Genomic DNA, 115,343 nt, shown 5'->3' with positions numbered 1-115,343 from the left:
CACGGTCAGGCTCGCCGACCGGCCCGGCCGGAGCCCGGCAACCCGGCGTCCGTCCACCGTCACCCGGATCCGCCGCAGTAGAGCGGAGTCGTACGGCGGTCGGCCGAGGATCAGGGTCGCCATCAGATCTCCGCTCTCACCCGGACAGGTGTCCGCCAGGATCGCACAGCGCTCAGTCGGCGGGCTTCTCCCAGACCGAGACGTGCTGGCGGCTCTCGCTGGTGAACGGCGCCCGGTTCCACCCGTCCCAGCGGTCCCGCAGCCGCAGCCCGGCGAGCTGGGCCATCAGGTCGAGTTCCGCCGGCCACACGTACCGGAAGGGGATCGACCGGTACTCCCCGCGACCGTCGACGATGCGGACGTAGTTGGAGCTGGTCGCCTGGGTGGCGACGTCGTAGACGTCGTACGCCCATTCGCTCGGGGAGACGTGGTAGGGCACCACGTTCTGGCCGGGCGGGAGCCGGCGCAGCTCGGGGACCAGTACCTCGATCACGAAGCAGCCACCGGGGGCCAGGTGCCCGGCGGCGTTGCGGAAGCAGGCCACCTGGGCCTCCTGGCTGGTCAGGTTCATGATCGTGTTGAAGAGCAGGTACGCCACGGAGAAGGTCCCGTCCACCCGGGTGGTGGCGAAGTCGCCGATCGTCACGCCGATCGCGTCGCCGCCGGGCTTGGCGCGCAGCCGGTCGACCATTGCCCGGGAGAGGTCGATGCCGTGTACCGGCACACCGCGGGCGGCCAGCGGCAGCGCAACGCGTCCGGTCCCGACGCCCAGTTCGAGGGCCCGGCCGGCGCCGGCGAGCTCGGCCAGCACGTCGACCGTGGCCGCCACGACGGCGGGGTCGAACATCTCGCTCGTCCGGTCGTCGTAGGTCGCCGCCACCGTTTCGCCGAAGTATCCGTCCGCATCCCGCATCGCCGGACCGTACCGCCGGAGCCGACGGCGGCGCCCGTGATTTACCGGCCGGCCAGGGCCGTACCGGCTCGCCAGAATGTCGGACGTGCGGGGCATCATCCTGGACGGCGCGCACGAGGAGATTCCACGGAGAGGGACGTCGCATGGCTGAGGTGCTGTTGTTCCACCACGCGCAGGGGCTGACACCGGGTGTCCGCGACTTCGCCGACCGGCTGAGGGCAGCCGGGCACACGGTGCACACCCCGGATCTCTACGACGGGAAGACCTTCGACACCCTGGAGGAGGGCCTCGACTACGGCCGGACGGTCGGATTCGACGTGATCTTGGAGCGCGGCCGGCTCACGGCCGAGGGGCTGCCCGCCGGGCTGGTGTACGCCGGGTTCTCGCTCGGGGTCATGCCGGCGCAGTTGCTGGCCCAGACCCGACCGGGCGCGACGGGCGCCCTGCTCTTCCACAGCTGCATCCCGACGTCCGAGTTCGGCGGGGAGTGGCCGGCCGGCGTGCCGGTCCAGGTGCACGGGATGGACGCCGACGAGTTCTTCGTCGACGAGGGTGACCTCGACGCGGCCCGCGCCCTGGTCGCGGCGGCCCCGGACGCCGAACTGTTCCTGTACCCCGGCCCGCAGCACCTGTTCGCCGACAGCAGCCTGCCCTCCTACCACGAGCCGGCGGCCGCGCTGCTCACCAAGCGGGTGCTGGGCTTCCTCGACCGCATCGGCTAGCTGCCCGACTGCCGGGACCACCGGCGGGACAGCTAATTCGTGCCGCCCCGGTCACCGGGGCGGCGGGCCGCTGCCGTCCGCGCCGACCAGTGGCAGCGAGTCCGGCAGCCCGAACCCGGCGAAGTGCTCGGCCCCCAGGAACGAGGTGATCTCGGCGATCCGCCCGTCCCGCAGCGTCAGCACGTTGACCGACCAGGCCAGGTACGGGCCGGTGCCCTCCGTGCGCAGGTACGAGGCCACCGCCGGCTGCCCGTTCGCGCCGGTCGTCCGGTGCCGCCAGCTCCCGCACCGGGTCATCGGCAGCTCGCGGGCGAAGTCGGTGACCGCCGCCAGGCCCCGGTACCACTGCGGCAGCGGCGGCATCGACCAGGTGACGTCCTCGGTCAGCAGCGCGACCAGCGCCTCGGTGTCGCCGTTCTCCAGGGCGGTCGCGTAGCCGGTGACGATCTCCCGCAGCCGGGTGTCGTCGACGCGGCGCAGGGTCCGCTGCTGGCTGACCGGCGGCACCCGGTCGGCCACCAGCCGCCGGGCGCGCGCCAGCGCGGAGTTCACCGAGGTGACCGAGGTGCGCATCATGGTGGCGATCTCGGCGGCGGAGAAGCCCAGCACCTCGAAGAGCAGCAGCGCGGCCCGCTGGTTGCCCGGCAGGTGCTGCAGGGCCGCGACGAAGGCCAGTTCGACGGCCTCGCGCTGCTCGTAGCGTACGTCGGGGGCGGCCGGACCGTCGGCGAGCCCGGCGTCGGGGTAGGGGCCCAGCCAGGCGACGTGGCCCGCCGGGGCGCTGTCCAGCACCGCCCGCTCGCTGGCCGGGCCGAGGTCGACCGGAAGCGCCCGGCGGGCCCGCCCGGCCACCGCGTCCAGGCAGGTACGGGTGGCCACCGTGTACAGCCACGAGCGCAGCGAGCTGCGCCCCTCGAAGCGCGGCAGCCCGCGCCACGCCCGCAGCAGCGCCTCCTGAAGGGCGTCGTCGGCGTCGTGGGCGGAGCCGAGCATCCGGTAGCAGTGCGCGTGCAGTTCCCGACGCAGCGGCGCCACCAGGTCGGCGAACGCGGCCTGGTCGCCCTCACGCGCCCGGTCCAGCCCGCGGGCGTCGTCGGCGACGCGCGGAGAAACAGCCCTCACGAGCGACGATTCTGCCGTACGACGGAAGTCTCCACTGCGAACGCGCACGCCATGACCCGGGAGGACCCGATGAGCAGCACATCCACCGCACCTGTCACCACCGCGACCCTGGAGGTCCCCGACGGGCGACTGCACTACGAGGTACGCGGACGGGGGCCGCTGGTGGCGCTGGTCGCCGCCCCGATGGACGCCGGGGCCTTCGCGCCGCTGGCCGACCTGCTGGCCGCCGACCACACGGTGCTCACCACCGACCCGCGGGGCATCAACCGCAGCCTGTTGCACGACCCGCACCAGGACTCGACCCCGCAGTTGCGCGCCGACGACGTCGCCCGGCTGATCGCCCACCTCGACGCCGGCCCGGCCGCCGTGCTCGGCTCCAGCGGCGGCGCGGTGACCGTCCTCGCCCTCGCCCAGGCCCACCCGGAGCGGGCGCACACCGTCATCGCGCACGAACCGCCGCTGCTGGGCCTGCTCGACGACCGCGAGGACCGCTTCGCCCGAAAGAACGCCATGATCGCCACGTACCTGGCCGGGGACCGGCTGGGCGCGGGGCGGCAGTTCCTCGCCAACGCGAACATCGAGCTGCCCGAGCCGGTGGTCCAGGGCATGTTCGGCGGCGAACCCGAGCCGCAGGTCGCCGCCGACGAGCACTTCCAGTACGTCCACATGATCCGTGGGACCACCCGGTTCCAGCCGGACGTCACCGCGCTGCGGGAGGGCCGGACCCGGGTCGTCGTGGGCCTGGGCGAGGAGTCGACCGGCCAGGTCTGCGACCTCACCTCCCGGGCGCTGGCCGAGGCGCTCGGCACCGCGCCGACGATGTTCCCCGGTGGCCACATCGGCTTCGTGGAGGACCCGAAGCGGTTCGCCGCCCGCCTGCGGGAGGTCCTCGCCGAGGGCTGACGGCGGCTACGGTCGGCGGGTGGAACGCATCGAGGTCGACCTGCACGAGCGGGGCAACGCCGCCGTGCTGCGCCTGCCCCCGCGCCGTTTCCCCGGCGTGCTGATCCAGGGCGACAGCCTGTCGGTGCTGCGCGAGGACGTCGAGCTGGTCCGGACGGCGTTGCGCGCCGGCGACCTGGTGGCTGCCTGGGAGTGGGCCGACCACCTCGGCGCCGAGCTGGACGAGCTGCTCGGCCACTATGTCGCCGTGCTCGACCGGGACGGGATCACCCTGCCGTTCGTGCGGCCCTCGCCGCCGCCCGGCCCGACCGCCACCGCCGCACCGGACCGGACCGGCGACGACGGGTGACGCCCGCCAGGGTGCACGACCACCGGACCCATGATGCGGCGACGCTGATCGGCCGACCAGCTCGCCGGCGTGAAGCCTTCGGAGCACCGGCCGGGGCCAACGCCCTGCCCGGACGGGGCGGCGGGCGCAGACTCGACGTGGGACCGCAGGAGGTGGACGTGCGTCGCGTCGTGGAGCTGCTGTACGAGGCCCAGCGCCGGCTGTACCCGGGTGACCGCCCCAACCGGCTGGCCCGGCTGATGAACCGGGTGGACGCCGCCCAGTTCGCCACCGGGGTTCTCGCCCCGCCCCGCGCGGTCACCCTGGAGGTACGCGGGCGGCGTACCGGCCGCAGGATCGCCGTGCCGGTGGTGGTGGCCGACCTCGACGGTGACCGCTACCTGGTGTCCATGCTCGGCGAGAACGCCAACTGGGTACGCAACGTGCGGGCCGCCGGCGGACGGGCGGTGCTGCGCCACGGCGGGCGGGAGCACGTGCTGCTGCGGGAGGTCGAGGTCGCCCGGCGCGCCCCGATCCTGCGCCGCTACCTCCACCTGACCTCCGGCGCCCGGCCGCATCTGCCGGTCGACCGGCGCGCCCCGCTGGCGCAGTTCGAGGCGGTCGCCCACCGGTACCCGGTGTTCCGGGTGGAACCCGCGCCCCGACCCTGACCGGTCTCGATCAGGTCGACATCGTGCGTCGGATCGCACCACCGCGTTGACGGCGCCGCCGGCCTCGGCTTCGCTGTGCCCGAGGCGGTCGGCGACCGCCCGGAACGGGGGAGACGGGGATGGAATCCACGGTGGAGGAACCGACGCCGCGCCGGGGACGCGGGCGCGGGTGGCTCGCGGTGCTGATGGCCGGGGTGCTGGCCGGCGGCGCGGCCGGGGTGCTGGCCCTGCGACCGAGCACCGACGGCCCGTCGGCGGAGGCCACCGCTCCCGCCGTGGCGCCCCGGGACCTGCTGGCCGGCCTGCCGGCGCGCGTGGTTCCCCCGCCCGCCCTGGCGGACCTCCCGCCCGACCGTGCGGTCGGCCCGGCCGCCTTCCTGTACCACGTCGAGCAGCCGGGCGGCTTCGACGAGGCCACCGGCCCACTCCGCCAGCGCGACATCCACCTGGTCACCCGCGCGGGCCAGCAGTTCCGGGTCGGACGCACCCCGGCGACCGTGGGCCCGGTCAACCAGTCGCTGTCCCCGGACGGCCGGTGGCTGGCTGCGCGCCGGGGTGGGCAGTGGTGGATCCGGGACCTGACCGACACGACGGAGCGGGCGGTGCCGACCGGGTACGAGCTGTGGCGTTGGTCCACGGATTCGGCTGCAGTGGTGCTCGCCGAGCTGTCGCAGTCGAGCCGCGGCTTCGCGGTGCTCTCTGTGCGCGACGGGTCGTTGCGCCGGCTCGACGTGGCGGCCACCCCGCTGACCGACGCGGTCACCCTGGTCGACGGCCGGCACCTCGTCCTGGTCGACCTGACCCCGGTCGCCCCGGGCGCCAGGGCCCGGCCGGAGCTGGCCGTCACGGTGCGGGACATCGACACCGCTGCCACCCGGACCGTGCCGGTGCTGCGGCCCGGGCAGCTGGGTCCCGGCGAGTCCTTCACCGCGATCGTGCCGCTGGTGGACGGCGGCGGAACGCCGGCCCGGGTCTGGGTGCAGGTCGGCCGGCCGGACCTGCAACCGACCGACCTGCCCGAGGGCATGCCGGCGATCCCGGCGAGCTCACTGCTCGGGGTCGACGTCCGTTCCGGGGAGCCTGCCGGGCGGATCGACCTGGCCCCGGTCGCGACGGGCTCCGCCGAGGTGTACGAGGGCATCGTCGGCGCCGATGTCGTGCTGACCCGATGGACTCGGGAGCGGACCGAGCTGGTCGCCGTCGAGCCGGGCGCCGGGAGTCGCCGGGTACTGACCACGCTGCCGGCCCTCACCAGGGTGCTGGTGCCCGGCCGGCAGTGGTGAGACCGGCTCAGCCGGCGTCGGCCAGGCGGGCGGCGCGGGCGTACAGGTAGCGCTGCTGCGGCAGGTTCATCGACCGCCGCGCCGCCTCCTCGTACGCCGCGCGCGCCGCGCCGAGGTCGCCGGTGCGTTCCAGCAGGTGCGCGCGGGCGGCGGGCAGCCGCGGGTCGGCGGCGAGCCGTGGGTCGGCCGCCAGCCCCGCGAGCAGGTCGAGCCCGGCGGACGCGCCCCGGGCCATGGCCACCGCGACCGCGTGGTTCAGCGCCACCACCGGGTTGTCGGACAGGCCGGTCAGCACCGCGTAGAGCGCCTCGATCTGCGGCCAGTCGGTCTCCTCGGCGCTCGGGGCCTCGTCGTGCAGCGCCGCGATCGCCGCCTGTACCTGGTACGGCCCGACCTCGCCGCGCGGCAGCACCGCGCTGACCAGCGCGACGCCCTCGGCGATCTGGTCGGCGCGCCAGCGGCTGCGGTCCTGCTCGGCCATCGGGACCAGCTCGCCGTTCGGCCCGACCCGGGCCGGCCCCCGCGCATCGGTGAGCAGCATCAACGCCAGCAGCCCGGTCACCTCGGCGTCGTCGGGGAGCAGCCGGTGCAGCATCCGGGTGAGCCGGATCGCCTCGGTGGACAGGTCCACCCGGCGCAGCAGCGGCCCGGCCGTGCTGGCGTACCCCTCGTTGAAGATCAGATAGAGCACGTGCCGGACGGCGGCCAGGCGGGCCTCCCGGTCCGGGCCGCTGGGCAGGCCGAACGGCACGCCGCTGTCCCGGATGCGCTGCTTGGCGCGGGTGATCCGGCGGGTCATCGTGCCCTCCGGAACCAGGAACGCCCGGGCCACCTCGGCGGTGCTGAGGCCGCCGACAGCCCGCAGGGTCAGCGCGATCTGCGCGGCCGGGGGCAGCTCCGGGTGGCAGCAGAGGAAGAGCAGCACCAGGCTGTCGTCCTCCGGGGACCGGCGGTCCGCCGGGGGAGCGAGCCACTGCTCGGGCGGCAACCGCCGGGCGACGTCGTCCTCGCGCCGCCGCCGGGCCTGCTCGGTGCGGAGCAGGTCGGTCAGGCGACGCGCCGCGACGGTGATCAGCCAGGCGCGCGGGTCATCGGGTACGCCGTCGACCGGCCACCGGGTCGCGGCCGCGAGCAGCGCCTCCTGGGTGGCGTCCTCGGCGGTGTCGAAGTGCCCGTAGCGGCGCACCACCGCGCCGAGGACCTGCGGCGTCAGGTGGCGCAGCAGGTCCTCGACGGCGTCGGCGGTCATCAGCCGTTCAGGTCCTCGATGCCCTCGGCGACCGGCCGCACGTCCACGTACTCGCCCTCGGCGTCCGGGTTCACGAACCGGGCGGCGATCTGCGTGGCCCGGTCGAAGCTGTCGCACTCCACGATCGTGAAGCCGGCCAGCACCTCCTGCGTCTCCGGGTAAGGGCCGTCGGTCACCACGGGCGCACCCTCGCGCAGCCGGATCCGCCGGGCGTGCACCGGGGCCGTGAGCCCCCGGCCGTCGACCAGCTCGCCCGACTCCGCGATCTCCTTGTGCACCGCCTCCATGTGGGCGTGCATCGCCGCGACCTGCTCCGGCGACATCGGCGGCCGGTCGTCGGCGGGCCGGCCCGCCATCGCGTCGTAGTCCCGCTGCGAGCCGTACAGCATGATCATGTACTTCACCGTGTCACTCCTCTCGACCGGCCCCGATGGGCCGTCACCGGGAACGTCGGAGCCGCCGGGCCGACGCGGACAGGGGGACGGTCGGCCTCGTTGCGAACGCTGCCCCACCGCTGGAAGAGCGTATCCAGCTCCGACAGCCGGTCTACGACATCGCCGCCGAGCCGGCTCTCCAAGTGGCCGACCAGCTGCCGTCGGCCGGGACCTCGGCCCGAGCCCGTCAGCCAACGCAGGTCAGCTCACCACACCCCAGGCGAGTAGCGCGGCGGTGGGCAGGGCGAGCAGCCCGTCGGAACTCCGGTAGCGGGCGGACAGTTGCAGGTAGCGGTGCCGCAGCGCCTCGCGGGTCGCCGGCGTCTGGCGCTCCAGCAGCAGCCCCGGAATGCCGAGGCCGCTGGCCGGTCCGGTCCACCACTCGTCCGGGGCGGCCCGGTGCGTCCAGGTCAGCGTCCGGCACCGCACGTCGTTCAGCCCCGCCCGGGCGAGCAGGCCGGTCAGCCCCTCCTCGGTGCGCGGGAAGTCCCGCTCCGCCGCCACCCTCGGCAGCTCACCACCGTCCACCTCGGCGAACACCTCACCCCAGAGCCGTTGCAGCGGCGGCTGCGGCGAGGGCCAGACGGTGACGGCGATCCGGCCGCCGGGACGTACCGTGCGTCGCAGCCCAGCCACCGCGGCGGCCGGCTCGCCGACGTGGTTGAGCACGAAGTTGGCCAGGGCGGCGTCGACCGTGCCGGTGGCCACCGGCAGGTGCGGCAGCGCGGCGCGGACCAGCCGGGCGTCGGGCACGGACCGGCGGGCGGCGGCCAGCATCGACGGCTCGGCGTCCACCGCGACCACCGTCGCGCCGCGCCCGGCCACCAGCGCCGCGACCGTGCCGGTCCCGGTGCCCACGTCGAGCACTCGCATGCCGGCCCCGGCGCCCGCCGCGTCCAGCAGCGCCTCTGCCGGGTACGCGCACAGCCGGGCGAAAGTGCGCGCGTACGCCGTCGCGCGTCCCGCCCAGCGTTCCCGTTCGTGATCGTCGAAACTGCTCCCCGTCATCGGTGCGCAGCCTAGCGACCCGGGTCTACCGTGGATGCATGACGACGGCATGGGTGCTGCTCGGGGTGTTCGGTGCGGTCGTAACGTCAGCGGTGGCCTGGGTCGCCTGGCGCGACCGGCAGCGGACGGCCTCGGCGGAGGACCCGGGCGCCCGGCAGGCGGCGGTGGTGCAGCAGCAGCAGTACGAGCAGGGCCGGCACGTCACGCAGAGCGACCGGATCCGTGGCGGCGGCCTGGGCTCATGATGATGGTCATCCTCCCGCGTGACGAGATGGACCCGTCGGGTGCCGTGGCTGGTCGCCCTCACCGGTGCGCAGCCTGGCGATCCGGGTCTACCGTGGATCCATGACGACGACCTGGGTGATCCTCGGGGTGCTGGGCGCAGTCCTGGCGTCGGCGGTCGGTTGGGTCGCCTGGCGCGACCGGGAGCGGACGATCTCGGCGGAGGACCCGGGCGCCCGGCAGGCGGCGGTGGTGCAGCAGCAGCGCTACGAGCAGGGCCGGCACGCCTCGCAGGCCGACATAAGTGGTCGGGCCGAGCGCCAGTCCTGATGATCGTTATCCTCCGCCGGTGACGAGATGGGCCCGTCGGGTGCCGTGGCTGCTGGCCGCCGTCCCGGCTCTGGCGCTGCTGGCCGCCTGCGGTGGCGTCGCCTGGCTGGTCGGCGGGGAGGTCGCCGCCGACCGGACCTGTCCCGACCGGTTGGCGGCGGACAAGGCCAAGATCCGCACGGATCGCGAGTTCCCCGCCGAGCACGTGCCCGGCCTGGGCGACTTCCTCGACGTGCACTGGCAGGTCGACACCGAGGCGAATCCGTGCTCCCGGGCGCCAGGGCCCACGGACTGGAGGTATCAGGGGGTGGTGCGGCTGCGCCCGGCCGACGCGCGGGCGCTGGCCGCCGCGTACACCTGGGAGCCGGCGGCCACGGAGCCGGCCGTGTGGCCCGGGCTGTCCCCGTACGTGCCGGCGGGAGCGCGGTGGCGGCACAGCGTGCTCTACGACGAGGGTTACGCGGGCACTCGGCACCTCGAACTCCACCTGGACCCCGACCGGGCGGTGGCGCTGTTCCACCTCTGGGACAGCTGAGCCCCGGCCGTCCGCCCGTGGTCCCGGCGACCGTCGCCCGGCATGATCAATCCACGGTCGGGGTACACCGACCGCATCGGCCGCGACGCCTGGGAGGGCAACTGTGACGGCACGCTCGGGATCGCAGTCGCGCGGCTCGCTCGTCGCGGCGGTGGTGGCGCTGGTGGTGGCGGCCGGTTGCGCCGTCGGCGGGTGGGGGAGAGCGGCCCGCAGGAGCCGCGGGAACCGGCGCCGGGCCAGTCCCGGCAGGCCGGCTCGCCGGGCCCGCAGACCACCCGGGCCGACGGCACCACCAGCGTCGAGGAGTTCAAGACCGACATCGGCGACGCGGTGAACATCGCCGAGGACTACTGGGGCGCCCAGTTCAAGGCCTCCGGCCAGCAGTTCCGACCGATCCGCCGGATCGTCCCCTACCAGCGAGAGGGAGAGGTCGCCTGCGGCGGCCAGGCGCTGCCGCGCAACAACGCCGTCTACTGCTCCCGGGGGGACTTCATCGCCTACGACGTCAACTGGTCGGTGGCCGCGTTCCGCCAGGTCGGCGACGCGTTCGTGTTCTACCTGCTCGGCCACGAGTACGCCCACGGCATCCAGGCCCGCCTCGGCATCCGCAACGACTTCACCATCCAGCAGGAGTTGCAGGCCGACTGCATGGCCGGGGCGTACCTGGGTGACTCGGTCCGCTCGGGTGTGCTGAAGCTGGACACGGGCGACCTCGACGAGTTCCGCGAGGGGCTGCTCGCCGTCGGCGACGACCCCGACCAGCCGTGGTTTGCGGAGGGCTCGCACGGCACCGCCGAGCAGCGCACCGACTCGTTCTTCCGGGGCTACGAGAACTCCCTCGACGCCTGCGACCTCGGCTGAGGGGGATCGCCCACGTCACCTTCGGCGGGGAGGGCGGCGGGCCGCCCGGGTCGGGCTGAGAGGATCGCCCCGACACCACCCCGGCCGGAGGAGGCCCCCGCTGAGCAGCCCACACCCCGCCGCCGTGCTCTTCGACATGGACGGCACCCTGGTCGACAGCGAGAAGCTGTGGGACGTCGCGCTGCGCGAGCTGGCGACCGAGTACGGCGGCACGCTCTCCGACTCCGCGCGGCGCGCGGTGATCGGCACGAGCATGGCCGAGTCGATGCGGATCGTGCACGACGACCTCGGCCAGCCGGAGCGGGACCCGCAGGTCAGCACCCGCTGGATCAACGCCCGGATCCTGGAGCTGTTCCGCACCGGGCTGCGCTGGCGGCCCGGCGCGCTGGCCCTGCTGCGGGCGGTACGCGCCGCCGGCATCCCCACCGCGCTGGTCACCTCCAGCGGGCGGCCGCTGGTCGAGGTCGCCCTGGACACCCTCGGGCGGGACAGCTTCGACGCGGTGGTCTGCGGCGACGAGGTGGACCTGGCCAAGCCGCACCCGGAGCCGTACCTGACGGCCGCCAGGCTGCTGGGCGTGCCGATCGGCCGGTGCGTGGCGATCGAGGACTCCCCGACGGGCGTGGCCAGCGCGCTCGCCGCCGGTGCGGCGGTGCTGGCGGTGCCCGCGGAGGTGCCGATCGCGCCGATCGACGGCGTACACCAGGTGGAGAGCCTGACCGCGGCGGACCTGGAGCTGCTGGCCGCGCTGCTCGGCGAGCCGCCGGCCTGAACCACGCGACGAGGGGCCCCGCCGACCGGCGGGGCCCCTCGTCGTCCCTGCTCAGGATCAGTCGTGCGCGATGGCGCCCAGCACGTTGATCCGCGCGGCGCGCACCGCGGGCAGTACCGCGGCGACCACCCCGATGATCGCGGCCAGCCCGAGGAAGATCCCCATCTGGCCCCAGGGCAGGACCAGGTCGGTGATGCCCTCGTCCTTGAGCGCCTCGACCACCGCCGCGCCGAGGCCGGTGCCGACCACCACGCCGAGCAGCGCGCCGAAGACCGAGATCACCACCGCCTCGACGGTGATCATCCGCATGGTCTGCGCCCGGCGCAGCCCGATCGCCCGCAGCAGGCCCAGCTCGCGGGTCCGCTCCAGCACCGACAGGGCCAGGGTGTTGATGATGCCCAGCACCGCGATCACGATGGCCAGCGCCAGCAGGATCTGGATCATCCGCAGCGGGGTGTCCAGCTGGCTGGTCTGCTGCTCGATGAAGGCGGCCCGGTCGGCCACCGACACCTCGGGGCTGTCGGCGAGCAGCGTCTCGACCTGCGGCTGCACGTCGGTGACCCGGGTGCCCGGGGCGAGCTGCAGGAAGCCCTGGATCGGCTGCGGGATGGCGAAGTCCCGCGCCGCCTGCGGCGGCAGCACCACCGGGTTGGTCAGCTGCGAACTTTCGTAGATGCCGCTGACCGTGTACGTGCGGGCCTCGCCCCGGGACAGCTGGACGCTGACCTTCGAGCCGACCGACACGTTGCGGGACTTCGCGGTGTCGGAGCTGAACAGCATCTGATCCGGTGCCAGCCGGCTGATGTCACCGGCGGTGGCCTTCGCCCCGAAGATCTGCTCCAGCGCCGCGACGTTGCTCGACGCCGCCACCCAGGTGCGCTCGCCGTTGACGACCGCCATGTCGCCGTACTCGCCGTCGACCATCTGGACGCCGGGGATGGCGGCGGCCTTCTCCAGCACCGCCGGGTCGAAGCTCGGCGGCCGGGGACCGCCCTGCACCCCGGCGATCACCAGCTCAGCCTTGATCTGGTCCTCGGCCAGCGCGCTGATGCTGCCCTTGGCCGAGTCGAGGATCACCGTCACGCCGGTGACCAGCGCGATGCCGACCATCAGCGCCGCCGCGGTGATCGCGGTGCGGCGCGGGTTACGACCCGAGTTGAGCCGGCCCAGCTTGCCCGGCACCGACCAGGCGAACAGCGCCCCGAGCAGAGAGACCACCGGCCGGCTGATCAGCGGGGTCAGCAGCGCCACCCCGATGAAGGCGAACAGCACGCCGCCGAGGATGGTGGCCAGGGTGTTGTCCCCGGCGTTGCCGCTGAGCCCCAGGAAGAGCAGCGTGCCGCCGATCCCGGTGACGATCGCACCGGCCACCGTCACCTTGGTCAGCGGACGGTCCGGGGTGGCCACGTCCTGCATCGCCGCGATCGGCGGGATCCGCGACGCCCGCAGCGCCGGCAGCAGCGCCGCCACCACCGTGATCACCAGACCCACCGAGAACGCGCCGATCACCGCGGCCGCCGGCACGCCGATGCCGGCCAGCGCCAGCCCGCCCGCCAGCTTGCCGAACAGGTACGCCAGCAGCGCGCCGACGCCGATGCCGGCGCCCAGGCCGAGCACGGAGGCGATCAGGCCCACCGCCACGGCCTCCAGCACCACCGAGCCGATGATCTGCCGGCCGCTGGCCCCGATGGCCCGCATCAGGGCCAGCTCCCGGGTGCGCTGCGCCACGATGATCGAGAAGGTGTTGAGGATGAGGAAGGTGCCGACCAGCAGCGCCACCGCGGCGAAGCCGAGCAGGATCTTGTTGAAGAAGGAGAGGCCCTCCTTCAGCCCCGCCGAGGCGTCGGCGGAGAGCTGCTCGCCGGTCTTGACCTCGTAGTCGCCGCCGACCGCGGCGGCGATGTCGTCGCGCAGCGCAGCCTCGCCGACCCCGTCGGCGGCCTTCACGCTGATGTTGGTGAACACGTCCGGCTCGCCGAGCATCAGCCGCTGCGCCACCGGGGTGGTGAAGGCGACCTCGTTGGCGCCGCCGAGGGAGTCCCGGTCACCGCTGTAACCGAAGACGCCCACCACGGTGAACTCCTTCTTCGGCTCCAGGGTCAACACGCCCACCCGGTCACCGACCTTCACCTTCGCGGCCTGCGCCAGCGCCCCGTTGATCACGATCTCGTCGTCGGCGCGCGGCTCACGGCCCTCGCGCAGCTTGACCAGGTCGCTCTCGCCCACCCAGTTCTCGCCGAGCTGCGGCGGACCGAAGGAGGTGACCACCTTGCCGTTGCTGCCGATCAGGCGGGCGCCGTCGGCGGCGACGATCCCGGTGGCCTCGGCCACCCCGCCGACCGTGCGGACCTTCTCCAGCGTCGCGGCCGGCATCGCCGCGGGCACCTGCTCACCCTCGGTCTCGCTGAGTTCGATCTTGGGCTTGGCGGAGACGTTGACGTCGACACCCTCGTACGCGTCGGCGAAGACGGCGTCGAACGAGCGGCCGAGCGTGTCGGTCAGCACGAACGCGCCGGAGACGAACATGACGCCCAGCACCACGGCCAGGCCGGAGAGGATGAGGCGCACCTTGCGCGCCAGCAGGCTCTTCCAGGTTGCGCGGAACATCAGCGCGCCACCTCGGCCGGCGTGTCGAGCTTCTTCATGGTGTCCAGCACGGTGTCGGCGGTCGGCTCGATCAGCTCCGAGACGATCTGCCCGTCGGCCAGGAAGATCACCCGGTCGGCGTACGCGGCGGCGGTCGGGTCGTGGGTGACCATCACGATGGTCTGGCCGTGCTGGCGTACCGAGTTGCGCAGGAAGTTGAGCACCTCCGCGCCGGAGCGGGAGTCGAGGTTGCCGGTCGGCTCGTCGGCGAAGATCACCTCGGGTCGGGCGACCAGCGCCCGGGCGCACGCCACCCGCTGCTGCTGACCGCCGGAGAGCTGCGCCGGGCGGTGCCCCAGCCGGTCCCGCAGGCCCACCGTGTCGATCACCGTGTCGTACCAGGCCTGCTCGGGCTTGCGGCCGGCGATGGAGAGCGGCAGCAGGATGTTCTCCTGGGCGGTCAGCGTCGGCAGCAGGTTGAACTGCTGGAAGATGAAACCGACCTTGTCCCGCCGCAGCTTCGTCAGGCCGGCGTCGCCGAGCCCGGTCACCGTCGTGTCGCCGACGTGCACGGTGCCCTTGGTGACCGAGTCCAGCCCCGCCAGGCAGTGCATCAGCGTCGACTTGCCCGAACCGGACGGGCCCATGATCGCCGTGAACCGGCCGCGCTCGAACTCGGCGCTCACCCCCCGCAGCGCGGCGACCTGCGCCTCGCCGCTGCCGTACACCTTCCACACGTCGCTGGCCCTGGCCGCGGCCTGCGCCTGCCGGCCTACCGTCGCCGTCACGTCATATACCTCTTCCGTCTGCCTGCGGTAATCCCCGCCGCCCCCGCTGGTCGGTGGGGCTGGTTCCATCCTCGGTGCCGCGCGCCCCGATTCCGTCCGACTCCCGGGGGAGCGGATGCGGATTTCGCACTGCGGGTCGGCCCCGACCCGGGATCAGGGTTGCCCCTGAGCCGGCGACCGGTCGAGCGCGTTTCCGCCCGCCGGGACGGCGCCGGAACCGACGCTAGGACCTGACGTCACGTCATGGTCAACCGCGCCGCTCCGTCTTTCGTCACGGTAGGTGACGACGGCAACAGTGCCGTCGTCCGAGCGGCGACTCCTCACGTACGCGTGGCGCCGTAGCGGCCGTGGGGGCGGGGCGTATCGCAGGCCCGCCGGCGAAGGCGATGACGGCTGCGATGGGGATGCGGCGCGACAGCCCGGCCGGGCGGTCCCCGACGGGCCGGACGCGCCTCTGGTGGACCCTTCCGGGCACCGCAGCGGTCAGCGTCGCTCCGGGTGAGCGCGTCCGAGGGCGCCGGCCCGGCCCCACCGTCCGGGGATGTTGAGCAGTTGGACCCGGCCCATGCTCGGGGGCACGGCCGGTCTGGTCACGAGGTGCTCCCCGCGCGGCTCCATTCCGAGCATGGTCCGCAGCAACAGCAAGGGGGTGCCCGTGGACCACGCCTGTGGACTGCACGCCGTGGGGTACAGCACGGGATACCGGGTCAGCGTCCGGTCGTAGCCGCCGAAGGCCTCCGGCAGCCTGCCCTGGAAGAACTCGGCGGCGTCGATGATGCTTTCGGCGATGCGGCCTGCCTCGTGGGTGAAGCCGTAGCGGCGAAGGCCCCAGGCGATGAACGAGTTGTCGAAGGGCCAGACGGTGCCGACGTGGTAGCCGATCGGGTTGTAGCGTCCCTGTCCCTCGGCCAGGGTGCGCACGCCCCAGCCGGAGAACAGTCGGGGGCCGAGCAGGTGTTCGGCGATCTTTCCGGCCCGGGACTGCTCGACGATCCCGCTCCACAGCAGGTGGCCGATGTTCGAGGAGAGCGCGTCGACCTGGCGGCCGTCGCCGTCGAGGGCGAGGGCGTAGTACTCGCCGTCGTCGACCCAGAAGTCCCGGTTGAAGCGCTGCTTGAGCTCGGCCGCCTGCCGTTCGAGCCGGTCGGCGTAGGTCGGGTCGTTCCAGAACTCGCGGGCCAGCCGGGCGCCGCGGATCTTGGCGTCGTACGCGTAGCCCTGCAGCTCGCAGGTCGCCCTGGGTAGCGCGGCAATGGTGCCGTCCCGGAAGGAGATCGAGTCCCAGGAGTCCTTCCAGCACTGGTTCTCCAACCCGTTGCGCTCGTTGCGGCGCTGGTACCAGACGTAGCCGTCGCCCATCAGGTCGCCGTACTCGTCGATCCAGTGCAGGGCGGCCCGCGCGGACCGCTCCAGCAGTCGCACCGTGGCGGCGTCCCCCGTCCACCGCTCGTACTCGTCGAGCAGGATCACGGAGAGAGCCGTTGAGTCGGCGCTGCCGTAGTACGGCGAATGTGGCTGCTCCTCGAATCCGGTCGTCTCCCCGTACCGCAGTTCGTGGAGGATCTTCCCCGGCTCCTCCTCGCGGAAGTCGTCCAGGACGTTGCCCTGCGTCAGGGCCAGCAGGCGCAGCGTCGTGGCCGCGAGGTCCGGTGTGAAGGGCAGTGTCTGCAGGCTGGTGAGGATGCTGTCCCGACCGAAGATCGCCATGAACCACGGCAGGCCGGCGGCGGGCAGGGCATGCCCACCGGCGGTCAACGGCATGAAACGCAGCGCGGCAAGATCAGCCAGGCTGCGCCGGTAGGTCATCGCCAACGTGTGAGAGTCGCAAACCAGGCGGGGTGCCTCCGCGAGCCACCGGTCGAGATCCTGCCGCAGCTGCCTGCTGGCCCGACCGGGTCTGCCCTGCAGGCTTTCCCGAAGATCACGTCCGTCCGCGCCCAGTGCTCGCACCTGCACCTCGGTGGCCCACTGGCCGTGCGGTTCGAGCTGGACGTCGTAGGTCAGTCCCTGCTCGTCGACCCGGACCGGCGCGGTGGAGGAGACCAGGGTCTCCCGGCGGAACGTCTCCCGTTGATAGCCGAGGCGTAGGCACCCGTCCTCGATCCGGGTGTAGTAACTGCCCCTCTTGTTGCGCACATCCTTGATCTCGAAAAGGTCGGCGAAATCGCTCTCGACGTCGATCCGGACCCGCAGGTCGATGGCTTCGGCCTCGTGGTTGATCACCGTCAACCGTTCGATGAAGCTCTCGCCGATCGAGCGCTCCCGGATGGCCGACACTCTGGTGGCGACGAGCGGAGTCGGGACGGTCGCCACGACGAAGAAGCGGGCCTCGAAATACTCGACCTCCTCGGCGGTGAGCGGGCTGACCCGTTTGCCGTTGATGGACAGCGTCCACTTCGACAGGAATCGGGTGTCGAACGAGAAGAGACCGGTCGGGATGGTCGGAGACGCGTCGATGTCGCCGTTCTCCTCACTGACCACGAACGTGTTGCCGTCCAGCAGTCGGACCAGTCCGTCGCTCATGCCGGCCGGTTCCGCTCATGGGCGAACTCGCGTGGGTGGCGCGCGCCGGGTGGCCCCGGCATGACCCGCTGGATGAAGCGGGCCAGCCGCACGTCGCCCTCCGCCCTGAGTTCGTTGCGTACCCACGCCGCGTAGACGTGCGACCTACCACTGACGATCCGGTCGAAGGCCGCCTTGCTGGCCTGAATGAGGCAGTCGACCTCGCCCTCCTCGTCCCGCGAGACGCGGAGATCGCCGCGTGTGATCACCACGAACCAGCGGTCGACGTCGTGGTCGTGGGCGAGGTCGAACCGTATGGTTCCGCTGGCGTCCTCCAGCAGGGGCTCGTGGCCGCGACGGCCGAGCGCTTCGAAGAAGCTCGCGGTGGGATTCGACATGAGCCTCCCTTCGATGAGCTCCGACGCTCGGACAAGGGCACGAACTCACCGTGGCCGGGAACGGGGCGCCGCCGCATCACCCGCATCGGGTGAAGTCCGGGCACCCTTCGCGGCCGCCCCCGATCTCATCCTTCGCGGGTGACGCCGCGGCACCACCATCCGAGTAACGCTGCCTCTTGGCCGGCCGGATGTGTGCGGGGGTGAGGCGATGTCGGAGACGACCAGAGAGTTCTTTGACGCGCTCGAACGTCACGGCCACGAACGCCTGCTGAAGAAGACGAACGGCACCATACGGTTCGACCTCGAACACGACCACCAGGTCGACCACTGGTTGGTGGAGATCCGCGGGGGTGCCGTCCGGGTGTCACAGCAGAACAGCGACGCCGACACGGTTGTCCGCTCCGACAACGCCTTCTTCGATCGGATGGTGCGGGGCGAAGCCAAACCGCTGCCGGCGTGGCTGAGGAACGACATCACGACCGAAGGGAAGTTTCAGTTCATCGTCCTGCTGGAGCGGCTCTTCGCACCGCCGCCCGGCGCGCGACATCCGCGGCTGGCTGTCCGTGACGGGGGCAGCGATGAAAAGTGATCTCGTCATGATCCTCGACGGCAACATCTTCGTGTTGAGCGACGGCAGCGGCGACATAGAAGCGAAGCCCGAGGTCCCGTGCGGGTTCTTCTCGTTCGACACCCGGTTCCTGTCGCTGTGGCGGCTGACCGTCGACGGTGAACGGGTGAGCACGCTGGCCATGGACGACCGGTCGTACTTCGAAGCGCGGTTCTTCCTGGTACCGGGCGCTCCGACGCACTATGTGGACGCCAAGGTGTCGGTGATCCGCGAACGGTCGGTGGCCGGCAGCTTCGAGGAGCGGTTGACGGTGCTCAACCATTCCGGGGACACGGCCGAGTTCACCATCCGCGTGGACGCGGACTGTGACTTCATCCCGCTGATCATGGCCGGAGAGGCGAGCACGCCGGTTGGCCGACTGTACCGGCGCGTCGAAGACGGGCACCTGCACCTCGGCTATCAGCGGGAGAGGTTCTGGCGGGAGACCGTGATCTCGACGACGGAGCCGGCGCAGGTCGACGAACACGGGCTGACGTACCACATCCGGATCGGACCCCACGGGAAGTGGGCCACCACGCTGCACGTCCGAGGGTTGGTGCTGCGCCCGGACGGTGCGGACGTTCGAGAGCATGTTCATCCCGGCCGCCGCCGACGCGACAGGTCCGAACTCCAGCGGGACCTCCAGCAGTGGCTCGACAGGGCTCCGCAGCTGGCATGCGACTGGGAGCCGCTGGAGCAGACCTATCGGCGTAGTCTCGTCGATCTCGCCGCCCTGCGGTATTCGCCACTCACGCTACCGGCCGAGCCGATGCCCGCAGCCGGCCTGCCGTGGAACGCGACCCTCACCGGCCGTGACCCCATTCTCACCAGCCTGCAGGCGCTTCCGTTCGCGCCGGAGCTCGCCCTCGCGACGCTGCGCATGCTCGGCATCGACCAGGGGGCTGTGCTGGACGACTTCCGGGACGAGGAGCCGGGCAAGATCCTGCGCGAGTTCCGCTACGGCGAGACGGTCGCGTTCGAAGAACGCCCGCAGTCGCCGTACTACGGAGCCGCCGACATCACACCGCTCTACGTGGTCCTGCTCGACGAGTACGAGCGGTGGACCGGGGACGCCGCCGTGGTGCACGAGTTCGAGGAAGAGGCGCGGGCGGCCCTGCGCTGGATCGACGAGTACGGCGACCTGATGGGCGACGGCTACGTCTGGTACCAGCGCCGCAACGAGACCACCGGCCTGGAGAACCAGTGCTGGAAGGAAGCCTGGAACTCGATCTCCTTCCGGGACGGCCGGCTGCCCAGCCTGCCCCGCGCCACCTGCGAACTGCAGGGCTACGCGTACGACGCCAAGATCCGTGGCGCCCGGCTGGCCCGCGAGTTCTGGAACGACCCGACCTACGCCGACCGGCTCGAACGCGAGGCGGCCGAGCTCAAGCAGCGCTTCAACCGGGACTTCTGGGTCGACGACGGCGAGTACTACGCCCTCGCCCTCGACGGCGACGGCCGCCAGGTCGACGCGCTCTCCTCGAACATCGGCCACCTGCTGTGGAGCGGCATCGTGGAAGAATCCCGCGCCTCCAGGATCGCCGAACACCTGCTCGGCCCCCGACTGTTCTCCGGCTGGGGCGTGCGCACCCTGGCCGAGGGACAGGGACGCTACAACCCGATCGGCTACCACGTCGGCACCGTCTGGCCCTTCGACAACTCGTTCATCGCCTGGGGCCTTCGCCGCTACGGCTTCGCCGACGAGGCAGGCCGCATCGCCGAGGGCATCATCGACGCGTCCCGGCACTTCCAGGGGCGCCTGCCGGAGGCCTTCGGTGGCTACGACCGCGAGTTGATCAGGCTCCCCGTCTCGTACCCCGCAGCGAGCAGCCCGCAGGCCATGGCCACCGGAGCGCCCCTGCTGATGGTCCGCACCCTGCTCGGCCTCGAGCCGTACGGGGAGGATCTGGTGGTCGCGCCGGCACTGCCCGAGCGGTTCGGCCGGATCGAACTGCTCGACATTCCAGGGCGGTGGGGGCGGGTCGACGCCTTCGGCAGCGTGGATCCCGAAAGGATTGACCAGGCCGGACGATGAGCCCGACGGCATCACGCTGACCACTGCGGGACCCGGGGCGAGGAAGCCTCACTGCCGGGGACGCACCAGGCCCGTCTCGTACGCCAGCACCACCGCCTGCACCCGGTCGCGCAGCCCCAGCTTGGTCAGCACGTGCCCCACGTGGGTCTTGATGGTGGTCTCGCTGACCGACAGCGCCCGGGCGATCTCGGCGTTGGACAACCCGCGCGCCACCTGCACCAGCACCTCCCGCTCCCGTTCGGTGAGCGAGTTGAGCGCCTTCGGCGGGGTGGCCGCCGGGTCGGGCAGCACGTCGGCGAAGCGGTCCAGCAGCCGCTTGAGGATGCGTGGCGCGACCACCGCCTCCCCGGCGGCGACCGTGCGGATCGCGGTCACCAGATCCTCCGCCGGCACGTCCTTGGCCAGGAAGCCGCTGGCCCCGGCGCGCAGCGCACCCACCACGTACTCGTCCAGGTCGAACGTGGTGAGGATGAGCACCCGCACCGGCAGCCGGGCGTCGACGATGGCCCGGGTGGCCGCCACCCCGTCCATCCGGGGCATCCGGATGTCCATCAGCACCACGTCCGGCAGCAGCCGGCGGGACAGCTCCACCGCCTCCTGGCCGTCCCCGGCCTCGGCCACGATGTCCAGGTCCTCCTCGGTGCCCAGCACCATCCGGAAGCCGGTACGCAGCAGCGGCTGGTCGTCGGCGAGCAGGATCCGCACCGGCCGTGCCGCCGCCGTACCGTCGCTCATGAGCTCTCCCTGTCCTGCTGGTGGTGCGGTCGGTCGCCCGTGCGGTGGTGCCGCGCCGGCGCGGCCCGGCCGGCGTCGCCCGCCCGGTGCTCCCGGGTCACGCCGCGGCCCCGACCGACTCCACCGGGATCCGCGCCGACACCCGGAAGCCGCCGCCCGGCCGGGGACCGGTCCGCAGGGTCCCACCGTAGAGGCCGACCCGCTCCCGCATGCCGACCAGGCCGTGCCCGATCCGGTCGGGTCCCGGTCCCGGCCCGCGCCCGGTGTCGGTGACCTCCACCGTCAGGTAGCCGTCGGCGACGGTGATTCGCACCTGCGCGGTGGCCTCCCCGGCGTGCTTGAGCGCGTTGGTCAACGCCTCCTGCACGATCCGGTAGACGGTCAGTGACACGCCCTCCTCCACCGGCCCGGGCGTGCCCTCGACGTGCAGGGTCACCGGCAGGCCCGCCTCCCGTACCTGCTCGACCAGCGTCTCGATCCCCGCCAGGCCGGGCTGTGGGGTCAGGTCCGCCGCCGGCTCCGCGTCCGTGCGCAGCACGTCCAGCAGGCGGCGCATCTCCCGCAGGGTGACCCGGCTGGTGTCCTCGATGGTGGCGATCGCCTCGTCGGCGGCGTCCGGGTCGCGGCGCAGCACCCGACGCGCCCCGGTGGCCAGCACCCCCATCACGCTCACGTGGTGGGCGACCACGTCGTGCAGCTCCCGGGCGATCCGGCGCCGCTCGTCGGCGACCGCCTGCTCGGCCAGGGAACGCTGGTTCTCCTCGGCCACCCTGGCCCGCTCCCGCAGCGCCCGCACCGACGTGCGCCGCGCCTGCACCGCCCGCCCCACCGCGTACGACAACAGGGCGATGAGCAGGTTGTTGAGCAGCAGGTAGCCGGGGCTCACCGCCAGCACCCCCTCCGGCGGGGCGACCAGGTTGGCCACCCCCACCGGCATCCAGAGCAGCACCGCGGCCAGCGCCGCCTGCCGCGCCGGCCGGCGCGCGGCCATCGTGTACGTCAGGACCATGAACGCGAGGCCCTGCGTGCCGGGCGCGAGCTTGAGCAGCACCGGCAGCATCAGGGTGGCCACGGCCAGACCCACCGCCGTCCACGGGGCGACCCGGCGAAGCGCCACCGGGGCGGCCGCGAGCAGGCTCCACGCCAGCGCGCCCGGCATCCGCCCGGGCCAGAACTCCGGCGGGGTCAGCAGCAGGAAGGCGACCTCCAGCAGCACCAGGGCGGCGGCGAAGAGCGCGTCACCGGCGAGCGGTCGGCGCTGCCACCATCGCGCGGGTCCGTCGGTCATACCGCGACGCTAGCCGCCGCCCGGCGCGCCAGGTCGTCGCCGACGGTGAACCCGCCCTCCTCCTCAGGGAGGAGACTGTCTCCGCCCGGTCGTGGTGCGGAGCTGGACGGCGGCCGGTCACTGCCTGTATCGGGGCCGGTCGAACGGGGTGCCGAGCCGCCGATCACTGCTCGGCGCCGACGGGCGGTCGGGCCGGGTGTCGGGCGGTGCGGGGACGGACGGTCACTCGTCGGCGCCGGGGGCGGCCGGGCCGGAGCGGGCGTCGCGCAGCGGGTCGGCGGCCGCCGACCGGTCCGGGAACGGCGGCGGGGTGCCCCCGAAGGTCGGGCAGTGCGCCTGGTGGCTGCACCAGTCGCAGAGCCGGCTCGGCCGGGGCCGGAAGTCCTGCCGCTCGGTGGCCTGCTCGATGGCCTGCCAGAGTGCCACCACCGTGCGCTCGAAGCGCAGCAGCTCCTCGGCGTCGGGGGAGTAGTCGCAGACCTCCGCGTCCTTGAGGTAGAGCAGGCGCAGCACCCGCGGCACCACCCCCCGGGTGCGCCACAGCACCAGCGCGTAGAACTTCAGCTGGAACAGCGCGCGCGCCTCGAACGCCTCCCGGGGCGCGCCGCCGGTCTTGTAGTCGACCACCCGCAGCGCGCCGTCCGGCGCGACGTCGAGGCGGTCGAGGTAGCCCCGGATGAGCAGCTGCTCGTCGACCACCGCCGAGATCAGGCTCTCCCGCTCGGCCGGCTCCAGCCGGCGCGGGTCCTCCACCGCGAAGTAGCCCTCCAGCAGCCCGGCCGCCGAGCGCAGGAACTCGGCGGTGCCCGCCTCGTCGCCCGGGTCGAACAGGCCGGCCAGCTCGGGCTGTTCGGTGACCAGCCGGTCCCACTGCGGGGCGACCAGACCACCGGCGGCGTCCGGCGTGCGCCCGCCGGCCGGCAGGTCGAACAGCCGCTCCAGCACCGCGTGCACCAGGGTGCCCCGGGCCTGCTCCACCGTCGGGCGCTCGGGCAGCCGGTCGATGCTGCGGAACCGGTAGAGCAGCGGGCAGGTCTTGAAATCCGCCGCCCGCGACGGCGACAACGACGCCCGGACGGTGGCCGGCAGCGCCGCCGCCGGAGTGGCCTGCTCGTCGATCACCGGTTCCGCCGTCATGCTCCGAAGGTTAGGGCACCGGTGTGACAGGGCCGTGATCGGCGCACCGGAGCATGATCCGCGCGGCGTAGCATCGGGGCGGTGAAACCCCGCAGCCGAGCGCCCCGCCGGTCCGGCCGGCGCACCGGCCTGACCGTGGGCCGGGTCTTCGGGGTGCCGCTGCACGTCAACGTGTCGATGCTGCTGCTGACCCTGCTGATCACCGTGACGTACGCCGAGTTCGCCCGCGACCGGCTCGACCTCGGCCCGCTCGGCGGCTACCTGATCGGCCTCGGCTTCGTCGTCTCGCTGCTCGGCTCGGTGCTGCTGCACGAGCTCGGCCACGCGCTGACCGCCCGCCGGTACGGCATCGGTGTGCGCGGGATCACCCTGGAACTGCTCGGCGGCTACACCGAGATGGAGTCCGACGCCCCCACCCCCCGGGTCGACCTGCTGGTCTCCCTGGCCGGGCCGGCGGTCTCCGCCGTGCTCGGCGCGATCGCCGTCGGCGTCACCATGGCGCTGCCCCCGCACACCCTGGCCCACCAGCTCGCGCTGCAGGTGGCGCTGAGCAACGTGATCGTCGCGCTGTTCAACATCCTGCCCGGGCTGCCGCTGGACGGCGGCCGGGCGCTGCGCGCCGCCGTCTGGGCACTCACCCGGGACCGGCACCGGGCCACCGAGATCGCCGGCTGGGTGGGGCGCGCCGTCGCGGTCGGCACGGCGGTGCTGGTGGTGCTGCTGACCGTCCAGCGGCTGCTGGTGCCGCTGGCCCTGCCGCTGATGCTGCTGGTCGCCGTCACCCTCTGGCGCGGCGCCGGCCAGTCGATCCGGTACGCCCGGATCAGCCGCCGGGTCCCGCTGATCGACCTGGCCCGGCTCGCCCGGCCGGTCTTCGGCGTGCCCACCGGCACCCCGCTGGCCGAGGCGCAGCGCCGGCACGCCGCGCAGGCGCCGGCCGGGGCGGCGGTCACCGTGGTCGACGGCGCCGGCCGGCCGGTCGCCCTGGTGGACCCGGCCGCGGCGGACGCCGTACCCCCGGAACGCCGGCCCTGGGTGGTGGTGGACGCGGTGGCCCGGCCGCTGGACCGGCTGCCCGCGCTGCCGGCCGGGGCCGCCGGCGACCGGGTGATGGAGACGGTGCAGCGCCACCCGGCCGCACAGTACGTGGTGACGGCAGGCGAAGATGTGGTCGGCGTTCTGCACATCGGGGATCTCGCCCAGGTCCTCGAACCCACACGGAAGATGAACAGGTGACCGCAGCACATCCCCCCGCCCTCCCGGCCGAGAACGGCACCCCGGCGCCCGTCGCCGTCCCGGACCTGCCCCCGGTGCACCGGGGGCCGTTCCGCCCCGGCGACCGGGTGCAGCTGACCGACCCGAAGGGGCGGATGCACACGGTCGTCCTGGAGCCCGGCAAGGCGTTCCACACCCACCGCGGCATCCTGGAGCACGACGCGCTGATCGGGCAGCCCGACGGCAGCGTGGTGACCACCTCCGGCGGCGGCACCGCGTTCCTCGCGCTGCGCCCGCTGCTGTCGGACTACGTGCTGTCGATGCCGCGCGGCGCGCAGGTGATCTACCCGAAGGACTCGGCGCAGATCGTCGCGATGGGCGACATCTTCCCCGGCGCGAAGGTGCTGGAGGCGGGCGCCGGCTCCGGGGCGCTGACCTGCTCGCTGCTGCGCGCCGTCGGCACCGGCGGCGAGCTGCACTCGTACGAGATGCGCGACGACTTCGCCCAGATCGCCCGGCGCAACGTCGAGTCCTTCTTCGGCGCCCCGCACCCAGCCTGGAAGCTGCACGTCGGCGACGTCGCCGACTGCCCGGAGACCGGTTTCGACCGGATCATCCTGGACATGCTCACCCCGTGGGAGACCCTCGACATGGTCGAGCGGGCGCTGCTGCCCGGCGGCGTGTTCATCGGCTACGTCGCCACCACCCCGCAGCTGTCCGAGCTGGTGGAGGCGCTGCGCGAGCGCGGCGGCTGGACCGAGCCGCGGGCCTGGGAGTCGCTGGTGCGCGACTGGCACGCCGAGGGCCTGGCCGTCCGCCCGGACCACCGGATGATCGCGCACACCGCGTTCCTGGTCTCCGCGCGTAAGCTCGCCCCGGGCGTCACCGCCCCGCCGCGGCGTCGCAAGCCCAGCAAGGGCGCCGAGGCGTACGCCGAGCGCAAGCAGGCGCTGCGCGAGGCGGCGGCGGCCCGACAGGCGGCGGCCGCCCAGGCCGCCGGGGTGGAACCCGCCGCGACGGACGAGGCGGACGCGTCGTGACGGCGGAGCGGGGCGGCTGGGAGTGAGCGGGCGGATTCCGCCGGCCGGTGCGGGTCGGCGGCGCGACCTGGGGGAGATGGCATGAGTCGGCCGGGCTTCGGCGGTGGTGGGGATCTGCCGGCGGTGTTCCCGGACTGGTCGCCCTACCAGGACCTCGAATCGGCGGCGCGGGCCTACCTGCGGGACCCGGACATCGCCCTGGAGGCGCTCGGTGGGGTGCTGCGCGGGGCGTCCGTGCTCGGTTTCACCCTGGAACGCTTCGTCAACGAGGTCAACGGGGTGTGGCAGGAGGTCGTCGTCTGCGACGGCAGCCGCCTGGTGCTCTGGCACGGCGAGGACGTGCCGCCGGGGGAGGGGCCGCCCGGGTCGATGACCTCGTCGCTGCGGGTGGTGCCGGTCTCCACCGTCACCGAGGTCGGCTGCCGGCGGCGGCTGACCCGCGCCGACAGCGGCGAGGTCCGGGTCGACAGCATCGACGTCTACCTGCTGCTGACCTCGCTGGACGAGGCGCCGCCCGGCGACGAGGTCGTGGGGGCGCCCCGGCACGACGCGCTGCGCTTCGGCAAGACGCTCGACGACGGCGGCGCCGGCCAGATCGCCCGGCTGGAGGAGTTCGCCCGGCTGGTCGCCTCCGTGGTGGGCCGCCCGGTGCTCTGAGCGCCCGACCGACGCACGCGGGGCCGCGGACGACATCGTCGTCCGCGGCCCCGTAACGTCTGTGCCCGCTCGGGCGGGTCAGTCCTCCTCGGCCTCCGGGCCGGCCACCTCGACGCCGTCGCTGCCGCGCACGACGTGGATGCAGTCGCCCGGGCACTCCTTCGCCGAGTCGATCACCTCCAGGCGCAGGTGCTCCGGCACGTCCACCCGGCTGCCCGGGGCCAGTCGCAGTTCGCCGTCGGGGCCCTTGACGTACGCCAGGCCGTCGACGTCGAACTCGAAGACCTCCGGCGCGTACTGCACGCAGAGCCCGTCGCCCGTGCAGAGATCCTGGTCCACCCAGACCTGAAGCTGGTCCGTCACGACCTCCGCCACGATGCACCCCCCATGTTCTCCCGTCCCACGCCCCGACGGTACCCGAACGCCCGTACCCGACCCGGAGGCGACCCTTGGCGATCAAGGTTCGGTGACGAGGGCGTTGCGTAGGACCGAATCGCGCTCATAGCGGCTAGTGTTAGGGCAGAACGTTCAAGCCCCCCGGGGAGGTGGGACGTGGCACGCAGCGACGACGCGGACTCGCGCGCCGCACGGTGGGAAAAGGAAGCCCACGATCTCTCCACGCAGGTCGCGTTCCTGCAAGAGGAACTCGCTCTGGTGCGGCGCAAGTTGACCGAAAGCCCCCGACACGTCCGGCAGCTCGAAGAGCGGCTGGCGGCCACCCAGGCACAGTTGGCGCGGCTGACCGAGAACAACGACCGGCTCGTGAGCACCCTCAAGGAGGCTCGCGCGCAGATCGTGACGCTCAAGGAGGAGATCGACCGGCTGGCGCAGCCACCGAGTGGCTACGGCGTCTTCCTCGCGCGGCACGACGACGGCACGGTGGACATCTTCACCGGCGGACGCAAGCTCCGGGTCGCCGTCTCGCCCTCGCTGGACGCCGCCGAGCTGCGGCGTGGCCAGGAGGTCCTGCTCAACGACGCGCTCAACATCGTCGACGCCTTCGGCTACGAGCGGGTCGGCGAGGTGGTGATGCTCAAGGAGATCCTCACGGGTCCCGACGGCAGCGCCGGCGACCGCGCGCTGGTGGTCTCGCACTCCGACGAGGAGCGCATCGTGCACCTCGCGGAGACCCTGATCGGCTCGCCGATCCGGGCCGGCGACTCGCTCATGATCGAACCCCGCTCGGCGTACGCGTACGAGCGGATCCCGAAGAGCGAGGTCGAGGAGCTCGTCCTGGAGGAGGTGCCCGACGTCGACTACGGCGACATCGGTGGCCTCCAGTCGCAGATCGAGCAGATCCGCGACGCGGTGGAGCTGCCCTTCCTGCACGCCGACCTGTTCCGCGAGCACCAGCTCCGGCCGCCGAAGGGCATCCTGCTCTACGGCCCGCCCGGCTGCGGCAAGACGCTGATCGCCAAGGCGGTGGCCAACTCGCTGGCCAAGAAGATCGCCGAGCGCCGGGGTGAGGAGAAGCACACCAGCTTCTTCCTCAACATCAAGGGCCCCGAGCTGCTCAACAAGTACGTCGGCGAGACCGAGCGGCACATCCGGCTGATCTTCCAGCGGGCCCGGGAGAAGGCCGGCGAGGGCACCCCCGTCATCGTCTTCTTCGACGAGATGGACTCCGTCTTCCGCACCCGCGGCTCCGGCGTCTCCTCCGACGTCGAGAACACCATCGTCCCGCAGCTGCTCAGCGAGATCGACGGTGTGGAGGGGCTGGAGAACGTCATCGTGATCGGCGCCTCCAACCGGGAGGACATGATCGACCCGGCCATCCTGCGCCCCGGCCGGCTCGACGTGAAGATCAAGATCGAGCGTCCGGACGCCGAGGCGGCCAAGGACATCTTCTCCAAGTACATCCTCTCCGGGCTGCCCCTGCACCCGGACGACCTCGCCGAGCACGGCGGTGACCCGCAGGCCACCGTGGCTGCGATGATCGACGCGGTCGTGCTCCGGATGTACTCCGAGACCGAGGAGAACCGCTTCCTCGAGGTGACCTACGCCAACGGCGACAAGGAAGTCCTCTACTTCAAGGACTTCAACTCCGGCGCCATGATCCAGAACATCGTCGACCGCGGCAAGAAGATGGCGATCAAGGAGTTCCTCACCTCCGGACGCAAGGGCCTGCGCCTGCAGCACCTGCTCGACGCCTGCGTCGACGAGTTCCGCGAGAACGAGGACCTGCCCAACACCACCAACCCGGACGACTGGGCCCGGATCTCCGGCAAGAAGGGCGAGCGGATCGTCTACATCCGCACGCTCGTCTCCGGCGGCAAGGGCGCTGAGGCCGGCCGGTCCATCGAGACCGCCAGCAACACCGGCCAGTACCTCTGACCGGACGACGACGAAGCCCCGCGGCGCCCGCGCCGCGGGGCTTCCTCGCATGTCACGACACGTTCACCTGGGCGATGCGTCCCCAGGGAGTGGAATGCCGGACTCGTCGGTAGACTTCGCACACCGCCGTCGACCGTCCGAGGAGCTTCGTGTCGTCCGAGGTCACCGTCGTCGACCCGCCCGCCACGGCGGTCGAGGACGCGCACCCGCCCGCCCCGACCCGGCGCCCCTGGCGGCGGGTCCCGGTCGTGCTCGCGGCGCTCGTGGCGGCCTGGGCCGTGCCCGCCGCCACGCACGCCCTGCACGGCGACCGGCTGCTGCCGCCGCTCGTCCTGCTCGCCACCGCCAGCGTGCTGCGCGGCGGCCGTACCCTGCTCGACCGGCTGGTGCTCGCGTTCGCCCTGCTGCTCGGCGCGGCCACCGCCGGCGGACTGCTCTTCGCCGTCTGGCCCTGGGGCATGCGGCCCGTGCCGCTGACCGGCCTCGCCCTCACCGTGGTCGTCCTCGCCGCCGCCGGGCTGCGCCGCCGCCCCCGCCTGCCGCGCCCCGGCTGGGTCGACCTGTTCCCCGTCGCCGGCACCGCCGCGATGCTCACGTACCTCGCCGCTCCCTGGCAGCGCGCCACCGACCTCGCCGACCAGCTGACCATCCTCGCCCGCGGCGAGGACAACTGGCGGCACCTGGCCCTCTTCGACGTCGTCGGCCGCCTCGGCGGCTACGCCTTCGTCGACCCCGCCGCCGCCAAGGACCAGATCCTCTCCCAACTGCTCTACTACCCCCAGGGCTGGCACCTGGTCACCGCCCTGCTCGACGGCTTCCTCACCCCCGTCGGCGCCGCGCCCCGCGGCCCCGCCGCCGTCGACCACTACGCCGGCTGGCTCATGGCCAGCTTCGGACTCCTCGTGCTGGTGCTGCTCTGGGCCGCGCACCGCATCGCCGGGCCCGTCCACCCGCTGCACCGCATCGTGCTCACCGTCGTCGTCGGCGCCCTGATCCTCGGCACCCAACTGCCCCGCCTGCTCGTCTCCGGCTACCCGACCGAGATCCTCGGGCTCGCCCTCACCGTGCTGCTCGCCGCGCTGGTCGGCCGGCCGCTCGCCAACACCCGCGAACAGGTCGTCCTGCTCGCCGCGCTGCTCGTCGCCATCGGCTTCACCTACTACCTGTTCCTCCCGCCCGCCGCCGTGCTGGTGCTCTGCTGGGTGCTCGGCCACCGGCGGGAGGCGCTGCGCCGCTGGCGCACCGTGCTCGCCGTCGGCCTCCTCACCGCCCCCCTCGCCCTGGTCGCCCCGCTGCTCGGCGTGCTCCGCGCCAAGCAGACCGAGGCGCTGGCCGTCAACGGCGGCATCGAGGCCCGCACCGAAGCCTGGCGCGCCCTTATTTGGCTGGGCGGCATCGTCGGGGTGGCCCTGCTCGTCCAGGTCCGCCGCGCCGACCCCACCTGGCGGCGCTGGCTGCTCGTCGCCGCCATCGGCGTCGCCCTGCCGCTCGGCATCGCCCGGTACAACACCACCTCCGGCGTCGAGCCCGGCTACTACTTCATCAAGTCCACCCACCTGGCCACCGCGCTGCTCGTCGTCGGCGCCGCCGCCGTGGTCCGGCTGCTGCCCGTACCCCGGCCCGGCCGGTCCCGGCGCGGCGTCGCGACCACCGTCGCCGGCGTCCTCACCGGCGTCGTCGTCATGGCCGTCGCCGTGACGCTCTGCGGCGTCACCGGCTGGCACCCCAGCCTGCTCATCGCCAACGAGCGGACCTGGACGCAACGGTGGGTGCACCAGGACCTGCACCTGCCGTCCAAAGAGGCGTGGGTCTGCGCCGCCGCCGCGCAGCGGTACCCCGACCTGCCCGACACCACCACCATCGTCCTCGACCGCGGCCCCTACCGGGGCTACGTCGAGACCCTCTGCGTCGACGCCCTGCACGGCACCACCGCGCGCACCGAACCCGGCGTATACAACCTGGACTTTCTCGAACCCGAACGCACCGACCAGATCGTCCGGCGGGTCTCCGGGCCGATCCGCTTCATCACCGCCGACCCCCGCGCCGAACGCCGGATCCAGCGGCTGATCAGGAAGGACCCGTCGCTGCGGCACCGGGTCAGCTTCGTTCCCCTCACCGTTCCCGAGTGCGACGTGCTCCCCTCCGAGCCGCCCCCCGTGCCCGGCACCCCGCCCGCGACACCCGCGCCGCCTGTGCCGGCGTGCCCCTCTACGCCCTGAGGCGGACTACGCTCGACGTGACGGGGGACCGGGTCGGGCGAGCGAAGCGGGTAGGTCGATGAGCGTAAGACGGATCATGGGCACCGAGGTCGAGTACGGGATCTCCGTGCCCGGCCAGGCCGGAGCCAACCCGATGGTCACCTCCTCCCAGGTGGTCAACGCCTACGGAGCGCGCCCCGAACTCAACCGTGGCGGCCGGGCGCGCTGGGACTACGAGGAGGAGTCGCCACTGCGCGACGCCCGCGGCTTCACCTACTCCGGAGCCGCGTACGACCCCGCCGAGGCGCTCGCCGACGAGGACCTCGGCCTGGCCAACGTGATACTCACCAACGGCGCGCGGCTCTACGTCGACCACGCCCACCCCGAGTACTCCACCCCCGAGGTGACCAACCCGCTGGACCTGGTGCGCTGGGACAAGGCGGGGGAGCGGGTGATGGCCGAGGCCGCCCGCCGCGCCGCCACCATCCCGGGCACCCACCCGATCCACCTCTACAAGAACAACACCGACAACAAGGGCGCCAGCTACGGCGCGCACGAGAACTACCTCATGCGCCGGCAGACCCCGTTCGCCGACATCGTGGCGTACCTGACGCCGTTCTTCGTCACCCGGCAGATCGTCTGCGGCGCCGGCCGGGTCGGCATCGGCCAGGACGGCGGCCAGAGCGGCTTCCAGATCTCCCAGCGGGCCGACTTCTTCGAGGTCGAGGTCGGCTTGGAGACCACCCTCAAGCGGCCCATCATCAACACCCGGGACGAGCCGCACGCCGACGCCGACAAGTACCGGCGGCTGCACGTCATCATCGGCGACGCCAACCTCTCGGAGATCTCCACCTACCTCAAGCTCGGCACCACCGCGCTGATCCTCACCATGATCGAGGAGAAGGCGCTCGGCGCCGACCTGGGCATCGCCGACCCGGTCAGCGAACTGCGCGCGGTCAGCCACGACCCGTCGCTGAAGCACCTGATGCGGATGCGTGACGGCCGCCGGCTGACCGCCCTCGACGTCCAGTGGGCCTACCTGGAGCGGGTCCGGTCCTTTGTCGACGACCGGTACGGCGACGACGTCGACGAGCAGACCACGGACGTGCTGGACCGGTGGGAGAGCGTGCTGGACCGGCTCGGCCGCGACGCGTTCCTCTGCGCCGACGAGCTGGACTGGGTGGCCAAGCTGCGGCTGCTGGAGGGCTACCGGGAGCGGGAGAAGCTCGGCTGGGGCTCGCACAAGCTCCAACTGGTCGACCTGCAGTACTCCGACGTGCGCCCGGAGAAGGGCCTCTACCACCGGCTGGTGTCCCGCGGGTCGATGAAGACGCTGCTCGACGACGAGCAGACCCGCACCGCGATGGTCCAGCCGCCGGAGGACACCCGCGCCTACTTCCGCGGCCGCTGCCTGGCCCAGTACGCCTCCGAGGTGGTCGCCGCCAGCTGGGACTCGGTGATCTTCGACGTCGGCCGGGAGTCGCTGGTCCGGGTGCCGATGATGGAGCCGGAACGGGGCACCCGCGCGCACGTCGGCGCCCTGTTCGACCGGTGCGAGAGCGCCAAGGACCTGCTGGAGACGCTCACCGGCGGCTGACCGGCCGCCGACGTACGCCCGTCGGGTGCCGCGAGCCGGCGCGCGGCGGGCTTTTCGTCGCTCAGGCGAGGTAAGTTCATCGCAGACGATCGTGGAGGAGGCAGCCATGGCCACTCGTGACAGCGGCGGGCAGTCGCAGTCGGGCAAGGCCCGTCAGGGCGAGGAGATCGAGGACGTCACCACCGAGGCGAACCCGGAGGTTGCCGAGCGGCACGCCGAGATCACCGAGGACGTCGACGACCTGCTCGACGAGATCGACTCCGTCCTCGAGGAGAACGCCGAGGAATTTGTCCGTGGATACGTACAAAAGGGCGGTCAGTAGACATATCGGGCTAAATCGGACATGCCGGCTCCTTTGGATGATAGGGACGGTCGACGCCGGTGCCGCGACTGTGGGGACTGGAAGCTGCTCGAGGATTTCTGTTCGAGCAGTAAGCGTCCCAGCGGTCGCGGCAGCTACTGCAAGCCGTGCTTCAACGAGCGGTCGAAGGCCAGCTACGCCAAGCGGGTGAGGGACGAGCGCGGCCGGGAGGTGAAGGCTGCTCGGGAAGTCCAGGAAGGGCACCGCTTCTGCGCCGACTGTGGAACCGTCAAGCCCGTGGCCGACTTCCCCCGTAACCGCTCCGACAGCACCGGCTACGCCACCTACTGCAAGCCGTGTCACAACGCCCGCACGCGGGAGACCAAGCTGCGTCTCTACGGCGGGGATCGCGAGTACCACCTGCGCCGCCGCCACGGCGTGGGGCAGAAGGAGTTCGACCAGCTCCTGGCCGAACAGGGCGGCGTCTGCGCGATCTGCGGCGGCGAAGATCCGCAACACCTGGACCACGATCATCGCACCGGATGGGTGCGCGGGATACTCTGCTTCAACTGCAACGGTGGTCTTGGCCAGTTCCGTGACAGTCCCACGAGGCTGGCCAGGGCGATCACGTACCTGAGAGGAACCACGTGGCAGCGGGCTTTGATCCATCCGGGCGTCTACCAGATGTGTTCACCAACGCGGGGACGTCCTCCTTCACCTCGTTCCTGAGCAGGGTGGCCCCCGAGATGCTGCCCGGCCGACGGCCGCTGCCGCCGGGCATGGCCGCCGACCTGGCGCCGCACGCGACGACCATCGTGGCCATCTCGGGCGCCGGTGGCGTGGTGATGGCCGGCGACCGGCGGGCCACCATGGGCAACCTGATCGCCCAGCGCGACATCGAGAAGGTGCACCCGGCCGACGCGTACTCGCTGGTCGGCATCGCGGGCACGGCCGGCATCGGCATCGAGCTGATGCGACTGTTCCAGGTGGAGCTGGAGCACTACGAGAAGATCGAGGGCGCGATGCTCTCGCTCGACGGCAAGGCCAACCGGCTCGCCTCGATGATCCGCGGCAACCTGGGCGCGGCCATGCAGGGGCTCGCGGTCGTGCCGCTCTTCGCCGGCTTCGACCTGGCCGCCAAGGACCCGGCGACGGCCGGCCGGATCTTCAGCTTCGACGTCACCGGCGGCCCCTACGAGGAGACCGGCTACGACGCGATCGGCTCGGGCTCGCTCTTCGCCAAGTCCGCCCTGAAGAAGCGCTTCCGCGCCGGGATCTCCCTGGACGACGCGGTCCGGCTCGCCGTCGAGGCGCTCTACGACGCCGCGGACGACGACACCGCCACCGGCGGCCCGGACCTGACCCGGCGGATCTACCCGGTGGTGATGACGGCGACGGCCGACGGCACCCACCGGCTCACCGACGCCGAGACGGCGGCGATCGCCGAGGCGGTCGTGGCCGCGCGGATGGAGAACCCGGGCGGCTGAGGCCCGCTCCCACCTCACAGTCAGCAGTCGTCAGCACAGCGCCCGAAGGAGAACCGCCGCCGTGGCCATGCAGTTCTACGCCTCGCCCGAGCAGATCATGCGCGACCGCTCCGAGCTGGCCCGTAAGGGCGTCGCCCGGGGTCGCAGCGCGGTGGTCCTGAGCTATGCGGGCGGGGTGCTCTTCGTCGCGGAGAACCTCTCCAGCGCCCTGCACAAGGTCAGCGAGATCTACGACCGGATCGGCTTCGCCGCGGTCGGCCGTTACAACGAGTTCGAGAACCTGCGCCGGGCCGGCGTGCGGATGGCCGACCTGAACGGCCTGAGCTACGACCGGCGCGACGTCACCGGCCGGGCGCTGGCGAACGCCTTCGCGCAGACGCTGGGCTCGATCTTCACCGAGCAGTCCAAGCCGTTCGAGGTGGAGATCTGCGTCGCGCAGGTGGGTGCCACCGCCGAGGACGACGAGCTGTACCGGATCACCTACGACGGTTCGGTCAACGACGAGCCCGGCCGGATGGCCATGGGCGGTCAGGCCGAGGCGATCACCGGGGTCTTGAAGGCGCAGCACCGGCCGGAGATGACGTTGAGCGAGGCGGTGCGGGCGGCCGTGCAGGCGCTGAGCAGCGTCGGCGGTGAGGGTGGGGCGGCCAGGACGATCGCCGCCAACCAGCTGGAGGTGGCGGTCCTGGACCGGCACCGGGTGGGGCGTACCTTCCGGCGGGTCACCGGGGCCGCGCTGACCGCGCTGCTCGACGGGGACGCGGCGGGTGACGCCCCGCCGGCCGGCGGCCGGGCGAAGACGCCGACGGTGCCGACGGAGGAGGCGCACAAGCCGACCACCTCGGCCGCCTCGGCGGACCTGGAGGGTCAGCCGGAGGAGACGCCGGAGGCGTAGCGGTACCTGGTTCGCGGGGGTCGGGGATTTCCCCGGCCCCCGCGGCATGTCCGGGTCCGCGCGAGCCGCCGGGCCGCGGAACGTGCCGTCCGTCGCCGGTACGCCCCGACGGCTCGTCCCGGTCGGCCGACCGCGCCGGGACGCGCCTCAGGTCCGACGGGAGTGTCCGAGGCACGGATACGGCGACGGCCGCCCGGCGCCTGCCGGACGGCCGTTCACCGTCGAAACGGTCAGCGCTTGCGCAGCAGCGGCTTGGCCAGGGCCCAGTAGCCGGCGGCGATGGCGTTGAAGACACCCATGCCGGGGGGCGAGTCGACGTTCGACGGGGCGACCCGGGCGGTCATCAGCTCGGCGATGACCCCGTCGGGCACGGTCCGCTCGTCCTGGAGCTGCCGGCGGCGCGACTTCAGCCAGGCCCGGTTGGTCCAGAGCCAACCCCAGCCACGGAACTTCTGCTTGACCCAGCCGCCGGCGAGCGCGGCGGCGAGCATGGCCGCCTCGGTGAGCAGCAGGACCGGGGCGAGCACCACCAGCGTCCGGGTCTCGTACGCGGTGAGCAGCGTGACCAGCCGGTTGCGCTCGACCAGGTAGAGCTTGAGCGCGTTGCGGGAGAACTCGTAGTGGTGCCGGACGACGGCGTCCGGGACGTACTCCAGCCGGAGCCCGCGCTGCCAGAGGCGCAGGCTGAGCTCGGTGTCCTCGTGGTAGGCGAAGTACTCGGCGGCGAAGCCGTCCAGCTCCCGCCACAGCTCCCGGTTGATGACGAAGCAGCAGCCGCTGAGCGACGGCACGGTGGTGCGGACGGCGTGGGCGCTGGCCGGCTCGCCGTTGCCGCCGGCCCAGGACAGCCCGGTGAAGTGCAACGGGTTGCCGGAGGTGTTGATCAGCTCCGGGTTGTCGGCGAGGCGGATGGAGGCCATGGCGGCGCCCACGCCCGGCTCGCCGGCCACGGCGACGACCTTGGCCAGGGCGTCGGGGGCGACGATCGCGTCGCTGTTGACGAAGGCCAGCCACTCGCCGGTGGCCTCGGCGGCGCCGACCCGGCAGCCGCCGGAGTAGCCGGTGTTCTCCTCGGGGCGGATCACCCGGACGCCGGGGAAGCCCTTGACGACGTCGATGCCGTCGCCGGTGCAGCCGTTGTCGACCACGATCAGGTCGATGTCGACGTCGGTGCTGTCCAGCACGGCCCGGGCGGCGTCGACCAGGTACGGCTCGGCGCCGTAGGCCAGCATCACCGCGGTCACCTGCGGGCGGGTCATCGGATGCCTCCGGATACTCCGGTCGCCAGGGCGTCGTCGAGGGACCGGGTCGGGGTGGGGGTGGGGCGGGACTGGCGGCGCAGCAGCAGCGCCATGGCGGCGGCCACCACGACGGAGCCGACCGTGTAGGCCAGCTCGACGCGGAGCGCCACCGACGCCGGGGTGAGGGTCACGGCGACCAGGGCGGCCACGCCGACGGTCCAGGCGAGGGCCTGCGCGCGGTGCCGGTCGAGGGCGAGCAGCGCCTGGCCGAGGACCATCGCCCACAGGTAGGCCAGGGTGGCCACGGCCAGCCAGGCGAAGTCGCCGTGGCCGAGCACGTCGGCGGCGTCGAACAGGGTGCCCACCAGCCAGGGGCCGAGGGCGATCGCGCCGATCGCGCCGAGGACGCCGAGCGCGGTGACGATGCCCAGCGCCCGGCGCAGCAGGCTGTGGAAGGCGCGCAGGTCGCCGGTGGTGGCCGAGGTGGCCAGGCCGGGCAGCAGCGACGCCTGCAGGGAGGCGAAGACGAAGAGCGGGATGCGGACCAGCACCAGCGCGGAGAGCAGCGCTCCGGCGGTGGCGACGTCGGACGGGTCGAGCAGCCGTACGTTGATCACGCCGACGTTCACCACGACCTGGGAGAGCAGGCTGGAGACGGTGAGCAGGCCGAGGCCGCGCAGCAGCGCGCCCCAGGCGACCGGTACGCCGCCGCCGGCGGCACGCAGCACCGGCGGCAGGGTGAGCAGGACGCCGGCCAGCGGGGCGATCACCAGCACCAGCCCGTACCACAGGGGTGAGGTGACGCCGGTGAGCCCGAGCACGGCGACCATGGCGATCCGCAGTCCGCCGTCGACGCCGAGCTGGGTGCCGTACCAGGGGAAGAGTTGCAGGCCGGAGAGGACGCCGCGGGTGGTGTAGGCGACGGCCATGGCGACGAGCGCGCCGATCAGCACGGTGACCATGGCGGCGTCGCCGGCGAAGAGCCGGTCGGTGAGCGGCCCGTGCGCGGCGAGGATCACCACGACCAGCACGGCGAGCACCCCGGCGGCGAGGACGGCGCCCCGGGCCAGCACCGGACCGGGCGGCAGCCCCTGGCTGCGGCGGGCGGCCACGACCCGGGCGACCTCCTGCTCGACGGGCATGAACACGCCGATGCCGAGGGTGAAGACGATCGACCAGAGCACCGACAGGGAGGAGTAGTCGGCCTCGGTGAGGCTGTGCCCGGCCACCGCGAGGTGAACGTAGGAGGCCAGCCCGAGCAGGGCCAGCCCGGCACCCACGGCGAGGGTGCCGGGCGGGACGAGGTGGAGCAGCCGCCGGATCACCGGCGGATGAGCGCCAGCGTGAGTACCGCGAACGCGCGACCGAGGTAGATCATCGCCTTGGCGGGGGAGTGGCTGGGCGTGCCGGCCATCCGCTTGCGCATGGCCACCGGCACCTGCCGGATCTTGTAGCCGCGGCGGGCGGTGTGCACCAGCGTCTCGACGGTGTCGCCGAGGTACTCGGCCGGGTACCAGCCGGCGAACATCTCGATGACCCGCCGGTTGGCGGCGCGGAAGCCGGACGTGGTGTCGGTGAGCTTGGTCTTGGCGACCCTGGAGAGCACGGCGGAGAGCATGACCATGGCCCAGCGGCGGGGGCCGCGGACGGTGTAGTCGCCCTCGCCGGCGAACCGGGCGCCGATCACCAGGTCGGTGTCGTCGAGCAGGTCGACGAGCTTCGGCACGTAGCGCGGGTCGTGCTGGCCGTCGGCGTCGATCTGGATGGCGACGTCGTAGTCGTTGTCCCGGGCGTACCGGTAGCCGAGCCGCATGGCCCCGCCGACGCCGAGGTTGTACGGCAGCTTCGCGACCCGCGCGCCGGCGGCGGCGGCCACCGCGGCGGTGCGGTCGGTGGAGCCGTCGTCGACCACCAGCACGTCGACGCCGGGCAGCTCGCCGCGGACCTCGCCGACGACGTCGGCGATCGAGCCGGACTCGTTGAGCGCGGGGATGATGATCAGGACGCGCTTGCCGTTAACCATCGTGGGACACCAGTTCGTCTCGGGCTGATTCGGTGCGGGCCGCGCGGTCGGCGTCGACCTGGGCGCGGAGCAGGGCGAAGTCTTCGGCCAGGGTGCGGGTCTCCTCCTCCAGGGCGCTGACCTCCCAGCTGAGGTGCACGCACACCAGCAGCAGGAAGACGATGCCGAGGAAGAGCACGAGGCTGACGCCGGAGACCACCCCGAAGAAGCCGGCCACGTTGTCGAGCAGGCGGGGGAACAGCGACAGCGGAATGACGATCAGGAGTACGGCCAGCCAGAGCATGCCGTACTTCTCGCGGAGCTGCCGGCGGCGCAGCAGCTCGACGATGGTGACCAGCAGGAGCAGGCCGGTCAGACCGGTGACCAGGGTGAGCTTCATGCGACCTTCCACGGGGCGGGTGGAGTGGGGGAGTCGAAGGCGTCGGACAGCGTGTCACGCCAGTCCGGCAGCGGCGGAAGACCTGCGGCCGCCCAGCGGTCGTGCCCTAGCACACTGTACGCCGGTCGGGCGGCCGGACGCGGAAACCGGTCGCTCGTGGTGGGTCTCACCCGCTCCGGGTCGAGCCCGGCGAGGGTGAAGGTGGCGCGGGCCAGGCCGCACCAGGTGGTCCGGCCGGAGCAGGTGCCGTGGTAGACCCCGGCCGGGGCGCGGCCGGCCAGCGCCGCGTCGGCCAGCGCCACCAGCTGGGTGGCCAGCGCGTACGACCAGGTGGGCTGGCCCTGCTGGTCGTCGACCACGTCGAGCTGCTCGCGCTGCTCGGCGAGGCGGAGCATGGTGGCCACGAAGTTCGGCCCGTGCGCCCCGTAGAGCCACGCGGTACGGACGACGTAGCCGGTTTCCGGGAGAAATCGGGCCACGGCCCGCTCCCCGGCCAGCTTGCTGCGGCCGTACGCGTTGACCGGGTCGGTGGGCGCGTCCTCGGCGTACGGCTGCTCGGCGTCGCCGGGGAAGACGTAGTCGGTGGAGACGTGCAGCAGCCGCGCGCCGGTGGCGGCGCAGGCCCGCGCGAGGTGCGCGACCGCGTCGCCGTTGACCGCGGTGGCGGCCGCCTCGTCCCGCTCCGCGCCGTCGACGTCGGTCCACGCGGCGGTGTTGAACACCACGTCGTGGCCGGCGACGGCGGCGTGGACGGCCTCGGCGTCGGTGATGTCCAGCTCGGCGCGGGTGGCGGCGGTCACCTTCAGGTCCGGCCGGGTCGTCAGCACGGCCAGCAGGTCCCGGCCGAGCATCCCGCCCGCGCCGGTGACGAGCACTCGGCTCATGCGCCCTTGGTCGCCTTCAGCGGCTCCCACCAGGCCCGGTTGTCCCGGTACCACTGCACCGTCTCGGCCAGGCCGCGGTCGAGGTCGATGCTCGGGGCGTACCCCAGCTCGGCGCTGATCTTGCTGATGTCCAGCGAGTAGCGGCGGTCGTGGCCCTTGCGGTCGGCGACCGGGACCACCCGGTCCCAGCCGGCGCCGCACGCGTCGAGCAGCCGGCCGGTGAGCTCCTTGTTGCTCAGCTCGGTGCCGCCGCCGATGTTGTAGACCTCGCCGGCGCGGCCCTTCTGCTGCACCAGGGCGATGCCCCGGCAGTGGTCGTGCACGTGCAGCCAGTCGCGGACGTTGCCGCCGTCGCCGTAGAGCGGGACGGTGCCGCCGTCGAGCAGGTTGGTCACGAACAGCGGGATGACCTTCTCCGGGAACTGGTACGGCCCGTAGTTGTTGGAGCAGCGGGTGACCACCACGTCCATGCCGTGGGTGCGGTGGTAGGCCAGCGCGAGCAGGTCCGAGCCGGCCTTGGAGGCCGAGTACGGGGAGTTCGGGGCCAGCGGCCAGGTCTCCGTCCAGGAGCCCTCGTCGATCGAGCCGTACACCTCGTCGGTGGAGACGTGCACGAAGCGGCCGGTGCCGTGGCGCAGCGCGGCGTCCAGCAGCGTCTGCGTGCCCAGCACGTTGGTGGTGACGAACGGCGCGGCGCCGGCGATCGAGCGGTCGACGTGCGATTCGGCGGCGAAGTGCACGATCACGTCGTGATCGGCGACGACCTGGTCGACCAGGACCGGGTCGCAGATGTCGCCCTGCACGAAGCGCAGCCGGGCGTCCTCGCGGACCGGGGCGAGGTTGTTCAGGTTGCCCGAGTAGGTCAACTTGTCCAACACCGTCACCGCGGTGGGCTCGACGACGGGCACCCCGGCAGCGTCGCCGCCGGGCACGCCCAGCAGCATCCGTACGTACTCCGACCCGATGAATCCGGCTCCGCCGGTGACGAGAATCCTCACGGGTCCGGAAGTGTACGCGAATCCTGGCGGACCCCGGGGGACGGCGACCCGGGTGTCCGGTTGACGCCGGTACAGGTAGTCTCCCCGGGTGCGTGGAATCCTTCTCGCTGGTGGCACCGGATCCCGGCTCTGGCCGATCACCCGGGCGGTCTCCAAGCAGCTGATGCCGATCTTCGACAAGCCGATGGTCTACTACCCGCTGTCGACCCTGGTGATGTCCGGGGTGCGGGAGATCCTGGTGATCACGACGCCGGAGGACCAGTCCCAGTTCGAGCGGCTGCTCGGTGACGGCAGCCAGTGGGGCCTGCGGCTGGAGTACGTCACCCAGGCCCGCCCGGAGGGCATCGCGCAGGCGTTCGTGCTCGGCGCGGACTTCATCGGCGACGAGTCGGTGGCGCTGATCCTGGGCGACAACATCTTCCACGGCGTGGGCCTGGGCCGGCAGCTCGCCGCGCACGGCGACCCGGTCGGCGGGCGGGTGTTCGCGTACCCGGTGGCCAACCCGGAGGCGTACGGCGTGGTCGACTTCGACGACGAGGGCAAGGTGCTGTCGATCGAGGAGAAGCCGGAGAAGCCGAAGTCCCGGTACGCGGTGCCGGGCCTGTACTTCTACGACAACCGGGTGGTGGGCATCGCCCGCGACCTCAAGCCCAGCGCCCGGGGCGAGCTGGAGATCACCGCGGTCAACGAGGCGTACCGGGAGGCCGGGGAGCTGTCGGTGACCGTGCTGGACCGGGGCACCGCCTGGCTGGACACCGGCACCTTCGCCTCGATGATGCAGGCCGGCGAGTTCGTCCGGGTGATCGAGGAGCGCCAGGGCATGAAGATCGGCTGCGTCGAGGAGGTGGCCTGGCGGGCCGGCCTGATCGACGACGACCAGCTGCGCGCGCTGGCCGAGCCGCTGACCAAGAGCGGTTACGGCGACTACCTGCTCGGCCTGCTGGCGGAGAAGCACGGAGAGGTGGTTCCCCGCTCGTGAAGATCCGGCAGTTGGGTATCGAGGGGGCCTGGGAGATCAGCCCGCAGCAGCACGGCGACCCGCGCGGGCTGTTCATGGAGTGGTACCGCTTCGACCGCCTCGCCGAGGCGGTCGGGCATCCGCTGCGGCTGGCCCAGGCCAACCTGTCGGTCTCCGCGCGCGGCGTGGTGCGCGGGATCCACTTCGCCGACGTGCCGCCCGGCCAGGCCAAGTACGTCACCTGCGTGCGCGGCGCGGTGCTGGACGTGATCGTGGACCTGCGGGTCGGCTCGCCAACGTTCGGCCGGTGGGAGGGCGTCCGGCTCGACGACGTCGACCGGCGCGCGGTCTACCTCAGCGAGGGGCTGGGGCACGGCTTCTGCGCGCTGACCGACGACGCGACGCTGAGCTACCTCTGCTCGACCACCTACAACCCGACCGGTGAGCACGCGGTGCACCCGCTCGACGCCGACCTGGCCATCGAGTGGCCGGCCGAGGCCCCGCAGCTCTCCGCTCGGGACGCCGCCGCGCCCACGCTGGCGCAGGCCCGCGAGTCCGGCCTGCTGCCGCAGTACGAGGCCTGCCGGGCGTTCACGGCGAGTCTGCGGCCGGACGGAATGTCGTACTCGGACGGTATGTGATCGACCGGAGAGCACGACCTGTGCGGTGACAGTGACGAACGGGGCCTCCGGGCGGCTAATGTCACAGCATGGAGCGGCGAATCTTCGGCCTCGAGACCGAGTACGGCGTCACCTGTACCTACCGCGGGCAGCGTCGGCTGTCCCCTGACGAGGTCGCCCGGTACCTCTTCCGCCGCGTCGTGTCGTGGGGCCGGTCCAGCAACGTGTTCCTGCGCAACGGTGCCCGGCTCTACCTGGACGTCGGCTCGCACCCGGAGTACGCCACCCCGGAGTGCGACTCGGTGGTGGACCTGGTGGCCCACGACCGGGCCGGCGAGCGGATCCTGGAGGGTCTGCTCGTCGACGCCGAGAAGCGGCTGCACGACGAGGGCATCGCCGGTGAGATCTACCTGTTCAAGAACAACACCGACTCGGCCGGCAACTCGTACGGCTGCCACGAGAACTACCTGGTCTCCCGGCACGGGGAGTTCGGCCGGCTGGCTGACGTGCTCATCCCGTTCCTGGTCACCCGCCAGCTGATCTGCGGCGCCGGCAAGGTGCTGCAGACCCCGCGCGGGGCGGTGTACTGCCTGTCGCAGCGGGCGGAGCACATCTGGGAGGGCGTCTCCTCGGCGACCACCCGCAGCCGTCCGATCATCAACACCCGCGACGAGCCGCACGCGGACGCCGAGCGGTACCGCCGGCTGCACGTGATCGTCGGTGACTCGAACATGAACGAGGTCACCACGCTGCTCAAGGTGGGCAGCGCCGACATCGTGCTGCGGATGATCGAGGCCGGGGTGGTGATGCGCGACCTGACGCTGGAGAACCCGATCCGGGCGATCCGGGAGGTGTCGCACGACATCACGGGCCGGCGCAAGGTCCGGCTGGCCTCCGGCAAGGAGGTCAGCGCGCTGGAGATCCAGCAGGAATACCTGGCCAAGGCGACCGAGTTCGTCGAGCGCCGGGGCGGCGACCAGACCGCCAAGCGGGTGGTGGAGCTGTGGGGCCGGGTGCTCAGCGCGGTGGAGAGCGGCGACCTGGAACCGGTGGCCCGCGAGATCGACTGGGTGACCAAGCTGCGGCTGATCGAGCGCTACCAGCGCAAGCACGACCTGCCGCTGTCGCACCCCCGGGTGGCCCAGATGGACCTGGCCTACCACGACCTGCGGCGCGGCCGGGGTCTCTACGGGCTGCTGGAGCGGCGCGGGCAGGTCGACCGGGTGGCCACCGACCCGGAGATCTTCGAGGCGAAGGAGACCCCGCCGCAGACCACCCGGGCTCGGCTGCGCGGCGAGTTCATCCGGCACGCCCAGGAGAAGCGGCGCGACTTCACCGTCGACTGGGTGCACCTGAAGCTCAACGACCAGGCCCAGCGCACCGTGCTCTGCAAGGACCCGTTCCGGGCGTACGACGAGCGGGTGGAACGCCTCATCGCCAGCATGTGAGGACGTCGGCGGCCGGTGCCCGGCACCGGCCGCCGACGCACCGGTACGCTGGCGTCGCGATGAACACTTCCTCACCCTCCGACCGCGATCGCGGCACAGAGAAGCTGAACTGGGTCGAACGGCGCCGGGAGAAGATCCGCGCCGAGATCGAGCGCAACCGCCGCGGCGAGTACACCGTGCCGACCTGGGTGCTCGCGGTCGCGCTGATCGCCATCGTCGGTGGCTGGCTGGCACTGATCTTCCTCGTCGGCTGATTCCGCGCGGCGCGGTTCGCGGCGAGTCGGGGTGACCGCCGGCCAGGACACCGCGACACACCGCAAACGGTGGAACGGGCCGACGTGCCGCGCCGAGCCGGGGCGGTCAGGCCGCCAGGCGGGCCGCGTGCCGGCCCGCGGCGGCCGCCGCCAGGAAGTAGGCGTGGTCGGCGTCCAGGCCCCGGCCCATGGTGGACAGCGGCACCGGCAGGGCGCGCAGCGCCGCGTCCAGGCCGTCGGTCGGCACCCGGACCAGGGTGTGCCGCCCCGCGAGGGAGGCCAGCGCGGCGTCCACCTCCGCGGCCAGCGCCGGGTCCAGGCCGTCCGGCACGACGAGGTCCGCCGGAGCGAGGGCGACCCGGCCGTACGCGGTGAGGCTGTGGTGGGAGACGCCGCGGTGCCGGGGGCGCGGGTCGGCGTCGGAGATCCGCAGCGAGCCGACCGGCCGGCCGCCGAGGGTGGCGACGGCGTTGACCGCCTCGCCGACGGCGACCCCGGAGAAGCCCCAGGTGGTCCCGGTGCCCAGGTTGCCCGGGCCCTGGGCGACGATCGCCACGTCGGCGCGGAGCACATGCCGGGCGGCCAGCAGGCCGCTGTGCAGGGTGGTGGCCTCCAGATCGCCGCCGAACGCCTGCCCGACGCTGACCGTGCCCACCAGCTCGCCGCGCAGCCCGTCGAGGGTGCGGGAGAACCAGGCGGGCAGCGCGCCGCCGTCGGTGAGCAGGTACGCCACCCGGGCGTCGGGGGAGTCGGCGCGTACGCCGGCCAGGATCGCCGGCAGCGCCGAGTGCAGGTCGGCGGTGACCACGGGCAGCCCGTCCAGGCTCTTGGCCCGGGCCAGCAGCTCGTGGTGCTCCGACGCCTCTTCGTCCACCCCGAGCATGATCGCCTGCAACGGGGTGTAGCGGGCCTTGACCAGGTGGCCGGCGTCGCGGGTGTCGCCGGCCTGCGGCGGGTCCGGCGGGAGCCGGTCGGGCAGCGCCACGACCAGGGCGTAGCCGCCGGTGCCCAGCCCCATCAGCAGGGCGCCGGCGTTGAGCAGCACCCGGTCGCCGGGCACCGGGTCGCCGACCAGGGCGGGGTACGCCAGGGCGCGCAGGGCACCGCCGTCGGGCAGGTCGACGTCGAGTTCCACCGCGCCGGCCCACCGCCGTCGTACCGCCGTCACCGTGCCGGACCGCCATCGCACCATGCCGGGCACGCTATCCGCGCCCGGCGGCGGCGCCGCGCCCGGGTCAGGGCGGGCCGGGCCGCCGCTGGTCCTGCTCCTGGTCCTGGGTACGCCGGGCCCGCCGCCCGTCGGTGCCGGGCATCGAGCGGGTGGGGTCGAGGAAGACGAACCGGATCTCCGGGTAGCGGTCGGTGAGCCGGCGCTCGGCCTCGTCGGCGGCGGCCTCGATGTCGGCGCCGGTGGCCTGGTCGTGGAAGTCGACCTTGGCGGCGACCAGGATCTCCTCCGGGCCGAGCAGCATGGTCATCAGCGTGTCGACCCGGTCGACCGTCGGCAGGCCGGCCAGTTCCCGCTCGATCTCGCGGTGCAGCCGGTCCGGCACGGACCGGCCGACCAGCAGCGACAGGTTGCTCCAGGCCAGGACGGTCGCCACCACCAGCAGCAGCAGACCGATGCCGATCGAGGCGAGTCCGTCCCACAGCTCGTCGCCGGTGAGGTGGGACAGGCCCAGCCCGACGGCGGCGAGGAGCAGGCCGACGAGGGCGGCGCTGTCCTCCAGGAACACCGCCTTGACGGTGGTGTCGGCGGTCAGCCGCAGGAACCGGCGCGGGCTGGTCCGCCAGCGGCGGGACTCGTTGCGCACCTGGCGCACCGCCCGGGTCAGCGAGATCGACTCGATGACGAAGGACACCCCCAGCACGACGTAGGAGACGAGGTAGTCCCCGCTGTGCCGGTGCACCAGGATGGTGGTCACGCCGTGGGTGATGGCGAAGCCCGCCCCGGCGACGAAGGTGAACAGCGCGGCGAGCAGCGCCCAGACGTAGCTCTCCTTGCCGTACCCGAAGGGGTGCCGGGTGTCGGCGGGCCGCGCGCCCCGGCGCAGCGCCAGGTAGAGCAGCACCTCGGTGGTGGTGTCGGCGACCGAGTGGGCGGCCTCGGATAGCATCGCCGCGGAGCCGGAGATCAGGCCGGCGACCAGCTTGGCCACCGCGACGGCGAGGTTCGCCGCGCCCGCCACCACGACGGTGCCGACGCTTTCGGCCTTGACTTCGCCCTCCGACATGCGCCTCACCCTAGGGCGGTCGGGCCGCCGCCGTCCGGTGACCGGCGGCAGCGCGCCGCACGCCGCGCCCGCGCGGGTGCACGGCTGCGGCGCGCGGGCTGCTAGCGTTCACACGTGTCGCGGAGCCGTACCGAACGCCTGGTCAACCTGGTGATCTGTCTCCTGTCCACGCGACGGTTCCTGACCGCCGCGCAGATCGCCGCGACCGTGCCCGGTTACGAGCACGATCCGGACGACGCCAAGGAGCACGAGGCGTTCCAGCGCAAGTTCGAGCGGGACAAGGCCGAGCTGCGTGAGCTGGGCGTGCCGCTGGAGACCGGCACGGCCAGCGTCTTCGACGCCGAGCCCGGCTACCGGATCGCCCACCGGGAGTACGCGCTGCCGGAGATTCCTCTGGAGCCCGACGAGGCTGCCGCGGTGGGCATCGCCGCGCGGCTCTGGCAGCACGCCGGGCTGGCCGCCGCCGCCTCCTCCGGGCTGGCGAAGCTGCGCGCGGCCGGCGTCGACGTGGACCCGCAGGCCACCCTGGGCCTGGAGCCGATGGTCACGGTCGATCCGGCGTTCGCGCCGCTCACCGCCGCCGCGCGGGACCGGCGCGAGGTCGGCTTCGACTACCGGGTGCCCGACCGGGACGCGCCGACCCGCCGCCGGTTGCAGCCGTGGGGCGTGGTCTGCTGGCGCGGCCGCTGGTACGTCGTCGGCCACGACCTGGACCGGGACGCCACCCGCTGCTTCCGGCTCTCCCGGGTGGTGGGCGCGGTCCGGGTGACCGGCGAGCCGGGCGGATACCAGCCGCCCGCCGGGGTCGACCTGATCAGCCACGTGGCCCGCTGGTCCGGGCCGGTCGAGCGCACCGGCCGGGCCACCGTGCTGGCCGCCCCGGGTCGCGCCGCCGGCCTGCGGCGCTGGGCCGTGCAGACCCTGCCGGGTCCGGACGGCGACCGGCTGGTCCTGCCGTACGCCGACCCGGACTCCCTCGCCGGCCACCTCGTCGGGTACGGCCCGGACGTGCGGGTGCTGGAACCGCCGGAGGTGCGCGACGCGGTGATCCAGCGGCTCAAGGAGATCGCCGTCCGGCAGGACGACCTGGCCGTGGCCGGAGGCCCCCGGTGACCCGGCCGGCCGCCCGGGGCGGCTCCCGCACCTCCGCCGACCGGCTCGCCCGACTGCTCAACCTGGTGCCCTACCTGCTCGCCCGCCCCGGCATCGAGATCGCCGAGGCGGCCGGCGACCTGGGCGTCACCGAACGGCAGCTGCGCGAGGACCTGGAGCTGCTCTGGGTCTGCGGGCTGCCGGGCTACGGCCCGGGTGACCTGATCGACATGGCCTTCGACGGCGACCGGGTCACCATCACCTACGACGCCGGCATCGACCGGCCGCTGCGGTTGACCCCGGACGAGGCGCTGGCCCTGGTGGTGGCGCTGCGGATGCTCGCGGAGACACCCGGGGTGGCCAACCGGGAGGCCGTGGAACGGGCCCTGGCGAAGATCGAGAACGCGGCCGGCGACCTGGTCGGCGCGCCGGTGGCGGTGCGGCTGCCCGGGGACACCCGGCAGGTCGAGGCGCTGCGCTCGGCGGTCGAGGGCGGCCGGGCGCTGCGGATCACCTACTACACCGCGGCGCGGGACGAGACCAGCGAGCGCACCATCGACCCGCTGCGGATGCTGATGGTCGGCGGCCGGGCGTACGTGGAGGCGTGGTGCCGCCGGGCCGAGGCGGTCCGGCTGTTCCGGGCCGACCGGATCGACGCGGTCGCCGAGCTGGACGAGCCGGCGGTGGTGCCGCCGCAGGCGCGCCCGCACGACCTCACCGACGGGGTGTTCCGCCCCTCGCCGGACCTGCCGCTGATCACCCTGCGCATCGGTCGGGGCGAGCGGTGGATCACCGAGTACTACCCGTGCGAGCGGGTGGAGGCCGGCGACGGCGACCAGTGGCTGGTCTCGCTGCGGGTGACCGATCTGGGCTGGGCGCGCCGGTTCGTGCTCGGGCTGGGGCCGGACGTCACCGTGGTCGCCCCGGCCGAGCTGGCCGATCAGGTGCGGGCGCAGGCGCTCGCCGCGCTGGAGGCGTACGGGACGCCGGTGGGCGACAACGCGCCGTCGGCCGACCCGGCGGTGGGGGCCGTCACCCAGTAGGCTGACCGCCGTGGTGAAGTGGATCGTTCTCGCGGTGGTGCTGTTCGCACTCGTCGTGCTGGCCCTGGCGGTCCGGCCGGTGCTGGCGCGGCTGCCCCGGCTGCGTCGGGCGGCGGTGGCGCTGCAGCGACGCCAGGTCGACGCGGACGCGCTGCGCGAGGCCGCCGAGGCGCTCTCCGAGCGGGCCGAGACACTCCGACGGCAGGTCGAGACGACCCAGCAGCGGGTGGAGCTGATCAAGGCCAAGCGGGGTAAGTGATCGACCCCGGTCGGTGAATCGCGCGTCGACTGCGCGATCCGGGTTCCTTTCGCGCACGGATGGACGTCCTCAGGTGGTTGACGGGACACGCGAGGGTGGTCAAGACTTCACCGGCCGGACGCGTCACCAGCGGCCCGGCGGGTGGCAACGGCTCTCGACGCACGTACGATGGGCTGCGACACACCCTTCGACACAGAGCGACTGGAGCTTCCCATGGGTGCCCTCAAGCCGTGGCACATCGCCGTACTCGTGGTCGTGCTGATCCTGCTCTTCGGCGCGAAGCGGCTCCCCGACGCGGCCCGCTCGCTGGGCCGCTCGCTGCGGATCATCAAGGCGGAGACCAAGAGCCTGCAGGACGACGACCGCGACCTGGCCGAGAAGGCCGACGCGCAGGCCGGCTACCAGCCGCTGCCGCCGCACGCCGGTCAGCAGCCGTACGCGCAGCAGCAGTACGCCCCGCAGCAGGCCCCGCAGCAGCCGGTCGCCCCGCCGGTCGACCCGGTGCAGCGCGTCCGCGACAACTGACCGAAGGGCCCGAGCACCGTGGCCTTCGCGCTTCGCAAGCGCGGCCCGAGCGATTTCCAACGGGCCGCCGACGGCTCCATGACGCTCATGGAGCACATCCGTGAGCTGCGCAACCGTCTCTTCCGCGCCTCGCTGGCGATCCTGGTCGGCTTCGGCTTCGGCATCTGGCTGGCGACGCCGGTCCGGGAGCTGTTGTCCAAGCCCTACTGTGACCTGCCACAGGCGAAGGACCCCGAGACCGGGCTGTGCAAGTTCGTCCAGCTCGGTGTGGCCGACGTCTTCCTGCTGAACCTGAAGATCGGCCTCTGGGTCGGGCTGATCATCGCGGCACCGGTCTGGCTCTATCAGCTCTGGGCGTTCATCGCGCCGGGCCTGCACCGCAACGAGCGGCGGTACGCGTACGTCTTCACCGCGCTCGCCGCGCCGCTCTTCGCGGCCGGGGCGGTGCTGGCGTTCTTCGTCACCACCAAGGGCCTGGAGTTCCTGCTCGACGTGTCGGGTGACGACATCTCCACGACGCTGGAGGTCACCCGGTACATCTCGTTCGTCACCAACCTGATCCTGCTGTTCGGGGTGGCGTTCGAGTTCCCGTTGATCGTGCTGATGCTCAACTTCGTCGGCCTGGCCAGCGCGCGGAAGCTGCTGAGCTGGTGGCGGGTGGCGGTCTTCGTGTTCTTCGCCTTCTCGGCGGTGGTCACGCCGACCCCCGACCCGTTCGGCATGACCGCGCTGGCGATCTGCCTCTGCGCGCTCTACTTCGCCGCGGTCGGGGTGGCCTTCATCAACGACAAGCGGCGGGGTCGGGGCAAGGAGGTCTACTCCGACCTCAGCGACGACGAGGTGTCGCCGCTGGAGCTGGACCCCGAGCCGGTCGAGGCGTCCGCGCGGGTGGACTTCTCCGGGCCGGTCGGCGCGCCCGCGCCGGTCGCCGCGCCCGCCCCGATCGACCGCCGTTTCGACGACATGACCTGACGGGGTCCACGCCCCGGGCTGTCCACGACGCCGCCTCCGCCTGCCGGGGGCGGCGTCGCCGTGTCATCCCCGCCGAACGACGAGAGCCGGCGGGAGGTCAGGGAACGACGGGTCGGGACAGGCATGGGCCGGGCCCCCGTTCGGGACCCGGCCGGCGGGAACGTCCTGATCGGGACTAGCTCGAGTAGCCGCGCGCGGCGATCCAGTCGGCGAGCTTGTCGTCGGTCATCCAGTAGGTCTTCGTCGGGTCGTACGGGTCGGCGACCTTCATGGTGTCACCGCCGTCGCGGTATCCGACGATGGTCAGATAGTGTCCGCCCTCGTACGAGTAGCGGTTGCCCTCGGTGTCGACCGAGGTGCCCATGATGTTGGCTACCACGCCCCGGTTGGCGTCGACCGCCTCCACCACGTCGGTACGCAGCTTGGCCTCCTGCTGCGGGTCGGCCTCGGCGCCCTGGATCTCGGTGGTCTCGTAGCCGCCGGCGGTCATCTCGTTCAGCACCCGGGTGGTGGCGTCGACCGAGTCGGTGCCGGCCTGCGTGGTGCCCAGCTTGTCGGCGACCTCACGCTGGCTCACCACCTTGCCCTGCGTGGACAGGGCGATCCGGGTCGCGGCCGGCGCGCAGTAGTACTCGTTCGGCTGTCGCTGATAGTCGTAGTTGAGCACTCGCTGACCGTCCTCCGGCGGAGGAGCCGGCGGAGGAGCCTGCGCAGGAGCCGGCGGAGGCGCCGGCGGCGGCGGAGGCTGGTCGGCGGAGGCGGGCACGCTCTGCACCTGGGCTGGATGCGACGGGGTCATCGGATCGGCGGACGCCTGGGCAGCGATCGCCGAACCAGTGAAGGCGCCGCTGGCCAGCACGGCAACGGACAGCACGCTCTTACGGAACAGCGGATTCATCGTGATGCTCCCCTCGACTGGTCTTACCGGCCTTCGCCCGGCGCTTACCCGGGCCCGGTCCGCGAAAACGCGCGACACTACCCGAGTAGCGGGGGTTCCGGCCGGCTTTGCCCAATCACGCGCGGAAATCCCGCAGGAGGAGTAGAAGGGGCTCGGGGCGCGCGCAGGTTGGTGCACAAGATGGCGGTGGGACCGAGTGCGACGGGAGGGATGTCGGCGCCGGTCATTCCACGCGGGCCGGCGCCCCTGCTGATGAGTCCTTGGCGGCCATGCACCGGTGCGAGGATTGTCCTGTCCGCGAGGCTTGATGGGCGGCACGTTGTTGGCCGGTGCAGGTGGTCATCGACCCGGGGCGTCGCACTGACGTCCGGTGGCGGGGGATAGGGCCGTCCGGCCGCCTCGTGTGGCCCCGAACGGCCTGCCGTCGCAGTCAGGATGCGTACGTGCGCCACGGTGCCGGCAGGGTGTCTCTGGTCCCGACGGCGCCCGGGTCGAGGACCGGCATCGCAGCTCTCCCGAGAGTCTAGCCCTGAGCAACCTGTGAATCGTCAGTTCACGCTGAGCTTCAGCGCCGGCCGGGCGATGAGCGAGCCGCCCTCCAGGAAGGCCAGGTCGACAGCCACACCGCTGAACGTGACCGGGCCCGGCGGGGTGGTGGCGACCCCCGGGGGGAGCGGCAGGTCCGGGCTCAGCGTGATCGTCACGCCGAGGAATCGTCCGACGAATCGGGTGGCGTAGACGGCGACCTCGCCACTGAGCGTCAGCTGATCGGTGGCCACCCGCACGGTGCGCCCGGCCGGGTCGGGCGCGCGCAGCCGGGCGTCGTCGGTCGTCACCCGATCCATGCTGAACTTCAAGGCCCGTAGCTTGCCGCCCGCGGTGGGTAGCTCGACGATTCCCTCGATCCGCAGCCCCGTCATGGTCATGGTGGAGCCGGTCAGGTGGACCGGGCTCCGTGCCACCAGCGGCTGGCCGGGCTCCGCGGGGATCCGCGGCAAGGTTCGCCCGGCCCCGGGAGCGGCCGGGATCGGCTCGGGGCGGGCGCAGTCGAGAGCCAGGACGATCGGCCCGGAGCTGGTGGCCAGCAGGGTCGCGGGCGATGGCGGGCCGGGTGCGACCGCACGCTCCCGCTGCGCCCTGGCACCCTCCTCGTCGTCCTGGCCCCCGTGCAACGGCCCAAGGCCGCCCAGGGCGAGGACGTTCCGGTTCGCCCTGGCGTACCCGCTCGGGCTGATCGAGGACGAACCGGTCGGTGCGTCCGGCGCCGGTTCGGTCGGGCAGGTGGGTCCGTCCCGAGCCGGGGCCGGTACGGCCGACGCCCGCGCCGGGCCGGGCGCGGCGAGCGTCACGGTGGCGGAGATCCCGAGCAGCCCCAGCAGCGCCGCGAAGAACCGTAGGCCGCGCTGTGGGGACCCCGAATGCTCGGGCTTCGTCCGCTCGGCCGGCCAGAGCCTCGGGGCCGTGGCGGACTCCTGATACGCGCCGGGTGACGGCCGGGTGAGGTGCAGCCCCAGGCTGTCCCGGCCGGACATCAGTTCGTCGACGAGGGCCGGCTGCCCGTGCTGGGGGCAGCGTCGGGGGCCGTCAGGTCAGCTCCCGCCTCGGCCGTTCGCTGGTCCCGCCCCGTCGAGTCCTCCGGCGTCCCGGGCCGCGCCGTCCGGTCGCCCGTGGCCTCGTCGGGCCCGCTCGCGTCGTCGGCCGCCTCGTCCCGTACCCCTGCCTCGCCGGCCGGCTCGCTGGCCGGCGCGGCGCTCGGCGGGGGGTCCGGCGTCCAGGCGAAACCGAGGGCGCTGCCGACCAGGCCGAGCAGCAGGCCGACGAAGAAGCCGCCGAGGTTCACCCCGATCAGCGAGAAGAGCGCGGTCACGGCGGCGACCACGGCGTAGAGGACCCGGTGTGGCGGCTTGAACCACATCAGCAGCCCACAGGTCACCAGGATGGTGGGGATCAGCCAGGACAGGAAGCCGGTCGGCCCCGTCTGGAGAGTGAGGCCGGCGAGCGACATCTGGGTGGTGCCGAAGATCTGCACACCGGCCAGCGCGGTGAACAGGCCGCCCCAGAATGGTCGGGTCCGCCGCCAGCGGCGGAAGCCGCGAAGGTCGCGGAGCCGCTCCGGTCGGGCGTTCCGCGGTTCGCCGTTGTCCACCCATGCCTCCTGCCGAGTGAGGGGTCGAGCGCAGCCCCCGCCACACGGAGAGCGGGGCGGTGGTCAGCTCAGAAGCACTCCTTGGCGGCTGCGCCCGTCTTGACCTTCAGCTTCAATCCGGTGAGGTTGAACGTCCCGGCCTGGGTGGAGCGGGCCACCTGGCGGAGGTTCGTGATCGTGACGGTGTCGGCCTGCTGGCCGAACGTCCCCCGGGGACCCTTCGCGTTGGCGGGACCGCCCTCGAGGGTCGACGCGTCCCGGTTGATCTGGATGTTCGTGAACCGGGCGTCACCCTCGAGCTCTTCGGCCTCGATCAGCAGGTCGGTGGCGGTGGCCGGCCGGCCACCGCCGCCGGCGTTGATGGTGATCACGACGGGCGCGCCGGGCACCCTCACCGACTGGCAGAGGTCGAAGAGCTCTGCCCTGCGGATACCGGTGGTCGCCACCGGGTGCCTCGTCCCGTCGACCTCCGTGGCGACGCCGCCGTACTGCACGAAGCCCTCACCGCGCAGCTCCGAGGCGGAGACCTTGAACGTCTGCCCAGAGACGGCGAACGAGGCCGCCATGGCGCCGTTGGCCATGCCGAGCACGATCGCGCCGGCGACCGCGGTCGCCGGGATCGCCAGGGCGGCGAAGCGCCGCCAACGGGTACGTCCCGGGATGTCGGACCTCTCCTGCACGGTTCCTCCTCAGGGTGGATGTCGTGCCGGTGGTCGGACGAGCGCCAACGAGGGCTCGTGGCCAGCTGGGCGATGACGGAGGCCAAGATGGGCCCGCCCCCTGCGCGTACGCCAGCAGGCACCGCCACCCCGACGCTAACACGCTGTAGACAGCCGGGTGCGGATTCGTCACCTAGCGTCAGGCGCTCTGGGTGGGCTCGGCGTAGCCGCGTTCGTTCGCCGCACGGCCCGGTGCCACCTTTGACACCCTCGTCCCAGCGGCCACGACTTCTCGCGATGCCCTGCGGGGTCACCCGAACGAGACCCATGATGCCGGTGTCGGCCGCCTCTCCACGTCGGTGCGTCGACGACTGTGCCCGCGTGCAACCGAATGTGCCAGCCCAACGGCGGGAGCCGTCCCTTCGGAACGGACAGCAGGGCGAAGGCCTCACGCGATCCGAGCAGATTCGTGTCCCGAGGCCGCGGCATCAATCCCGGGAGGTTGTTGTATGTACGCACGGAAGCGGCGCTTCTACCTGTCCGCGCTGGTGCTGACGCTCGTCTTTCCGGCCCTGTCGTCAGCGGTCACCGGAGCGAACACGGCTGCGGCGCGTGCCGACTCGTGCGCGAATCCCACCACCGGCCGGGAAGCCGACGCCGTGGGTCGGAAGTTCATGGTGGCGGCCGCCAATCCCTTCGCGGTCCAGGCCGGCTGCAAAATCATCGCCAAGGGTGGCACGGCCGCGGATGCGGCGGTGGCCGTGCAGGCGGTCCTGGCCGTCGTGGAGCCGCACGCCTCCGGGCTGACCGGCGGCACGCTCATCAACTACTGGGACCCCGACAAACACACGGTGCGGTATTTCGACGGCATGTCCCGAGCGCCGAAGAACGTGCCGCAGAACGTGATGACTCCCACCGACCAGGAGCGCAAGGCGCTCGGCGTCGACCGCTACCCGTACGCGGCGTCGGCGACGGCCCGGGCGTTCGCCGTCCCGGGCACGCTGCGGGTGCTCTCGGACGTCCACGAGGAGTACGGGGACCTCCCCTGGGACGAGCTCTTCGACGACGCCATCAACCTGGCCGCGAACGGCTTTCCCATGCCGGAAGCCCTGAGCAGCGGGCTCGACGAGCGCTTCAACGGGCGCAAGCGCTGCAACTACCCCGATCTGCGCCCCCGATACTGCAACGGCGACAAGGCCAAGAAGCCGGGTACGACGATTCGCAACCCGGAGATCGCGCAGGTGTTGCGGGAGGTTCGGGACGGCGGGGCGGATGCCTTCTACGACCCGAAGGGCAAGATCGCCCCGGCGATCGTGCAGCACGCGGCGCAGGGGCCGATCAAGCTCAAGGGAAACACCGCCGGCCCGGTCGTGATTCCGAGCCTCATGACCGCCGAGGACTTCGCCGAATACGCCCCCATCGAACGCAAACCGTTGTGCCGGAAGGTGTTCGGGGTGCTGGTGTGCACGTCGGCGCCGCCCGCGTTCGGGGGAGTGACCGTACTGGAGATGCTGGGCCTGCTCGCCCGCGGCAAGGTGGGCGAGAGTGAGCCGGACTCGGCCGACCGGATGCACCTGTTCGTCGAGGCCAGCCGTATGGCGAACTTCGATCGCCGCGCGTACATCGGGGACCCGGCCTACCACAAGGTGCCGGCGGCCGGCCTGCTGGACAACAAGTATCTGGACCAGCGCTTCTCCCTCTACTCTCCGGACCGCGCGATCGATCCGATCAAACCGGGAGAGCCGCCGGAGCGAATCCCGCCCGGCCCCACCGGGGACGTCCCGAGCACGATCGATGTCGGCGACCCGACCAGCAACGTCAGCATCGTGGACAGCGAGGGCGACGCCGTGTCCATGACGACCACCATCAACACCCACTTCGGAGCGCACCTCGAGGCGCGGGGGATGATCCTCAACAACGCGATGAACAACTTCACCGACACGTCGTCGGTTTCCCCCGGCAAGCCGGTCAACGTCATGCAGTCGCAGAAGCGCCCCACGGCGTCGATGGCGCCGACCATCGTCCTCGACGAACAGGGACGGAAGCTGAAGCTGGTGGTGGGAGCCGCCGGCGGCTCGCACATCCCGGACTACGTGACCCAGGCACTGGTGGGTGTGATCGTCGACGGCATGGGGCCAGCCGAGGCGCTTGACCAGGGGCATTTCAGCGGGCAGGACATCACGCGCAAGTGCGGGGGGTCGGTCGGAGCGCCTTCCGAACTCGAAGCGGGCCGGAAGATCAGCGCGATCATGGCCGAACTCGTGGTCCGGGAGCACCCGTGTCCCCGGCTCATCGCACTGGACAGCGGTGCCACCGCGATCGCCGTACGTGGCGACGAGCTTCTCGGGGCGGCGGACAAGCGCCGGGACGGCAGCGCGATCGGGCGCTGACGTACCGGTTCACCTCCGCGGTGTGAGGCGGCCTCACCCCGCCGGCCGCCACGCTGGTGCCACCGCTCGACGCGGCGGCGACGCGGATTCGACGCCCGCCGAGTTCATCCCGGTCGGGTGAAGTCTCCTCACCCTGCCGAGTTCGATGATCGACATGACGCGCAAGTTCCGATGTCGCCGAGAGCGAAGGGTCGCCATGAAGAGCAGGAACGGAGGCGAGCAGCCCGCCCCCGACGACCGGGGTCGCGATCAGCAGCCCTTCCGCGGCCGCGCGTCCGTGCCGTCGGTGCCCGCCGACCCACCTCAGGAGCAGGCCGTCCCGTGGCGGCGACGGGCGCTGGACCAGCAGCTCCCGGCAGCCGGCTTTCCCGCCGGCTCCGGCAAGCCGTCCCTGCTCTATCTCTGGGCGATCATGTGTCTGTCGGCCGCCATCGTGCTCGGGTTCGCCATCAACAACCAACGAGGCGTCCCCCCGGCCGTCGTCGACTCGCAGCGGGACAACGTGTCAAAGGTCGCCTCCAGCATGCGGCTGACCATCAACCACTACGTGGAGGACCTCGACCAGCGCATCGCGGCTCGGCCTCCGACGACGCCCGATCCCGAGTTCGTCAAGCAGGTGGTGGGCAACGGTACGGAGTGGACCGGGGCCGCGATCGTGGAGACCGCCTCGCGGCGCCCGTTGGCCACGGCCGGCTCCGGCGTACCGATGGAGCTGCTGCCACCGGCGCTTCCCGCCAAGGACACCTTCCCGATCACCACTCCGGACGGGCCGGCGCTGGTCCGCAGCGTCGCGCTGGACCCCGCGCGCACCCTGCTGGCGACCCAACCGCTCGACGTGGACGAGCTCCGCCTCAATCCCAACGCCCGGCAGGGCATCTTCGTCATCACGCCGGACGGCAAGAGCACCCTGATGCAGGGGGTCAGTGCCGTACCCGATGTCCATCTGCCGGTGGTCTTCCAGGGGCTGGCGCAGTCGCAGTCCACCGAGGGCCACCCGATCCGGGTGACGGAGTGGCTGAACAAGCAACTGGTCGTCTCCTCCGCTCCGGTGGGGGAGACCGGGGCGACGGTGGCGACCCTGATCGTCGCCGAGGAGACGGGCGGCACGTCCACCGTGCACGGCCTCCTGCTCGGTCTGACCCTGCTGGCGATGGCGGTGCCCAGCTTCCTGCTGATGCGGCTGGCAATGGTCAGGCCCGTGCGGTCGCTGCTGGAGCGGGCCAAGGCTGACGCCTGTGGTGAGGTCCCCGCCAAGCGGCACCCGTTGCGGATCGCGGAGGCCCACCGCATCGCCCGGGCGCTGTCGCTGACGTCCGACGATCCATCGTCGGGCGCCGGCGGGAAGCGCTGGCGGTGGCGGTGGCGACCGACCGTGAACCAGGGCCTGGCCCTGGCCACCGTCGTGGCGCTGCTCTGGCCGGCGGCAGCGGTGGCCTACACGCTGAGCTCACCTGAGCCGCCGATCCCCAACCAGCTCGTCCGGGACGAGGAGAGCCGGGCCGAGGCGGCGAGCAACGTCATGGGCAAGGCCCTGAACAACGGCCTGCAGACGGTGACCCGGATCTCCCAGGCGTCGGAGGCGACGCCCGACCCGGCGCAACTGGCCCCGCAGCTGAGGCAGGAGCTGGCCGACAAACACCGCTTCCGCAGCCTCTACCTGATGGACCCGAACGGATCGGTCGTCAGCGCCGCGGGACGGGATCCGCTCCGCAAGGAGCCGCTGCGCGGTGAGACCGGCATCGAGCTGGACGGCGCGACCGCGCGCGTGCCGCTGGTGTACGCCTTCCGGGTCGCTCCCAACGGCGTCGCGACCGTCGGCGAGTTCGACATCGACTACCTGCTGGAGATGATCCGGGCGGTGGACGGGCAGGTACGGGTCGTCGACGAGGATCTGCGCACCGTCTTCGACTCCAACGGCTTCCGCGCCTTCCAGCAGTTGGAGGGCACCGCCCGGGTGGCCGCCTCCGAGGCGCTGAAGGGCGGCACCGTGGGAATGGCGAAGACGCCGGACGGCAGGCCGGCGCTGATCGCCGCCGCCGGGCTGAACAAGCCGAACACCGTCGCTCCGCTGAAGTGGTCGCTGGTGGTGGAGCAGGACCTGGCCGGGCTGCGGCTGCCGGAGAGCGACGGCCGGCGGTGGACGCTGCTCGTCGCCGGTGCCACGACGGGCGTGGTGCTGCTGACCCAGACGTGGCAGTACTTCGTCTTCGCGCGGCCACTGCGCCGCCTCGCCGTGCAGGCCGACCGGATCAGCGACGGGGACGTGGAGGAGCCGATCTCGCCGCAACGCCACGACGACATCGGGGCGTTGGCGATGTGCCTGGAGGTCTGCCGCCAGGTCCGGCACACCGGCTCCAGCCGGCTGGGCGGTGCGAGCCGGCTGCGCGGCACGGAGGAGGACCGCACTGTGGTGCTCCCCGAGGTCCCGCCGCAGCCCGAAGCCGGTCGGGCCACTCTCTGGTACAGCGAGAGTGCCGACGACACCCGCGCCGACGACCGAGACGAAAGGAGCTGACGTGGTATACCTCTACGTCGTTTTCGTCCTCTGCTGTGTGGCCCTGTTCGGCGCGGGGATGGTCGAGCAGCGCAATCACTACCGCAACCTGAACATGATTCCGGACCGGGTGCTGGTCAACGGCATCCGGGGCAAGAGTTCGATCACCCGGCTCTGTGCCGGCGCGTTGCGCGGCGGTGGGCGCGTGGTGGTGGCCAAGACCACCGGCACGGCGGCCCGGTTCATCTTCCCGGACGCCAGCGAGGAGCCGGTGCACCGCAAGTTCGGCATCGCCAACGTGGTCGAGCAGATCGGCATCGTGCGGCGGGCCGCCGTCTACCACCCGGACGCTCTGGTCATGGAGTGCATGGCGGTGATGCCGGCGCTGCAGGAGGTCAACCAGAGCAAGCTGATCCGGTCGAACATCGGGGTGCTGTGCAACGTGCGCGAGGACCATCTCGCCGAGATGGGGCCGACCCTGGACGATGTCGCCCGGTCGCTGAGCCGATCCATGCCGGTGGGCGGCACCTGCATCACCGCCGAGCGGGAACGGCTGGCGATCCTGCAGGAGGAGGCCGACCGGCGGGACTGCCGCCTGATCGCGGTCGACCCGGAATCGGTCAGCGACCACGAGATGAACGGCTTCGGCTGGATCACCTTCAAGGAGAACGTCGCGATCGCGCTGGCCGTCGCCGGGGAACTGGGCGTCGACCGGCAGAGCGCGCTGCGGGGCATGTGGGAGGCGCCGCCCGACCCGGGCGTGCTCTCCGTGGCCCGGGTGATGCACGGCGACAAGCGGTTCCGGTTCGCGAACATCTTCGCCGCCAACGACCCCGAGTCGACCTTCATGAACATCCAGCAACTGGAGGACCAGCAGCTCATCACCCGCCCGCTGACGATGGTGATCAATTGCCGGCCGGACCGGATCGAGCGCAACGGGCAGATGGGCGAGCTGAGCGGCCGGGTGCGACCGGAGACCATCGTCCTGATCGGAGAGGTCACCAAGAGTGCCCGCACGACCGTGCCCGCGGACCTTCAGGACCGGGTGGTCGACCTCGGCGGCAAACCGGACCCGGACAGCCTGCTGCAGGGCGTGAGCGCAGCGACCCCGGACGACTCCTCGATCGTCGCCGTCGGGAACATCCACGGGCAGGGTGAGGTGCTGGTCCACCAGCTGGCGACACTGCCGGGCTGGACCTGCGAGGACGGCTCTCCCTCCGCCTCCACCCTTCGTACGTCGACCGGAGAAGGGAGCCAGTGATGACGTTCGGCGGAGAACTCAGCGCCCAGCTCGCCACGGCGAGCCTCGGCATCGGGCTGGTGTTCGCCCTGCTGTGTTACCTGACCACCAACCTCTCGCCCGGCGGCATGATCACCCCGGGCTGGATCGCGTTGACCCTCATCGAGGACCAGCTCCAGTCGGTGATCGTGGTCGGCGTCACCATCGTCACCTACCTCATCGCCCGGCTGATGCACCGGGTGATCATCCTTTACGGGAAGCGGCTGTTCGCCGCCATCGTGCTGGTCAGCGTCCTGTTGCAGCTGACCATGTTCGTGCTCGTCCAACGGGACCTGCCACTGCTGTTCGCCCACCAGACGCTGGGCTTCGTGATTCCCGGGCTGATCGCCTACCAGCTGGTGCGCCAGCCGCCCCGGGCCACCATCCTGGCGACCGTCATCGTGACGGCGATCACGTTCGGCATCACGTACAGCGGCGTGGTCGCGGGCTTCGTGCCGGTGACCTGACCCTTCCGTCCGCCTCGCATTTCGTCTCGAAAGGAGAAGCAGGAATGAGCTACCGCAGGTATCTCCGCAGGCCGGCCGTGTCGAGCGTCATCGGGCTCGTCCTGCTGATCACCGCGAGCATGCTCACCTACCTGGTGGCCCGTCCGTCGCCTGCAGACGAACCCGAGCTGACCCTGGGCCTGGCGAAGCCGGCCGAGGGCCAGGCGGCCGGCGCGTCGGGCTACCACTACCAGCGGTCGTCCGAGCCGGACCGTACGGAGATCATCGACTCGTCGGGGGAGCCGGTCGCGATCATGACTGACGGCGCGCGGACCGCGCACATCTACGGTCCGTCCCGGACGTTCGAGGAGCCGCGCTTCACCGACGCGAAGCTCGAGACCGACATGTGGGTCCGGCTCGCGCCGCAGCCGTGGCGGGCCGGCGCCGAACAGGAGCAGTGGTTCATCGACTGGTTCGCCGCGGCCCGCCGGGACCGCTCGCCGGACGTGCTGGCGATCTCCTTCGAGTACGTCGACGGGGCCCCGGTGAAGCGGGACAACCAGGGACAGCAGTATTCCGGCGACGCCTCGTTCGGGCCGCCGGACCCGGCGGACCCCGACGGCCGTCAGGAGCGCTCCGACTTCTACGACTACCTGGGTCTGCCCTGGTCGTTCCTGGACGGCAAGGCGGCAATCCCCGAGCCGCAGCGCAAGCTGGCCCTGGACTGCTCCGGCTACCTGCGGATGGTCTACGGTCACCGGCTCGGCTATCCGCTGCGCGGTACCAACACCCCGGGCGAGGGGCTGCCGCGCCGGGCGTACGCCATGGCGGAGGTGGGCCCCGGTGTCCAGCTGATGCCGAACTCGGGCCAGCGGGCCCGCGGGATCGACAAGCTGCTCCCCGGCGACCTGGTCTTCTTCAACGCCCAGCCGGTACCGAACCGCCAGATCGACCACTCCGGCATCTACCTCGGCATCGACGACGGCGGGCACCACCGGTTCATCTCCAGCCGGTCCCAGACGGACGGTCCCACCATGGGTGACCTCTCCGGCGCACCCCTGCTGGACGGGGTCGGCTACTGGCCGGACCGGTGGCTCACCGCCCGCCGGATCTGACCGGCCCCGGGGAGTCCGCCGCTGCCAGGCGGCTGCTCAGAGCACCTGGGACAGGAAGCGGCGCAGCCGGGGGTGCTCCGGCGCCTCGAAGATCGCGGCCGGCTCCCCGGCCTCCAGGACCACGCCGTGGTCCATGAAGGCGACGGTGTCGGCGACCTCGCGGGCGAAGCCCATCTCGTGGGTGACCACCACCATGGTCATGCCGCCGGTGGACAGGTCGGCCATCACCGCGAGGACGCCCTTGACCAGTTCCGGGTCGAGCGCCGAGGTGGCCTCGTCGAAGAGCATCACCTGCGGTTGCAGCGCCAGCGCCCGGGCGATGGCCACCCGCTGCTGCTGCCCGCCGGACAGGTGCGCCGGTCGGGAGTCCGCCTTGCCGGCCAGCCCGACCAGCTCCAGCTGGGCGCGGGCGACCGCCGTGGCCTCGTCCTCGGAGAGCTTCCTGATCCGGCGCAGCGCCAGGGTGATGTTGCGCAGCACGCTCATGTGCGGGAAGAGGTTGAACTGCTGGAAGACCATGCCGACCCGCTGGCGCAGCGCGTCCGGGTCGTCACGCAGCACGCTGCGCCCGTCGAGCAGCACGTCACCCCGGTCCGGCTCGATCAGCCGGTTGATGGTGCGCAGCAGGGTGGACTTGCCCGAGCCGGACGGGCCGATCACGCAGGCGGTGCCGCCGCGCCCGACGTCCAGGTCCGCGCCGCGCAGCACCCGGTTGGCGCCGAAGGCGAGGTGGACGTCCCGGACGGCGAGGCTGACCGAGGTGGTGGTGTCGGCGCCGGTCATCGGTGATCCTTCCCGGTCGGGGTCTGCGGAGGCAGGGCGGTCTCGCCGGCGAGGGCCAGGCCGCCGTCGTCGTCGGGGTCGACGGTCACCGATCGTCCCTGGCGCAGCCGCCGGTCGATCCAGTTGACCGCGTGGGTCAGCGGCACGGTCAACGCCAGATAGAACAGGCCGGCCAGCAGCAGCGCCGACTCGTTGCCGGTGGTGGCGGCGTAGTCCTGCCCGATCCGGAACAACTCCCGCTGGCTGGCCACCAAGCCGAGGAAGTAGACCAGGCTGGAGTCCTTGATCAGCGCGATCAGCTGGTTGACCCAGGCCGGCAGGACCCGGCGTACCCCCTGCGGGATGATAACCAGCCGCATCGCCTCGCCCCAGGAGAAGCCGAGCGCCCGAGCACCCTCCAGCTGCGCGGCCTCGACGCTCTGGATGCCGGAGCGGAAGATCTCCCCGATGTACGCGCCGGCGATCAGCGACAGCGCCAGGATGCCCAACGGGTACGGGTTCGGCCCCCAGATCTCCATGCCGAGCGGTGCCAGGCCGACACCGATGAGCAGGATGGTCGCCGCGGCCGGCAGACCGCGGAAGACGTCCGTGTAGACCCGCGCCGGCCACCGCAACCATCGGGTACGCGAGATGCCGGCGATGGCCAGCAGCATGCCGAGGATCGAGCCGAGCAGGGCGGCGGAGATCGCCAGGATCAGCGTGTTGGGCAGCCCGACGGTCAGCATCTCGGGCAGCGCCTCGCGCATCGAGTCCCCGTCGAAGAAGGTCTCCCAGAGGGTGCTCAAGGTGTCCATCGGTCTCGTCCCCGTCCGCCCCGCTCGCTCGTCATCCGTACCGTCAGGAGGTGGTCGACGCCGACGCCGCCGGCACCGCGACGGTGCCGCTGCCGGGCTTGAAGTCGGCCGGGATCGGCCGGCCCGGGTAGTACTGCGCCTGGAGCCGGGTCCAGGTGCCGTCGGCGATGACCTCGTCGAGGCCCTTGTTCAGCGCCTCGCGCAGCTTGTCGTTGCCCTTGGCGAACGCGTACGCGGTGGGGGCGGGGCTGAGCTGCTTGGCCGCCACGGTGATCTTGCCGTTGCTGTCCGCCGCCGACTTCTCGCCGATCTCGGCGGGAGCGATCCAGGCGTCGGCGGTGCCGGCCTTGAGCTGGTTGATCGCGCCGTTGTAGTCGGGCACCCGCACCGGGTCGAGGTTCCGGCCGGTGGCGTAGTCGTCCTGCACCGTGCCCTGCACGACGACGACCCGCTTGCCGGCGAGCTGGTCGAAGCTGGTGATCGGGGAACCGGCGGGCACGTCGAGGCCGAAGTAGCCGAAGTCGTAGCCGTTGCCGAAGTCGACGGTCTTCTTGCGCGCCTCGGTGATGGTGATCGAGGAGCTGCCGATTTCGAACTTGCGGTTGTTGACCTGGGAGAGCAGCGCGGAGAAGTCGGTGCCGACGAACTCCACCTTCAGGCCGACCTTCGCCGCGGCCGCGGTGAGCAGGTCGTTGTCGAAGCCGGTGAACTTACCGTCCTTCAGGTACACGTTCGGCGGCGCGTCGGTCAGCGTGCCGGCGCGCAGCACGCCCGGCTGAAGCAGGCCGTACGGGTTCTCGGCGGCCTCGGACGAGCCGTCGCCGCAGGCGGTCAGCGCGGTGGCGGCGAGGACGGCGGCGGCGCCGAGCGCGGCCACCTTGGACAGAGCGGGAAGAAATCGCACAGGTGTCTCCGGGTTGATCGGTCGGCGGGCACACGGGCGCGCCGGGAGACGGCGTGCCGGACCGGCACACCGCTGCGGGTGGTACGAGGAAGGGGTCGTCGACTACGCGGTCGGGCGGCGACAGCCGTCGCTGCAGACCCGCATCAGGTCGACGTGTCGCCGCTTGACCAGCATCAGGCCGGCAGCCGGCGCGCCGGACGGGGCCGCATGCGCGGCGCCGCCGACGGGCGGGGCGAAAAGATCAGCAGACATGGTTCTCCTGGGTCGGTGCTGACCTGGGAACCAGGCCACGCTTGCACCGGTGCCACACCGGTGCCTGGTCTTCACCCGGAGCACCCCACCGTGGAGGAGGGTTGCCGGCCAGCGAGCCGGGGCTTGACGCTGGCGCTCATGACCTGCCGAGAAGGCTAGCAGCAGGGCCGGGTCGATCGTCCAGCCGTTATGACGGCCCTCACGTCCGCCCCTTACCGCCGGCCGCGTACCCAGCCGGTTGGGCGGGGCGGCACCGTGGGGGCCCGCGGGCCACCGCGGCGGAATTGGCCGGCGCGAACCCCGTCGACCGGTGCCAGGGTGGGGGAGGGCCGGGCCGGCTCCGCCGGGATGACGTTGCACCAGGGCTGGCGCTCCACCGGCGTCCCGACCGCCACCGACCGCCGAGGAGGGCGCTGCGATGACCGATCCGCTGCGGGACGCCGACGGGGGCGAGGCGCTGCGCCGGGTGTACGAGGCGGCCGGGCCGTACCTGTCGTCGTTGGCGGACCGGCCGGTGCACGACCCGGACAGCCAGGCGCTGCTCGGCCAGCTCTGGCACCCGGCCGATGGTGGTGCGCTGCCCGAGCGGGGCGAGGGCGCGGCCGCCGCGTTGGACCGGTTGCTGCGGGTCGGGACGGCCGCGGCCACCCACTCGGCCGGCCCCCGCTTCTTCCACTTCATCATCGGCGGGACGACCCCGGCCGCCCTCGCCGCCGACTGGACCGCGGCCCTGCTCGACCAGAACGCCGCCTTCCGCGCCTCCTCGCGGCTCGCCAGCGAGGTCGAGAGGATCGCGCTGACCTGGCTGCGGGAGCTATTCGGGCTGCCCGCGACGTACGGCGGCGCCCTGGTCACCAGCGCCACCTTCGCCAACGTCACCGGGCTCGCCGCCGCCACCCACTGGTGGGGCGAGCGGCACGGCGTCGACGTCGCCGCGGACGGGCTGGCCGGGCTGCCCCGGATGCCGGTGCTCTCCGGCGGCTACCTGCACCCCAGCGACCGCAAGGCGTTGCAACTGCTCGGCCACGGCCGCAACACCGTGGAGATCCACGCCCGTGACGGCGCGGGCCGGGTCGACCTCGTCGCCCTCGACCGGCGGCTCGCCGAACTGGCCGCCCCGGCGGTGGTGATCGCCATCGCCGGGGAGGTGGACACCGGTGACTTCGACCCGCTGGCCGACCTCGCCGACATCGCCGAACGGCGCGGCGCCTGGCTGCACGTCGACGGCGCGTTCGGGATCTTCGCCGCACTCTCGCCGCGCACGGCCGGGCTGGTCGCCGGCATGGAACGCGCCGACTCGATCGCCGGCGACGGGCACAAGTGGCTCAACGTGCCGTACGAGAGCGGCTTCGCCTTCCTCAAGGACCCGTCCCGGCTGCCGGTCGCGTTCGGCATGCCCGGCGCGGCGTACCTGCCGGGGGAGGGCAGCGCCCTGCCGACACCGGGCGAGGGTGCGGACTACGCCCTGCTCGGCCCGGACTCCTCGCGCCGGGCCCGGTCCCTGCCGATCTGGGCGACCCTGGCCGCGTACGGGCGGGAGGGCTACAGGTCCATGGTGGAGCGGCACCTCGACCTGGCCCAGCGCCTGGCGCGCCGGGTCGACGAGACACCCGAGCTGGAACGCCTCGCCGAGGTGCCGCTCTGCATCGTCTGCTTCCGGGCCCGCCCGGCGGGCGTTCCCGAAGCGGCGCTCGACGAGGTGAACCGGCGGCTCGGGGCGGCCCTGCTCGCCGACGGCCGGGTGTACGCCGGCACCACCGTCCACGACGGACGGGTGGCGCTGCGCCCGGCGATCGTCAACTGGCGGACCACAGAGGCCGACGTCGACCTGCTGGTCGACGTGGTCCGCGAACTCACCGCGAAGGTGGTCGCCGAACTCGGTTGAGGCGGGGTGCATCCACCGGCCGGAATCGGGGCGAAGCAATGGGCGTGACGACAAGTCACGGATCTGGTCGCACCGATGAAGGGTTCGCCGATGAAGATCGCACGACTCGCCGCCCGCGTGGCCGTGGGCACCATGGCCACCGTGCTGGCCACCGCCGCAGTGGCGGTGCCCGCCGCCCAGGCCTCCGCCAAGCAGCCCGGCACCCGCAGCCTGGCCGAGGTGCTCACCCGGGACACCGGCGGTTTCGACCGTAACTCCCGGGATTTCGACGTGCTCACCGCGGCCGTGCTGGCCGTCCTCGAGGCCAAGCCGAACTCCCCGGTGAAGGTGCTCGCCGACGGCACGGTCGCGCTGACCGCGTTCGTGCCCACCGACGCCGCGTTCCGGGAGCTCGTCCGGGACCTCACCCACGCCCACCGGCTCCCCAGTGAGCAGGCCGCCTTCACCGCCGTCGCCGGGCTCGGCATCGACACGGTCGAGAACGTGCTGCTCTACCACGTGGTGCCGGGCGCGACCATCGACCGGCGCGTTGCGGTCAAGGCCGACGGCGCGCAGCTGACCACCGCGCTGGGCGCCACCGTCGAGGTCGACGTGCTGCGCTGGTGGCACTTCCGCCAGGTGCGCCTGGTCGACGCCGACACCAGCGACCGCGACGCGCGGGTGGTCGCGTACGACATCAACAAGGGCAACCGGCAGATCGCACACGCCGTCGACCGGGTGCTGCGCCCGATCGACCTGCCCTGACCCGGCACTGACGCCACGGCGCCCGGCTCCTCCCGGGCGCCGAGGGTGCGTGCAGGCGCGCCATGCCCCAGCCCGCCGGCAGGTCGACACTCACCGCGGCCGGCGGCGACGTGCTCCGGCTCAACCCGGTGCTGCCCGACGGGCTCGACCAGCTCAACTCCGCCTGACTGGATCGTCTCGACCTTCAGATGTCAGCGTTTGCCGGCCTGGCGGACCACTCGCTGCGCCAGGTGATCCAGGGCGGCGAACGGCACCTCGGTCAGCGGGTCGGTGTTGTTGCCGCCCGTGCCGTGGGAGACCCCGTAGGGGTTTCCGTCGGCGAACTTCAACGGGTCGGTGTACCCGGGCGGCACGATGATGCCGCCGAAGTGATAAATGCTGTTGTAGAGAGCCAGCAACGTCGCCTCCTGGCCGCCGTGGGGCGTCTGCGCGTTAACGCTGTGCGATTGTCATGTCCCTTGGCAGCCCCGAAGTGGGAAAGCGCTAGATGGTGCGGCTTGCTGCAAGTCCGAGTGGACCAGCGATGCCTCGCAGAGCACTTTCTTCACACCGAAGAGGTCACTGGTTCGATCCCAGTATCGCCCACCATCGAAGTAACGCAGAAGAGCCACCCTCGGAAGAGGGTGGCTCTTGCTATTTCCATCGTCAGTTGTCGTTGGACGTCAGCGGATCGTCAGCGAACGCGTCGCGGATGCGTTGATCCCGCCCGTCCGACCGGTGGGTGTAGAGGTTCAACGTCGTCGACGGCTTCTCGTGGCCCATCACCGCCTGGACGTCGTTGACCGGCACGCCCCGCGACACCAGCTCCGTGGCAAACGAGTGCCGCAGGTCGTGGAAGCGGAGTCCGCCCGGCGCCATCTTCGCCACGTGCGCGACCGCGTCCCGTTCGGTGGTGAACTCCGCGGCGCGCTTGACGCCTTCCAGGTCGACCCAGGCTGCTCGCCACTTGAAGTGGCCCAGGCGGCTCACGTCTCCGTGCAGCCCGGCGCGAACGAGCGATGGCCGCCAGACGCGAGCCCGGAACAAGGTTCGACGCAGCGGACCAGCGGACGAGTTGGTGAACACCTGACCGCGAGGACCAGTCGGGAACGCCTCACGATGGGCAGCCAGCAGGTCGACCGCGAACTCAGGCAGTGGAACTGTACGTCGGCCAGCCCGCGACTTCGGATACGGCTTGATCGTGACCGTGCCTGCCACCTCGACGGCGACCCGAACCACCTCCACCGTCTTCGCGGCCAGGTCGAGCGACTCCCAGCGGAGCCCGGTGCACTCACCCCACCGCAGCCCGGTACCGCCGGCCAGGGCGACCAGCGCCCGATATCGGTCAGGGACGGCCGGCAGGAGCCAAGCGACTAGATCCGCGCGGGACAGTACGTGCCCGTCGGTGTCCTTCTTCCGCCGTGATGGCACCTTGACGCCCTCGCACGGATTGGCGCCGATGAGCCGATCACGAACCGCCGCGCGGAGGACGGCCGACAGCAGCCGGTAGCACTCGGCCACGGTGGCAGGGGAGCGGCGGGTGCCGAGGTCCGTCACCCAGTGCTGAACGGCGAGATGATCGATCCGGGATAGGGGCACGTCCGACCAGCGCGGCAGACGTGGGTTCGCAGGATCGAGGCGTCCCGCGCCCTTGTGGTCAGCTCGTCGTTGCGGGACTCCCGCCACCGTTCCGCGTACTTCCCGAACAGCAGACGGCCGGCGTGCGGGTCGACGTAACCGCCACGGGCGATGGCGGTTTCCGTCTCGGCGAGGAAGGCCGCCGCCTGTCGTCGAGTCGGGAAGGTCTTGGCCTTCTGCCGGCCATTAGCGTCACGCCAGTTGGCGCGGAACGTCCCCGCAGCAGGGCACGAGGCGGGCGAAGCATGTCCGCATCCTCTCGTACCGACAGACGGAGGAGGAGAGCCAAGGGTGAGACAGACGATGGTGAACTCAGCGGCAGCAACGGTGGGGGTCGTAGGGACCGGATTGTGCCGTGACCGCATACGTTCACCGGCTTCCGATCGGTGACTCGGTTGGGCCTGAGTACCCTCGGCCCGTGGTAGATCGTGAGCAGTACGTGAGGTATCAGCAGGACCGGACCGTGCTGGCGGCAATCGGCGCTCATCTCGATCCTCAGATCAGTCGGATCAGCGTGCGGTTGCCTCGGTCCGTGGCTGAGCCGGCGGTCGCTGCCTGGGATCGCGAGGAACCGGATGGAACCGGCGAGGAGAGTCGCGAAGAGTACGACCTGCGTGATGACGCCGCCGAGCTGGCCTTGATCGGCCTGGCGATCACCTCGCGCGGCGTGTGGGACGGCGAGGGGGTCGTCGTCGACCTGGACGTCGTGCAGATCGCGGCGGCGTTGCGGGCTGCGCGGTAGGTCAGGCCGCAGCAGCGAGACTAGCCGGATCGCGGCAGCGGCAGTCCAAGCCGGACCGACGCTCCCCTGTCTCGGTTGCGTCGGCGCTGCGGTTGCGAAGGCGTCGGGATGCATGTCGTGCCGCCCCTTGGCCAGCTCGGACACAACCGGTGGTCTGTTGCCGAATTGACCTTTACTCAAATCAAGGCGCTCCGCGCGGCGCGGGCCGGGGCGCGGCAAACGGCTCCTGCGGAGCCGCCGCCCCGGCGCCACGGCGCCGGGGCGGAAAGTCAGCCGGCCCGAACCCCACGCCCCGCCCCGCGCGTCACCCCTGGGTCTGCAAGGTGACCCGGTGACGAGTCCCAGAGGCTGACCGGGACCAGGACGACAAGCTCTTCCCTCCCGTCTCTTCTCACCTCGTGACGTCTCACCGCGGACCGGTCTGCGGTTGCTCGGGCCAAGTTGCCGAACGGAACGCGTCAGGCCGCTCACGGGTCCGAGGTGGGGGAGAAGTGAAGGTGGGGAAGGCGGTGGAGGATTGGGCGGGGTTGGGGTTAGAGCTGCCTCCGGCGGGGGCCAGACGACTCCAGGATGCAGTTGCCGAACGGTTGCGGTCGTGGGTGGTGGGGGTGGGATGCCATCCCGTCAGCCACCGACCCAGGCAAGCCGAGCAGACCAGGGCCAGGGCGACAAGGTCGTACGTCCAGCAGGGCGCTCCACCTTGTCACCCTGGCCCTGGCCCGCTTCACGGGGTGTGGGTCGGCGGCAGACAGTGAGGATGGTGGGGTGGGTCGCCGGGTTGGTCTGACTCACCGGCAGACCGACGTTGCTGTCCTCATCCCGATTCGTCGGCCGGCTCGGTGGCCCTCGGCAGCTGCATGTCACCGGTCAGGCGTCGTGACCTGATAGGAGCCTGTGCGAGAGGCGCCCCACCACTGTGTTGTCCGCATCGCCTGACCGGTGACGTGTCCACGTGTTCTCGACGCGACCGAGAAGGGCGGACCTCACCAGCATGGCAGCCAAGAAGCGATCTCTCATCGGTGGTGTCGACACCCACCGCGACACGCACCACGCCGCCGTCATCGACACCACCGGCGGGCTCCTGGCCGACGCCGAGTTCCCCGCGACCACCGCCGGCTACGCGGATCTGCTGGCCTGGATGCGCTCCTTCGGGCAGGTGACTGCCGTGGGCGTGGAGGGCACCGGCAGCTACGGCGCCGGCCTGGCCCGCTATCTGACCAGCAAGAAGATCGCCGTCGTGGAGGTAGATCGGCCAGACCGCCGAGCCCGCCGCGCACAGGGCAAGTCCGACCCGATCGACGCTATCGCCGCCGCCCGGGCGACCCTTGCCGGCACCGCGATGGGCACGCCGAAGACCCGCACCGGACCGGTCGAGGCCATCCGCGCCTTGAGGGTCGCCCGCCGAGGAGCGGTCAAGGCCCGCACCGCCGCCTTGAATCAGATGCGCGGCCTGGTCGCCGCCGCCCCCGAACCTCTGCGAGCCCACCTGACCAGGATCAGCGCTGCCGTGCTGGTCAGCCGCTGCGCCGTACTTGCCTACGACCCGACCAAGCTCCACGACCCGCAGCACGCCACCGCCGCAGCCCTGGTCGGGCTCGCCCGCCGCGTCACCGCCCTCACCGAGGAGATCACCACCCTCGACCGGCAGGTGACACCCATCGTCCGGAAAGCGGCACCCCGCACCACCGCCCTGTTCGGTGTCGGCCCCGATGTCGCCGCCCAGCTGCTCACCACCGCCGGCGACAACCCCGACCGGCTGCACTCCGAAGCCGCCCTCGCCCACCTCTGCGGCGCAGCACCCATCCCCGCCAGCTCCGGACGGGTGCGCCGCCACCGCCTGCACCGAGGAGGCGACCGCGGCGCCAACCACGCCCTGCACACCATCGCCCTCTGCCGCATGCGCTACGACCAGCGCACCCGCGCCTACCTGCACCGACGCATCACCGAAGGCCTCAGCAAGCAAGAGATCATCCGCTGCCTCAAGCGCTACATCGTCCGCGACGTCTACACCGCCCTACGCGCCGACTTCGCCGCCCTCGCCCCTTGACCTCCATAGGAGCATCGGGATGGCATCCAGTTGACTCGGGCGTGGCGGCACGGATCTAGCTGACAATGTGCCTTACGTTCAGGCCGAACACCCGTTCTAATAGGGTTCACTTGCTTGCGCAGGCAGCAATCCGCAGCTCTACAATGCACCCAGAGCATTAATGAAATGGATCATGAGAGCGCAGGGCCTAACGGTCGGGCCACGGAGCGCCGGACGAGTCAGGATCGCCTTTGGTCTGGAAACCCGGAATCCCGCTCAGGCGGGACGAGCCGGTCTACCGAGTCAGCGCCACCGACGCCGAAACTGTTGCGAGCGCCCAATCGTGTCCGTTGGCGCTGGCGCTCAAAGTGCGTCCCAAAACCAGCCCTGACACTGGTGAATGGACCAGACGCCGTGGGCCCTTCGTCCTCGGTGTGCTGGCCGACGCCATCCAGGACGTTGGGCTGCGGGTCAAGCACGGCTACGAGCTATGGGATGCGGTGCGGCTACAGGCGCGCCGATTTGGATCCCAGCATGAAGGCGTCCGCCAATTCTTCGATCACGCGCTTACGCAATTTTTCGAGTATCACGAAGCTCGGGAGGAAGAAGTTGGGCCACTCCGCTTCTTGGATGGATGGCCTGACCTTCAGAAAGGGCCGAGGGCTTCCCTGTTCGCCTGGGCGTTGCTGTACGAAACTGACACGGGCTGCCGAGAGATACGCCGTATCCGAGTCGCGACGGCAAGTAATAAGCTGACGCCGTGGGCATATGTTGCAGGCCATATAGCGGCGCAGTACCAAACCAGCATTGAGCCGCAGCGGATCTGGGTCACCGAGATTGGACTGAACGACGGAATTGAGTTTCACCTCATTTCCGGAGAGTCACCTGATCGAGTGGAGGAGCTATATCAGTCGGATGGCAGGGACGCAGTCCTTGCGACCACCAAAGGGGAGGAGCGTATCCCTGGACGTGTTTGCGGAGGATGCGAATACCTTGGAGGATGTGAATCGTTAATCCCGCTTAACGGTTTCCTTCAAACGGACAATCCGGGGCCTTGGACGAGATCTGTTTCGGCATCCGACCTCGTTCTCTACGAGACATGTCCCTCCCGCTGGTATATGGAGCGTGAGGTTCACTTGCCGAGGGTGGAAGAAGGTAGCGAGCCCCTTCTTCGCGGACTGGCCACGCACCAATGGCTGGCCCAAGCGCACGGGCGATCCAAGGCCTGTACTGCCGATGAACTACCGAACCCAGCAGACATCGACCGTTTAGGGATCGTCGGAGAGGCGGCAGTAGATCCAGGCGATTACGAGCTGGCATATCCGTTTCTGCGTTCGCATATTGACTGCTGCCCGTTGAATGATGACTCAATCAGATCGTTGACCGCCGAGCGCACGCTTTATGCGTTCGATGCCCAAGCCGACGCGGTAATCGCCACAAAGGCCGATGCCTTCTGGCTGCGGGGGGACACGCTTATCATGCGGGAGATCAAGACGGTACAGGTGCAGCCTGAAGCTGATAGGGATCAGATTTTCAGCGCCTACCTTGCCGTGGCGTGGGACCTCGTAGCACTTGAGACGGGATTCATCAGCCACTTCGGTGCGGTGAGGGGCGAGGTCCAGCTCGAGATCCTTTCACCCGATGCGGCCGTAGTGCACACGTACTCGACCGATGACGAAGCTCTGATGAGGATGGCCCGCGGGCGAATCCGACGGCTCGGTCGAGACTGGTTGGCCGACGTGCAGTGGGCGCCTACACCCAACCCAGGCTGTACGCGCTGTAGTGTCCGGCGATGGTGTGGCATCAGGGACGCATGGGCAGACGCGGTAGCCACTAAAGTAGACGCAGGAGCTGAAGACATCTCCCTCACCTCTTGAGGTTCGGAGGAGGACTTGGTGACACCTGGTGCGCCGCGTATCTCACCCAACATGATGCCCCGTCGCACTAGCTCGGTGCCCCCAGCGAGCGCAATGCCAAAGCGCCGGCATGCCTTCAGCGCCGCAGTTCCCCAGCGCGGTTGGCCAAACTCCACCGTCTTCGCCGACACCGGAATCCTGTTGAGCGCAGGGCGAAAGCGCGACTGCGTCCCTAAGTTCACAGGGCACTACGCTGATCGCTTGTGCGTGGCCGAAAACGTCGCGATGGAGATCGCGCGTATTGCGGCACCAGGCGCAGGGCGATGGGCAGACGGCAGGGCACACACGGCAGCCGCTGTCGCGAAAACGTCTATCTTGGACGCCGGCAGATGCTATGTGGATACGAATGAGTACGACAGCAGGGTCTTCGACGAGGTACTGCTGAAGCTTCAGAACCTTCCCAAGAAGGGTGAAGAGCAGCACCATGAGTTCGCGCACCTAGGGGAGGCTGCCTCTATCGCCCTGTGCGTCCTGAGGATCGCTGAGGGTCGGAAGGTGGTCTTCCTTGTTAATGATGGAGGCGCGAGCCTAGTTGCGTCCCAGCACGGTGTCCCGGCGCGTCACTTCGGACACGTTCTCTCTGAACTGGCCTGCGCCGGCCACTACACCAGCGAGGAGGCGTTCGACGTTTTCGCTTACGCGACTGCGGTCAGTGGCGTCCCTGTTGACGCCGCCCCAAAAGGAGCTAAAGACTTGGAGTGTCGCCGGAGTTCAGGTTCGTGTGGGATCTGCGACAGCTTAGTGGGTTAGATGCCTAGCAGAAGTCTGTCGATGCCACAATCTGTTGGTATCCGGCTTCTTCTAGTTCCTGCTCAACGCCGGCGACGTTCTCCGAACGTCCGAGGACCCGTGCCACTACTTCTGAGGAAACAAGTCCGTCCCGGTATGCATCGAGGGCCATAGAAAGCATCCAGTGCGAGGCAGACTTTTCACCTTGAGCAGAACATGCCTGTTCCCATTCGTCCTGAAGCCGTGCCTGCTGCATGAGTTGAGAAATGCGGAGGCGACTGTATGCCTCAAGGTGGCTGCGTGAAACGCCAGCGGCTTCGACGAGAGTCTTGATGCTAGCTTGGCGGCTTAGCCCGAAGCGCATCATGAACTTGGCCAGCGGCACGCCATATCCGTCTATCGGCTTCTTTGGCCCGTGCTCGGCCCAAAACTGTCGGACAGCGAAATCGGGGGCCAGGAAGTGCCTCGCAAATACTTCGGCCCGTATCTCTTGCAGATTCTCATCCGGGTAATTTTTACGATTCACAAAGAGTGAGCGATCGTCCTGGTACAAGAGGTGGCAGAGTTCATGCGCCAGTGTGAAGCGTTGCCGACCCCACCAGGTGTGGTTTGTGTTCACCATGACGATGGATCGCCAGGAGTTTTGTGCAGGGTCGCGCAAAGTAATCCCTTGAACTGTCTCCGGCATCGAGTCGAAGATTACGGCTGCACCTAATGACTCAATGAACTGAGTGATATCACCAACGGGCTCTTCGTCGCCCAGCTCTAGGTAGTCGCGTAAACGCTCAGCGGTCCTAGCGGCGGCACGTTTGTGATATACGTCTTGTGCTACAGCCCTCCGGGCTTCCATCGCAAGAGCGCTCGTACGCGCACCTTCTTGTGGATACCACGACAGCAGCAACTCAAGGTCCCGCAAGGAAGTCTCGGCTCGCCGTGCGACGACGTCGATGTCCCCGTCAGTGGCGAGGACTCCTGCGCGAAGGGCTACAGCGAGGCTTCGTTGAACTGGCGTATCTCCGGCCAAGACAGCCAGGGGCAAACCGGAACAGACAGCCAACATGGCGAGTTGTGACTGGCGGGGCTGCACTCGCCCTGCCAAGGCGTCGCCCAACCAGCCGCCGTTTTCGGGCTCCCCGAGCGCCGCGTAGATTTCGCTTATTGAGGCAGCCGCGCCCGCAAGCGCCTGGTGTAGGCGCTCAGCCCAAGCTGGCAGTTGTGGGTGCCTCGACATGGCTACCTCTCGTTTCGATGGTTACGCGGGGTAGTCGTCTTGTAGCTCTCTTACGTCCGTAGCATACTCGTCGCCCCTGACAAAGACAGCCCGACAGTGTGCCAGGTGGCGCCTGTGGACGACGGGAAGGCTGCCACCAGCAGTTGTGCTTTCGCCCACTTGCGCAGGAGGGGCGGGACAGCTCCCGGCGGCTGGCCGCCAGTCCAATCGGCAGTGACTGTCAGTTGTGCCGTATCGGCCGCCAAGCGCCGCCGAACCCCAACGACGCCCTTGATGCCACTACCCTCGTCGTGGCGGTGGAGGTCGACCCTGCGATCTTGAAGCTCCGACAGCAGCCACCCACGAACGTTGGCCGTTCGTCAGGTCGGGCACCTCTTCGAACAGGGGTACCACGTCACCCGCGGCCGATTCGACATGCGCCCGCGGTACACAGTCGGCCAACTACCGAGCCTCCCTACGCCCTGGCAGGACACCGTGTCTGGCAGGTATTTCGGCTGGCGGTGCAGGCAAGCCAAGCTGCACGGCCGGTTTGTGTTCGCTGTGGAGTACATCCTTTGCCCCTACTGTCGGGCTGGCTGGGTAGATAAGCCCTATACAGTCAGCGCAAATCTACGAGACAGCTCAGGAGGGGTAGCCGTATCGGCGGCCAGCTGTCGATGCCCGCGATTGGGTCACCTCGCCGCCAGTTCGCTTTGGGCGGCGGCAAGGGTCACCGTCGCTGTCGGTCCTCCCAGCGACGGTGGTTTGGCGCGTAGCCGACCGGGCCGGCACTGATCGTGAAGTTACCGGGTCGGATTACTACCTCGCCGGTCGGGCCCGAAGTGATCTGACCCAATCCCGCTTGAAGATCGGCCTCGAACCCAGGCAACTTCAGCCGGATGAGCGACGGGAGGAGCACCGCGACGGCGACGAGCCCGACCAGGATGGGCGTGATGGTGGTAATCATGACGACGGTGACGCGGTTCGAGAGGAAGAATGCTGTCCACATCACGGCGAGCAGGCCCAGCGCGACGGTGGCGACGGTCGCCGTACCGAGCGCGGCGGTGCGGGCGGTTCGACTCTCCCGTTCGAGTAACTGCATGACTCGTTGCGCGTCCACGTGCCCCTTGTCGATGCTTAGACAGCGGCGTAGGTGCCGCAGCGCCTGGCCGCGGGAGCGCGCGTCGCCCAGCGCGCCGGCGGTTGTTGTCCCACCCAGCCGTACCTTGCACACGGCGGCGACATAGTAGGGATCGGCCTCACCGGCGGGTGCGCCTTTGATCGCTTCGATTGCCTCGGCGTACGCCTCGGCGAAGACGTCGTCGTTTTGAGTCGCATCGGCCTGATGGAACAGCAGCCGGGCCAAGGCCAGGTGCAGCCGCCACGGTACGGCCGCCGTGCGCAATCCCTCCTGCAACACGTCCTCCGCTTCGCGCGACTGGCCCAACGCCGTCAAAGCCTCGGCCAACCCAAGCGCCGCAACCTGCATCGACGGGTCCACTCGCAGCACGCCCCGGAACTGGCGGGCCGCCGCTTGCGGCTCTTCCGTGAGCAGACGCAGGTGCCCCAGCTCCACCTGCGCCGAGGCGTTGTATGGGTCCTGCGCGATCGCCACGCGCAGGAGCGCCTCTGCCTCGTCATATCGGCCGAGCTGCGTGTACAGCGCAGCGAGGTCCGTGTGGCTGCCCTTGTATGGGTCGACTTCTAGCGCCTTCGAGAGGTGGTACTCCGCGGCAGGTAGCCGTCCAAGCCGGTAGTCGATCACGCCTAAACACACCAGCACGGCGGCGTCCTGCTGCTCGCCGAGCACCCCGAGGCAGATCTGCTCGGCCTGTTCCCACTGGATACGTTCGTCCTGCCGTACGAGCGCCCATGCCCGGGCCAGCCGGTACTCGCGGTCGTACGGCGTCAGTTCGACCGCGCGGCCGAAATGCTCCTCGGCGGCCATATAGTCACCACGGGCGAAGTCGACCCAACCAAGACCGGCGATTGACGCAGCCCGTTCCTCGTTCGACAGTGCCTCGCGCTCCAGCCGGGCGAAGGTCGCCCGCGACTCGGGTAGGCGTCCTGAGTCGTGCTGAATCCACGCCAGCTCCATAGCGAGCTCATGCAGGTGCGGCTGTTCACGTACCAGCGGGGCGACCAACCGCTCGGCCTCGGCGTAGCTACGCACGGCTCGCAGCGCTGCCGACTGGCTCGCTAACACGCGGGGATGGTGCGGGTTGCAACGTGCGGCAGTCTCATAAAAGGCGATCGCCTCTCGCGCCTGCAGCCGGTCCTCGAACACCCGTCCCAGACAAATGTGCAACAACTCGACCGTGGGCCGTAGCATCACCGCCGCACGGGCGCACCGTTCCGCGTCCGAGTGTCGCCCGAGCCGCTGGAGTACGGCCGCCCGGCGTTCGACTACTTGGACATTGCCGGGATCAATGGCGAGGGCGCGGTCAAACACGGTTAGGGCTTGTTGGTCGCCGTACCGATCGGCGTGCACCTGCCCCAGCTCGAGCAGCACGTCCACGCTGTCGGGGCGAGCGTCAACCGCCACCTGAGCGGTCGTCAGCGCACCCACGAAGTCGCGCGACATGCGCAGTACTCGAATCCGCGCCGTCAGCGCCGAATCATCCCTTGGATCGAGAGCGAGGGCCTCCTGGACGGCGACGAGCGCCGCATGATAGTCACCCTTATCCAACGCGACGCTTGCCAGCTCCAGCCGCAGTGTCGGTGAATCGGGCCGCCGGCGGATCCCCAAACGTGCTGCCTCTTCGGCGTCATCGAGGCGCCGCAGCTGCCGCAGTTCGATGACCCGCCAGGCCAGGGCCGATTCGTGGCCGGGGTCGATGACGAGTGCCTGTTCGAAGGCGGTCAAGGCGCGCTGATAGTCGTGCTGGTCGTCGTGGACGTAGCCGAGTTCGAGGTGCAGTTGGGGTAGGTCGGGCCGTTTGCTGATTGCCTCGCGTGCTGCCTCTTCGGCGTCATCGAGACGCCGCAGTCGCCGCAGTCCGCTGATCCGGGCACTCAGGGCCCACTCGTCATCGGGGGCGATGGCGAGTGCCTGTTCGAAGGCGGTCAAGGCGCGCTGATAGTCGTGCTGGTCGTCGTGGACGAAGCCGAGTTCGAGGTGCAGTTGAGGTAGGTCGGGCCGCCGGCGGATCCCCAAACGTGCTGCCTCTTCGGCGTCATCGAGGCGCCGCAGCTGCCGCAGTTCGGTGACCCGCCAGGCCAGGGCCGATTCGTCGTTGGGGTCGATGGCGAGTGCCTGTTCGAAGGCGGTCAAGGCGCGCTGATAGTTGTGCTGGTCGTCGTGGACGTAGCCGAGTTGAAGGTGCGGCTGGGGTGAGTCGGTTCGTTCGTTGATTGCCTCGCGTGCTGCCTCTTCGGCGTCATCGAGGCGCCGCAGTCGCCGCAGTCCGATGATCCGGGCACAGAGGGCCCATTCGTCGTCGGGGTCGATGGCGAGTGCCTGTTCGAAGGCGCTCAGACCGCGCTGATAGTCGTGCTGGCCGTTATGGACGTAGCCGAGTTCGAGGTGCAGTTGGGGTGAGTCGGGCCGCCGGCGGATCCCCAAACGTGCTGCCTCTTCGGCGTCATCGAGGCGCCGCAGCTGCCGCAGTTCGATGACCCGCCAGGCCAGGGCCGATTCGTCGTTGGGGTCGATGGCGAGTGCCTGTTCGAAGGCGGTCAAGGCGCGCTGATAGTCGTGCTGGTCGTCGTGGACGTAGCCGAGTTGAAGGTGCGGCTGGGGTGAGTCGGGTCGTTTGCTGATTGCCTCGCGTGCTGCCTCTTCGGCGTCATCGAGGCGCCGCAGTCGCCGCAGTCCGTTGATCCGGGCACTTAGGGCCCATTCGTCGTTGGGGTCGATGGCGAGTGCCTGTTCGAAGGCGGTCAAGGCGCGCTGATAGTTGTGCTGGTCGCCGTGGACGTAGCCGAGTTGAAGGTGTAGCTGGGGTGAGTCGGTTCGTTCGTTGATTGCCTCAGCGTGCTGCCTCTTCGGCGTCATCGAGGCGCCGCAGTCGCCGCAGTCCGATGATCCGGGCACAGAGGGCCCATTCGTCGTCGGGGTCGATGGCGAGTGCCTGTTCGAAGGCGCTCAGACCGCGTTGATAGTCGTGCTGGCCGATGTGGAGGTAGCCGAGTTGGAGGTGCAGCTGGGGTAGGTCGGGCCGCCGGCGGATCCCCAAACGTGCTGCCTCTTCGGCGTCATCGAGGCGCCGCAGCTGCCGCAGTTCGATGACCCGCCAGGCCAGGGCCGATTCGTGGCCGGGGTCGATGGCGAGTGCCTGTTCGAAGGCGGTCAAGGCGCGCTGATAGTCGTGCTGGTCGTCGTGGACGTAGCCGAGTTGAAGGTGTAGCTGGGGTGAGTCGGGTCGTTTGCTGATTGCCTCGCGTGCTGCCTCTTCGGCATCATCGAGGCGCCGCAGTCGCCGCAGTCCGTTGATCCGGGCACTCAGGGCCCATTCGTCGTCGGGGGCGATGGCGAGTGCCTGTTCGAAGGCGGTCAAGGCGCGCTGATAGTTGTGCTGGTCGTCGTGGACGTAGCCGAGTTGGAGGTGTAGCTGGGGTAGGTCGGGCCGCCGGCGGATCCCCAAACGTGCTGCCTCTTCGGCGTCATCGAGGCGCCGCAGCTGCCGCAGTTCGATGACCCGCCAGGCCAGGGCCGATTCGTGGCCGGGGTCGATGGCGAGTGCCTGTTCGAAGGCGGTCAAGGCGCGCTGATAGTTGTGCTGGTCGTCGTGGACGTAGCCGAGTTGAAGGTGTAGCTGGGGTGAGTCGGGTCGTTTGCTGATTGCCTCGCGTGCTGCCTCTTCGGCGTCATCGAGGCGCCGCAGCTGCCGCAGTTCGATGACCCGCCAGGCCAGGGCCGATTCGTGGCCGGGGTCGATGGCGAGTGCCTGTTCGATGGCGGTCAAGGCGCGTTGATAGTCGTGCTGGTCGTCGTGGACGTAGCCGAGTTCGAGGTGCAGCTGGGGCACGTCGGGTCTGCGGGTGATGGCCTCCTGGGAGGTCCGCTCGGCTTCGTTCAAGCGGTGCAGCAGCCTCAGCTCGGTGGTACGCCACTCGAGCGCGTCGGCATCGTCCGGGTCGATGGCGAGAGCCCGTTCGAACGCGGCCAGGGCATCTCCTCGCCGGTAGCGGTCATCCAGGATGTACCCCAGCTCCACATAGGGCCGGGGGTCGTCAGGTCTGCGGGCGATGGCTTCTTCGGCGAGCCTCTGGGCTTCGTCGAGGCGGTGCAGATCACGCAACGCCTTCAGTCGCACCTGCAGGGCTGGCATTTCAGCGTGCTCGTCCGTCACCACTTCGATTTCGGCCAGTACACGCTCAAACTGGTAGCGGTCGAGCAGGCTCGTGGCGTACTCGATCCGGGCCGTGTCGCTGATCAGCCCGGTGCTGACAGCCAACGCATCGAGCTCGTCGTAACGGCGCAGACACCGCAGCCCGTGCAGCAGCCAGGTCAGCCCCCGCGGATCGCTCGGATCGAGCGCAAACGCCTTTTGGAAGTACTGCAAAGACTCTTCGAACCGGTACCGGTCGACCATGAGACGTCCGGCCGCGAGACGCACGAGCGCGCTTCCGGGAAACCTCTCACACACCTCGGCAGCCAGCGTCGCAGCGTCGTCGTGGTGACGCTCCCGGCTCAGGCTCGCGATCAGCCAAGCCGACACGTCGGCACAGTCGCCGTGCACTTCGTACGCCTGACGCAGCACCGCAGCCGCATCATCGGGCCGGTACAGGGCCAGCAGTACCCGCCCGTGCGCGACCGCCAGCGCGGCGGATGGCTCGTGCAGCCCCACCAGCGACTCTTCGAGCAGTCGCAGCGCTGTGGCTGCGTGCCGGGTGCGCCGCAATTCGTCAACGCGCCGCAGCAAGTCATCAGTGTGCCGGAGGAGGCCATCGCGCCGCGCCGGCTCGTCCACCGCTTCGTGGGGAGGGTGTGCCTGAACGGGTACAGCCTTGTCGAGCGGCTTCTCGAGCATCCGGGATCTCCTCCGCTTACCTCGGATCCGGAGCAACACCTAATGATCCGCTCTGCCCAACGCCAACACTGTCGGGTACGTGACTTACCGCGCCCAACTGTCAAACACCCTGCCCAGCAAAAGCAGTCCTGGCGGTGCATGCCGCTGGTATCCCCGACCCCGTGCCGGGACGTGCTTTTAGCGTTGAACGAGGACGGCCAGTCCTCGCAGATTCCATAGGGTGCACAGCAGAGAAGACAGCAACGCAGCCGCCGGCAAGGAGCCGTGTCCCGCCTGATCATGCTCCTTGACTTCGGCCGAGAGGTCACCAGACTGTGCTGCGAAGATCTGGGGGTCAAGTGCGCGTCGCTGCCCGTTAATTGATCCCAGGCGTCACCAAGGTACTCACGACCTCTCGGAGCTGGTGGCAGCTTGCGCCTAATATCTGGGTGGTCACGGGCAGGCTAAATACCTAACCGGAAGTCCTCTATCCGTTGCCGTACAAGTTCGGCCGGATCGCCACCTGCGCCCTTGGTCAGAAGCATTTGCTTACAATCCTCGTCGTCTAACCCGACAATAAGCTTGTCGTGAAGGAGCCACTGCTCTCGGCTGGTCCACGCTGCATCCCTCTTGAATCCGCGACGCGTGAGAAGCATGCCGACGAGTCCCGTGCCGTGGCGGGTAAGGTAATTTGCGAGTTGAAGCACTTCTGTCTTCCCGGCCGGCAGTCCGGAATTCTTCGCCTCAGCTACGACGAAGTCTGCGTGGTAGTGGACGCGCATGAAGCTCCAGAACCCATCCTGCGAGTAATTCGGCAAGATGAAGTCCCGTCGGTTGACCCCGCTTTCGGTACTGCTTTGGGTTACCACCTGCTCCAGCGGCGGGGAGAACAGGAAGCCGAGCAAGTCCTCACAGAATTTCTCGTATCGAGTCCAGTCGGTGACCCCCGGACGGATGCGCTGCAATCGTCCTAGCAGTTCTTGCGCACGGTCCCGTTCTTGAACCGGCTCCTCGCCTTGCAGTAGCGCGAGGAAGGAAGGAGTGAGAATTCCGAGCCGTCGCGCCTCTTGTCGAAGATATCTCCCATCCCATGTCCGGACACCCACTGGCCTCTCTTTGTTCGGTGACAGGACGCCTGGGAAGGCAACGACGAGACGCGGCTTTGATGAGCCGGGATGTTTGAGCTGATGAAGTTCCCCTGCTGCCTTCAGCCGGTCGACGACGTCCTGGAGCCGTCGTTTGGTCTGAGGGGTCTCGGCGGCGACTTGGACCAGGAGGGGCCGACCTCGCCATTGGGCCGCAATATCGACGCCCAGATCGCCGGCTTCCCCTTGCTCTGTCTCGACGTCAGTTACGTCTGGCATTTCGCGGAGAAGTTCCCTGACAAACCGCTCAAACTCCCAGCCCTGGACATCATCGCGACCTGCCATGGTCCACCGGTTCCTCCCCTAGCGGGGCCAAAGGTGCCGTGAAGGCTTCGCTGCCGTCGTACAAGCTCAGCCCAATGTAGACCTCTGGACACCATCACGCAGCCCGCTGGACAGGCGCCCCAGCCGCGGAAGTTCACCTGTGCCCGATCCGCTTTACCGGCTCCAAGCCCAGCCCGACAGCCGGGCGTCCACGATCGACTCAGGCTTGAAGCCGGCCGACACGCCGGGTGGCCCACGTAATCACAACCGCCGACCTTTCTGCTTCCCGGCTGAGGCCAGCAGCAGAACCGTCAGGCACCACCGCATTGACGAGGGAGCCCCAACGGCACGTACAGCCGACCCGACGGCCGCTCCGTCAATGGCAGGGCGGCTATGTCACCATGCAGAAACGTCGCTTCACCGGCAGGGCCTTCGTCAGCATGGCGTGTGGGCCGTCCGTGCCGGCTCGCGGGGGACGCCCAGAGGACGCGGCTGGCACAGGCTGCAAGGCAGCGAGGAAGCAGCGAGATAGTTACCAACGGCCGGCATGAGACGACACCGGGTGGCAGAGGGGCGATGCGCCGCTACGCAGAACGGCATCGGATGACAGGGCACGATGCGCCGTAACCGCGTTCACACGAAGAGGTCACTGGTTCGATCCCAGTATCGCCCACCATAGATACATGCAGGTAGGAAGCCCGTCACCGGTTCGGCCGGTAACGGGCTTCCGCGCTGTTGCCCCTTAAATTGGGAGCAGATTGGGAGCAGGGCGTTCGGCTCTGGTGTCCGATCGCCGTGGGTCGCCCGGCGGCGGTATCGGGTTACCGGTTCCGGCCCGGCTGGCCGGCTAACGGAGGACTTGGAGCTACCGGTACCGGGCCCCACGTGACGAAAGGGCAGTCCCGCTATCGCTCACCGGATCGACTGATGGCCGTCGGTCCGGTGTGCCGCCCACTCGCCGGTCCACGTCGCCAGTTCTTGTACCCAACTGTCGGTGCTCTGCGGGCACTTGGCCGACCACTTCGATGCATTTTTCGACGCGAAGTCGTCCAACACCTCGCGGTCGGTCGCGGTCCATGCGGGGAAGCTGCGTCAGCCACTCTTCTGCCTGTTTGGGCACTGTGGCCGTTGCCCGATCAGCCCTGGACGAGTAATGCGAGCTCGACCCACGGAGCTGCCTTGGTTGCCCACGCCCAATCGACGATCCGTAGGCCGCGCGGAGTCACGATCAAGTTGGCCGGATTGAGGTCGGAGTGGATGAGTGTCTCGCCGTCCATCGCAGGGTGTGCGAACCCGAGGCGGGCTGGCGGACTGAACCATGACTCGCCGGGCGCAGGAGTCTCCTGAAGTTCCTTGAGTGTGACGGCGAGTAGATCGAGATCCGCACTGCCGGGTGACAGGTCGGGGTGGGGACCAGCGAGATGCTCGGTCCCCACCACCAACCAGCCATCGGACTCGAAGTGCCACAGGACTGCGGGCGGGTAACGGTCGATGGCCCCGGTCACCGCCAGCTCGTATCGCAGTGACCGGACGCTCAGTTCTGCAGAGGCCGCCTTGATGAAGACCGGTCCGGCTGGCCCGGTGATCGTCGAGGCGATTTCCGCGTGGTTGCCACTGGAGGCCGGGGTTACGTCAAAGGCTCCGCGGACCCCTTCGGCGATCCCTGTCGTGACACTCTGCATGACTTCGGTCAGGATCGGCCGGTGGTGCACCTAGTGGCTTGCAATCTTCTTGCAGGCGGCCGTGTAGGGCTCGCTGACTGGAGGGCGGCGTGCCACAGCAGCGTCGACCGGCCGGGTCGGCACGACGCGGTAGGAGCCGCCGGTCGGCATGAGCATCCCGAAGTCGGGCTGGCCTGCCCGCCGCGATCCGAATGAGCCATGCCGCGGTTGCGGCGCATGCATCCGCGGTCGCTCAACGTTGTCACACCCTTGTGTCACCATGCCGCCGTGACAGTCAGTACCGCGGCGTCGGGTAGCGCAATGGTGACAGGGTCGCTTACGCCAGGTTCGCCCGGCGACCTCGCTCGGCTCCTCGCCGAGATCGGTACCGGAAGCAAAGCCGCGCGGGGACGCCAATTCGAGGCGTTGGTCCGGTACTGGCTCCGGGCGGACCCGGTGTGGGGTGCCCAGGTCGACTACGTATGGCCGTGGTCTGATTGGCCTGGCGCCAACGGTCCCGACATCGGTATCGATCTTGTCGTCCAATCGGTTCGTGGAGGCCTTTGGGCGGTGCAATGCAAGGGGTACGCCGCTGGCACCACGGTGACCAAGTCCGACGTCGATTCCTTCCTTGCGGCCTCCGCGACAGGGGAGTTCGAACGCCGGCTGCTGGTCATGTCGACCGATCGGCTGGCGCCGAATGCCCGCCGTGTCATCCGAGGCCAGGCGGTCCCGGTGACGGTGATTGGCCGGGCAGGTCTCGAGGAGTCGGCGGCAACTTGGCCGGCCAGCATTGTCGCGCTGGCCGACGCGCAGCCAACGATATCCATGCGACTGGCGCGAAGGACCTTGCGGGACCATCAGGTCGACGCGGTCGACGCGATGGTGGCGGAACTGGATGCGCAGCTGTCTGCCGCCGATGAGGCTCGTGCGTCGCTGGTGATGGCGTGCGGCACCGGCAAGACGCTGACATGTCACGGCATCGCCGAGCGCGTCGGCGCCCGCCGGATGCTGGTGCTGTTGCCAAGCCTGTCGCTGCTTGCTCAGACGCTGCGAGAGTGGTCAGCTCAGGCCGGCCCCACGGGAGGCCTTCGGGCGGTGGCCGTCTGCGGCGACCCGACGGTGGCCAGGGCCGATAATGACGAACTGCATGTATCGCCAGCCGACCTTCCCGTCCCGGTGCTCACCAACGTGGTCGAGCTGCGGAAACACCTCGCCGAAGGTCTGGATGACCAACGACCTCTTGCGGTGTTCTCCACGTACCATTCCAGTCCGGTGATCGCCGAGGCCATGGCCGACAGTGCTATCGAAGCGTTCGACCTCGTGGTGGCCGACGAGGCGCATTATGTTGCCGGCCGTTGTTCCGCGGCGTTCGCGACCGTACTGGATAGCCGGCGGATCCGGACTCGCCGCCGGGTGTTCGCGACGGCGACGCCGCGAGTGGTGCCGGCCCACCTCTCCCGCAGTGCCGCGGAGCTGGACCCCGTTGCCTGCAGCATGGACGACCGGGCAGTGTTCGGCCCGGTCGCGCATCGGCTCACTTTCGGTGAGGCCATCGGGCTCGGTCTGCTGGCCGACTACGAGGTTCTGGTTCTCGGCGTCGCCGCTCCTGAGGTGGCCGCCCACGACCGAGCCCGCGGCGGTGCAGCTCATCCGGCGGTTGAACGGGCGGTCGTCGACGCCGCCGGTGCACCCGTCGACGGTGCCACGTTCGCCGCCGTGGTGGCGATCGGCCGGGCGATGCGGGAGAAGGGAGTTCGCACCGCGCTAAGCTTCCACTCCCGCGTGAGCCGGGCCCGTGCGTTCGCCGCGCTCGTCAACGACCTTCCAGCGGTCGCCCCGGCCGCCGATCCGGGTCCGATCCAGGCCGCCCACATCTGCGGCTCGATGCCGACCAGCCAGCGCAACGGCCTGCTGCGGACATTGGGCGCTACCGGGCAGACCGGCGGACCCGCCAGGACCTTGCTCGCGAACGCCCGGTGCCTCACGACCGGCGTTGACCTGCCGGACCTAGACGCGGTTCTGTTCGCCGACCCACGGCGATCGGCCGTCGACATCGTGCAGGCGGTTGGCCGGGCGCTGCGCCTCGGAACACGGGGTATCAAGAGCCTGATCATTCTTCCTGTCGTGCTTCAGCCAGGCGACGATCCGGACACTGTGCTGACCAGCAGCGCGTTCGATGGCGTCTGGCAGGTGTTGGCCGCACTGCGAGATCACGATGAGACGTTCGCCGAGCAACTCGACGAGCTGCGTGTCGACCTTGGCGCTGGCGCTGGCATCCGCCCATCGGCGCTGGACAAGCTCGTTCTCGATCTGCCCACGCTCAACGGCGCGGAACTGGCGGACCGGCTCCGGGTGCGAATTGTCGAGACTACGACAAGCAGCTTCCTCTACGGCTTCGGGAAGTTGCAGCGCTACGTGCGCGAGAACGGCACCGCGCTCGTGTACGGCGACCACGTCACTAGCGACGGATTCGCCCTTGGCAGGTGGGTGGTGAAGCGGCGGACCGAGCGGAAGCAGGGCCGGCTGTCCGAGGCTCGGGCGGTGCGACTTGAGAATCTGCCGGGATGGGTTTGGGATCGGCACGACAGGGCGTTCACCATCGGTTTCGACGCACTTCAGCAGTACGTCCAGCAGAACGGCCATGCCAGCCCGCCTCAGGCGCACGTCACCGCTTCCGGAGTGAAATTGGGCGGATGGGTCAGTACGCGCAGAGGCGAGTACCGGAAGGGACTTCTGTCGGCGCACCGGGTGACGCAGTTGGAGCAGCTGCCGGGATGGGTGTGGGAGGTGGAGGACACCAGTTTCCCGGACGGGCTAGCCGCCCTGTGGGAGTACGCCACCGAAAACGGGCATGCCCTCGTGCCGAAGGACCACGTCACCGCAGACGGACTTGCATTGGGCGCCTGGGTCACCCGTCGGCGGGTCGAGCACAACGGTGGGCTACTGGCGGCAGACCGTACGGCGCAACTAGAGGTCGTACCCGGGTGGAGCTGGCGCAGCCGTATGGAGGCGTTTCACAGGGGCCTGGTCGAGCTTGAAGTTTACGTCGCACACAAAGGCCACGCCCTGGTGCCCCGCGACTATGTGACGGCGAGCGGGTTCGGCCTTGGTGCCTGGGTGATTAAGCGCCGGGCGGACCATCGGGCCGGCCGGCTTGCCGCCGACCGCGCCGCACGACTTGCGGAGTTGCCCAGGTGGAGTTGGGAGACTCGGGAATCCAAGTTCGATGCCGGGCTTGCCTACCTACACCGATACATCGACGAGATGGGAGCCGCACAGGTTCCGGGCACCCACCGGACTGCGGACGGCTTCCGGCTGGGAGCCTGGGTGAGACGCTGCCGGGCGGACTACCGGGCCGGTCGGTTGGCGGCCCACCGAGCCGCGGCGCTAGAGTCCTTGCCCGGTTGGATCTGGCAACCTCACGAGAGCGCCTTCGCAAAAGGGCTGACTATATTGCGCACGTATGTAGCGCAGGCGGGCGACGCTCACGTTCCCAAGGATCACGTATCCGAGGAAGGATTCCGGCTCGGTGCCTGGGTGGAAGCGTGCCGGAGTAACCAGCGGGCGGGTCAGCTGCGACCGGACCGGATAGCCGAACTCGAGGCGCTGCCCGGCTGGACATGGGATACCCACAAGACTCGCTTCGACCGCGCGTTCGACGCCCTGCAGAGCTACGTCGCGGAAACCGGCACCGCGGCGGTGCCGTCGTCTCACACAACCGCCGACGGCATCCAGCTAGGTTTCTGGGCGGCGAACCGCCGGGCCGAGTATCGACGTGGCACGCTGTCACCGCACCGGCGTGAACTGCTCGAAGCCCTGCCGGGGTGGAGCTGGGACCCGATCGCCGACGGCTTCGCGCAGGGCCTAGCGGCGCTTCGCGCATATGTCACCGGCCGCGGTGACGCCTGCGTGCCCCATCGGTACGTCACCGCTGACGGTTTCTGGCTGGGCGGCTGGGTCAACAAACGCCGCGGGGACCGCCGCCGCGGCCGCCTGCCAGAAGAGTGGGCTGCGAAACTCGAGGCATTCCCAGGGTGGTCGTGGGACCCGCGGGATGAGCATTTCACTCGGGGCATCGCCGCGTTGACCGATTACGTGGCAGTACACGGTCATGCCCGGGTCGCCGTCTCGCATGTCACCGATGACGGCTTTCCGCTCGGCCGCTGGGCGGCGAAACGCCGCGATGAGTACCGGGCCGGGAAGATAACCGACGAACGGATCGCCTTGCTTGCTGCATTGCCAGGCTGGTCGTGGGACCCGCAGGATGAGCACTTCACTCGGGGCATCACCGCGTTGACCGGTTACGTGGCGGTACACGGTCATGCCCGGGTCGCCGTCTCGCATGTCACCGATGACGGCTTTCCGCTCGGCCGCTGGGCAGCGAAACGCCGCGATGAGTACCGGGCCGGAAAAATAACCAACGAGCGGGCCGCCTTGCTTGCTGCACTGCCAGGGTGGAGCTGGAACGTCACCACCGGCACACCCACCCCAGTCGCCGGCACGCGCCCGGCGGCCGACGACGCGTCTCCACCCGTTTGAACAGACAGCGTGGCGCAAGCGGAACCGGAACTCCGAACCGCAGCGACGTGTACCTGATCCGGACCGAGACGAGATGGCTGGTGCTTTGGCTGTAAGGTGCTGGCTCCGATGATGGAGCGACCGGTCGAAGGGCTGGGCGGCGACGGCGACGGGGAATACGACTTCACGCTGCTCACCGGCAGCGCCGACAACACGCGCTCGGCGTTGATCGCCCCGGCGTAGGCAAGGGCTTTGGAGGCGATGTCGTTCCCTGCCGACATCATCGACACTTAGCGGAAGCGGATCCCGTCTGCTGGTGGGAGCTTCGAGCCAACACCGGACGGCCGGACGATCAGGCCCACACCTTGGCCTCTCTGGCGAAGCACGGCCATGGGCGGGTGCCGGCAGGGAACTCCCCGCTCAGCATCGAGGCGACCTGCCGGCTCCAGGTGCGTAGATCGATCAGCTCGAGCATCAGTTCAGCGATCGCGGCGAAGTTCAGTGACGTCGACCACAGCCGGTTGCCAGACCGCGCGGCGACCTTCAACAACGGCTTCGAGGGGTTCTCGGTGCCGTCCAGGCGCTGCATCCAGGAAGCTTCGACACCGACCTTGGCCAGCGAGTCGATGATCTTGTTCGGGTTCATGCACACCGCGAAGAACATGCCGTCGGCGGTAAGGCTTGCGGCGACCTCGGCCTCAATCGGGTAAATCGCCCAGGGCGGGCGAACGAGGGTACGGCCGGCCTGGTCGATGCTCAGCAGCGTCAAGGTGTGCGCGAGGTCGTCGGCGCCGATGCGGCGGCGGACCCGGTCGAGTTCGGCGCTGAACCGGGTGCTGAACTCCTCAGCGGTGTACATGCCGGCTGCGGTGAACTGACTGGCCGCCACGACCGCGCGGCCGGAAGAGACCACACCGCCGGCAATTCCCGACCGCGCATGCGCCAAGCCGAGGACGTCACGCAGACCCGCCAGGTCAGTGCGGTAGTCGATGGTGGTGCGCACCGGTACATGGCCGCTGGGCAACTTCCCCGCCTCGTCGGCGAGGACCTGCGACGTCTCGGCCAGCAGCCGCTCCTGGGCAGGGATCCGATACCGCTCGTTGGTCTTGATCTCGCGGAGCCAGGCCCAGCCATCACGGCCGAGGACGGTGACGTCGCCGACACGGATCACGTTGGTTAGGTCGTGATGCAGCACGAACTCGCGGTTCTCGCGCCAGGCATCCTCGATGACTTCCAGCTCTGCGGCCAAGCCGGCTTTGCCGTACATCGGGCCGGAGGCGTCGGCGCGAGACAGCGCCACGATGATGTTGCGCTGGTAGCCGAAGACCTTCCAGGCAAGCGCGTCCGCGATCGACTTGAGCTGGCGCCAGATCCGCTCATAGACGTCGCCTTCCAATACCCAGGACTCTCGGTCGGTGCGGTCAAGGGCAGTGCCGAGCTCGGGCGCGTCGGCCGTCAGTTTGCGGTGCTTATCCAGTCGTTTGATCTGCTGGCTGATCGCGGCGCGGCGCTTCTCGGTGTCGAGGACCATGCTGCGGAGCCGGCCCTGGAGGTGGTACATGTCCTCAGCAGAGCGGCACGTACGTAATGCCCGGATCAGCTCGATCAAGGCGTGCAGGGTCTGCTGGTGCGCCGGATGCGTCAGGATGGCGTCGATCTGGTCGCCGTCCGCACGATCCATCAGCGTGGCGCGCACGGTACCTCCTGCACTGACGACGGATGGCTTTCGAATCATCGGTGTTGCCCACCGGGTTGGCAAACGTGTTCGCCGCTTGGGAGCCGCCGTCGACAGCATGCCGTGCGGCCAAGCGACCGGCGGTCAGTGGCACCTCGGTGACGGAGCGTCCGTCGGCGACGGCGCGACAACCGCGAGGATGTTGGCGTCCATGGCGTGGCGGTCCCGTAGTCGGCTCCCTCCCGCAGCGGTTGCTTCCTGCATCGACATCGATGTAACGACGCCCGAAGGGGCAACAAAGATCATCGTCCGGCACATGCGAAGGTCCGATATCTAGGGATATTGGTAGCCGGGTGACTGCTATATTCTCTTGCGCGTGATGAACTCTGGCGGACACCGGTGAGCAAGCTCGGCAGCTTCGTGTGGTCGATCGCGGACCAGCTGCGTGGTCCCTACCAGCAGCACGAGTACGGATCAGTGATCCTGCCGATGACAATCCTCCGCCGGCTCGACGCGATCCTCGAGCCGCACCGGGAGCAGATCGAGGGCCTGATCGCCGGGGTGGACTCCGAGATGCGCCAGGCCTCGCTGGTTCGTCAGGCCACAGGGCTGCGCTTCTACAACACCTCGAAGTTCACGCTGACGAGCCTCCTCAAGGACCCCGACGGCCTGCAGGCCAACCTCGTCGAGTACGTGCACTCATTCTCGTCAGCGATTGATGTATTCGACCGGTTCAAGTTCGACGAGGTCGTCGCCAAGCTGGGCGAGAAGAACCGGCTCTACTTGGTGGTCGAGCGGTTTACGAAGGTCGACCTACACCCGGACGTCATCTCGAACTCCGACATGGGCGACCTGTTCGAAGACTTGATTCGCCGCTTCGCGGAGGCGTCGAACGCGACCGCCGGTGACCACTTCACCCCGCGTGACGCTGTCCGCCTCGTCGTCGACCTCATGTTCGCTGAGGACGACGAAGCCTTGCTTGAGAAGGGCGCGGTGCGCACGGTCTACGACCCGACGGCGGGGACTGGCGGCATGCTCTCGCTGGCCGACGAGCACCTGCGCAGTCAGAACCCCAATGCCCGCCTGACGCTGTACGGGCAGGAGATCAACGACCAGTCGTACGCGATCTGCAAGTCAGACCTGCTCGCCAAGGGCCAGAGCCCGGACAACATCAAGCTCGGCGACACCCTGGCCGACGACAAGTTTCCCGGGCTCACATTCGACTACTGCCTGGCCAACCCGCCCTACGGTGTGGACTGGAAGGCGTCGGAGAAGGCCGTTAAGAATGAGCACAAGCGCGGCTTTGCCGGCCGGTTTGGTCCGGGCCTGCCCGGAGTCGGCGACGGGCAGATGCTCTTTCTCCTGCACCTCGCCGCGAAGATGCGCCCGGCCTCGCAGGGCGGCGGACGCGTCGGGGTCATCATGAACGGCTCGCCGCTGTTCAACGGCGGTGCAGGTTCGGGCCAGTCGGAGATCCGCCGCTGGCTGCTGCAGAAGGACCTGGTCGAGGCGATCGTCGCCCTGCCGACCGACATGTTCTTCAACACTGGAATCTCGACCTACGTGTGGGTGCTCGACAACACTAAGGCACCCGAGCGTGCCGGCAAGGTGCAGCTCATCGACGGGTCGCAGCGCTTCACCAAGATGCGCAAGTCGCTGGGCTCCAAGCGTGTCGCGATCAGCGACGTCGACCGCAAGGCAATCCTCGACGACTACGCCGCGTTCGAGACGAGCGAGACGTCGAAGATCCTCGACACGCAGGACTTCGGCTACTGGACCATCACCGTCGAGCGTCCGCTTCGCCTGCGCTTCGCGTGCACGCCGGAGAGGGTCGCGCTGGTGCGCGACGAGCCCAAGCTCAAGAGCGTCGACCGCGACCGGCTGGCGGACGTACTCGCCACCTTCGGCGAGAACGCCTACCTCAACCGCGACGCGTTTATGAAGGACCTCGGCAAGCACCTCGGCTCGAACGGCGTCACCTTGACGACACCCCAGCGCCGGACGCTGTGGCTCACGATCGGCGAGCGTGACGAGGCTGCGGACGAGATCCGCGACGCCAGCGGCAACCCGGAGCCGGACCCGAGGCTGCGCGACACCGAAAACATCCCATTCGGATGGAACCAGACAGCCAAGACCGCCGACGCCGACGGGACCGCGCAGGCCGTCATCAACGCGTACACGGCGTCGGAGGTCCTGCCGCACGTGCCCGACGCCTGGATCGACTACACCAAGACGAAGGTCGGCTACGAGATCCCCTTCACGCGGCACTTCTACACGTACGTGCCGCCACGCCCGCTCGCCGAGATCGACGCCGACCTGAACAAGATCGTCGTCGAGATCCTCGACCTACTAAGGGACGTCGAAGCGTGACGTCGCTCAGCATGAGACCGCTGGCCGACGTCTCATGGCTTCCCGGAGTCGCCGTTCCGACCGGCTGGCAGCGGAAGCGCGTCAAGCACGTCCTTCGCGACTTACGTGCGGGTGAGGGCATCACCGCGGAGGACATCGAGTCCAGTGGCGACTATCCCGTCTACGGTGGTAACGGCGTGCGCGGATATACGAGCCACTACACCCACTCCGGAACGTTCGTCTTAATCGGGCGGCAGGGCGCGCTCTGCGGCAACGTCCACCTCGCGTCTGGCAGGTTCTGGGCAAGCGAACACGCAATGGTCGGCGCACCTGCCATAGGAGTCGACCCACGTTGGCTCGCCTACACCCTCCGGACTATGAACCTCGGGCAGTACTCGGTCACGGCAGCGCAGCCGGGCATCGGCGTAGCGCAGGTCATGGCGCTCGACCTGTACGCGCCTCGGCCGGAGGAGCAGCGGGCGATCGCGGATTTCCTGGACGAGCAGACATCGCGAATCGACACGCTGATCAACAAGCAGACCCAACTCATCATCACCCTCCAGGAGCGCCGCCGCGCTGCCATTGCCCACGGCGTGACGAAGGGACTCACCCCCGGCACGAAACTCCGCCCCAGCGGCCTCCGTTGGGCAGGCGACGTGCCAGACACCTGGGAGGTCGCCAACATCCGGCGCTACGCAGCCATGAAGACGGGACACACACCCAGTCGCTCTGAGCCGGCATACTGGATCGAATGCGACATTCCGTGGGTCACTCTCGCCGACGTCGGGCAACTGCGCGACGGGCGGACGACTTACTTGTCATCCGAAACGCAGGCGAAGATCAGCGCAGTGGGCCTTGCAAATTCGGCGGCCGAGCTCCTCCCCGCCGGCACCGTCGTACTCTCGCGCACGGCGTCAGTGGGGTTCAGCGGCATCATGCCGGTTCCCATGGCGACAAGCCAGGACTATTGGAATTGGGTGTGCGGGCCAAGGCTGCTGCCCGCCTATCTGCTCGCGACATTTCGCGCCATGAAGGATGAATTCCGCTCGATGGTCATGGGCTCCACTCACAAGACGATCTACCAACCAGTCGCCGCCGGAATGACGATCGTCGTTCCGCCGATTGAGGAACAGCGCGCGATAGTCGCCCACCTGAATGATGAGACGTCAAGCATCGATGCGCTGATCGATAAAACGGAGCAGCACATTGCGCTTGCGAGAGAGCGGCGGGCGGCGCTCATTGCGGCGGCGGTAACCGGCCAGATCAACGTCCGCACGGCTGGGCGGGCAACGCAGGGAGTGGTGTGATGGCGGACTACAACGAGAAGCCATTCGAGGCCGAGCTCTGCGCGCACCTGGCTGTACACGGGTGGCTTTACTCCCCGACGGACCACGAGCCGGGCGCCGAGTACGACCGGGAGCGGGCGATCGTCCCGGGCGACGTCCTCGGCTGGCTGCGGGACACGCAGCCGGAGGAGTTCGCCAAGGCGGTCAAGGCTGGCACTTCGCAGGAGCTCGCCGCGACGAGTGCATTGCTCAGCCGGCTGTGCAAGGTGCTCGACACCCCCACCGACCAGGGCGGCGGCACGCTCAACGTCCTGCGGCGCGGGTTCAAGCACGTTTCGTCGCCGTTCCGGATGTGCCAATTCAAGCCGGCAACCTCGCTAAATCCGACGACGCTGGCGGACTACGCCAAGGCCCGCGTGCGCGTCATGCGGCAGGTGCATTTCTCGACCAAGGACAACCGATCGCTCGATCTCGTGTTGTTCGTCAATGGACTGCCGGTGGCGACGCTGGAGCTCAAGACGGACTTTACGCAGTCGGTCGCCGAGGCGATCGACCAGTACAAGAAGGCCCGTCAGCCCAAGGATCCCGGCGGGCACGTGCAGCCGTTGCTCGGGTTCGGCAACCGTGCGCTAGTGCACTTCGCGGTCTCCAACGAAGAGGTGTGGATGACGACCCGCCTCGCCGGGGATAAGACGCACTTCCTGCCCTTCAACGCCGGCGATGGGCACGGCGGTAAGGGCAACGCCCCCAACCCGAACGGCTCCGCCACGTCGTACCTGTGGGAGAAGGTGCTCGACCGCGACAACTGGCTGACGATCCTGGGCAAGTTCTGCCACGTCGAGACTCGCCAGTCTCGTGACCCGATCAGCGGCGCGGTCTCGAAGTCGACCACTCTGCTGTTCCCGCGCTACCACCAGTGGGAGGCCGTCACGGCAATAGTGGCGCATGCCCGCGAGCACGGACCCGGGCAGAAGTACCTGATCCAGCACTCGGCCGGCTCCGGGAAGACCAACTCGATCGCATGGACGGCCCACCGGCTGGCCCGCCTGTTCGACGAGCACAACCACAAGGTGTTCGACACCGTCATCGTCGTCACTGACCGCACCGTCCTCGACGACCAGCTGCAGGTCGCGGTCCGCCAGATCGACTCTGCAGACACCGGATCGTCGGGCGGCGAGGGCATCATCACGACCGTCGACGAGGTCGAGGCACGCAAGGCCGGGTCGAAGTCCAAGGCCCTGGCCCAGGCATTGACGGGCGGCAAGCTCATCGTCGTCGTAACGCTGCAGACGTTCCCGTTCGCAATGGCGGCCATCGCCGATAACCAGGGGCTTGCCGGAAGAAAGTTCGCCGTGATCGCCGACGAGGCCCACTCGTCTCAGTCGGGCGCCACGGCTGGCAAGATTCGGGAGATCCTGTCCGACACCGAGCGCGCCGAGCTCGACGACGGCGGTGAAGTCTCCATCGAGGACGAGCTCGCGGCACAGATGACCGCCCGCGCGACCACGCCGAACGTCTCGTTCTTCGCGTTCACCGCGACCCCGAAGGCCAAAACCCTTGAGCTGTTCGGAACCCCGGACACCGACGGCATCCCACAGCCGTTCCACACCTACACGATGAAGCAGGCCATCGAGGAAGAGTTCATCCTCGACGTGCTGCGCGGCTACCAGACCTACGACACCGCCTTCCAGATCGCCCGCAACGTTGCCACCGGCCGCATCGCACAGCCGGACGACGGCAACGACAGCCCGGCCGAGCGGGCGATCGAGGAGGAACTCGTCGACAAGGCTGCGGCCACGAAGGGACTGATGCGTTGGGTGAAGCTGCACCCGACGAACATCAGCCAGAAGTGCGCGATCATCGTCGAGCACTTCCGTGAGAACGTCGCGCACCTGCTCGACGGGCACGCGAAGGCCATGGTCGTCACTGACTCACGCAAGGCTGCCGTCCGGTACAAGACGCAGATCGACGCGTACATCGCCAGGCGCGGCTACACCGACATCGGCACGCTCGTCGCCTTCTCTGGCTCGGTCGAGGACGCCGAAACCGGCCCCGGACAGTTCACCGAGACCTCGATGAACCCCACCAAGGTCGGCTCACAGATCGCTTCGGCGTTCGCCGGACCCGAGTACAAGGTGCTGCTCGTCGCGAACAAGTTCCAGACCGGCTTCGACCAGCCGCTACTCAGCGCGATGTACGTCGACAAGCGCCTCTCCGGCGTACTCGCGGTGCAAACTCTCTCACGCCTCAACCGCACCTACCGGACGCCGTCGGGGGAGCGAAAGGACGTCACGTTCGTCCTCGACTTCGTCAACGACCCCGAGGAGATCCGGAAGTCGTTCGAGCCGTACTACACCAATGCTCGGCTGGAAACGACGACCGACCCGAACGTCGTCCATGACATCTCGACCAAGCTCGATCAGGGGGCCGTCTTCACCGAGGCGCAGGTTGACGCGTGCGTTGCCGCGTGGGTCGGGCGTGCAGGCAACAACGCCCTGGCCGCGACCATCAAGCCCGCCCGCGACGAGTTCGCCAAGCGGTACACCGACGCCCTGCGCCGCGACGACACCGGCGAAATCGAGGCGCTCGACCATTTCCGCAAGGACGTCGGCACGTTCGTCCGCCTCTACGACTTCATGAGTCAGGTAGTCGACTACGCCGACACCCAACTCGAGAAGCGCGCGATCTTCCTGCGGTTGCTCGAGCGCTACATCCGCCCGACCACCGTCACCGCCGACATCGACGTCTCCGATGTCGTCCTCAAAAAGATCAAGCACACCCCGGGCGAGCAGCTGGATATCACCCTCGGCGACGGCACCGGCCTACGGGGAGTCGTTGCCGCCGGCTCGGGCAATACCCCGGACCCCGTTCTCGTCGCGTTCCAGACCATCATCGACCGGCTCAACGACCTGTTCGGAGCCGAGTTCTCCCGCAGCCAGGTCGAAGGCTTCGTCGATACCCTGGGCGCGGTGCTTCTCGAGAACGAGGCGCTCGTCGAGCAGGCCCGCGTCAACTCACGCGTCCAGTTCCTAGAATCGCCCGACCTCCCAGACGCGGTCGTCGACGCGGTGTTCGCTAACCAGCACTCGCACAACGCGATCGCGGACTACATCGCAGCCGGCAACGCCGACTCGAACCGCCTCATCAATGAGATCGGCGCGATGATCCACGCTGCCGTCACCAACTCGCCTGCACCATCGTCGCTGCCGTCGGCCCTGCCCCCGTGGGCTGCCCGGCTGGCTGAACTGGAAGCTCTGACGCCAGGCTGGCTCGACGGCGGTGGTGCCGCCGTATATACCCCAGCCCTTCAAGCCGCCCGTTCCCTTCTGGCAGCGCTCACCGAGTTCCACGTGTCGCTACCGCGCATTTACCCCACGCCGGCCGGCTGGGTGCAGTTCGAATGGCACGGGCCAGGCCCGCGGGTCGAGGTCACCCTGACGGGTCACGATCACGAAGTCTTCGTGCTCTACATTGACGGCAACGAAAACACCATCAACGAGCCCGACACGTATACCACGGCGCGGATGGTATCCGAACTGCTTGGACGGACGGCGTGACCGACTCGAACCAGTACATCGAGCTCGAGCCCGATGAGATCGAGCTTGATCAAGACGACGAGTTCTACTGGCGGCAGTGCCATCCCACCTACCTTGACGGCGGCGTACCGTCAGTCCAGATGTTTTGCGAGTCCACTGGAGACAACGGCAAGATCTCCGGCGCGCGATCGTTGAAAGCCACAGCCCAGCTCGCCTACGAGGAGCGCATGCAGCGAGGCGGGCAGACCGCCGGCACCTGGGGAGTCACCGTCGCCGAGATCACCACTGCCGGGACACGAGCAGTCGATGACTCCGCGACCGGCAGCACACTGCCCACGGGGCACACGTATGTGGACTACCGCCATTTAGATACCAAGCCATCGTTACGTGCCGTCCGATCGATGCTCCACCAAGCAGCCGTCGCGCGCCCGCGCCAATGGCCGCCTATCGAGTGACGGTCCCACCGCGACCCCGCAGCCTGGCCGATCGACGAGCTTGCGACCATCCTTGCCCGGGCCGCCGCTCGCTGGCGACGCCGCCCCTGGCGTGATAAGCGACCCGGAACGCACTCCATCACACTGGAGGGCAGCGGTGACTGACTCGAATCGGTGGCACTCGAATTGGAGCCCCGGACGCGCGTGCAGGTTCATGTCGTGCCGGCGTCCGAGTCAAACCGCCGCGCTGCGTGCGGTGCCCTTTAGGAGGAACCCAGCTTAGACGGCGATTCCGAAGGACTGGCTGGACATGCAGCAGCCCGAAAGCGAGGCGGCCCCTCGGTCGTCGTGGCCAACAATGCAACATAGTTGCTCGGGTCGGTGGGGCCGTGCAGGTGGGTGTAGCTGCGGTGGGCGTAGCCGGCCAATGCGACGACTACGGCGGGGTGACCAAGTCGGATCAGGACTTCAGCGAGCAGGGCGGCGGTGTCGGCGCGGGCGGGGTGCGCGCCAGCGGTAGCGGGGTTGACCGCGGTGAGGGCGTGGCGGAGCACCTCACGTGCCCGGTACAGGTCAGCATCGGCGAGCGTCCGTGCGGCGTGGACGGCATTAGGCAGGGACCCCGGGGGCCGGTGGACGGGGGTGGAGCGCCAGATGAAGCCCAGGTCGTGGGCGGCGTGGCCGACGGTGACGCGGGTGAGGACCCGGTCGGCGTGGCGGGCGCCGATCTCGGGTGCCTTCGCTCCGGTTGTTTGGGTGATGAGGTGCGGCGCGGCGGCCAGCACGGCACGGCCCACCTGGTGCACCAGCGGTCCGGCGGGCAGGGGCCCTGCCCGGCAGCCGGGGACGCACTGGTAGCCCAGGACACCAACGTCCTGCTGCGGGTTCATGGGGGCGGTGCACCGAGCGCAGTACAGCAGGCCCGGTGGCAGGAACACGACCGTATCGCCGGGCAGTGTGCTCGCCACGGGGGCGGGGGCGCTGGTGGCGGGTGGGAGGCGGGCGGTGTTGACCCAGGCGGACACGAGACGCCGGTTGAGGCCGAGGTCCTGGGCGACGGCGGTGACGGCGCCGTGGGGGTGGCGTGCCTGGTGCTGCTGGACGCGGTCGACGACGGAGGCGATGAACTCCGGCGTGTGGACGCGGGGGAGGGGCATCGGTGGGTGGGATCCTTCCAACGACGCGGGCGCGGTGGATGTGACCTATCGGGCGGTGGCCGCCGATGGTGAGGCGGCCGGTGGCCCTGGCGGCGTACCAGCATGGGTGGGGTTGGTGGGCCAGCGTCGGCTGCTGCCGGCGGGTCGGTGCATGCCCAGCAGGGTCGGGCCATCGGGGAGACGGATCGGGGTCTGCGGGCGGTAGCCGTGGCGGGTGAACAGGTCTTGGTTGCGGACGGTGACTTCGGCCCAGGCGGGCATGTCGGTGCGGTCGATGCGGGTGAGGTAGTGGGTCAGCATCACTTCGTCGAGACCGGCCGCGTCCTGCGGTGCGGTGGCGAGGACGGCGAGATGGTGGTGCGCGTCGGCGGGCCGGTGGGCTTCCAGGACGGCGTCGAGGGTGCGGAAGCGCTGAAGGTAGGGGCCGGCGGCGTCGGCGAGGCGGGACGGGTAGTTCGCCGGTGGTGGCAGTGGGCGCAGCCGGTGCAGGCCGACGGTGGCGGCAGTGAGATCGTCGGTGACGTGGATGTCGCCGAAGAACAGGGCGTGCTCGACCCAGATCTCGCCCACGGCGGTGAGGACCCGTAGCCGCTGCGCGGCGTCGGGTACCAGCCATTCCCCGAGGCAGCCGGGGTACAGGGCGGCGGCGACGACGCCTGCTATGGCCTGCCGCTCGGTCCACCGCAGGGTGCGGATGCGGAGCGCGTTGTCCATCGGTGAGGTCCTGACCTTGTGCTCGGACGGGTTTTATCGGTAGGTAGCGGTGGCGAGGTCGCCGACGGTGGCGTCCACGGCGGCGGTGACGGCCCGTACCGGCTTGTAGTGCTGCTCGGCGACGGTCCGCAACCGTGTGGGCAGGGTGGCGGTGTCGTCGTCGAGATACAGGTACGGCGCCAGGCCGAGCACGGCGACGAGGCCGGCGAGAGCGGCGGTGTGGTTGTCCGGCTGCTCCCGTCCCCGTGCGAGGGCGCAGAGCCGGGCGCGGGGGATGATCTGCCAGCGGGTGTGGCTGGGCAGGTAGGTGTCGGCGCGGACCAGTCCGGCCAGGCGGCGTCGCTGCTGGTGGTGCAGGATCCCGGTGGCGACGAGGCCGGCGCGGGTGCGGTCGTAGAGGTCGTCGCTGAACGCGCGTAGCCAGCCGCGCAGCGGCGGCGCCGTGGTGGCGTGCCGGATGGAGGCGATCGCGGTATCGGCGATCAGGTCGCCGACCGGCCGGTCCTGATGCAGGTGCAGGGTGAGGTCGTTGGCGGGGCGGGTGGTGGTGTTCGGGTCCAGCACCACCCGCCCGGCGAGGAACAGGTCGATCAGGACTGCGCCGGCCATGCCCAGGGCGAGGGCCTGCCGGTGCACGTGGGGTTGTCCGGTGTCCTCGTCGTGCCCGAGCAGGAACACCTCGTCGCGCAGCGGCAGCGGGGGAGTCAGGGCCGTCATCGCCTGCTCGCCGTCTACCGCAGCCCGGCCGCGCGCCGCAGCCGGGCGTGCACCCCGCCGTAGGCGGCGGACGGGCCGGGCAGCAGGTCCGTGTCGACCGTGGCAAGGATGGTGTAGTTCGGGTCGCAGACGTTCCCGATTGGCGCTCCGCTGGCCTGCGATATCAGCTGGTAGGTGTCCAGGGTGTCCATGCCGGTCAGCTCGGCCCCCCAGCCGACGAGGTCGGTGTGGGCGATGCGGTAGGCGTCCTCGAGAGGTCGGGCGCAGCCGATGGAGGCGATGCCGGTGTCGGTCTCCAGGCGTGGCCACACCGTCGGCGTCTTCTTGACCACCTCCACTGCCAGGGTGGTGACGGTGGCGATCTCCACGCCGACACCGCAGGCCTCACCCTCGCCCTGGCGGGCGTGCCCGTCGCCGAGGGCGAGCATCGCCCCGTGCACGTTCACCCCCAGATACACGGTCGTGCCAGCCCGAACGTGCGGCGTGTCGAGGTTCCCGCCGTGGGTGTCCGGGACGATCGTCGCCCGGGCCTCGAACCCGCCCGGGGCGACGCCGATCGTGCCGATCATCGGCTCCAACGGGAGATCCACCCAGTGGTCGCTGCCCGTGGCGTGGAACCGCACCGTGCCCGCGTCCTGGTCGATGCCGTACACCCACACCCGCTCCTCAAGCGGCGGTTGCAGGGTGGCCGTGTGCGAGGTCGACGTCAGCGCCCCGAAGTGGGGGAACGTCGACGACACCCCCCAGTCCCGGGCCGGCTCGATGGACAGGATGTGCACGGCGAGGGTGTCGCCGGGCTCGGCGTCCTCGACGAAGAACGGCCCCGACACCGGATTCAGATACGGCATCTGACACACCTGAGACGGCAGGTCCCCGGGCCCGCGCACCCGCCCTCCGAAGCAGTCCTCGGTGAACACCTCCAGCACGTCTCCCGACCGCAGGTGCGCCACCGGCATCCGCCCGCCGAAGGTGTACGCCAACTCGTCCCGGGCCGGCCGGTAGAGAATCTTGTCCATGCCGGTCACACCCTCTGCATCTCGTGCCGGGCCGGCTCCGCCGCGGCCAGCCCCGACAACACCGGCCGCCGGCCCGTCGCATACAAGCCACCCAGAACCAGCACCCCCAACGCCAGCCACGCCAGACCAAGGCGCTGCGCCGCGATGTTCGCGTTCACCACCACGTACGCCAGGACCGCGAACCCGGCCGTGGGCATCACCAGGTGCGCCCACCAGTTCCGGCTACCCCGCCGGATCAGGTAGTGCACGACCACGGACACGTGCAGCACCAGGAACGCCACCATCGCCCCGAAGTTGATCAGCGACGACAACAGGGTGATCCCGTCCGCCCGGAACGACATGTAAAGGCCCAAAGCGAGGGACACCACCGCGGTCAGCAGCGTCGCATTCAACGGCACGTTCCGCCGCGCCGACACCTTCGCTAAGAAGGCCGGTAGCTGCCGGTCCCGGGCCATCGCGTACAACAGCCGCGACGTGGCCACCTGCGCCACCATGCTGTTCGGCAATCCCCACGCAATCGCCGTCGCCACCGCGCACAACGTCGCCAGCCACCCGCCGCCGGCCACCCGGGCCGCCTCGTAGAACGCCGTGCCGTCCGGGTCCCCGTCCGTCAGCAGCCCGGTCGGGTTCGGCACGAGCATCGCCGCCAGCCACGTCTGGACGATGAACAACACCCCCGCCAGCACCAGAACGGCTGCCATCGCCCGGCCGATCTGCCGGGCACCGTCCCGGGCCTCCTCCGCCAACATCGAGATGCCGTCGAAGCCCAGGAACGACAGCACCGCGATCGAGACCGCCCCGCCGACCAGCGACCAGGTGAACGTGTCGGAGTTGTAGAACGCCTCCCAGCTGAACCGGCACTTGCCTGAGGCTAGGGCCCAGCCCGCGATGGTGAGGAACACCGCCAGCACGATCAGCTCACCGATGAGCATCACCCGGGTCACCACTGCGGTCATGCGGATCCCGACGGAGTTGACGACCGTGTTGACCACGACGAACCCGAGCAGCCACAGCCACACCGGCACCTCGGGCACGGTGGCGTGCATCGCCACCGACGCCACCAGATACAGCAGCCCCGGCACGAGGACGTAGTCGAGCAGGATCACCCACCCGGCGAGGAAGCCAACAGGAGGGCTGATGCCCCGGCCAGCGTAGTTGTAGACGCTGCCCGACATCGGGAACGCCTTGACCATCTTCGCGTATGAGAACGCGGTGAACACCAGCGCGACCACACCGATCGCGTACGCCAGAGCCACCATGCCACCCGAGCCGGCGTACACACTGCCGAAAATCGCCATCGGCGCGATCGGCACCATGTACACCAGCCCGTAGGCCAGCAGGTCTCGGAACCTGAGGTGGCGCGCCAACTCCTGTCGGTAGCCGTAGCGCGCCAAGTCATTTTGATAATGCATCTGGCCCATCCGATAAGTCGAATATCTTTGGCGGTGATGGCACCTGTCGCTGCCGTAACGATGAATTGCACTACGCATGAAGGGTTGCGCGGATAGGCGTCCTGGTCGATACCGGATATGCGGACAAAGGTTGTTGTCCGCATCGGCGTTCGCCGATAACACGGCCCAGTCGGGGGGTGCGCGGATCAGGATGTCCAGCGGCAGGGGTGAGAGTCTCGGGCGTAGAGTCGGCCGTGCCTGAGGAGCGTGGGCGCAGGCACGATGACACGCCACCTTGCTGGCGCCTCAAGCCCAGGGATGGGCTGCCCTCGGGGCACAGTCGGAGTTGATCGAGAGGGGCCCGTGAGCGTGGCGGCAGACTTCGCCGCTGTGTCGGTGGAGGACGCTGTCCGCGCCTCCACGAGCTACGACCAGCTTCGTGCCGGCGACGGCGCTCTGTACTGGCTGGAGACTCGGCCAGAATCTGGCGGCCACGGAACCGTGACGAGGTGGCGGCCTGGCGAGGGCACACGCACCATCAGTCCTGACGGTTTCGACGTGGCCAGCAGGGCCCACGCGTACGGGGGAGGATCTTTCGTTGTCGCCGAAGGCGCTCTGTGGTGTGTCGGCGACGCCGGCCTGTACCGAAGCCGCTGCGGCAGTGGACAGCTCGAGCTGATCACCGAGGGGGCCGTCGGCGACCTGACCATCGGTGACGGCGAGTTGTTAGCGGTGCGCGAATCAGAGCAGGGCGACCAAATCATCGGGATGTCCCTGGCGGAGCCTACGCAAATGCGGACGCTCACCGCATCATCGGGTTTCCTTGGTGCACCTCGGCCCGGCCCAGGCTCGTTGGCCTGGGCTGCATGGAGCGAGCGCGACATGCCCTGGGACGCGTGCGAGGTGTGGGTGGCCTCGTACTTGTCTGGCGGGCGCATCGGGACTCCGAGGAAGGTCGCCGGTGGCCCTGATGAGTCGGCGGTGGAGCCGCGATGGGGGCCGGATGAAGCGCTGTACTTCATGTCGGACCGCAGCGGCTGGTGGAACCTCTATCGGTGGAACGGCGACACGATCGAGGCGGTTGCGCCAATCGCGGGTGAATGTGCTGCGGAGCCGTGGGAGTTGGGCTACGCGTCGTACGACTTCCTTGCCGATGGCCGGATCGCCATGGTGGTGCAGGAGGGGCCGCGGCACCGCCTCGTCGTCATCGAACCTGACGGCGCCGTCCGCCCAGTCGATTTTCCCTATACGTCGATCAAGCCCTACCTGGCGGCGCAGGGCACGACAGTGGCGCTGATCGGATCGTCACCGACCGCAGCTCCGCAGGTTGCGGTGGTGCACCTCGCCGATGACGATCCCCGGTTGGAGGTGCTCGCCAGGTCGGAGCACGCGGAACTCTCCAAGGCGCAGGTGTCCACGCCGACGGAACTACGGATCGGTGTTCCCGATGGCCGTGAGGTGCTTGCCCTGGTTTATCCCCCGACGGGTTCGGCGGCGGACTGGCGTGCACCGCTGATCGTTCGGGCGCATCCTGGGCCCACCGCCTCCTGCCTACTGCGGCTGGACTGGCAGGCGCAGTTCTTCACCAGCCGCGGCTTCGCCGTGGTCGATGTCGATTATCTGGGCAGCACGGGGTATGGCCGCAGCTTCCGGGAGTCGCTGTACGGCCGGTGGGGCTTTGACGACGTGGATGACTGCGCGGCTGTAGCGAACCACCTGCTGGAGATGGGGCGAGCGGTGCCCGGTCAGGTCTTCATCCGTGGTGCCAGCGCGGGGGGATACACCGCGCTACACGCAGTGTCGAAGGACGGTCCGTTTGCTGCGGCCACCGCAGTGTCTGCGATCGTCGATCCGGACTGGTGGGCGGAGACCGTGCCTCGGTTCCAGCGGGCGCACGCTATGCGGCTACGAAGCGGCGCGGGCCGGGTCCGTGCCGCCACTGTTCAGCGTCCTGTTCTGTTCATTCACGGCACGGCTGACGAGGTAGCCGGGGTCGAGGATGTGCGGGAGCTCGCTGACGAGTTGGTGGCTCTCGGTGTAGGGCACGAGCTGCTGCTACTTCCCGATGTTGGTCATTACGTGGCGACGTCCAGCCGGGCGGGTGCGGCGTTGGAGGCAGAACTGGCCCACTACCGGTCGGTGATGGTGGCTGCCAGCGGGGATCACAGGGCCGCCAGCGGTAGCTGCTGGCGCACATAATCGCTGAGTTCGCGAACCTCGGGTTCGCATCGGTAGGGCTCAAGGTCGGCTTGTACCTCAACGATGCGCTGCAAGCAGCGGTGCGACGTGATCCGCGCGGCGTGGTCCACCGCCGTATGGGCGGTGGCGCACGCTTCGTCGATCTTGCCGGCGGCAGCCAGCGACGAGGCCAGGAGTGCGGTGTCGATGGCGAGTCGGCGGACGTGTGTGGGGCTCAGCTCGGTGAGGGCTTCGCCCAGGTGCCGTTGGGTTTGCTGCGGTCGGCCCAGGTCGTGGAAGCAGTGGGCGATCTCGTCGGCGAGGTACGCAGGGGTGAAGTACCGGATCCACGACGGCTCGTCCTCGGGTTTGCTGCGGGCCAGATGCCTCTCTGCGATGTCGAGGTGGGTCAGGCAGTCGCCCTCGTGTCCGAGGCGGGCGTGTGTCCGCGCCACCACGGCGTGCAGGGCGGCTGTGACGGCTGGCGTCGCCTGCGGCTCACTTCCTCGCACCGCCGTGAGCGCCATTCGTAGCGCTGGCTCGGGGTGACCACAGTGCAGCGCCAGGTGGCCAATGTTCACGGCGAGCAGGTAGCTGCCGAAGAGACGGTCATCGCCGGCCTGTGTCAGCCGTAGAGCGCGTAGGTAGCGACGTTGCGCGAGACCGTGGGCGCCGGTGTCGACCGCCTGGTATCCGCACAGTTCGAAGAATCCCGCCGCCAAGGTGTAAAGGTGCCGACCGATCGCTTCCGAGGCGGGCGGGCTGGCCAGTAGCCGGTTCAGTTCGCGTTCGACGTACCGCTGCACCTGGGCGTAGATTCGTCCGGCACCGTGGGTGTGATCCAACTGGCGGAACATCGCCAGGGCGGTCTCAGCGGAGTCGAGGTCCTCTTCGCGGACCTGATCAGGCGAACCGGCTCGGCCGGCCACGGACAGGCGGGGTCCCGCTGAGGCGTTCAGCCAGTCCAGCGCGGCGCGGTCGAGAACGCCGGGCTGGAAGGGAACGCGGACGACCATGTCCGCCACCCCGCGCGTCTCCTCCGCTTGGGCGGCCAGCAGGCTGCCGGCGTTGGTAGGACCGCTCGGGGAAGCTGTCCGCATACCCTCGTTGGCGCGACTTCCCTCAAGAAGCGGTAGCAGGCGGGTCAAGGCCCCTCCGGCCGCCAAAGCCCTGTCGCAGGCTTCAACGAATTCCCGGGACGGGAAACGGTCCGCAGTCTCGACCCGGCGCACCAGGTCAGCGCTGAACCGGATCATCGTGCCGAGTCGCGCCTGGGAGAGGTTGGCCCGCTCCCGCAGCCGACGCAGCTCGGCGCCGAAGAAGTGGCGCTCGGACAGGGACGGCTGGAGCATCCGCGGGGTCTGGCCCATAGCACCGCCTCCTCTGGCTGTTCACACCACCATGGCGATGAGCAGCGTGGATGTCGCGCACATAGGGTCACTCAGTGTTCAGCGCGGCGCAACCAAGAACACCGAGATCCGTAGATGCAGGAGAAGCGCATCGGTGGCGCACATGCGGACAGCCGCTTCGTCCGCATGCTTGGCATTCACTTCACCGACTCGACGGGCGAGTGTGGAGACGGGCCGGGCTACTCGTCAGATCCGCCCCTGACTTGAACGAGCGCGGGAGGTTGCAGTGGAGCAGGAGACCGTTCCGCCGCCGTGATCTTGATACACGCCGGCTGCGCCCTCGGCCTTGCCACCGTACGAGCGATCACGCGCATGGACATCCGTGCATGTGGCCGGGGGCATCCACGCCCGCCAGCAGGACGGAACCTTCGACCAGCACCACATCGACTTCAGACTTCCATGTGACTTGGCGAGTCCAGCGGCTTGACGCGCTGTTGAGCCGAGAAGAGCGGAACGACGGGCCATCCGATCGGGAGGCCCTGATGGAAAGGGAGAGCACCCGAATGAGTGTCGATACGGCGAGCGGCGAGGACCTCCACGCCGCAATGGTCGATCAGCTCGTCGCTGATCACGCGGAGAAAGGGCTGATCATGCCGCCCGAGGTGGAAGCGGCGCTACGGTCCGTGCCACGCCATCTGTTCACTCCGGATGCCGCGCTGACGGAGGCGTACCGGGCCGACCAGGCGGTGGTGACCAAGCGGATCGGCGACGAGGCGGTCAGTTCGGTGTCGGCGCCGTGGCTCATCGCGGAGATGCTCGGTCAGGCCGCAGACGCCATCGACGGCGGGTTGGCCGGCCGGCACGTCCTGGAGATCGGCTCCGGCGGATACAACGCGGCGCTGCTGCGCGAGCTGGTCGGCCCGTCGGGCTCAGTCACGACCGTAGACATCGATCGCGAGGTGACCGACCGGGCCACCGCCTGCCTCACAGCGGCAGGTTACGACGACGTGGCCGTCGTGTGCGCGGACGCCGAGCAACCGGTCAACCCTGGCCGCCGATACGACCTGATCATCGTCACGGTCGGGGCCTGGGACATCTCCCCGGCCTGGACCGCCCAGCTCGCCGAGAACGGAACGCTGGTCGTACCGCTACGGACGTTCGGGATGACCCGCTCGTGGGCGATGCGCCGGACGGGGGACCGGCTGGTCAGCCACAGCCAGCGGTTGTGCGGGTTCGTGTCTATGCAGGGCGCCGGGGCACATCAGGTGCGGTACGTCGACATCGCTGACGGGGTGCACCTGCGGCTGGACGAGGACCAGCAGGTCAACCGCCACGCCGTCGGTGAGCTGTTGGCGCAGCCGCAGACGCAGGCATGGGCCGGGGTGAGCCTGCCCCCTCGCACCGTCCTGGCTGACCTCGACCTGTGGTTGGCGTCCCGCATCACCGATGCGGGACAGCAGGTCGTTGTTCTCACGGCCCAGCAGGAGGCCGTCGATGCGGGCGTCGTCGCCCCGGCGTGGCGCTTCGGCACACCGGCCGCCCTCAACAACGGCACCTTCTGCTACCGCTCGGCGCTGCGGTGGAACGACGACGACATGTTCGACCTCGGCGCCTGTGCACATGGGCCCGGCGCCGCGGCGGCGGCCGGGCGGATGGTCGGACAGATGCGCGCGTGGCTGAACGCGGGCAGCCCATCGCCGGTGCTGCACGTCCTGCCCGCTGGTACTCCCGACGGCGACCTGCCGGCCGGGACGGTGCTGGACAAGCGGCACAGCCGCTTCGTCCTCACCTTCACCCCCGCATAGAAGGGAACGCACGTGAACGAAACCGACGCCTCGGAGTTCGCCCTGGACGTCAGCCTGGTCGACGCCGGCCCCACCGCGGGCGGCTACGCCACCGCCACCGACGACGGGTGCGGCTCCGGCAACACCGGCTCCAACGCCTGCACCACGAAGTGCGACGGCGGCAACTGACCCATCCGTTCCTGTCACGATCGGGCCCGGCGTCGAGCGCGCCGGGCCCGTCGATTCGGTGGTACATCATGGTTCCCGCAGCTGGTGCGGCGCTGATCAGAATCGCCGCCTACCCCAAGGGCCTCGTTCTGCCCGCTTGGCCCGACATGGCCCATGGTCATCCGGATCAGTGGCGCGAGTGGCTGGACAAGACGTGGACGCTGCCCGGGTTCGCGGCAGCCGTTACCGGCGCGGCGCCGCAGCTGGCCGACCAGATCCAGCACGCGCTGAGCGGGGAGCCGATGTCTCAGCAGCGGCTGCGGCGGCTGGTGCAGTCAGCGGTGCGGTACCTGCTGCGCTGGACCACCCGTGCGACCCCGTTCGGCACGTTCGCCGGCGTGGCTCCGGTCCAGTTGGGCGCTCGCGCGGCGGTCCGCCTGGGCGACGCCCATCGCGTGGTCTCCCGCCCTGACGGGCAGTTCATCGCCGAGCACACCGCGCGGGCCGAACAGGACCTGGCAACCCTGCGCACCGCCGCGGTGGTGACGAACTCGTTGGGATACCGGCGCGGCGACAGGTGGATTCTGCCCTGTGCCCACGCCAGCGCCGATCGGCGGTGGGACGTCGAGATCCCCCTGACCGGCCCAATCCGGGCGGCGATCCAGACGGCGCGGCCCCCGGTCAGGTTCGCCGACCTCGCCGCGACGGTCGCCGGACCCGCCAGCATCGCCGACGCCGAGCGGCTGCTGGCCGAACTGGTCCACACCGGGGTGCTGCTGTCGGCCCTACGCCCACCCATGACCGCCACCGACCCGGCCACACACGTCGCCCGCCACTACGCCATCCCGGAACCGGGCAACCGAGTCGCCGTCGATCTACGCGCCGACATCGCGGTGACCCTGCCCCCGCCGGTACTGCACGAGGCGGAGCGGGCCGCGTCCACGCTCGTTGCGGTAGCGCCACCACCTACCCCCGGATGGACCGAGTACCACAACGCGTTCATCGAGCGGTGGGGCCCAGGAGCGGCCGTTCCCATCCGTGATGTGCTGAACGTGCTGGGGCTTCCGGCCGGCTACCGGGGATCCACTCGTCGCGCCCCAGCGCTGTTCACCGCCCGCGACCGGCTGCTCGGACAGCTCGCGCAGCAGGCCGCACTCGACGGCTGCGCCGAAGTGGTGCTCGACGACTCGCTGATCGACCGGCTACGCGGGAATGACGACCGACCGCCGATCCCGCACACCGAACTGCGGTTCACCCTCGCCGCCGACACTCCGCGCGATCTGGACCGCGGCGCGTTCACCCTGACGGTGCTCAGCGGGTCCCGCCACGCCGGGGTCGCGGCGGCCCGGTTCCTGCATCTGCTCACCCCCGCTGAACTCGCCGGATTCCAACAGGTCTACCGGCATTTGCCAACGGCCCTGCCCGGCGCGGCCCCGCTGCAGCTGTCCGGGCCCCCGCTGGACGCCCGTCTCACCTCGGTGGCCCGGACGCCCGAGCTGCTGCCCGTCCTCCCTGTCGGCGACTTCCACCCGGCACCGCCGTACACGATCCAGGATCTGGCGGTGACCGGCGACGGACGCCGGTTGTGGCTGGTATCGCTGGTCACCGGTCAGCCTGTCGAACCGCTGCTGTTCAACAGCGTGCTGCTGCCTACACTGCAGCAGCCGCTGATGCGGTTCCTGACCGAGATCTGGACCGCGTGGACAGCACCGTGCAGCCGGTTCGACTGGGGATACGCCAGCGGCCTGCCGTTCCTACCCCGCCTACGGCGCGGACGCACCATCGTGCACCCCGCCCGCTGGATCATCGACCACACCGCGCTTCCCGCTCCGAGTACGGCATGGCCGCAGTGGCGCGACGCCTGGCAGCGACACCGCCACCAGCGGCACATCCCGCAGCAGGTCCTGGTCGGCGATGACGACATACGCCTACGCCTCGACCTGGACGACCACACCCACCTGGCGGTCCTGCGCGACCACCTCGACCGGCATCCCCGCACCGTGATCACTGAGGCTCCAGGGCCAGCGGGCTGGATCGACAACCGCCCCGCCGAACTCCTGCTCACCCTCACTCACCCCGCGCCAGCCGACCGACCAGCCCGACCAGCCCGGACCGCCACCACTGTTCAGCACTGGCCTGGACGGTCACGGTGGCTGGAGGCACACCTACACGGTCGGCTCGACGATATCCTGACCGACCTCGCCGCCCGCCCCACCGACCACCTACCAGCCGGCTGGTGGTTCCTCAGGTTTCCCCACCCCGAGCCGCACCTGCGGCTACGCATCCCGCTTCCGGACACCGACCGGTTCGCCGACATCGCCCGCCATCTCACCGGCTGGGCGCAGCACCTGCACGATGACGCCCTCGTACACGACTACAGCCTGCACCCGTACCGCCCGGAGACCCGCCACGGTGCCGCAGCGACCCTCGCCGCCGCCGAGCGGGTGTTCGCCGCCGACTCCCGCGCCGCCCTGCACAGGCTCACTGGAGACCGACAGGCCGCCACCGCCGCCGGGATGATCGCCATCGCTGACAGCTTTACCGGCGACGGCCCGCGCTGGCTTGCCACCCACGTCCCTCACCGGACCGGTCCCCGCCTCGACCTCACTCAACTCGAACATGCCCGACGCCCAGTGCATGACGAGCGACTCGCGGCAGCGCTGGCCGCCTACCGGTCGTCGGTCGTCGCTGACGGGCTCGACCCCGACGAGGTGCTGGGTGACCTGCTGCACCTGCACCACGCCCGCATGATCGGCGTCGACCTCGCCTCCGAACAGCACTGCCTGCGGCTGGCCAGAACCATCGCCCGCACCATCCTCGCTGGGCGTAAGCCGTGACCGCGGGACAATCCCTCGCCGACGGCGCGGCCGGTATGGCTCTGCTGCATCTGGAAACCGGCAACTGGACCGCAGCGTATGAGGCACTGCGCGACGCCATCGCCGGTGGCGTGAGCATCGCCGAGGGGGCCAGCCTCTTCTACGGCGCTCCCGCGCTCGCGTTCGTCCTCGCCACCACCGACCATCCGGGGCTCGCTCAGGCAAGAGCGGCCACCGCCGACGGCACCACCACGGTGACCCGCCGACGGCTCGACGCCGCCCACCGCCGCATCGACCGACACGAGCAGCCGCGCTACGCCGAGTACGACCTCATCCGCGGGCTGACCGGACTCGGCGTCGTCCTACGCCGGCTCGGCGACGACGACCTGCTCCGCCAGGTCCTGGACTACCTCGTCCGGCTCACCGAACCGCGAGGCGAGCTACCTGGCTGGTGGTGCTGGAACGGGCCCGAACGCCGCCAGCCACCGCCCATCGGCGGTCACGCGAACTTCGGCATGGCCCACGGCATCACCGGCCCCCTGGCACTGCTCGCCCTCACCCTCCGCGACGGCATCACCGTCGCCGGACACACCACGGCGATCAACCGCATCAGCCGATGGCTGGACACCTGGCAGCAGAACACCGACGGCACGATCTGGTGGCCGCAAACCATCACCCTCACCGACCTACGCCGCGCAACACCGGCCCAGCAAACCCCGCTGCGGCCGTCCTGGTGCTACGGCACCCCCGGCATCGCCCGCGCCCAGCAACTCACCGCACACGCCCTGCACGACACCACCCGCCAGCACCTCGCCGAGACCGCATTCACCACCTGCGTCACCGACCCCGAACAACTCCGGCGGCTCACCGACCGAGGCCTGTGCCACGGCACCGCCGGACTGCTGGCCACCGCCCGCCGCATCGCTGCCGACGCCCGCACCCCCATACCCCTCGATCTCGTCAACGATCTCCACCGGCAGGCCACCCCCACCCCCAACGAGCCCGAGGGGCTCCTCGACGGGAATGCAGGGGTTGACCTCGCGACCGTCGCCACCACCGCCTGGGACGCCTGTCTCCTCCTCACCTGACGAAAGAGCCACCGTGGACCACACCTCCTGGCAACAGGTCAACATCACCTTCCCGGGCCAGACCGCCCGGGAGCGCGAGCAACAGGCGGTCACCCACCTCAGCCGAGTGCTTTCCGCCGCTCAGACCGCCGGCCTGATCACCTGCTGGTGGTTCATCCGCAAAGGCGCCTGGCGCATCCGCTACCTCCCCACCAAGCGCCCAGACAGCCAAGACCAAGCCCGCCGGCTACTCACCAAAGGGACCACCTGGACCGGCGACATCTACGAACCCGAAACCCGTGCATTCGGCGGCCACGACGCCATGATCACCGCGCACATGCTGTTCCACCACGACAGCCGCCACCTCCTCACCTACCTCCACCAGCACCCCACCACCCGGCGCGAACAATCCCTGATCTTGTGCACCGCCCTGATGCGGGCAGCAGGGCTCGACCTCAACGAGCAAGGCGACGTCTGGGCCCAAGTCCTCGAGCACCGCGCCGCACACCTCAACCAGGCACCCACAACCGATGCCCGCAGGTGGGAGAGGTTCACCGCAGACGTCCGCAGCCTGCTGCTCGGTGCGCCTCGCGCCACCGGCGACTGGCACACCGCATTCGCGAACGCCGGCGCGGCCCTACATCACCAACGGGGAAGGGGCACTCTCACCCGTGGCCTACGGGCAGTAATCGCCTTGCACGTGATCTTTCACTGGAACAGGCTCGGCCTATCCGCCACCACCCAAGCCACCCTCGCCCAAGCGGCCCAGGAGGCCATCTTCGGCCTGCCCGATCCGAACCTGCCAGACTCCAACAGCTCCGTACTCAGTAGGTAGCTCAATGATCGGCGCGTCTGGGGGCCGACGTCGGACGTGGAAGTGCATTCGGCAGGGTAGTGCCGATGTCGGAGGCGGGGGTTGAAGCGAAATCACATAAGCCCGTTATAGCAGTTATAGGACGCTCAGTGCCGAGGCGTAATGTCCGTTGCGTCTAATTGTGATTTGTCGCCCAACAGCGGGACCGACGCACTTCCTTCGCCTCCGAGTGGCGGATGGGGGAACTGGGGATCTTGGCGGGGCTCGCCGTGACAGCCGTGGCGGCCTGAGGATCCTTTAGCGGCAGCGCTACCACATCGTGACGTTGGGTCCCCTACCGTCAATTGCCACACCGAGCTGGCAGCGGCGCCCGTAGGGGCAGCGTTGCTTGGGCCATTGCGCCGCGACGCTGGTCGGCCGTCATCGCGGCCCGAGCTTATCGGCTTCAGACACCTCATTCGGCGTAAGGCTGTACACGTCCTACCGCCGCGCTGGGAGGATCCGGAGAGACGTGCCGGCGCCGAGGCGGGGTAGAGCAAGCGGGACTTCTTGGCGGCCTCGGTCGTGTCGCGACCAATCAACCAGCTGAGGTTTGTAAGGTTTGGCGTCAACGACGAAATGCTGTGGTGCGGCCTGGCAGGCGGCGCCGTGCGGCCATCGCGGGGGCAATGAACGGCCGGGCAGGGCGCCGTTGACCGGCGCCCTGCCGCAGGTGTCGAATAGCCGACAGTTGCTCGTTACGTTGACACAGCCTCGCGATTGGCGGCGCTTGCCAGGACGGGCTCACTATCTCGTGTCGTCTGTTCGCGCGACGACACCCCGCAAGGTAAGGAGGAACGCGCGCCATGCCGGGTCAGGGAAGGACAACGCGATCTCGGGGGTGATCGAGTCGAATACGACGACGCCGCGTTGGTGGCGCGACACCGTGAGGCAGTGGTCGTTCGCGCACTTGGAGCTGCGTCGCGTCCAGATCGGCTGGTCGGCGGCAGTTTTTTTCATTCCTCTCCTCCTAAATCCGTGAATTCGTACTGGGGGTAGCGTGGTAGATAATCTTGCAATACCGAAAAGGCGGTCTGTCGGGGTTATCGATTGGTGGGCCCGCCGGCGTCGCACCGACTCGCCCCGGCGTTCACTTTCTGTCCGGCAAGCTGTTGCGCTATGTAAGCAAGATAGCAGGGCGGCATGGATACGGACCACAAATGTCATGGGGTGCAACCCCGGCCGTGGCCACACGCCAAGGTCTGCTAGCTTGTTGCCGCTAGCCGCGATCAGGCGGGCAGCGGCAAAATGCCACCGGCAAGCTTCTTTAGGCCAAATGCCCATTGCAATTGCTGGCGGGAGGGCGCGAACATGACGGTAGGCGGGCAGGGCCCCACGACCAACCGCCGGCGCCTGCGCCTGGCGCTGCGCCAGACGAGACTCGACCGTGGCTACTCGCTCGAGGACGTCCGCCAAGCCATGGAGTGGTCGCTATCCAAGGTGATTCGCATTGAAAGCGGCACGGTAAGCATCTCCGTTAACGATCTACGCGCCCTGCTGGCGTTCTACGGGGTGACCGACGCCGACGAGGTCGACGGCATGGTGGAACTCGCCCGACTTGCTCGCCGTAGACACTGGGCTGCCGAATATCGGGACTACGTGTCAGCCTCCTACATGGACTTTCTGGGCTACGAGGACGACGCGTCCCGGATCAGCCAATATCACCCCTTCCTGATCCCAGGGCTGCTGCAGACCGAGGACTACGCCCGCCTCGTTGTGACCGCCCGACCGCACTACCAAGCCGACGAGCGGGCCGCCGCCGCCCGGGTGCGGCTACGCATGGATCGCCAAGAAAGGGTCTTCGCCTCCGGCCGGCAACGGACGGTGCGAATCGTGCTGGATGAACGCGCCCTCAAGCCCGTCCACAGCACCGAGATCATGAAGGAGCAGATCTCAAAGATCCAGGGACTGCTTCCCCGACTCGACCTGGTCATCCTTCAGCAGGACACAGCGGCAGAGCCCGGCTTCGTCGGACCGTTCTCACTACACGAGTTCGACTTCAACCGCGATCCTGACGTTGTGTACCTCGACAACGAGCCCGACGATGTGGCCCTCGTCGAAGAGGCCGACATGGTGGACGGGTACAAGGCCTCCTTCGAGAGCCTCTACGCCCTGGCCACCTCCGCCGACTCCTCCCACGGGCGCGAGATCCTCGAAGGCGGCGCGCGTCACTGACCATCCCCGTCCCCACTACGG

The 115,343-nt window shown here is 70.0% G+C and carries 97 protein-coding genes, 1 tRNA gene, 1 pseudogene and 1 riboswitch (1 of these 100 only partly in view); of the genes and pseudogenes, 55 read left to right on the top strand and 44 right to left on the bottom strand.

The genetic code is table 11. From position 1 onward, the window contains the following. Positions 1-123: the 5' end (the start) of a hypothetical protein gene (locus FHX75_RS07440; protein WP_154937398.1), read on the bottom strand. Its footprint begins 171 nt before the window's first position; the window shows 123 of its 294 coding nt (coding positions 1-123); its start codon is at positions 121-123; its stop codon lies beyond the left edge, outside the window. 49 nt (positions 124-172) lie between these two features. Continuing rightward, complete coding sequence (locus FHX75_RS07435; RefSeq protein WP_154937394.1) at positions 173-913, bottom strand: class I SAM-dependent DNA methyltransferase; 741 nt, start codon at positions 911-913, stop codon at positions 173-175. 143 nt (positions 914-1,056) lie between these two features. Here FHX75_RS07435 and FHX75_RS07430 point away from each other — a divergent pair, with 143 nt between their 5' ends. Further along, a complete protein-coding gene (locus FHX75_RS07430) occupies positions 1,057-1,635 on the top strand; it encodes a dienelactone hydrolase family protein (RefSeq protein WP_154937390.1) in 579 nt (192 codons plus the stop codon). Positions 1,636-1,686: 51 nt separating this feature from the next. Here the strand turns inward: FHX75_RS07430 and FHX75_RS07425 are convergent, their stop codons facing one another. Then, positions 1,687-2,757: a sigma-70 family RNA polymerase sigma factor gene (locus FHX75_RS07425; RefSeq protein ID WP_154937387.1), complete on the bottom strand. Its 1,071-nt coding sequence runs from the start codon at positions 2,755-2,757 to the stop codon at positions 1,687-1,689. Positions 2,758-2,826: 69 nt separating this feature from the next. Here FHX75_RS07425 and FHX75_RS07420 point away from each other — a divergent pair, with 69 nt between their 5' ends. From FHX75_RS07420 to FHX75_RS07405, 4 genes are all read left to right on the top strand, one after another. Continuing rightward, positions 2,827-3,660, top strand: a complete 834-nt coding sequence (locus tag FHX75_RS07420; RefSeq protein WP_154937384.1) for an alpha/beta fold hydrolase — start codon at positions 2,827-2,829, stop codon at positions 3,658-3,660. 19 nt (positions 3,661-3,679) lie between these two features. Further along, positions 3,680-4,009, top strand: coding sequence for a DUF6959 family protein (locus tag FHX75_RS31135; protein WP_211364357.1), 330 nt, complete (start codon positions 3,680-3,682; stop codon positions 4,007-4,009). Positions 4,010-4,167: 158 nt separating this feature from the next. Beyond that, entirely contained in the window at positions 4,168-4,659 is a 492-nt protein-coding gene (locus tag FHX75_RS07410; RefSeq protein WP_246157773.1) for a nitroreductase/quinone reductase family protein, read from the top strand. A 119-nt stretch (positions 4,660-4,778) separates the two neighbouring features. After that, the gene (locus tag FHX75_RS07405; protein WP_154937381.1) at positions 4,779-5,942 is read left to right on the top strand and encodes a hypothetical protein; all 1,164 of its coding nucleotides are present in this window, start codon (positions 4,779-4,781) and stop codon (positions 5,940-5,942) included. Between the two features lie 7 nt (positions 5,943-5,949). Here FHX75_RS07405 and FHX75_RS07400 read toward each other — a convergent pair whose 3' ends face one another. The 3 genes from FHX75_RS07400 to FHX75_RS07385 form a co-directional block, all read right to left on the bottom strand. Further along, positions 5,950-7,191, bottom strand: coding sequence for an RNA polymerase sigma factor (locus tag FHX75_RS07400; RefSeq protein ID WP_154937378.1), 1,242 nt, complete (start codon positions 7,189-7,191; stop codon positions 5,950-5,952). Then, positions 7,191-7,586: a YciI family protein gene (locus FHX75_RS07395; RefSeq protein ID WP_246157872.1), complete on the bottom strand. Its 396-nt coding sequence runs from the start codon at positions 7,584-7,586 to the stop codon at positions 7,191-7,193. Before FHX75_RS07395 ends, FHX75_RS07400 begins: the two co-directional genes overlap by 1 nt. Before the next feature lie 240 nt (positions 7,587-7,826). Continuing rightward, the gene (locus FHX75_RS07385) at positions 7,827-8,633 is read right to left on the bottom strand and encodes a class I SAM-dependent methyltransferase (RefSeq protein WP_154937373.1); all 807 of its coding nucleotides are present in this window, start codon (positions 8,631-8,633) and stop codon (positions 7,827-7,829) included. Between the two features lie 38 nt (positions 8,634-8,671). On the opposite strand from FHX75_RS07385, the gene FHX75_RS07380 reads away from it, so the two are divergent. The 5 genes from FHX75_RS07380 to FHX75_RS07360 all read left to right on the top strand — a co-directional run bounded on the left by FHX75_RS07380 (position 8,672) and on the right by FHX75_RS07360 (position 11,353). Then, positions 8,672-8,878, top strand: coding sequence for a hypothetical protein (locus FHX75_RS07380; RefSeq protein WP_154937370.1), 207 nt, complete (start codon positions 8,672-8,674; stop codon positions 8,876-8,878). A 100-nt stretch (positions 8,879-8,978) separates the two neighbouring features. Continuing rightward, positions 8,979-9,185, top strand: a complete 207-nt coding sequence (locus tag FHX75_RS07375; RefSeq protein ID WP_154937369.1) for a hypothetical protein — start codon at positions 8,979-8,981, stop codon at positions 9,183-9,185. 19 nt (positions 9,186-9,204) lie between these two features. Then, positions 9,205-9,720, top strand: a complete 516-nt coding sequence (locus FHX75_RS07370; protein ID WP_154937368.1) for a hypothetical protein — start codon at positions 9,205-9,207, stop codon at positions 9,718-9,720. A 42-nt stretch (positions 9,721-9,762) separates the two neighbouring features. Beyond that, the gene (locus tag FHX75_RS07365; protein WP_246157772.1) at positions 9,763-10,581 is read left to right on the top strand and encodes a neutral zinc metallopeptidase; all 819 of its coding nucleotides are present in this window, start codon (positions 9,763-9,765) and stop codon (positions 10,579-10,581) included. A gap of 124 nt (positions 10,582-10,705) precedes the next feature. Beyond that, positions 10,706-11,353 carry an HAD family hydrolase gene (locus tag FHX75_RS07360; RefSeq protein ID WP_154937366.1) on the top strand — a complete coding sequence of 216 codons (648 nt, stop codon included), beginning with the start codon at positions 10,706-10,708 and terminating at the stop codon, positions 11,351-11,353. 57 nt (positions 11,354-11,410) lie between these two features. Here the strand turns inward: FHX75_RS07360 and FHX75_RS07355 are convergent, their stop codons facing one another. From FHX75_RS07355 to FHX75_RS07340, 4 genes are all read right to left on the bottom strand, one after another. Next, entirely contained in the window at positions 11,411-13,960 is a 2,550-nt protein-coding gene (locus tag FHX75_RS07355) for an ABC transporter permease (RefSeq protein WP_154937364.1), read from the bottom strand. Further along, positions 13,960-14,727 (bottom strand): ABC transporter ATP-binding protein, encoded by a 768-nt coding sequence (locus FHX75_RS07350; protein ID WP_154937362.1) that lies wholly within the window; start codon positions 14,725-14,727, stop codon positions 13,960-13,962. The genes FHX75_RS07355 and FHX75_RS07350 overlap by 1 nt, the downstream gene beginning before the upstream one ends. Positions 14,728-15,210: 483 nt before the next feature. Further along, complete coding sequence (locus FHX75_RS07345; RefSeq protein WP_154937361.1) at positions 15,211-17,250, bottom strand: amylo-alpha-1,6-glucosidase; 2,040 nt, start codon at positions 17,248-17,250, stop codon at positions 15,211-15,213. Next, positions 17,247-17,627: an SCP2 sterol-binding domain-containing protein gene (locus tag FHX75_RS07340; RefSeq protein ID WP_154937358.1), complete on the bottom strand. Its 381-nt coding sequence runs from the start codon at positions 17,625-17,627 to the stop codon at positions 17,247-17,249. The genes FHX75_RS07345 and FHX75_RS07340 overlap by 4 nt, the downstream gene beginning before the upstream one ends. Positions 17,628-17,835: 208 nt before the next feature. Between FHX75_RS07340 and FHX75_RS07335 the strand changes: the two genes are divergently transcribed. Both FHX75_RS07335 and FHX75_RS07330 read left to right on the top strand, forming a co-directional pair. Further along, positions 17,836-18,216, top strand: a complete 381-nt coding sequence (locus tag FHX75_RS07335; RefSeq protein WP_154937355.1) for an SCP2 sterol-binding domain-containing protein — start codon at positions 17,836-17,838, stop codon at positions 18,214-18,216. Further along, positions 18,206-20,269, top strand: a complete 2,064-nt coding sequence (locus FHX75_RS07330; protein WP_154937352.1) for an amylo-alpha-1,6-glucosidase — start codon at positions 18,206-18,208, stop codon at positions 20,267-20,269. Before FHX75_RS07335 ends, FHX75_RS07330 begins: the two co-directional genes overlap by 11 nt. Before the next feature lie 48 nt (positions 20,270-20,317). Here the strand turns inward: FHX75_RS07330 and FHX75_RS07325 are convergent, their stop codons facing one another. The 3 genes from FHX75_RS07325 to FHX75_RS07315 all read right to left on the bottom strand — a co-directional run bounded on the left by FHX75_RS07325 (position 20,318) and on the right by FHX75_RS07315 (position 23,429). Continuing rightward, positions 20,318-21,004, bottom strand: coding sequence for a response regulator (locus FHX75_RS07325; RefSeq protein WP_154937349.1), 687 nt, complete (start codon positions 21,002-21,004; stop codon positions 20,318-20,320). A 97-nt stretch (positions 21,005-21,101) separates the two neighbouring features. Further along, positions 21,102-22,292: a sensor histidine kinase gene (locus FHX75_RS31940; RefSeq protein ID WP_154937346.1), complete on the bottom strand. Its 1,191-nt coding sequence runs from the start codon at positions 22,290-22,292 to the stop codon at positions 21,102-21,104. A gap of 222 nt (positions 22,293-22,514) precedes the next feature. Continuing rightward, a complete protein-coding gene (locus FHX75_RS07315; RefSeq protein WP_154937343.1) occupies positions 22,515-23,429 on the bottom strand; it encodes a RecB family exonuclease in 915 nt (304 codons plus the stop codon). An 81-nt stretch (positions 23,430-23,510) separates the two neighbouring features. On the opposite strand from FHX75_RS07315, the gene FHX75_RS07310 reads away from it, so the two are divergent. The 3 genes from FHX75_RS07310 to FHX75_RS07300 all read left to right on the top strand — a co-directional run bounded on the left by FHX75_RS07310 (position 23,511) and on the right by FHX75_RS07300 (position 26,341). Next, on the top strand, positions 23,511-24,665 hold the full coding sequence (locus tag FHX75_RS07310; protein WP_211364356.1) for a site-2 protease family protein: 1,155 nt from the start codon (positions 23,511-23,513) through the stop codon (positions 24,663-24,665). Between the two features lie 65 nt (positions 24,666-24,730). Then, positions 24,731-25,684 carry a tRNA (adenine-N1)-methyltransferase gene (locus FHX75_RS07305; protein ID WP_154938906.1) on the top strand — a complete coding sequence of 318 codons (954 nt, stop codon included), beginning with the start codon at positions 24,731-24,733 and terminating at the stop codon, positions 25,682-25,684. 81 nt (positions 25,685-25,765) lie between these two features. Continuing rightward, entirely contained in the window at positions 25,766-26,341 is a 576-nt protein-coding gene (locus FHX75_RS07300) for a hypothetical protein (RefSeq protein WP_154937340.1), read from the top strand. Positions 26,342-26,419: 78 nt separating this feature from the next. Here the strand turns inward: FHX75_RS07300 and FHX75_RS07295 are convergent, their stop codons facing one another. Further along, positions 26,420-26,716: a ferredoxin gene (locus tag FHX75_RS07295; protein WP_154937337.1), complete on the bottom strand. Its 297-nt coding sequence runs from the start codon at positions 26,714-26,716 to the stop codon at positions 26,420-26,422. A gap of 177 nt (positions 26,717-26,893) precedes the next feature. On the opposite strand from FHX75_RS07295, the gene arc reads away from it, so the two are divergent. The 7 genes from arc (at position 26,894) to prcA (ending at position 35,153) form a co-directional block, all read left to right on the top strand. After that, entirely contained in the window at positions 26,894-28,675 is a 1,782-nt protein-coding gene (gene arc / locus FHX75_RS07290; protein ID WP_154937334.1) for a proteasome ATPase, read from the top strand. Positions 28,676-28,824: 149 nt separating this feature from the next. Beyond that, positions 28,825-30,894, top strand: coding sequence for a hypothetical protein (locus FHX75_RS07285; RefSeq protein WP_211364355.1), 2,070 nt, complete (start codon positions 28,825-28,827; stop codon positions 30,892-30,894). A gap of 58 nt (positions 30,895-30,952) precedes the next feature. Next, entirely contained in the window at positions 30,953-32,470 is a 1,518-nt protein-coding gene (gene dop, locus FHX75_RS07280; protein WP_154937330.1) for a depupylase/deamidase Dop, read from the top strand. 106 nt (positions 32,471-32,576) lie between these two features. Then, positions 32,577-32,792: a ubiquitin-like protein Pup gene (locus FHX75_RS07275; protein WP_074477166.1), complete on the top strand. Its 216-nt coding sequence runs from the start codon at positions 32,577-32,579 to the stop codon at positions 32,790-32,792. A gap of 186 nt (positions 32,793-32,978) precedes the next feature. Continuing rightward, the gene (locus FHX75_RS07270) at positions 32,979-33,500 is read left to right on the top strand and encodes an endonuclease VII domain-containing protein (RefSeq protein ID WP_246157771.1); all 522 of its coding nucleotides are present in this window, start codon (positions 32,979-32,981) and stop codon (positions 33,498-33,500) included. After that, positions 33,419-34,258, top strand: a complete 840-nt coding sequence (gene prcB / locus FHX75_RS07265; RefSeq protein ID WP_211364354.1) for a proteasome subunit beta — start codon at positions 33,419-33,421, stop codon at positions 34,256-34,258. Before FHX75_RS07270 ends, prcB begins: the two co-directional genes overlap by 82 nt. Before the next feature lie 61 nt (positions 34,259-34,319). Next, positions 34,320-35,153 carry a proteasome subunit alpha gene (gene prcA, locus FHX75_RS07260; RefSeq protein WP_154937324.1) on the top strand — a complete coding sequence of 278 codons (834 nt, stop codon included), beginning with the start codon at positions 34,320-34,322 and terminating at the stop codon, positions 35,151-35,153. Between the two features lie 230 nt (positions 35,154-35,383). Here the strand turns inward: prcA and FHX75_RS07255 are convergent, their stop codons facing one another. The 6 genes from FHX75_RS07255 to rfbB are packed head-to-tail and all read right to left on the bottom strand — an operon-like array spanning position 35,384 to position 40,678. After that, positions 35,384-36,412, bottom strand: coding sequence for a glycosyltransferase family 2 protein (locus FHX75_RS07255; protein ID WP_154937321.1), 1,029 nt, complete (start codon positions 36,410-36,412; stop codon positions 35,384-35,386). Then, entirely contained in the window at positions 36,409-37,719 is a 1,311-nt protein-coding gene (locus FHX75_RS07250; protein ID WP_246157770.1) for a lipopolysaccharide biosynthesis protein, read from the bottom strand. The genes FHX75_RS07255 and FHX75_RS07250 overlap by 4 nt, the downstream gene beginning before the upstream one ends. After that, positions 37,716-38,417 (bottom strand): glycosyltransferase family 2 protein, encoded by a 702-nt coding sequence (locus tag FHX75_RS07245; RefSeq protein ID WP_154937318.1) that lies wholly within the window; start codon positions 38,415-38,417, stop codon positions 37,716-37,718. Before FHX75_RS07245 ends, FHX75_RS07250 begins: the two co-directional genes overlap by 4 nt. Next, the gene (locus FHX75_RS07240; RefSeq protein ID WP_154937316.1) at positions 38,410-38,796 is read right to left on the bottom strand and encodes a DUF2304 domain-containing protein; all 387 of its coding nucleotides are present in this window, start codon (positions 38,794-38,796) and stop codon (positions 38,410-38,412) included. The genes FHX75_RS07245 and FHX75_RS07240 overlap by 8 nt, the downstream gene beginning before the upstream one ends. Beyond that, positions 38,793-39,680, bottom strand: coding sequence for a dTDP-4-dehydrorhamnose reductase (gene rfbD, locus FHX75_RS07235; protein WP_154937313.1), 888 nt, complete (start codon positions 39,678-39,680; stop codon positions 38,793-38,795). The genes FHX75_RS07240 and rfbD overlap by 4 nt, the downstream gene beginning before the upstream one ends. Beyond that, positions 39,677-40,678: a dTDP-glucose 4,6-dehydratase gene (gene rfbB, locus FHX75_RS07230; protein ID WP_154937310.1), complete on the bottom strand. Its 1,002-nt coding sequence runs from the start codon at positions 40,676-40,678 to the stop codon at positions 39,677-39,679. The genes rfbD and rfbB overlap by 4 nt, the downstream gene beginning before the upstream one ends. An 88-nt stretch (positions 40,679-40,766) precedes the next feature. On the opposite strand from rfbB, the gene rfbA reads away from it, so the two are divergent. The 4 genes from rfbA to FHX75_RS07210 all read left to right on the top strand — a co-directional run bounded on the left by rfbA (position 40,767) and on the right by FHX75_RS07210 (position 43,958). Further along, a complete protein-coding gene (rfbA, locus tag FHX75_RS07225) occupies positions 40,767-41,657 on the top strand; it encodes a glucose-1-phosphate thymidylyltransferase RfbA (protein WP_154937308.1) in 891 nt (296 codons plus the stop codon). Continuing rightward, positions 41,654-42,277, top strand: a complete 624-nt coding sequence (locus tag FHX75_RS07220; protein WP_154937306.1) for a dTDP-4-dehydrorhamnose 3,5-epimerase family protein — start codon at positions 41,654-41,656, stop codon at positions 42,275-42,277. Before rfbA ends, FHX75_RS07220 begins: the two co-directional genes overlap by 4 nt. Positions 42,278-42,345: 68 nt before the next feature. Continuing rightward, a complete protein-coding gene (gene pafA, locus FHX75_RS07215) occupies positions 42,346-43,704 on the top strand; it encodes a Pup--protein ligase (protein ID WP_154937304.1) in 1,359 nt (452 codons plus the stop codon). A gap of 59 nt (positions 43,705-43,763) precedes the next feature. Then, positions 43,764-43,958, top strand: a complete 195-nt coding sequence (locus FHX75_RS07210) for a hypothetical protein (protein ID WP_154937302.1) — start codon at positions 43,764-43,766, stop codon at positions 43,956-43,958. A 106-nt stretch (positions 43,959-44,064) separates the two neighbouring features. Here FHX75_RS07210 and FHX75_RS07205 read toward each other — a convergent pair whose 3' ends face one another. Both FHX75_RS07205 and FHX75_RS07200 read right to left on the bottom strand, forming a co-directional pair. Continuing rightward, the gene (locus FHX75_RS07205; protein WP_154937300.1) at positions 44,065-45,150 is read right to left on the bottom strand and encodes a DUF3866 family protein; all 1,086 of its coding nucleotides are present in this window, start codon (positions 45,148-45,150) and stop codon (positions 44,065-44,067) included. A 43-nt stretch (positions 45,151-45,193) separates the two neighbouring features. Beyond that, on the bottom strand, positions 45,194-46,192 hold the full coding sequence (locus FHX75_RS07200; RefSeq protein WP_154937298.1) for a cation diffusion facilitator family transporter: 999 nt from the start codon (positions 46,190-46,192) through the stop codon (positions 45,194-45,196). Positions 46,193-46,306: 114 nt separating this feature from the next. Between FHX75_RS07200 and FHX75_RS07195 the strand changes: the two genes are divergently transcribed. The 5 genes from FHX75_RS07195 (at position 46,307) to tatC (ending at position 50,083) form a co-directional block, all read left to right on the top strand. Beyond that, complete coding sequence (locus tag FHX75_RS07195) at positions 46,307-47,305, top strand: helix-turn-helix transcriptional regulator (RefSeq protein WP_154937296.1); 999 nt, start codon at positions 46,307-46,309, stop codon at positions 47,303-47,305. Beyond that, on the top strand, positions 47,302-48,327 hold the full coding sequence (locus FHX75_RS07190) for a helix-turn-helix transcriptional regulator (protein WP_154937294.1): 1,026 nt from the start codon (positions 47,302-47,304) through the stop codon (positions 48,325-48,327). Before FHX75_RS07195 ends, FHX75_RS07190 begins: the two co-directional genes overlap by 4 nt. Before the next feature lie 10 nt (positions 48,328-48,337). After that, a complete protein-coding gene (locus FHX75_RS07185) occupies positions 48,338-48,586 on the top strand; it encodes a hypothetical protein (RefSeq protein ID WP_154937292.1) in 249 nt (82 codons plus the stop codon). Between the two features lie 213 nt (positions 48,587-48,799). Then, positions 48,800-49,111, top strand: a complete 312-nt coding sequence (gene tatA / locus FHX75_RS07180) for a Sec-independent protein translocase subunit TatA (protein WP_088962283.1) — start codon at positions 48,800-48,802, stop codon at positions 49,109-49,111. Between the two features lie 18 nt (positions 49,112-49,129). After that, positions 49,130-50,083 (top strand): twin-arginine translocase subunit TatC, encoded by a 954-nt coding sequence (gene tatC, locus FHX75_RS07175; RefSeq protein ID WP_154937290.1) that lies wholly within the window; start codon positions 49,130-49,132, stop codon positions 50,081-50,083. Between the two features lie 175 nt (positions 50,084-50,258). Here the strand turns inward: tatC and FHX75_RS07170 are convergent, their stop codons facing one another. The 4 genes and pseudogenes from FHX75_RS07170 to FHX75_RS07155 form a co-directional block, all read right to left on the bottom strand. After that, positions 50,259-50,981 (bottom strand): C39 family peptidase, encoded by a 723-nt coding sequence (locus tag FHX75_RS07170; protein WP_154937288.1) that lies wholly within the window; start codon positions 50,979-50,981, stop codon positions 50,259-50,261. Positions 50,982-51,529: 548 nt separating this feature from the next. Then, a complete protein-coding gene (locus FHX75_RS07165) occupies positions 51,530-52,513 on the bottom strand; it encodes a hypothetical protein (RefSeq protein WP_154937286.1) in 984 nt (327 codons plus the stop codon). Between the two features lie 220 nt (positions 52,514-52,733). After that, a pseudogene (locus FHX75_RS32195) lies at positions 52,734-53,127 on the bottom strand (DUF6114 domain-containing protein); the annotation flags it as partial. 68 nt (positions 53,128-53,195) lie between these two features. Then, positions 53,196-53,807 carry a DUF6230 family protein gene (locus FHX75_RS07155; RefSeq protein ID WP_154937284.1) on the bottom strand — a complete coding sequence of 204 codons (612 nt, stop codon included), beginning with the start codon at positions 53,805-53,807 and terminating at the stop codon, positions 53,196-53,198. A gap of 488 nt (positions 53,808-54,295) precedes the next feature. On the opposite strand from FHX75_RS07155, the gene FHX75_RS07150 reads away from it, so the two are divergent. From FHX75_RS07150 to FHX75_RS07130, 5 genes are all read left to right on the top strand, one after another. Then, complete coding sequence (locus FHX75_RS07150) at positions 54,296-56,176, top strand: gamma-glutamyltransferase family protein (protein ID WP_154937282.1); 1,881 nt, start codon at positions 54,296-54,298, stop codon at positions 56,174-56,176. A gap of 196 nt (positions 56,177-56,372) precedes the next feature. Beyond that, positions 56,373-58,691: a HAMP domain-containing protein gene (locus FHX75_RS07145; RefSeq protein WP_246157769.1), complete on the top strand. Its 2,319-nt coding sequence runs from the start codon at positions 56,373-56,375 to the stop codon at positions 58,689-58,691. Position 58,692: 1 nt separating this feature from the next. Next, complete coding sequence (gene pgsB, locus FHX75_RS07140; RefSeq protein WP_154937280.1) at positions 58,693-59,931, top strand: poly-gamma-glutamate synthase PgsB; 1,239 nt, start codon at positions 58,693-58,695, stop codon at positions 59,929-59,931. Further along, positions 59,931-60,416 (top strand): poly-gamma-glutamate biosynthesis protein PgsC/CapC, encoded by a 486-nt coding sequence (locus tag FHX75_RS07135; protein WP_154937278.1) that lies wholly within the window; start codon positions 59,931-59,933, stop codon positions 60,414-60,416. The genes pgsB and FHX75_RS07135 overlap by 1 nt, the downstream gene beginning before the upstream one ends. Positions 60,417-60,460: 44 nt before the next feature. After that, positions 60,461-61,510: a C40 family peptidase gene (locus FHX75_RS07130; protein ID WP_154937276.1), complete on the top strand. Its 1,050-nt coding sequence runs from the start codon at positions 60,461-60,463 to the stop codon at positions 61,508-61,510. A gap of 36 nt (positions 61,511-61,546) precedes the next feature. On the opposite strand, the gene FHX75_RS07125 is transcribed toward FHX75_RS07130, so the two are convergent. The 4 genes from FHX75_RS07125 to FHX75_RS30625 form a co-directional block, all read right to left on the bottom strand. Then, positions 61,547-62,293 carry an amino acid ABC transporter ATP-binding protein gene (locus FHX75_RS07125; RefSeq protein ID WP_154937274.1) on the bottom strand — a complete coding sequence of 249 codons (747 nt, stop codon included), beginning with the start codon at positions 62,291-62,293 and terminating at the stop codon, positions 61,547-61,549. Beyond that, positions 62,290-63,087 (bottom strand): amino acid ABC transporter permease, encoded by a 798-nt coding sequence (locus FHX75_RS07120; RefSeq protein ID WP_154937272.1) that lies wholly within the window; start codon positions 63,085-63,087, stop codon positions 62,290-62,292. Before FHX75_RS07120 ends, FHX75_RS07125 begins: the two co-directional genes overlap by 4 nt. Positions 63,088-63,130: 43 nt before the next feature. After that, the gene (locus FHX75_RS07115; protein WP_154937270.1) at positions 63,131-63,991 is read right to left on the bottom strand and encodes an ABC transporter substrate-binding protein; all 861 of its coding nucleotides are present in this window, start codon (positions 63,989-63,991) and stop codon (positions 63,131-63,133) included. A 102-nt stretch (positions 63,992-64,093) separates the two neighbouring features. Then, complete coding sequence (locus FHX75_RS30625; RefSeq protein WP_170285305.1) at positions 64,094-64,243, bottom strand: hypothetical protein; 150 nt, start codon at positions 64,241-64,243, stop codon at positions 64,094-64,096. 32 nt (positions 64,244-64,275) lie between these two features. Beyond that, positions 64,276-64,387: riboswitch (SAM riboswitch) on the bottom strand. 274 nt (positions 64,388-64,661) lie between these two features. Here FHX75_RS30625 and FHX75_RS07110 point away from each other — a divergent pair. Both FHX75_RS07110 and FHX75_RS07105 read left to right on the top strand, forming a co-directional pair. Beyond that, on the top strand, positions 64,662-66,128 hold the full coding sequence (locus tag FHX75_RS07110; protein ID WP_154937268.1) for a pyridoxal phosphate-dependent decarboxylase family protein: 1,467 nt from the start codon (positions 64,662-64,664) through the stop codon (positions 66,126-66,128). 90 nt (positions 66,129-66,218) lie between these two features. Further along, positions 66,219-66,872 (top strand): fasciclin domain-containing protein, encoded by a 654-nt coding sequence (locus FHX75_RS07105; protein WP_154937266.1) that lies wholly within the window; start codon positions 66,219-66,221, stop codon positions 66,870-66,872. Between the two features lie 191 nt (positions 66,873-67,063). Here FHX75_RS07105 and FHX75_RS07100 read toward each other — a convergent pair whose 3' ends face one another. Further along, on the bottom strand, positions 67,064-67,270 hold the full coding sequence (locus FHX75_RS07100) for a hypothetical protein (RefSeq protein ID WP_425463471.1): 207 nt from the start codon (positions 67,268-67,270) through the stop codon (positions 67,064-67,066). A gap of 247 nt (positions 67,271-67,517) precedes the next feature. After that, positions 67,518-68,372, bottom strand: a complete 855-nt coding sequence (locus FHX75_RS31505) for a tyrosine-type recombinase/integrase (protein ID WP_246157766.1) — start codon at positions 68,370-68,372, stop codon at positions 67,518-67,520. A gap of 535 nt (positions 68,373-68,907) precedes the next feature. Between FHX75_RS31505 and FHX75_RS07090 the strand changes: the two genes are divergently transcribed. From FHX75_RS07090 to FHX75_RS07075, 4 genes are all read left to right on the top strand, one after another. Next, positions 68,908-69,231 carry a hypothetical protein gene (locus FHX75_RS07090; protein ID WP_154937264.1) on the top strand — a complete coding sequence of 108 codons (324 nt, stop codon included), beginning with the start codon at positions 68,908-68,910 and terminating at the stop codon, positions 69,229-69,231. 991 nt (positions 69,232-70,222) lie between these two features. Beyond that, a complete protein-coding gene (locus FHX75_RS07085) occupies positions 70,223-71,278 on the top strand; it encodes an IS110 family RNA-guided transposase (protein ID WP_154937261.1) in 1,056 nt (351 codons plus the stop codon). Positions 71,279-71,508: 230 nt separating this feature from the next. Then, the gene (locus FHX75_RS07080) at positions 71,509-73,134 is read left to right on the top strand and encodes a PD-(D/E)XK nuclease family protein (RefSeq protein ID WP_154937259.1); all 1,626 of its coding nucleotides are present in this window, start codon (positions 71,509-71,511) and stop codon (positions 73,132-73,134) included. 246 nt (positions 73,135-73,380) lie between these two features. After that, complete coding sequence (locus FHX75_RS07075; RefSeq protein ID WP_154937258.1) at positions 73,381-73,923, top strand: hypothetical protein; 543 nt, start codon at positions 73,381-73,383, stop codon at positions 73,921-73,923. 4 nt (positions 73,924-73,927) lie between these two features. Here FHX75_RS07075 and FHX75_RS07070 read toward each other — a convergent pair whose 3' ends face one another. The 4 genes from FHX75_RS07070 to FHX75_RS07055 form a co-directional block, all read right to left on the bottom strand. Then, positions 73,928-74,803 (bottom strand): ImmA/IrrE family metallo-endopeptidase, encoded by an 876-nt coding sequence (locus FHX75_RS07070; RefSeq protein ID WP_170285304.1) that lies wholly within the window; start codon positions 74,801-74,803, stop codon positions 73,928-73,930. Positions 74,804-75,842: 1,039 nt separating this feature from the next. Next, positions 75,843-79,109 carry a tetratricopeptide repeat protein gene (locus FHX75_RS07065; protein ID WP_154937254.1) on the bottom strand — a complete coding sequence of 1,089 codons (3,267 nt, stop codon included), beginning with the start codon at positions 79,107-79,109 and terminating at the stop codon, positions 75,843-75,845. Next, positions 79,084-81,087, bottom strand: a complete 2,004-nt coding sequence (locus FHX75_RS07060) for a tetratricopeptide repeat protein (protein WP_154937252.1) — start codon at positions 81,085-81,087, stop codon at positions 79,084-79,086. The genes FHX75_RS07065 and FHX75_RS07060 overlap by 26 nt, the downstream gene beginning before the upstream one ends. Positions 81,088-81,530: 443 nt before the next feature. After that, the gene (locus tag FHX75_RS07055) at positions 81,531-82,496 is read right to left on the bottom strand and encodes a hypothetical protein (protein WP_154937250.1); all 966 of its coding nucleotides are present in this window, start codon (positions 82,494-82,496) and stop codon (positions 81,531-81,533) included. Positions 82,497-83,046: 550 nt separating this feature from the next. On the opposite strand from FHX75_RS07055, the gene FHX75_RS30620 reads away from it, so the two are divergent. Beyond that, a tRNA-OTHER gene (locus tag FHX75_RS30620) sits at positions 83,047-83,151 on the top strand. A gap of 460 nt (positions 83,152-83,611) precedes the next feature. Here FHX75_RS30620 and FHX75_RS07050 read toward each other — a convergent pair. Then, positions 83,612-84,157: a protein kinase family protein gene (locus FHX75_RS07050; RefSeq protein WP_342798092.1), complete on the bottom strand. Its 546-nt coding sequence runs from the start codon at positions 84,155-84,157 to the stop codon at positions 83,612-83,614. A 267-nt stretch (positions 84,158-84,424) separates the two neighbouring features. Here FHX75_RS07050 and FHX75_RS07045 point away from each other — a divergent pair, with 267 nt between their 5' ends. Continuing rightward, complete coding sequence (locus FHX75_RS07045) at positions 84,425-88,678, top strand: DEAD/DEAH box helicase (RefSeq protein ID WP_170285303.1); 4,254 nt, start codon at positions 84,425-84,427, stop codon at positions 88,676-88,678. A 331-nt stretch (positions 88,679-89,009) separates the two neighbouring features. Here FHX75_RS07045 and FHX75_RS07040 read toward each other — a convergent pair whose 3' ends face one another. Continuing rightward, the gene (locus FHX75_RS07040) at positions 89,010-90,353 is read right to left on the bottom strand and encodes a hypothetical protein (protein WP_154937246.1); all 1,344 of its coding nucleotides are present in this window, start codon (positions 90,351-90,353) and stop codon (positions 89,010-89,012) included. Between the two features lie 378 nt (positions 90,354-90,731). Here FHX75_RS07040 and FHX75_RS07035 point away from each other — a divergent pair, with 378 nt between their 5' ends. From FHX75_RS07035 to FHX75_RS07020, 4 genes are read left to right on the top strand one after another with little or no spacing between them, the layout of a single operon-like run. Continuing rightward, entirely contained in the window at positions 90,732-92,702 is a 1,971-nt protein-coding gene (locus FHX75_RS07035; protein WP_154937244.1) for a type I restriction-modification system subunit M, read from the top strand. Continuing rightward, positions 92,699-93,988 carry a restriction endonuclease subunit S gene (locus tag FHX75_RS07030; RefSeq protein WP_154937242.1) on the top strand — a complete coding sequence of 430 codons (1,290 nt, stop codon included), beginning with the start codon at positions 92,699-92,701 and terminating at the stop codon, positions 93,986-93,988. The genes FHX75_RS07035 and FHX75_RS07030 overlap by 4 nt, the downstream gene beginning before the upstream one ends. After that, a complete protein-coding gene (locus tag FHX75_RS07025; RefSeq protein ID WP_154937240.1) occupies positions 93,988-97,524 on the top strand; it encodes a type I restriction endonuclease subunit R in 3,537 nt (1,178 codons plus the stop codon). The genes FHX75_RS07030 and FHX75_RS07025 overlap by 1 nt, the downstream gene beginning before the upstream one ends. Continuing rightward, entirely contained in the window at positions 97,521-97,958 is a 438-nt protein-coding gene (locus FHX75_RS07020; protein WP_154937238.1) for a hypothetical protein, read from the top strand. Before FHX75_RS07025 ends, FHX75_RS07020 begins: the two co-directional genes overlap by 4 nt. Positions 97,959-98,200: 242 nt before the next feature. Here FHX75_RS07020 and FHX75_RS07015 read toward each other — a convergent pair whose 3' ends face one another. From FHX75_RS07015 to FHX75_RS06995, 5 genes are read right to left on the bottom strand one after another with little or no spacing between them, the layout of a single operon-like run. After that, on the bottom strand, positions 98,201-99,094 hold the full coding sequence (locus tag FHX75_RS07015) for a hypothetical protein (RefSeq protein WP_154937236.1): 894 nt from the start codon (positions 99,092-99,094) through the stop codon (positions 98,201-98,203). A 45-nt stretch (positions 99,095-99,139) separates the two neighbouring features. Beyond that, on the bottom strand, positions 99,140-99,808 hold the full coding sequence (locus FHX75_RS07010; protein ID WP_154937234.1) for a hypothetical protein: 669 nt from the start codon (positions 99,806-99,808) through the stop codon (positions 99,140-99,142). 33 nt (positions 99,809-99,841) lie between these two features. Beyond that, positions 99,842-100,525, bottom strand: a complete 684-nt coding sequence (locus FHX75_RS07005; RefSeq protein ID WP_154937232.1) for a GOLPH3/VPS74 family protein — start codon at positions 100,523-100,525, stop codon at positions 99,842-99,844. Positions 100,526-100,539: 14 nt separating this feature from the next. Further along, positions 100,540-101,550 (bottom strand): acetamidase/formamidase family protein, encoded by a 1,011-nt coding sequence (locus FHX75_RS07000; RefSeq protein WP_154937230.1) that lies wholly within the window; start codon positions 101,548-101,550, stop codon positions 100,540-100,542. Continuing rightward, positions 101,547-102,953, bottom strand: a complete 1,407-nt coding sequence (locus FHX75_RS06995) for an APC family permease (protein ID WP_154938904.1) — start codon at positions 102,951-102,953, stop codon at positions 101,547-101,549. Before FHX75_RS06995 ends, FHX75_RS07000 begins: the two co-directional genes overlap by 4 nt. A 342-nt stretch (positions 102,954-103,295) precedes the next feature. On the opposite strand from FHX75_RS06995, the gene FHX75_RS31500 reads away from it, so the two are divergent. After that, complete coding sequence (locus tag FHX75_RS31500; RefSeq protein ID WP_246157762.1) at positions 103,296-105,131, top strand: S9 family peptidase; 1,836 nt, start codon at positions 103,296-103,298, stop codon at positions 105,129-105,131. On the opposite strand, the gene FHX75_RS06985 is transcribed toward FHX75_RS31500, so the two are convergent. Further along, positions 105,095-106,480: a helix-turn-helix domain-containing protein gene (locus FHX75_RS06985; protein WP_154937228.1), complete on the bottom strand. Its 1,386-nt coding sequence runs from the start codon at positions 106,478-106,480 to the stop codon at positions 105,095-105,097. The genes FHX75_RS31500 and FHX75_RS06985 overlap by 37 nt on opposite strands. A 542-nt stretch (positions 106,481-107,022) precedes the next feature. On the opposite strand from FHX75_RS06985, the gene fxlM reads away from it, so the two are divergent. From fxlM to FHX75_RS06950, 6 genes are all read left to right on the top strand, one after another. Then, positions 107,023-108,264, top strand: a complete 1,242-nt coding sequence (gene fxlM, locus FHX75_RS06980) for a methyltransferase, FxLD system (RefSeq protein ID WP_154938900.1) — start codon at positions 107,023-107,025, stop codon at positions 108,262-108,264. A 12-nt stretch (positions 108,265-108,276) separates the two neighbouring features. Beyond that, positions 108,277-108,432: an FxLD family lanthipeptide gene (locus FHX75_RS06975; protein ID WP_132180749.1), complete on the top strand. Its 156-nt coding sequence runs from the start codon at positions 108,277-108,279 to the stop codon at positions 108,430-108,432. A 68-nt stretch (positions 108,433-108,500) separates the two neighbouring features. After that, entirely contained in the window at positions 108,501-111,248 is a 2,748-nt protein-coding gene (locus FHX75_RS06970) for a lantibiotic dehydratase (RefSeq protein WP_154937224.1), read from the top strand. Further along, positions 111,245-112,315, top strand: a complete 1,071-nt coding sequence (locus tag FHX75_RS06965; RefSeq protein ID WP_154937222.1) for a lanthionine synthetase C family protein — start codon at positions 111,245-111,247, stop codon at positions 112,313-112,315. Before FHX75_RS06970 ends, FHX75_RS06965 begins: the two co-directional genes overlap by 4 nt. 13 nt (positions 112,316-112,328) lie before the next feature. Continuing rightward, positions 112,329-113,129, top strand: coding sequence for a thiopeptide-type bacteriocin biosynthesis protein (locus FHX75_RS06960; RefSeq protein WP_154937220.1), 801 nt, complete (start codon positions 112,329-112,331; stop codon positions 113,127-113,129). A gap of 1,377 nt (positions 113,130-114,506) precedes the next feature. Then, positions 114,507-115,322, top strand: a complete 816-nt coding sequence (locus FHX75_RS06950) for a helix-turn-helix domain-containing protein (RefSeq protein ID WP_154938898.1) — start codon at positions 114,507-114,509, stop codon at positions 115,320-115,322. The last annotated feature ends 21 nt before the right edge of the window (positions 115,323-115,343 follow it).

It is taken from the genome of Micromonospora palomenae, from assembly GCF_007829925.1.
Taxonomy (GTDB): Bacteria; Actinomycetota; Actinomycetes; order Mycobacteriales; family Micromonosporaceae; genus Micromonospora; species Micromonospora purpureochromogenes.
Note: the sequence above shows the minus strand (reverse complement) of the source record. Positions and strands in the feature narration are given on the sequence as shown.

Coding starts and splice junctions, on each gene's coding strand:
- FHX75_RS06995 (WP_154938904.1), bottom strand. CDS start 102,953: ATGCATTATCAAAATGACTTGGCGCGCTACGGCTACCGACAGGAGTTG.
- FHX75_RS07165 (WP_154937286.1), bottom strand. CDS start 52,513: ATGTCCGGCCGGGACAGCCTGGGGCTGCACCTCACCCGGCCGTCACCC.
- FHX75_RS07335 (WP_154937355.1), top strand. CDS start 17,836: ATGTCGGAGACGACCAGAGAGTTCTTTGACGCGCTCGAACGTCACGGC.
- FHX75_RS07010 (WP_154937234.1), bottom strand. CDS start 99,808: ATGGACAACGCGCTCCGCATCCGCACCCTGCGGTGGACCGAGCGGCAG.
- FHX75_RS07380 (WP_154937370.1), top strand. CDS start 8,672: ATGACGACGGCATGGGTGCTGCTCGGGGTGTTCGGTGCGGTCGTAACG.
- FHX75_RS07375 (WP_154937369.1), top strand. CDS start 8,979: ATGACGACGACCTGGGTGATCCTCGGGGTGCTGGGCGCAGTCCTGGCG.
- FHX75_RS07325 (WP_154937349.1), bottom strand. CDS start 21,004: ATGAGCGACGGTACGGCGGCGGCACGGCCGGTGCGGATCCTGCTCGCC.
- FHX75_RS30625 (WP_170285305.1), bottom strand. CDS start 64,243: ATGTCTGCTGATCTTTTCGCCCCGCCCGTCGGCGGCGCCGCGCATGCG.
- FHX75_RS07105 (WP_154937266.1), top strand. CDS start 66,219: ATGAAGATCGCACGACTCGCCGCCCGCGTGGCCGTGGGCACCATGGCC.
- FHX75_RS07130 (WP_154937276.1), top strand. CDS start 60,461: ATGAGCTACCGCAGGTATCTCCGCAGGCCGGCCGTGTCGAGCGTCATC.
- FHX75_RS07395 (WP_246157872.1), bottom strand. CDS start 7,586: ATGATCATGCTGTACGGCTCGCAGCGGGACTACGACGCGATGGCGGGC.
- FHX75_RS07315 (WP_154937343.1), bottom strand. CDS start 23,429: ATGACGGCGGAACCGGTGATCGACGAGCAGGCCACTCCGGCGGCGGCG.
- FHX75_RS07200 (WP_154937298.1), bottom strand. CDS start 46,192: ATGTCGGAGGGCGAAGTCAAGGCCGAAAGCGTCGGCACCGTCGTGGTG.
- fxlM (WP_154938900.1), top strand. CDS start 107,023: ATGAGTGTCGATACGGCGAGCGGCGAGGACCTCCACGCCGCAATGGTC.
- FHX75_RS07210 (WP_154937302.1), top strand. CDS start 43,764: ATGAACACTTCCTCACCCTCCGACCGCGATCGCGGCACAGAGAAGCTG.
- FHX75_RS07405 (WP_154937381.1), top strand. CDS start 4,779: ATGGAATCCACGGTGGAGGAACCGACGCCGCGCCGGGGACGCGGGCGC.
- FHX75_RS06985 (WP_154937228.1), bottom strand. CDS start 106,480: ATGGGCCAGACCCCGCGGATGCTCCAGCCGTCCCTGTCCGAGCGCCAC.
- FHX75_RS07085 (WP_154937261.1), top strand. CDS start 70,223: ATGGCAGCCAAGAAGCGATCTCTCATCGGTGGTGTCGACACCCACCGC.
- FHX75_RS07145 (WP_246157769.1), top strand. CDS start 56,373: ATGAAGAGCAGGAACGGAGGCGAGCAGCCCGCCCCCGACGACCGGGGT.
- FHX75_RS07430 (WP_154937390.1), top strand. CDS start 1,057: ATGGCTGAGGTGCTGTTGTTCCACCACGCGCAGGGGCTGACACCGGGT.
- FHX75_RS07400 (WP_154937378.1), bottom strand. CDS start 7,191: ATGACCGCCGACGCCGTCGAGGACCTGCTGCGCCACCTGACGCCGCAG.
- FHX75_RS31940 (WP_154937346.1), bottom strand. CDS start 22,292: ATGACCGACGGACCCGCGCGATGGTGGCAGCGCCGACCGCTCGCCGGT.
- FHX75_RS06970 (WP_154937224.1), top strand. CDS start 108,501: ATGGTTCCCGCAGCTGGTGCGGCGCTGATCAGAATCGCCGCCTACCCC.
- FHX75_RS07055 (WP_154937250.1), bottom strand. CDS start 82,496: ATGGCAGGTCGCGATGATGTCCAGGGCTGGGAGTTTGAGCGGTTTGTC.
- FHX75_RS07125 (WP_154937274.1), bottom strand. CDS start 62,293: ATGACCGGCGCCGACACCACCACCTCGGTCAGCCTCGCCGTCCGGGAC.
- FHX75_RS07065 (WP_154937254.1), bottom strand. CDS start 79,109: ATGACGCCGAAGAGGCAGCACGCTGAGGCAATCAACGAACGAACCGAC.
- pafA (WP_154937304.1), top strand. CDS start 42,346: ATGGAGCGGCGAATCTTCGGCCTCGAGACCGAGTACGGCGTCACCTGT.
- FHX75_RS07135 (WP_154937278.1), top strand. CDS start 59,931: ATGACGTTCGGCGGAGAACTCAGCGCCCAGCTCGCCACGGCGAGCCTC.
- FHX75_RS07255 (WP_154937321.1), bottom strand. CDS start 36,412: ATGACCCGCCCGCAGGTGACCGCGGTGATGCTGGCCTACGGCGCCGAG.
- FHX75_RS07120 (WP_154937272.1), bottom strand. CDS start 63,087: ATGGACACCTTGAGCACCCTCTGGGAGACCTTCTTCGACGGGGACTCG.
- FHX75_RS07110 (WP_154937268.1), top strand. CDS start 64,662: ATGACCGATCCGCTGCGGGACGCCGACGGGGGCGAGGCGCTGCGCCGG.
- FHX75_RS07170 (WP_154937288.1), bottom strand. CDS start 50,981: ATGAATCCGCTGTTCCGTAAGAGCGTGCTGTCCGTTGCCGTGCTGGCC.
- FHX75_RS07330 (WP_154937352.1), top strand. CDS start 18,206: ATGAAAAGTGATCTCGTCATGATCCTCGACGGCAACATCTTCGTGTTG.
- FHX75_RS07300 (WP_154937340.1), top strand. CDS start 25,766: ATGAGTCGGCCGGGCTTCGGCGGTGGTGGGGATCTGCCGGCGGTGTTC.
- tatA (WP_088962283.1), top strand. CDS start 48,800: ATGGGTGCCCTCAAGCCGTGGCACATCGCCGTACTCGTGGTCGTGCTG.
- FHX75_RS07050 (WP_342798092.1), bottom strand. CDS start 84,157: ATGCAGAGTGTCACGACAGGGATCGCCGAAGGGGTCCGCGGAGCCTTT.
- FHX75_RS07005 (WP_154937232.1), bottom strand. CDS start 100,525: ATGACGGCCCTGACTCCCCCGCTGCCGCTGCGCGACGAGGTGTTCCTG.
- FHX75_RS07150 (WP_154937282.1), top strand. CDS start 54,296: ATGTACGCACGGAAGCGGCGCTTCTACCTGTCCGCGCTGGTGCTGACG.
- FHX75_RS07355 (WP_154937364.1), bottom strand. CDS start 13,960: ATGTTCCGCGCAACCTGGAAGAGCCTGCTGGCGCGCAAGGTGCGCCTC.
- FHX75_RS07340 (WP_154937358.1), bottom strand. CDS start 17,627: ATGTCGAATCCCACCGCGAGCTTCTTCGAAGCGCTCGGCCGTCGCGGC.
- FHX75_RS07060 (WP_154937252.1), bottom strand. CDS start 81,087: ATGCTCGAGAAGCCGCTCGACAAGGCTGTACCCGTTCAGGCACACCCT.
- FHX75_RS07205 (WP_154937300.1), bottom strand. CDS start 45,150: ATGGTGCGATGGCGGTCCGGCACGGTGACGGCGGTACGACGGCGGTGG.
- FHX75_RS07025 (WP_154937240.1), top strand. CDS start 93,988: ATGGCGGACTACAACGAGAAGCCATTCGAGGCCGAGCTCTGCGCGCAC.
- FHX75_RS07245 (WP_154937318.1), bottom strand. CDS start 38,417: ATGGTTAACGGCAAGCGCGTCCTGATCATCATCCCCGCGCTCAACGAG.
- FHX75_RS07240 (WP_154937316.1), bottom strand. CDS start 38,796: ATGAAGCTCACCCTGGTCACCGGTCTGACCGGCCTGCTCCTGCTGGTC.
- FHX75_RS07275 (WP_074477166.1), top strand. CDS start 32,577: ATGGCCACTCGTGACAGCGGCGGGCAGTCGCAGTCGGGCAAGGCCCGT.
- FHX75_RS07435 (WP_154937394.1), bottom strand. CDS start 913: ATGCGGGATGCGGACGGATACTTCGGCGAAACGGTGGCGGCGACCTAC.
- FHX75_RS07385 (WP_154937373.1), bottom strand. CDS start 8,633: ATGACGGGGAGCAGTTTCGACGATCACGAACGGGAACGCTGGGCGGGA.
- rfbD (WP_154937313.1), bottom strand. CDS start 39,680: ATGAGCCGAGTGCTCGTCACCGGCGCGGGCGGGATGCTCGGCCGGGAC.
- dop (WP_154937330.1), top strand. CDS start 30,953: ATGAGCGTAAGACGGATCATGGGCACCGAGGTCGAGTACGGGATCTCC.
- FHX75_RS07345 (WP_154937361.1), bottom strand. CDS start 17,250: ATGAGCGACGGACTGGTCCGACTGCTGGACGGCAACACGTTCGTGGTC.
- FHX75_RS07420 (WP_154937384.1), top strand. CDS start 2,827: ATGAGCAGCACATCCACCGCACCTGTCACCACCGCGACCCTGGAGGTC.
- FHX75_RS07015 (WP_154937236.1), bottom strand. CDS start 99,094: ATGCCCCTCCCCCGCGTCCACACGCCGGAGTTCATCGCCTCCGTCGTC.
- FHX75_RS07365 (WP_246157772.1), top strand. CDS start 9,763: ATGATCAATCCACGGTCGGGGTACACCGACCGCATCGGCCGCGACGCC.